Consider the following 88,011-nt stretch of genomic DNA (forward strand, 5'->3'; position numbering starts at 1 on the left):
ACCTCCCGCAGCACCTCGTGCGCGCGGCCCACCTTGCCCGCCGAGATCAGAAAGCGCGGGGACTCGGGAATCGCGAAGGACAGCAGACCGTACAGGACGGCCGGGATCACCATCACGCCGAGCATGACCTGCCAGGCCTCAAGCCCCATCAGCCTGCCGCGCTGGTCGCCGCCCGCGGCGTTGAGCAGACCCCAGTTGACCAGCTGCGAGATCGCGATGCCGATGACGATCGCCGCCTGCTGGAAGGAACCGAGCCGGCCGCGGTAGGCGGGCGGGGAGACCTCGGCGATATAGGCGGGGCCGATCACGGAGGCCATCCCGATGGCGAACCCGCCGATGATCCGCCAGAACGCCAGGTCCCACAGCGCGAAGGGCAGCGCCGACCCCACCGCACTGACCGTGAACAGCACGGCGGAGATCTGCATGCAGCGGATCCGGCCGATACGGTCCGCTATCCGCCCCGCGGTCGCGGCCCCCACCGCACACCCGATCAGCGCGATCGCGATCACCTGCGCCAGCGCCGCCGAGCCCACGTCGTAGCGGTCACGGATGGCCTCGACCGCACCGTTGATCACGGAACTGTCGTAACCGAAGAGGAAGCCACCCATCGCGGCCGCCGCCGCGATGAAGATGACATGCCCGAGATGCTCGGGATGAGCCGACCCGGCTCCTGACTGAGGTGCCTGCGCAGTGCTGGTCACGTGTAACTCCTCGGGCCACCGGCAACGCCGCCGGCCGGGAGCCTCATGGGCGAGGCACCTCGGACACGTGCGACGTCGCGGTCAATGCCGGTTGTGGGCTTTCCCGGTCCATCGGAACTCGGATTGCGGTCTTGCTGGTGATCGACAACAGGGCTTCCATCCGCTGCCCGCTCCGGACACGGGTACGCCTGACGCTCGGTCGCCGGTCGTTCTCGGACGCGGCGGCCGGCCGGGCAGCGGTGGCGCTCACTGGTAGGAGACAGCCCGCGCATGTCTGTTGTGACACCGCCTGACCGGCTCCGGGCCACGATCGGTTGCCAGTCACCCCGTGTCACAACTGCGGGGCGCGTCCGGTCTTGAGGAGGAAACCGAGAGAACAGAGGACGCCGTGCAGGAGATCCTGATCGTGGGTGGCGGTTACGCGGGCTTCTACGCCGCGTGGGGCCTGGAGAAGAAGCTGCGCCGGGGCGAGGCACGGGTCACCGTCGTCGACCCCCGTCCCTACATGACCTACCAGCCCTTTCTGCCCGAGGTCGTGGCGGGCTCGATCGAGGCGCGCCACGCGGCGGTGTCCCTACGGCGACATCTGCACCGCACACGGCTGATCGCCGGAACGGTGACGGGCATCAGCCATCACGACCGCACCGTCACCGTCCGCCCGGACAGTGGTCCGGATCATGAGCTGTCGTACGACGTCCTGGTGGTGACCGCCGGAGCCGTGACCCGTACGTTCGCGATCCCCGGTGTCGAAGACGAAGCCATCGGCCTCAAGCACGTGGAGGAGGCCGTCGCCATCCGCGACCGGCTGCTCACCTCCTTCGACCGCGCGGCGACGCTGCCGCCGGGTCCGGACCGTCGCAAGCTCCTCACCGTCACGTTCGTCGGCGGTGGCTTCTCCGGTGTGGAGGGGTTCGGAGAACTTCTCTCCCTGGCGACCGCCCTGCTCCGGCACTACCCCGAACTCTCCGCGGACGAACTGCGGTTCCACCTCGTCGAGGCGCGCGACCGCATCCTGCCGGAGGTCGGCGACGGGCCAGGCGCCTGGGTGGTGCGGACACTGCGCGACCGCGGAGCCGAGGTACACCTGAACACCCAACTCGTCTCCGCGCAGGACGGGCACATCGTGCTGTCGAACGGCGAGGAATTCGACTCCGGTCTGCTCGTGTGGGCCGCCGGCAACGCGGCCAACCCCATCGTGCACAACCACACGGACCTTCCCGTCGACGAGCGCGGGCTGCTGACCGTGCGGGCCGATCTGCGCGTGGGCACCGAGGAGGCTCCGCTGGAAGGCGTGTGGGCCGCCGGCGACGACGCCGCCGTTCCCGACCTCGCGGCGCACCGCCCAGGAGCTCATACGGTTCCCAACGCCCAGCACGCGGTACGTCAGGGCAAGCTGCTCGCGAAGAACATCCTGGCCACGCTCCGGGGGCGGACCGTCAAGGACTATGTGCACCACAGCCTGGGTGTGGTCGCCACCCTGGGTCTGGGGCGCGGGATATTCCAGTACCGGGGTCTGGTCGTCAAGGGCTTCCCGGCCTGGCTCATGCACCGCGGCTACCACGTGCTGGCCATACCCACGTGGGAGCGCAAGGTCAGGGTGCTGGCGGTGTGGATCACCGCCGTGCCGTTCGGCAGGGACATCGTCTCCCTGACCTCGGTGCAGCGGCCACGCGCGGCCTTCGTGGCTCACGGAAACCCGCGTCACGGTGAACAGCCCACCGATGCGCCGGCCAGGTGAGGAAGCCCGAAGCGATGAGGAGCCAGGCCTCGACGTTGATCACGCGCTGGAGAGCGCTGGACCGTCTCCACGGCCGGATCGAGAACACGATGGATCGACGGCTCCATGAGGACTTCGGGCTGAGCCTTCGCGAGTTCCAGGCGCTGACGATGTTGCAGGAGGCCATCGACACCGCGCACGGCCGGCTGTATCTGCAAGACCTCGCCGCCGAGATCGGGTTGAGCCAGTCGGCCACGAGCCGGCTGGTGGCCCGGCTGGAGAGCCGCGCCCTGATCACCACCTCGACCGCGGCCCATGACCGGCGCAGCGTCGACGTGCACCTCACGTCCGTGGCTCGGGAGACGTTGCGCCGCGGGATCCCATTGGTCCACGAGACCGTCCGGCACACGGTCGAGGCACTCGCCGACGAGGGATGGGACCGGGACCTGCTCGGCTACCTGCGGAACGGCCGCGCGGACGGTGTGTCGGACACCCGCTGACAGGGTGATCCTCGTGAAGTTCCGGTGCTCCGCGCACGAGTGGTCGGTGCACGAGTGGTCGGTGACCTCATCGTCATCGACGAACACCTCGGCTACGCCCGCATCGGCGTCGGCACGGGCATCCGCGCCGCTCTGAACGGGGACACGGTGAGATCCGCGTCGGCGACACCGTGTCTCCGCGCTTCGACGAAAACGCGCAGCAGGCCCGCCATGCAGGGCCTGCTGCGCGTTTTCGTCGCCGCCACGAAGTCGCCGTGCCGACCCGTCCCCTGCGCTGGACCCAACCGCCGCTGAGACGTGCGGCGGTCCGTCGGTCGGACCTCACCCCGTCCGCGCGGCGCTCAGTACCTCCGGCAGCGCACGACGTGAGCTGATGCCGAGTTTCGTGTAGACCTTCCGGAGGTGCCACTCCACGGTGTGCGGGCTGATGAACAGTTCCGCGCCGATCCTCGCGTTCGTCATGCCGTCGGCCGCGAGGGAGGCGACCTGGGACTCCTGCGGAGTGAGGGCGCTCGCCGGGCCGGGCTCCCGCACGGTCACGTGCTCGCCGGTGGCGAGGAGTTCGCGGCGCGCCCGTTCGGCGAAGGCCTGGGCCCGCATGCCGTCGAACATCTCGTGGGCCGTGCGCAGGTGTTCGCGGGCCTGCGCGCGGCGCTGACCGCGCCGTAGCCACTCGCCGTAGAGCAGATGTGTGCGCGCCACCTCCACCACGACCCCGCCACGGCCGAATTCCTCGATGGCCGTCCGGTACAGACCGTCGGCCTCGTCCCCCTCGGCGAGCAGCGCCTCGCTGCGGGCGCTCGCGCCGCGCGCCCATCCGGAGCCGGCGGCGCGGGTGAGTTCGGTCAGCCGGGCCAACGAGGCGCGCGCCTGGTCGAGTTCGCCGCAGCGCACCGCGGCCTCGACATGTTCGACCAGGGACAGACCGGTGAAGTTGAATCCGTCGTGCTCGATGCCGCTGCGGGCCGCCTCCATCGCCTCCTCGTAACGGGCCAGCCCGTTGAACAGCACACCCTGGATGTAGCCCATGGCGCCTAGCAGGGACACTTCGCCCCGGCGTACGGCGCTCTCCCTGGCCTCCTCGACGATGCCGGCGGCGACGTCCGCCTCTCCCCGCCACGCGGCCAGCACGAGCGCGGCGTACTTGTGCGGGGCGTGGCCGGTCGCGGCGGCGATCGCGTCGGCCTCGTCGATCATGCGGGCCGCCTCGGCGAAGTCGCCGTAGTGGATGTGTACTCCGCCCGCGTAGATCAGGGCCGGGGGCAGGGTGCCGAGCGCCCCGATGTCACGGGCCAGGCGTACCGCGCGGGTGGCCAGCGCGTCCCAGGCGTGCAGGTCCCAGGCGTAGTGGATGAACGCCTCCAGCGCGACCGGGGCCAGCAGTAGCCATCGGACGGTCGCCTCCCGGGTGTCGAGCTCTTCGTGTTCGAGCAGGTCGAGTGCCTCGCGCAGGGCCGGAACGCCCGTGTCGCAGCCGTCCGCGAGCAGGGCCGCCACACCGTCCAGGAGGGCGTCGGCGGCCTTGGAACCTGATGAAGGCGCGCCGGACGCGCGGGCGGCGACGGCCGCGGCCCTGGCGCCCGCCGGGCCGTGGACGCGGCCCGCGAAGATGGTGGCGCTGATCGCCTCCAAGTACGTTTCCCGTGCCAGGGGTGAGCCCGCCGCGGTGAACTGTGCGGCCGCGTCCAGGAACAACGGTGCCGCCTCGTCGCTGCGACTGCGGGCGAAGAGGATTCTGGCCCGCAGCCGCGCCAGCCGGGCCCGGTCCAGGGGGCTGAGGGGATACAGGTCGGCCACCGCGGCCAGTTCGGTGGCCCGTTCCGGTGCCGCGGCCGAGAAGTGCGCCTCTGCTGCCGCGAGAGCGCGGCGCCCCCGCGGCCAGGGGTCGGGCGTCACTTCCACCGCGCGTTCCAGCAGGACCGCCTCGGCGGCGATACCGCCGCGCTGCCGAGCGCGGTCGGCGGCCTGTTCCAGCCCCGCGGCGACCTCCTCGTCCGGCCCGTCGGCGGCCTGCGCGGCGTGCCAGGCACGCCGGTCGGGATCCAGGAGGGGGTCCGTGGCCTCGGCCAGGGCCCGGTGCACCGCGCGCCGGTCCTCGGGCTCGGCCCCGTGATAGACCGCCGAGCGGACCAGCGGGTGCCGGAACCGGACGGGCTCGCCGAACTCGATCAGGCCTGCCGCCTTGGCCGGTGCGGCGTCCGGGGTGATGTCGAGGGACGCGGCCGCGCGGATCAACAGGCGTGCGTCGCCGACCGGTTCCGCCGCGGCGGTCAGCAGCAGCGTACGAGTGGCGGCCGGGAGCGCGCCGAGTCGCCCGGCGAAGTCCCGCTCGACGCGTCCGGCCACCGGCCCCTGGACGCCCAGGGAGCTCGACGCGTCGACCCCGTAGGCCAGTTCGGCGGCGCTGCGGCCACGGGAGAACTCCAGCAGCGCCAACGGATTGCCGTGCATCTCGGCCACGAACCTGTCCCTGACCCGCTCCTCGAGCCGTCCCCCGACAGTGCTCGCCAGCAGTTCCCCGGCGGCTGCGGGTTCAAGGCCCTTGATCGGCAGTACCGGCAGGCCCCCGAGCGCGGACCGTCCCTCGGGGTCACGGACGGCGAAGGCCATCGCGACCGGTTCGGCGAGGAGTCGCCGGGCCACGAACTCCAGTGTCTGCAAGGACACTTGGTCCAGCCACTGGGCGTCGTCGACCAGGACGAGCACCGGTCGGGTCTCCGAGGCGCGGGTGAGGAGGGTGAGGACGGCGAGGCCGACCAGGAAGCGGTCGGGCGGATCGCCGACCGCCGTCCCGAACGCGACGCGCAGCGCGTCACGCTGGGGTTGCGGCAGTTCCTCGATGCCGTTCACGAACGGCGCGCACACCTGGTGCAGGCTCGCGTAGGGCAGTTCCATGTCGGCCTCGACACCGCGCGCCCAGGTGACATCGACCCGGACGGCCCGCGCGGCCGCGTACTCCAGCAGCACCGACTTGCCGATGCCCGCCTCGCCCCGGAGGACCAAAACCCGCGAGCCGCCGTCCCGCAGGCCGGCCAGCAGGTCGTCGAGCGCCTCGCACTCGTGGTGCCGGCCGAACAGATCGGGAAGCGGACCGGCGATCATGCGACACGGCTCCTCGGCGGAATCCGGGAGGACAGAGCTCCCACAGCGGTGGTCGGGGGGATCATCGCCACGATACCCGGGGCTTCTCTCACACGGTGTCCGCGGACACTGTGACTACTTGCACGCCCGAAATCGCGCTGATGTTGTCACAGATCGGGTGCCTGTCCGGTCGTTCCCCACCGATGACCCCATGAGACCGGGCGGGGCGACCGGTAGCGAGAAATCTCCCCGCGCCGTCCTGTCACACATGGCGCCGCCGCCCGGTCAGGAGGGTACGAGCCAGCGCGGCCGGTGCCCTTGGCCGCCCCACGGCAGCCTCATCGGGCACCGCGCGAGAACAGTGAAGGGGAAACTCATGAAGGTCGTAGTGATCGGCGGAACCGGACTCATCGGATCCAAGGTCGTCTCCAAGCTCAACGAACACGGCCACGAGGCGGTGGCCGCCTCCCCGAACACCGGAGTCAACGCCGTCACGGGCGAAGGCCTGGCCGACGCGCTGAAGGGCGCCTCCGTCGTCGTCGACGTCTCCAACTCCCCCTCGTTCGAGGACGACGCCGTCGCGGAGTTCTTCCGGGCCTCCACCACCAACCTGCTCGCCGCGGAGGCCGATGCCGGTGTGACCCACCACGTGGCACTGTCGGTCGTGGGCACCGACCGCCTCCAGCAGGCCGGTTACTTCCGTGCCAAGCAGGCGCAGGAGGACATGATCCGGGACTCCGGAATTCCGTACTCGATCGTGCACGCCACGCAGTTCTTCGAGTTCGCCAAGACCCTCGCGGACTCGGCGACCAGCGGTGACACGGTCTCCGTCGCCCCCATCAAGATCCAGCCCATCTTCTCCGGCGACGTGGCGGCGGCCGTCGGCCGTACGGCGGTCGGCACTCCGGTCAACGGCATCGTGGAGGTCGGCGGCCCCGACACCTTCACGCTGGAGGAGTTCATCCGCAAGGGCCTCGCGGTCCACGACGACCCGCGCACGGTGGTGACGGACCCGAAGGGCCTCTACTGGGGCGCCGCCCTCAAGGAGGCCGACCTGCTGCCCGGCCCCGACGCCCAGCTCGGCGAGACGCACTTCGCCGACTGGAGCAGCCGGCAGTAGCGGCGCGTTCGGGGCCGCGGTCCCGAACGCACAGGAACACCACGTCAGTTCGTTCTCCACCGCACCACACCACATCAGGGATTCCCACATGAACGCACGCATCAACTACTTCGGCAACGCCCTCGCGGGCAAGGTCATGAAGCACCTGAACTCGGCCGGGGCCGCCGTGCACTCGGCGCTTCCCGTCGCCACCCAGGAGCTGGTGAAGATCCGGGCCAGCCAGATCAACGGCTGCGGGTTCTGCACCGACATGCACACCAAGGACGCGCTCGCCGCGGGCGAGGACCAGCAGCGGCTGAACCTGGTAGCGACCTGGCACGAGGCCAACGTCTTCACCGACGCCGAGCGTGCGGCGCTCAAGGTCACCGAAGAGGGCACCCGGATCGCCGACGCCGCCGGCGGTGTGTCGGACGAGGCCTGGACCGACGCCGCGAAGCACTACGACGAGGACCAGCTCGCCGCGCTGATCTCGCTCATCGCGATCATCAACGCCTACAACCGGATCAACGTCATCAACCAGCAGCCGGCCGGCGACTACCAGCCGGGCATGTTCGGCTGACGCACCCGCTCCCCCGGCGCCGCCCCACCGGCCGCGTCCTCGCCCGTTGCCCCAAGGAGACACCATGCGCCTCTCCCCGCCCGCCGACGACGCGGCTCTCCTCCGCATCGCCGGCGCCCGCGGCCGGTGGACGCTGCTCGCCACCGTGCTCGGCTCCAGCGTGGTGCTCCTCGGGTCGACCGTCACCAACGTCGCGCTGCCGCACATCGGCGACGACTTCCACGCCGACCTCGCCGTCCTCCAGTGGACGGTGAACGCCTACATGCTGACCCTGGCGGGCCTCATCCTGCTGGGCGGCTCCCTGGGCGACCGATTCGGCCGTCGCCGGATCTTCGTCCTGGGCATCGTCTGGTTCGCCGCGGCGTCCCTGCTGTGCGGACTGGCTCCCGACACCACCACCCTCATCGCCGCCCGTGCCCTCCAAGGTGTCGGCGGAGCGCTGCTCACCCCCGGCTCACTGGCGATCATCGAAGCCTCCTTCCACCCGGACGACCGGCCGCGCGCCATCGGCCTGTGGTCCGGCTTCGGCGGCATCGGCGCGGCGCTGGGACCCTTCCTCGGAGGGTGGCTGGTCGACGGCCCCGGCTGGCGCTGGACGTTCCTGCTGACGATCCCGCCGGCGCTGCTGTGCGTTCCCATAGCCCTGCGCCATGTCCCGGAGTCCGTCGGCAGACCTCCGCAGTCCACCGTCACGACCGATACCGGCACCGGTTCCCGGCGGGGCTTCGACATCGCCGGTGCCGCTCTCGGCGCGCTGACCCTCGCCCTGGCCACCTACGCGCTGACCGAGGCCCGCGCGGGCGGGACAGTCGCCCTCGTCGCGGCTGCGGGCAGCATCGCGGCCGGGGCGGCCTTCGTGCTGGTGGAGCGGCGCAGCGACGACCCCATGATGCCGCTGTCGATCTTCTCGTCACGGCAGTTCACGTCCATCAACGTGATCACCCTGTGCGTCTACGCGGGACTGGGCGGGTTCTTCTTCCTGACAGCCCTACAACTCCAGATCGTCGCCGGGTACTCGGCACTGGGGGCCGGCGCCGCCATGCTGCCGAGCACGGTGCTGATGCTGCTGTTCTCCTCGCGCTCCGGGGTGCTCGCCCAGCGTCTGGGACCGCGCGTTCCCCTCACCGTCGGGCCGCTGGTGTGCGGGGCGGGGATGCTGATGACAGCGCGGGTCGGCACGCACGCCTCCTACGTCTCCGACGTCCTGCCCGCCCTGCTGGTGATGGGCACCGGCATGGTCATCATGGTCGCTCCGCTGACCGTGACCCTGCTGGCATCGGTCGAGGCCGCCGACGCGGGCCTCGCCAGCGGCATCAACAACGCCGCCGCGCGCGCGGCCGGACTGGTCTCCGTGGCGGCACTGCCACTGCTGGTGGGGATGGGCCCGGACGCCTACCGTTCACCGGCCTCCTTCGACACGGCGTTCGGCCGGGCCATGCCACTCTGCGCGGGCCTGCTGGCCCTAGGCGCGGCGGTGGCCCTCGCCTTGCCGCGCCGGACCGCGGTTCCCGCTCATCCACGGCGCGGCCGGGCACACGGCTGGCTGATGGAACCGCCGCTGGTGTCGCGCTTCGCGCATCATCGGGCTCTCGACTAGGTCGCGCACGCACCGGACGCTGTCCGCCCGAAGGAACGGGTCGCGCGGCGTCCGGTGCGTGCTCTTGACGCCGCCCGAAGGCCGGAAAGGTGGCGGGCGGAGCACTCGCATCACCCACATGGGGGCACCCCCCACGCTCTTGAGAGGGTCGGGGAACGTGCCTGGCAACAGGGACAGATGGATCGCGCGGACACGCTCCAGGAATCGGAAGCCCGCCGCGCCACGAACCCGGCACCGGTCGAACCCACCGGACCTGCCGGACCTGCTGAACCCGCCGGACCAGGCTCGCGAACTGCCCCGCCTGGTCCACGAACCGCCCACAGCGGCCCGGGCGTTCACCCCGCCGAAACCCCAGGCCCCTCAAGCCCCGGCCCCTTCGTCACAGGCCAGGTGCAGTACGGCCACGTCGTCGCGGAGCCCACCGAACGGAGCGGCCAGCAGCGACACACCGTGTACCAGGGCATCGACGAACGCCTGCGTCTTCAGGTGCGTGAGCCGGGTCGCGAGCCTCAGCAGTCCCTCCTCGCCGAGCCGTCCCTGGGGCGTGCGGCCTTCGTAGAGACCGTCGGTGAACAGCACCACACCGTCCCCGTCCGACAACTCCATCTCGCTCTCGCGCCAGTCCCCCTGTCCGGGAAAGAGGCCCAGCGGAAGACCCGGCCGCGGCTCCGCCCAACGCATCTTCCCCCGGTGCCGGTGCAGAAAGCCCGGATGGCCCGCGCTGACCATCCGCAGGCACCGCCGGTCCGGCGGCAGGACCAGGGACACCACGGTCGCGTAGGTCTCCTCACCGGCCCGTTCGTCCGTCAGGATCCTTTCGAGCAGCCGCAGTTGCTCCAGCTGGTTCTGACCGCACAACACGGCGGTGTGCCATGCGAGGCGCAGGTGGACACCGAGGGCGGCCTCGGCGGCGCCGTGCCCGGACACATCGCCCATCACGACGTGGACGCTGCCGTCCTCGCCCCGCACCACGTCGCAGAAATCACCGCCCAGCAGCGTGTGCGCGCGGCCCGGTGCGTAGTGGAAGGCGGTCGTGAAACCCTCGCCACGCATCGCGAGGTCGGGCAACAGGCCCCGCTCCAGCGCGGTGTTGTCCCATGCCATGCCGTCCCGGCCTTCCGTCGTCACCCCACCACGCGCACAGGCCGGCCGGTCCGGACGCGGACTCCTGAGCTGGATCGCGTCCTGCGCATCCCATGTGTCGCGGGACAGCGGAGAGATGCCGAGGCCGCGGCGGAAGGTCGCACCCCCACGGGGTCGGACCTCCTGGGCCCGATGTCCTCCGCAGCGATCGCCGGTCGGCTCGTCCGACGGCGGAATGGGGCTGCTCATGTGTGGTCTTTCCTGCGGCGAGGGAATCGGCAGCTCAAGACACGAGTGTCGGCGGCGCTCTGAACGAGCACCCGTCCTTCTCGTACCCGGCCCGATCTGTTCGACCATGAGACAGCGGCGAAAGCGGATGTGTGACATCGCTCCGCCCATCCGTGAGGTACGGCACGGCAGTTGAGGCACGACAGCGGGCACGGACCGTCTCGCCGTCACGAACCGGACCGCTCTCACTCACCTGGTTGATGGGTCTGCCGTTCCGTTCGGACGGCTCCCAGACCGTCTGGTTCTACTGCCTCGTGGCCGAGGCGCCCGACAGCGCGGGCGCCGTGTGCGAGGCGGCGCTCCGGGCCAACAGCGGACCGGAGCGGGAACGCCCGCGGGGAGGTGCCCGTCGAACCCGATCATGGTTCCGAGTGTCACAAGCAGGCCGCCCACCTGGTCAGTACGGGGACTGATGTCCGACACGATCCGAGGAGGGCCGGGAAGATGTCCCAAGGCACCGAACTTCAGGCGGACCCCGCCGTCGTCGCCGCGTCACTCACGGCGGAGGCGACCGCGCTGGAGGGCCGGCTACGGCAGCTCCGTGAAGAAGTGCACGCCGTGAACGCGCATATCGCGTCGATCGCCGAGACCATCCACACCATGTGCGGCAGCGTCGCGGCACGGGGTGGAGGCGAGCGTCGCCCCCACCCCATGGACGACGCCCTCCCCGCGGTTCATCGCCGCGCGAGCCTCCTCAGGACCGAACCGGTACCTCCTGCAACACCCATCCGTTGCCGTCAGGATCGCTGAACTCGGCGTAGGAGTGGTAGTCGCGACGCTGCGGGTCGGGTCCGTCGACCCGCTTCTCGTCGGTGCTGCGGTGGAACATGCCGCTCGTGTCATGGAAGATTCCGCCGGTCGCGACACCCCGTGCGCCGAGTTCCCGGCAGGCCCGCTCGATGTCGGAGACGACGAGGTGAAGGCCCCGCACCGAACCCGGAACCGCCGTGGTGACTCCCGTCCCGAACAGGACCGAGCACGCGGAACCCGGGGGCGTCATGTGGACCACGCGGTAGGACGCGTCGACGGCGTGGTCGCCGTCCAGGCGGAATCCGACCGCCTCGTAGAACGCCTTGGCCCGGTCGACATCCGAGACGGGCAGCACGATGACGCCCAGCTTGAGTTCCATGACACCGGCATCCTCACCGGCGGGTGCGTCGGCCGTCGTGGGGCGCTCGGCCTCCTCGATATCCACCCGGTACAAGTCGATCCCGGCCCGCGATCCGTGGGTGACGACGGTCCAGCCCTCCACCACCCGCCACTCCGCGTCGGTGCCCTTCAGATAGGTTCCGTCCGGCGCGGCGGCGGCGCGCAGTTCGGCGTCCAGTTCCTCGTGCCGTTCGTGCGGCACGTGGAGCTCCAGCTCGAAGCGGCGCGGGGATCGGGTGCCCTGCGCGGACTCCACTGCGGGCATGCGGACGGCGGCCATCTCGCGGAGCGCGCCGAGCAGGTTGAGATGCAGTGTCGTCATGAGGTCACCCCTGGTTCGTTTCCGTGCCGGCCCGGACCGTCATGACCGCTCCTCGTCGTCGACCCAGCTCATCAGCTTGCGGAGCTGCTTGCCGGTGGTCTCCAGCAGGGACTCGGAGTCCTTCTGCTTGTACTCGTTGTACTTCTTCAGGCCACCGTGGTACTCGGCCATCCACTCACGCGCGAACGTACCGTCCTGGATCTCGGCGAGAACCTGCTTCATCGTGGCCCTCGTCTCGTCCGTGATGATCCGCGGACCGGTGACGTAGTCGCCCCACTCGGCGGTCTCGGAGATCGACCAGCGCATCTTCTCCAGGCCGCCCTCGTACATGAGGTCGACGATGAGCTTCAGCTCGTGCAGGCACTCGAAGTACGCGATCTCCGGCTGGTAACCCGCCTCGGTCAGCGTCTCGAAACCCGCCTTCACCAGCGCGGACACCCCACCGGCGAGCACGGCCTGCTCACCGAAGAGATCGGTCTCGGTCTCCTCGGTGAAGGTCGTCTTGATGACACCGGCGCGGGTACCACCGATGCCCTTCGCGTACGACAGCGCGAGCGCCAACGCGTTGCCGGTCGCGTCCTGCTCCACCGCGACGAGGCACGGGACGCCGCGGCCCTCCTCGTACTGACGGCGCACCAGGTGGCCCGGGCCCTTGGGGGCGACCATGCAGACGTCGACACCGGCCGGCGGCTTGATGAAACCGAAGCGGATGTTCAGGCCGTGGCCGAAGAGCAGCGCGTCGCCGTCCTTGAGGTTGTCCTTGATGGACTCCTCGTAGACCTGGGCCTGGATCGGGTCCGGGACCAGGATCATGATGACGTCGGCCTCGGCGGCGGCCTCGGAGGGGGTCACCACGCGCAGGCCCTGCTCCTCGGCCTTCGCCTTGGACTTGGAGCCCTCGTGCAGACCGACCCGGACGTCGACACCCGAGTCACGGAGCGACAGCGCGTGGGCGTGGCCCTGGCTGCCGTAGCCGATGACCGCGACCTTGCGGCCCTGGATGACGGACAGGTCGGCGTCGGCGTCGTAGAACAGCTCGGCCATGGCAATCCCCTCATTCGTGGCCGCCCGCATCGAGCGGCGGGGAGGTACCACCCGCCGTCGAGAGACGACCGGAACACTATCGCATCCCATGGTGTCACATGTTTTGAAGTGGGTCGGGGGCGCAGGCCGATGTCCTGGGCCGCACAGCGTTCGTCTCGTGGCTTCGGCGGTCTTCTCGCCACGCTGTCACAGACGGCGGCGGCCCTCGGTCTGTCTCCGGGGAAGGGTCGGGCTCGCGGGACGACCCGGGACGCGCGGTTCGCGCGCGTGCGCCCAAGCGACTTCGAGAAAGGCGGCGGCTGCATGCCGTTCGGCTCATTCACCATCCTGGACGCCGGCCCCTTCGACGGGGTGGACCCCGACGAGTTCGTCAGGGCGGCCATGCGGTGGCACTTCACTCCCGAAACCGGTTCCCGGTACTGGCTGGAACGGGTCGAGCGGCTCGGTTTCGACCCTCTCCACGACGTGCGGGGCGTGGCGGATCTGGCGCTCTTCCCCGACCTGACGGACGAACTGCGGGACGTACGGGTCTCCGACCTGGTCCCCCGCGGCTACGGCCCCCGGGCCCGGCCGCTGAACGTGTTCGACAGCGGCGGCACGACCGGGGCGCCCAAACGCGTCGTACAGATGGACGACTGGGCGCGGCACAGTACGCACCAGGTCACCCGCCGGCTCCAGGACCACGGCCTGCCCGTCGGTGCGCTGTGGCTGACCGTGGCGCCCACGGGCCCCCATCTCGTGGGCGATGTGCTGCAACGGGCCGCGGCAGACTTCGGAAGCCCCGCGCTGGGCGTGGACATGGACCCCAGGTGGGTCAAGAAGCTCGTCGCCGCCGGCCGCCGTGACGAGGTCGACGCCTACACCGACCATCTGGTCGAGCAGTGCCGGCGCGTCCTGCTCGGCCAGGACATCGGTGTCATCGCGGCCACCACCCCACTGCTGGAGCGCCTCGCCCGGGACAGCGATCTCGTCGAGGTCATCAACGCCAACGTCGGGGCGATCATCTGGGGCGGCACCCACATGGACCCCGACACTCGGGACCTGTTCAGGAGCGAGGTGTTTCCGGACGTGCCGGTGATCGGCATGTACGGCAACACCATGATGCTCACCGCACTTCTGGAGCGTCCCGGGCTCACGGCGTCGGACCCCTGTGTCTTCGACCCGGTCTCTCCCTACGTCTTCCTGAGGGTCGTCGATCCCGACACCGGCGACCAGGTGGCGCGGGGCGAGCGGGGACAGGTGGTGGTGAGCCACGTCAGCAGGGCCATGCTGATCCCCAACAACAGGGAGCGGGACACCGCACTGCGGCTCCGGCCGGCCGAGGGGCAGGCCGGAGACGCCGTCGCCGACGTCGCGCCGGTTCCCGCGGTCGCGGGCGAGACCGTGATCGAGGGGGTCTACTGATGCCCTCCTCGCGTACGACCGATCCGCTGTACCTCGACGCGCTGGGCCCTCGCGGCACCTACCGCACCCGGGCCCCGGAGACGGTGACGGACGTGACAGGCGCGGCCGTCGCACGGCTGAGCCTGGTCCCGCCGCTGTACGTGTCGCGGGCGATCGACGCCCTGCGCGAAGCCCCGCCGATCGCCGCCGCCGACCTCGACGCGATGTTCGCCACCGCGGGCGAGGTGTTCGCCTCCGGGACAGTGGGAGGCCTGAGCGTCCGGGAGTACGAACGCCTCGTGAGCCGGACCTCGGGCACGCCGCTCACGGTGGTGCGCGCCGCGACCCGGGGCACGGCGCGGTTCCTGCGGCATGCTCCCTCGTCCGCCGACCGCGGGAGGCCGCGCGGTGCCGCGCGCGACCTCGGCGATCCCGTCCGGCACGAGACGCACACGGTCTGGGCGCGCCGGGGCGAGGTGTTCGCCGTCAACGCGTCCGGCAACCACCCCGGCGTGCACCGTGGGTGGCTGGAGGCACTGGCGCTGGGCTATCGCGTGGCCGTCCGGCCGTCCCGACGCGAGCCCTTCACCCCGTACCGGCTCGTCGCCGCACTGCGTCAGGCCGGGGTCCGGGACGACCAGTTGATGCTGCTGCCCACCGACCACCCGACCGCCGACACGCTCGTCCACGGTGCGGACCGGGCCGTGGTCTACGGCGGCGACGACGTGGTGGCCAGGTACGCGCACGACGGGCGGGTCCTGCCGCAGGGGCCGGGACGGTCGAAGATCCTCGTCACCGCGGACACCGACTGGCGTGACCATCTGGACACGCTGGTCTCGTCCGTCGCCGGTGAGGGCGGAACCGCGTGCGTCAACGCCACCGCGATCCTCGTCGAAGGCGATCCTGGCCCGCTCGCCGAAGCGGTCGCGGCTCGGCTGGCCGTCCTGCCCAGTCTTCCCCCGCAGGACGAGAGGGCACGTCTGCCGGTCTGTCCGCTGGAGCGGGCACGAGCCCTCAGCGCCCATCTGCGGAGGGTGGCGGCCGGGACGCACCCCTGGCTCGGCGGTGAGGGAATCGCCGACGATCTGGGAGACGGCAGCGCCGTACTGCGCCCCGGTGTGCACCAGGCCACGAGTGCTCGATCCGCCCAACTCCGTGCCGAACTGCCCTTCCCCTGTGTATGGATCGCCCCTTGGACACGGGCGGACGGCCTGGCGCCGCTGCGCGACACGTTGGCACTGTCGGCGCTGACCCGGGACCGGGACCTGCGGGAGGCCCTCACGGCGGAGCCCTCGATCGCCAACGTCTACTTCGGCGATCAGCCGACCCACTGGATGGCTCCGGGTGTGCCCCACGACAGCTATCTGTCGGACTTCCTGATGCGGAGCAAAGGGGTCTCCGAAGGCCCGTCGTGAACAACGCCCGGCGCTCTCCTTCACGGCGTTCACGGCGGGTTCGGCCAGGCACGGCCGGGGCGATGGTCGTCGCCCCGGCCGTGCGGCGCTCAGTGGGGCAGCACCAGCATCACGGCCGTCCCGAGCGCCATCGCCCCCTCCCCCACGTGCCACGCCGGCGTCGCCGCCGCGGCCCGGCGCGCGGCGCTCACCGCCGATCGCAGCGCGGGCATGGGGCGGGTCAGCGACCAGAGCGCGTACGCCAGCAGACCGCACGCCAGCGAGAGCGTGCCCGCGGCACCGCCGTGAAGGGGAGCTGCCCCGAGGCCGTCGGGCCCGGTGAGGTGCGGGGCCGCCGTACCAGGATGGTCGTGCACCGGTCCCGTGCGCGGTACGCGCAGCATCCAGACCATCGCGGCCATCCCGGCCGCATGAGGCAGCCGGTGGGCCACTGCTGCCGTTCCCCCGCCGACGCGGCGGCCGAGCGGCAGCAGGAACCACACCGCGCCGGCGGTGAAGACACCGGTCGCGGCGGCAGCCGGCCCCGGGCCGAGAGCGATCCACGGCATCGCGGCCATGGACAGGGCCATGCTGGCCCGCAGCAGTCGGTCCGCCCGGACACGGAACCCGGTCCCTCTCATCCCGACGTCCCGCGCCAGCCCGTGGAGGAGGACCACGACGAAGAGCAGCGTCAGCATGCAGTGCACCAGGACGAGAGGGGTGCTCATGCCGGGTCCGTGCCCGGTCAGTTGGTGGGGCGCGGTGCCCGCAGGTGGGCGCGCTCCGCCAGTTCCTTCTCGTCGACCAGTTCCAGCATGGGCTTGCCCGGAGCGCACATCATGGTCACCACGAACCGGGTCCGCGCGTCCGGCAGCGCGTTGCCGTCCTGGTAGTGGATGGAGTCGCCGCCGGGCTCCCAGAAGGTGCCGCCGGCCTCCACCACGCGCTCGGGCTCGCCTTCGAGTTCGAAACGGACCGCGCCCTCGACGACGTAGCCGAAGGCGGGGCCGGAGTGCCGGTGCGGGGGTGTGCCCGGGTCGCCCGGTTCCCACTCGACGAGGATGGTCATGGCCGACGCGCCCTCCGCGATGGTGAGCGGCGCGGCGTCCTGGAGCACCTTCGCCGCCGTCATCCAGCCGGCGGCCCCTGCGTGATCACCGTGGCCGTGGCCGTGGCCGGAATGGTCGTGTGCTGTCGTGTTGTCCGACACGGTGTTGCACCTTCCGTAGGCGTGAACATTGTTCGACACCTCTGACCGGAGGACGAGCGCATCTGTGACATCTGCGGGCCTCCGGGTTGGACCGGCTTTCCCCGCGTCAACTGCGGCTCTTCAGCGCATCGGACGGGTACGGGAGCCAAGGGAGGGCCCCGGAGGGGCCGGGCACAGCGATTACCACCGTGTGAAGATGGAACGCGGAAGAGATAGCGTGAGCGGACAGGCCCACAGCGCGTACCTTTCCCTCGCACGTAGCATGATGGGCGCAGAGCCAGAAGGGACGACCCATGCGCGCTGGCGCCCACCCCGACACCTGGGACGGCGGACTCCAGGAGTTCGTCTCGGCACGACCGCGGCTGTTCGGCATCGCGTACCGCATCCTCGGCAGTGTCGTGGAGGCCGAGGACATCGTCCAGGACGCCTGGCTGCGCTGGCAGAACACCGACCGCGCGCAGATCCACGAACCGGTCGCATTCCTGACCACGGTCACCACCCGGCTCGCGATCAACCTGGCCCAGTCCGCGCGGGTACGCCGGGAGTCCTACGTCGGACCGTGGCTCCCCGAGCCGGTCGACACCACCCAGGACCCGCACCTGGGGGCGGAACGCGCCGAGGCCGTCGAGCTGGCGGTCCTGCTGCTGATGGAGAAGCTCAACCCGATCGAACGCGCCGCCTACGTGCTGCGGGAGGCGTTCGACTACCCCTACAAGCGGGTCGCCGACATCCTGGAGACCAGCGACGCCAACGCCCGGCAACTGGTCAGCCGGGCGCGCAAGCATCTGGGGGCGGAGCGCAAGGAGCGCGTCAGCCCGGCGGCCCACCGGCGGCTGCTCGAAGGCTTCCTCTCCGCCGCGCGCACGGGAGATCTCTCCACTTTGGAAGACCTGCTGACCTCGGACGTCGTCAGCTACTCGGACGGCGGCGGCATCCGCGGCGCGTCCAGGATCCCCGTCGTCGGCCGCGATCACGTCTCCCGATACCTGGCCGCCTTCGCGCCGCGCTTCTGGCCGGACACGCAGATCCGGTTCGTCCAGGCCAATGGCCGGGCCGCCGTGCTCGTCGCGCGGGACGAAGCCCCCGTGGCCCTGTTGTGCCTGGACACGTCCGAGGCGGGCATCGACCGGATCATGTGGGTGATGAACCCGGCGAAGCTGACGCCCTACGTGCTGTCCCTGGGAGCCTGACCCGCAGGTTCGGCGCAGCCCCTGGAGGGGCCGGCACGGTGCGGGGTCCGGTTCGCGGGAGCGGGGCCGACGCACGGGTCCGCGACCGCGACGGTCGTCGTCCAGTGCCTCCGCTGCCGCGTTCCGGTGGTCCACCGCCTTCCCGCCTTCGTGCGGCCGTTCGGCCGGCGCCGGACCGGACGCGGGCGTCGGTGTCACAAACGCCCGCTCCGCCCGGTCGTAGCTGGTGACCACCCCGAGCGATGGGAGCAATCGTGGTTGCCACCGAACAACGTCTTTCCACCGCGGTGCTGGTGATCGGCACCGGCGGAGCAGGCCTGCGGGCGGCCATCGAACTGGCCGAGGCAGGCGTCGACGTCCTCGCCGTCGGCAAGCGCCCCAAGGAGGACACCCACACCTCTCTCGCCGCCGGCGGCATCAACGCCGCCCTGGCCACGATGGACCCCGAGGACAGCTGGCAGCAGCACGCCGCCGACACGCTCAAGGAGAGCTACCTTCTCGGAGATCCCCGCACCGCCGAGATCGTCACCCGCGGCGCCGCCCTCGGCATCGACGATCTGGAGCGCTACGGCATGTCCTTCGCCCGGGAGGAGGACGGCCGTATCTCGCAACGCTTCTTCGGCGCCCACAAGTTCCGCCGCACCGCCTTCGCCGGCGACTACACGGGCCTGGAGATCCAGCGCACGCTCGTCCGGCGCGCGATCCAGCTGGACATACCGGTGCTCGACAGCGTCTACATCACCCGCCTCCTGGTCCACGACGGGGCCGTCTTCGGCGCCTACGGCTTCGGGCTGACCGACGGCAAGCGCTACCTCGTGCACGCGGACGCCGTCATCCTCGCGGCGGGCGGCCACACCCGGATCTGGCGGCGCACCTCGTCACGGCGCGACGAGAACACCGGCGACTCCTTCCGGCTGGCCGCGGAGGCCGGAGCCCGGCTGCGCGACCCGGAACTCGTCCAGTTCCACCCCTCCGGCATCATCGAGCCGGAGAACGCCGCGGGGACCCTGGTGAGCGAGGCGGCCCGCGGTGAGGGCGGCATCCTGCGCAACGCGCTCGGTGAGCGCTACATGTCGCGCTACGACCCCGTACGCATGGAGCTGTCCACGCGCGACCGGGTCGCCCTCGCCTCCTACACGGAGATCAAGGAGGGCCGCGGCACACCCAACGGCGGTGTGTGGCTCGATGTCTCGCATCTGCCCCGGCAGACCATCATGAGCCGCCTCCCCCGCGTCTACCAGACGCTCATGGACCTTCAGATGCTGGACATCACCCGGGACCCGATCGAGGTCGCTCCCACCGCCCACTACTCGATGGGCGGCGTGTGGGTCCGCCCCGAGGACCACAGCACGGACGTGCGGGGCCTGTACGCCATCGGCGAGGCCGCCAGCGGACTGCACGGCGCCAACCGGCTCGGCGGCAACAGCCTCATCGAGCTGCTGGTGTACGGCCGGATCACCGGACAGGCCGCCGCCGCCTACTCGGCCTCCCTGACCGCACAGCCGCGCTCGGCCGCCGCGGTCGCCGAGGCCCGGGGCGAGGTCGACGGCCTGCTCGCCGCGGACGGGCCCGAGAACGTGCGCGCGTTGCAGCGCGCCCTGCGCAACACCATGACCGAGTACGCGGGCGTGGTCCGTGACGAGGAGGGGCTGCGCACCGGGCTCACCGAGCTGGACGCCATCGACAAACGCATGGAGAACGTGGGCGTCCATCCCGACATCGCCGGTTTCCAGGACCTCGCCCACGCCTTCGACCTCAAGTCGGCCGCGCTGGCGGCCCGCGCCACGCTGGAAGCGGCTCTGGAGCGGCGCGAGACGCGCGGGTGCCACAACCGCAGCGACTACCCGGACATGGACCCCGCGCTTCGGGTCAACCTCGTCTGGTCCCCGGCAGGCGGGATCACCCGCGAGCCCGTCGGTCCTGTTCCCGACGAGATCGCGGCCCTGATGGAGGACGTCTCGACGGCCGGAAAACTCGTCGAATAGGAACCCTCCCTTCCTCCGGAACCCCAGAAGGTGTCACAGCACCGTTCGGTGCCCTGTCCTACCTCGTGCAGACAGCACACGTAAAACAGCGAAAGGAACGTTCCCATGAAGGTCGTAGTGATCGGCGGCACCGGACTGATCGGTTCGAAGGTCGTCAGCAGGCTCAACGAACACGGCCATGAGGCGGTGGCCGCCGCCCCGAACACCGGAGTCAACACCCTGACAGGCGAGGGCCTGGCCGAGGTCCTGGAGGGCGCGGCCGTCGTGGTCGACGTCTCCAACTCCCCCTCCTTCGCGGACGACGCCGTCATGGACTTCTTCCGTACCTCCACCACCAACCTCCTCAAGGCAGAGGCGAACGCCGGTGTCACCCACCATGTCGCCCTTTCGGTGGTGGGCACGGAGCGCTTGCAGGACAGCGGCTACTTCCGTGCCAAGCAGGCGCAGGAGGAACTGATCAAGGACTCCGGGATTCCCTGGTCGCTCGTCCACGCCACGCAGTTCTTCGAGTTCATGAAGGGCATCGCGGAGTCGGCCACCGAGGGAGACACCGTCAAGCTGGCCCCGGTGAAGATCCGGCCCGTTCACTCGGACGACGTGGCCGCCGTCGTGGGCCGCACCGCCGTGGGCGCGCCGGTCAGCGGTGTGGTCGAGGTGGCCGGCCCCGACACCTTCCAGCTGGACGAGCTGATCCGCAAGGGTCTGGCGGCCAAGAACGACCCGCGCACGGTCGTCGCCGACCCGCACGCCCCTTACTTCGGCGCCGAGTTGAAGGAGTCCACGCTGCTTCCGGGGCCGGACGCGCACATCGGCGACACGCGTTTCGCCGACTGGCTCGCCCAACAGCGATAGGGGCACCGTCCTGGGCCTGCTGTTCCACGCCGCGTGGAACAGCAGGCCCTTGCCTTGTCCGGAGCCGTGCGTCCACCGTCACGGCAGGACCCTTTCCCCAGCCCTGCCGATGACAAGGCTCCGCATTCGCTGTCACAGCACTCCGGTCGTCTCGGTCGTTGAGAGCGAGACGATCACCGGGTCCATGAGGGCCGCGTGGCCGTGTTCCGACGATCCGGTACCCGGAGGAATGGAGTCGACATGCATCCACAGGCATCCCCGACGGACAGCGACCTCGGCGAGGCCGTGTCCGCCTTCGTGGAACTGAGGCCCCGCCTTTTCGGTATCGCCTACCGCGTACTGGGCAGCGCGGCGGAGGCGGAGGACGTGGTGCAGGAGGCGTGGCTGCGCTGGCAGCGAACCGACCGTTCCGTGGTCCTCAGTCCCGCGGCGTTCCTGTCGAGCACGACGACGAGGCTGGCCATCAACGTGGCGCAGTCCGCCCGGGTGCGCCGTGAGACCTACATCGGTCCCTGGCTGCCCGAGCCCATCGACACCAGCCTCGATCCGGTGGCCGGCGCCGAGCGCGCCGAGGCGCTCGAACTGGCCCTGCTCCTCGTCCTCCAGAAGCTCACACCGACCGAGCGGGCCGCCTACGTCCTGAGGGAGGCCTTCGACTACGGCTACGCCGAGATCGCGCAGATCCTGTGCCTGACCCCGGTCAACGTAAGGAAGGTCGTCAGCAGGGCGCGCCAACACCTCGCGGGGGACGGGTGCGACAGCGTGGACGCCCAGGAGCACCGCCGGCTGCTCGACACCTTCGTCGCCGCGGCCCAGGACGGGGACGTGGCCTCGCTGGAGGCGCTGCTGACGCCCGACGCGGTCAGCCTGTCCGACGGCAACGGGCTGCGCGGCGCGGCACGCGTACCCGTCGTCGGCCGGGCCCGGGTGGCGAACCTGGCGACCGCATCCTCGCGGTTCTGGCCGGGGGTCGAGGTCGCGCCCGTGGAGGCCAACGGGCGTGGGGGCGTCCTGCTGTGCCGGGACGGCCGTCCCGAGGTCTTCATGACGATCGCTGCCACCCGCCGGGGGGTCCATCAGGTCCTGTGGCTGTTCAACCCCCGCAAGATCGCCGCCTTCCTCGCGTCCCGCACCCGCCGCGTCCCGCTGTCCGCGGACGCCGGGGTCACCGGGGTCACCGGGGTCACCGGGGTCACCGAGGTCACCGAGGTCACCGAGGTCACCGCGCCGGTCGGACTCACCCGGGAGACGGACCGTTCCAGCTACGCAGTTTGTCGGGGTTGAGGATCGCCCAGACCCGAAGGACCAGCGAATCGGCGATGTCGAGGGCGATGACCGCGGCGACCCGGTCGTCGCACCGGACGACGAGACCCGTACGTCCGTTGACCGATCCGGTGCGCAGGGTCACGCGCCGCTGCCCGGCCAGCAGCACCAGCAGGCTGCGGGCGACCTGCTCGTCGCCCCGGACGGGCCGGGTCAGGGCCCGGATCTTGCCGCCGCTGTCGAAGAAGGCCGTGGCGTCGGAGGCCAGCAGCGCCCGCAGTCGGGGACCGTCCTGATCGGTGCACGCCTGCCCCACGGCACCGGTGATCTCGTGCTGCCGGGCCGCCGGCGCGGGCCGCGCACGCAGCACCCGTCTTCTCAGCCGGGCCCACTCGACCGGTTCGGCGTCCTCGCCGTACGGCACCCGGGGTGTCCGGCTCTCCCACTCCTCCTCGGCCCAGGGCGCGGCCGGGGGCGTCAGGCACGCCTCCTCCACGACCCGGGTGAGCCAGGCCCGAGGGGCCGTCATCCGGACGCGCTCCGGATCGGTGAGGTGGTACCACCGCCGGTAGGCCTCGTCAACGACGCGTTCGGCCGCGACGCGGCCGCCGAGCGCGCGGCAGGCGACGTCCAGCAGATGCCGCCGCTCGTCGAGCGACTCGGCCAGCGGTACCGCGCCACCGACATGATCCATAGAGCGACCCCCACGCCGACGAGAGTTCGGAGCCGCAGCCGTCGCGACGGCCTGACCCGGACGTTACCCGCACCCGTCCCGACCGGGCTGGTCCACCGGGTGCCCGAGACTGAAGCTGCGGAATGATTTCACACCACACGGACGGTGTGCCACTCAGTGTCACGTGGTGACGGGGTGGGAGGCACCCGAGGGGTCCGCCATCCGCAGCCGGGCGGGAGGCGGGTACGGCAGCGCGGCGGAGTCCCGGGCACGCAGTCCGTCGAAGGCGATCTCCAGGAAACGCTGCCACGCGCGGGGTTCCCGGTCCAGCAGCGGCTGCGCCGTCTGATGGATGCCGCCGAGGAGGAGCACGATGTCCGTTCCGGTGATGTCGGCGCGGACGGCGCCCTGTGCTCTCGCCCGTGCCGTGAGGTCCTCGACGCTGTCGCAGAGCCGGTCGATCGCGTCCCGGACTTCGGCGTGCTGGAGCGAAGGCCTGCCGATGACCTCGCAGAACGCCCGGTCGGCGGCGAGCAGTCCGATCCCGTGCGCCATGAAGTCGCGTAGCGCACCGCCCGCGTCGGCGGCGCGCAGAAGCCGGTCCGCCGTGCCGAGCAACCGGTCGAGCAGTTGCATCATGATGGCCGCCAGCAGGTCGTCCTTCGTCGGGAAGTGGCGGAAGACGGTGCCTTTGGCGACGCCGGCCCGCTGGGCGATCTCGCTCATCGGCACGTCCACCCCGCACTCGGCGAAGGCCTCGGTCGCCGCCCGTAGGAGCAGCCGTCGATTGCGGACGCTGTCCGCCCTGCCCGGCTCTGCCACTGCTCTGTCACCTGCCTGCATGGGTCACAACGTTAACACTGAAGATGACTTGATGGTCAGATTCAGTGTTACGCTGTCACAACATGACCCTTCGGTCACTTTCCCGGCCGTCCCGTCCTCCCCATCCGGACGACGGCCTGCCCGCCTCACTCGCGGCCCCACCTCTCAGGAGATGACATGTCTTCCACTCTCGACCCCAAGGTCGCCCTCGTCACCGGCGCCTCGTCCGGCATCGGCAGGGCGACCGCCCTCGCACTGTCCAAGGCGGGAGCCACCGTCGCCGTCGGTGGCCGCAGGACCGACCGGCTCGAAGCACTGGCCCAGGACGCTCCCGGCGACGTACTGGTCCTGGACATGGATGTCAGCGACCCCGAGTCGGTGCGCAAGGCCGTCGACGCGACCGTCGAACGGTTCGGCACCCTGGACATCGTCGTGAACAACGCCGGCGTCATGCTCACCGGACCGGTCCTGGGCGCCGACCCGGCGGAGTGGACCCGCATGGTGAAGACCAACCTGCTGGGCTCCATGTACACGGTGCACTCCGCGCTGCCCCATCTGCTGCGCTCCCACGGTGCGGTGGTCCAGATCTCCTCGACCTCGGGCCGCGTCTCCTCGGCCGGCGCCGCGGTGTACTCCGCGACCAAGTTCGGGATCAACGCCTTCGCCGAGGCGCTGCGCCAGGAGGTCACCGAGCAGGGGGTACGCGTCGTCGTCGTAGAGCCGGGATTCGTCTCCACCGAGCTGGCCGACCACATCACGGACCCCGCCGGACGTGCCGCGGTCAGGACCATGGCCGAGTCGATGCGGACCCTTCAGCCCGAGGACATCGCGGCAGCGGTGGTCTACGCCGTCACACAGCCCGATCACGTCGCGGTCAACGAGATCCTCGTGCGCCCCACCGACCAGTCCCGCTGATCCCCCACGGGGCGGCGACCGCCGTCCCGCGCCCTCCTCCGGGCGGGGTCCGTGCACACGCCCGGCCGTCACAGCCGGGCGCCCCGCGCGGTCTGAGTTCGGGAGGCACACGCCGTGCCTCCCGAACCACACCCGGCTGAGAGGCACAGCATGAACTCGCGCATCGTCACCGTGGCCGAAGGAAAAGGGCTCGCGCGTTCCGTGGCGATCGGTCCGCACCGACTGACGGCCGACGAACCGGAGCCCGACGGCACCGACACCGGCCCCACCCCGGGCGAACTCCTCCTGGCCGCGCTCGGATCGTGCGCGTCCATGGCGGTACGGGCCTCCGCGCGGCGTCACGCGTGGCCGCTGGAGCGGGTGGACGTCGCGGTCCGGTTCGACGCCCAGGGGCGGGTGGTCAAGAACGTCGGCCTCGTCGGGGAGCTGACCTCCGCCCAGCGGGATCAGCTGCTCGCGGTCGCCGGACGGTGTCCCGTGCACCGGCTCCTCGCCAAGGAGCTCACGATCGTCACGGTGCCCACGCTGCTCGCGGAGCCCGAACCACTGCCGTGACGCGGGATGCGGGCACAGACGTGGGGTGCGGCACCCGCTTCGAGCCCAGGTGCCGCACCCCACGTCGCTCGGCCGATCCGTGTGCGGTCGGCCGGTGGTCCGTGCCGGGCACGGACCGTGGATGGTCAGGCGGTGGCCTGCGCGGCCTCGTTGATCAGGCGGGCCACGTCACCCGGGCGCGAGACGCTGACCGCGTGGGAGGCGGAGATCTCCATGACGGTGGCCTCGGCCCGCTGGGCCATGTAGGTCTGCACCTGCGGGGGGATGTTCCGGTCCTCGTCCGCCACGAGCACCCATGACGGGATGTCCCGCCACGCGGGCGCGGACGCGCCCTCCGCCAGTGCGGCATCGGTCACGGGCCGCTGCGTGGCGGCCATGACGGCCGTGGTCTCCTCCGGGACGTCGGCGGCGAACTGCTGGTGGAACTTGGCCTGTTGGATGTACAGGTCCGTGACCTTGCTGCCGTCGGGCAGGGTCACCGGCACGGGTCGCAGCGTCTCACCGAGGGTGCTGCCGGGGAACTTGCCCGACAGGCTGACGGCGCTCTCGCCCTCCTCCGGCAGGAACGCCGCCACGAAGACGAGTGCCTTGACCTCGGGCAGCCCCTTGGCCGCGCAGCTGATGACCGATCCGCCGTAGGAATGGCCGACGAGGACGACGGGGCCGTCCAGGGACGTCACGAGTTGCCGGACGTAGTCGGCGTCGGTGGTGAGTCCGCGCAGCGGATTGGCGGCGGCGATCACCGGATAGTCGTGCGCCAGCAGTTTGCCGACGACGCCGTTCCAGCTGGAGGCGTCCGCGAACGCGCCGTGCACGAGGACGATGGTGGGCTTGGGTCGACTCATGGGAGTGGCCTTTCGACTTGTCAGGGGACGGGGACGATGCGGTCGTGTGAACGGTGTCAGTCGGTTCCCAACGCCTTGCGCAGGACGTGGACGGCCTGCTCGATCGCGGCGGTCGAAGCCTGCGTGCCGCGGACCGGGTTCAGCATCATGAAGTCGTGCAAGGACGCGTTGTAGCGGATGCTGGTGGTCGGCACCCCGGCCTGGACGAGCCTGCGCGCATAGGCCTCGCCCTCGTCGCGCAGTACGTCGTTCTCGTCCACGACGACGAGCGCCGGCGGCAGATCCCGGAGGTCCTCCAGCGTGGCCCGCAGCGGCGAGGCGGTGATCTGGGCACGCTCGGCCGGATCGGTGGTGTAGGCGTCCCAGAACCATTCCATGGCCTTGGCCGTCAGATGGGGGCCGTGGGCGAAGGTCCGGTAGCTCTCGGTGTCCTGGGCCGCGTCGGTGACGGGGTAGTACAGCGACTGGTGCACGAAGGTCACGTCGCCCCGCTGCTTCGCCATGTGGGTCAGGGCGGCGGTCATGTTGCCGCCGACCGAGTCACCGGCGACGGCCAGGCGGGAGGCGTCGAGCCCTTCGCCGGCCCCCTCGGCGGCGATCCAGCGGGCGGTTGCGTAGGCCTGCTCGATGGCGACGGGGTATCTGGCCTCCGGCGAGCGGTCGTACTCGACGAAGACCAGTGCGGCGTTCACCCCCACGGCCAGCTCGCGCACGAGCCGGTCGTGCGTGCTGGCGTTGCCGAGGATCCAGCCGCCACCGTGCACGTAGAGGATCACGGGCAGCGGGCCGACGCTGCCCACGGGCTTGACGATGCGCACCCGCACGTCGCCGACCTCCGCCGGGACGGTCAGCCACTTGTCGTCCACGTCGGGCTTCTCGACGGGCTGCGCCTGCACATCGTCGAGCAGCTTGCGCGCGCCTTCGACCCCGAGCTCGTACAGCAGTGGCGGCTTGGCGGTCGCGTCGGCGAAATCCTGCGCGGCGGGTTCGAGAACGATGTCGCCCATGGTGTGTTCCTTCTCTGACGATGTGGACTTTTCACACCATGGGACCAGGTCGACGGCGTACCTGTGACACACGAAGGCCCCGGACCGATCGTGTCGGTCCGGGGCCGGGCAACGGGACGTGGCTAGGGAGCGGACACGCCGGGCTTCGGCAGCGGCTCTCCGTCCACGTAGAGGTCGACACGCTCGTTGTAGAAGGCCGCCAGGCCCGCGATGCGGTTGGCGTGAATGGTCGGGAAGTCGTACGCCCAGACGATGTCCTCGTGGGCGGCGGCACCGCCGTCGAACGACCAGTAGCCGCTCGTCGTGCCCTTGTACGGGCAGTGGGACACGGTGTCCGAGCTCCGCAGCCGGGTCCAGTCCACATGCGCACGGTCGAGGTAGTAGCGGGTCGGCAGGCCGGTCTCGAACAGCTTGACGCAGGACGGGGCATCCGCCAGGACGACACCCTCCACCTCGACGCGGACGCTGCTGGAGGAACGCACGGCGTCGACACGCGAGTACGGGCTCCTGGGGTGCACGAAGACCGGTTCGTCCTCCTCGAACCAGTGGTCGATCGCCGCCCACTCGAAACGCACGGTGTCCCTCAGCGGCGCCGGTGCGTCCTTCCCCCACACCCAGGCGGCACCGGGCCGGGAGTCCTCACCCACGGACAGCGTGTGCCGGCGGGCGGTGCCCGCTCCGTGCCGCTCGGTGAACCCCTCGTCGTCGAGGACGCCGTCGACGAGGTCCCGCACCGGGATGCTGAACTGCGGATAGGCCTGCCACTCCCAGACGTACAGGGCCCGCCGGGTGTCGAAGACGGTACGTCCGTCGATCACGCCCCTGATACGGCGGGGCACGGGCTCCACGTGCCCGACGGGAACGAGGAAGCTGGGATGCAGAACACTTTCGGTTTCCATGGTCATCACCTAGGTCGGTCGGATGATTCGTGCCCGTTTGGGCCGGCCGGAGGGACGTGAAGGCCGAGGTCGGCCGCGGTCCGTCACGCCGTCCGCCGGGACGGACCGCAGTGGTTCGCTCCAGGGGACGGCACTGCCCTGAACAGGGCTCATTTCGCTGTCACAGCGGGCGGCGAAGGCCGGTCTGTGCGGGGAGACGGCCCCCGCGACAAGGAGATCACACCGTGAACGCGCATACCCATTATGACAACAACACTCTTGACGGCAACACTGTGACCCGTACGTGCACATCGATCACACCGTCATCGGGGGCCGAGCCCGGCGGCAGCCGAGCCCGGTAGCGGGCTCGGCCTCGACACCGGTACGCCCCGGTCGCGCCCGCCCGGAACCGCGGCCCCATCCCCCACCCGTTCCTTCGCCGGAGGATCAGCATGTCCGCCCTCCCCCTGCTCACTCCGCTCCGACATGTCACGACCGACGTGCTCGACGTCGCCTACTACGAGACGGGCTCCGCCGACGGTGACACCGTCGTCCTTCTGCACGGTTTCCCCTACGACATCCACAGTTACGTGGACGTGGCCCCTCTGCTGGCCGAGAACGGGTTCCATGTCGTCGTCCCTCACCTGCGGGGACACGGCCCCACCAGATTCCTCTCCGACTCCCTCCCCCGCTCCGGTCAGCAGGCGGCCCTGGGAGCCGACGTCATCGCGCTCCTCGACGCCCTCGGCATCGAGCGGGCCTACCTCGCCGGCTACGACTGGGGCGGTCGCGCGGCCACGGTCGCCGCGGCGCTGTGGCCCGAGCGCGTCCTCGGACTGGTGTCGGTCAACGGTTACCTGATCCAGGACATCGGCGCCGCCATGAACCCGATCGCTCCCGAACGGGAGGCGGGCTTCTGGTACTTCTACTACTTCCTCACCGAGCGCGGCCACGCCGGCCTGGCAGCCGATCCACGAGGGGTCGCCCGGGTCATCTGGAAGCGGAACTCCCCCGTGTGGGCCTTCACCGAAGCCGACCTGGAGCGGGCCGCGCAGGCCTTCACCAATCCGGACTACGTCGACGTCGTGATCCACTCCTACCGCCACCGGCTCGGTCTGGCACCGGGAGCGGAGGAGTACGCCGCCCTCGAGGCACGCCTCGCCGGTCTGCCCCCGGTGACCGTCCCCACGGTCACCCTGGACGGCACCGCGGACGGGAACTTCCCGGCGACGGACGGTGCGGCCACGGCCCACCACTTCACCGGCCCCCGCCTGCACCTCCAGGTGGCGGACGCCGGCCACAACCTGCCGCAGGAGCGCCCCGAGGCGTTCGCCGCGGCGGTGCGGGACGTACGGGCCCTGCACCGCGGACACCCCCGCCGCGACTGCCTCTCGCGCTGACCTTCGGTGCCGTATCGCCGTGCGGACGTCACATCGGCGCGTGTCCGCCGGTCACATCAGGTGAGGGCGGTCTCGCGACGGCCCGGTCGGGCCCGCGGCGGCCCTTACCGCTCCAGGAAAGGAACAGCCATGTCGTACCCCTATCCGGAACAGAAGTACTTCGGAGACGCCGGGGAGGTCAGCGCCGTCTTCCGGCCGGCCACCACCCCGCCCGACCTCGGCGAGGACGGACCGGGGAAGGACGCCACCCACTACCTCGCCACCACCGCGACCACACGGGGCGAATTCGGGCTCTACCGCGTCGAGATGCGGCCGCGCGCGGGCGGCCCGAAGACGCACTACCACAAGCGGATCTCCGAATCGTTCTACATTCTCGACGGCACCGTGCGCATCTTCGACGGTGCACGGTGGGTGGACGCCCGCAAAGGCGACTTCCTGCACGTGCCCCAAGGCGGGCTGCACGCCTTCCGCAACGACTCCGACGAACCCTCGGACATGCTCCTGCTGTTCACACCGGGAGCGCCGCGTGAGGAGTACTTCGAGCAGGTGTCGACGCTGGCGCACGCCTCGGAGGAGGAGCGTGCCGCGTTCTTCGACCGGCACGACTCCTACTTCGTGGAGTAGGTCCGCCCAGCGGGAGCCCGTGTCCCTGTCCACCCCATGCCTTCAGGAAGGCCGCCATGAGTGACCCGTCCCGGCCCACCGTTTCCCTGACGAGCAGTGAGCTCGACCAGCTTCCCGACCGTGACCGAGAGGAGACCGCCGAGTGGCGGGCCTCCCTGGACGCCGTCGTACGGAACGCCGGACCCGAGCGGGCGGTGTACCTGATCCGGCGGGTGCACGAGTACGCGGCGCGCTCCGGCCTGTCCGTACCGGGGCTGCTGAACTCGGACTACGTCAACACCGTCCCGTCGACCGCGCAGCCCGCGTTCGACGGCGACCTCGCCATGGAAACCAGGATCACCGCGCTGAACCGCTGGAACGCGGCGGCGATGGTCACCCGCGCCTCCCGGCTGGGCCTGGGCGGCCACATCTCCACCTACGCCTCGGCGGCCTGGCTGTACGAGATCGGCTTCAACCACTTCTTCCGGGGCAAGGACCAGGACGGCTCGGGCGACCAGTTGTTCCTCCAGGGGCACGCTTCGCCGGGCATCTACGCCCGGGTGTTCCTCGAAGGCCGCCTGACCGAGCGGCAGTTGGAAGGCTTCCGGCGCGAGGCGGGCGGTCACGGCCTCCCGTCGTACCCACACCCCCGACGGCTGCCATGGCTGTGGGAGTTCCCGACCGTGTCCATGGGCCTCGGCCCCCTCGGCGCGATATACCAGGCCCGTTTCAACCGCTATCTGCGGGCCCGCGGCATCAAGGACACCTCCGCCTCGCACGTGTGGGCGTTCCTCGGCGACGGGGAGACGGACGAACCGGAGTCGACGGCCGCTCTGTCGCTGGCGTCTCGTGAGGGCCTGGACAACCTCACCTTCGTGATCAACTGCAACCTCCAGCGCCTGGACGGACCCGTGCGGTCCAACTCCAAGATCGTGCAGGAGCTGGAGGCGCGGTTCCGCGGAGCGGGCTGGAACGTGGTCAAGGCCCTGTGGGGCGAGGCCTGGGACCCGCTGCTGACCCAGGACCGCACCGGCGACCTGGTGCACCGCCTGGGTGAGGTGCCCGACGCACAGATGCAGACCCTCGCCGCCCGGGACGCCGCCTACATCCGTAAGAACTTCTTCGTCGGAGACGCCCTGTCCGCGGTCTCCGCCTCCCTGAGCGACGCCCAGGTGCTGGAGCTGTTCGCGAACTCCCGTGGCGGACACGAGCCGTTGAAGGTGTACGCCGCCTACCGGGCCGCCCTGGAGCACCGGGGAGCGCCGACGGTGATCCTCGCCCAGACGGTCAAGGGGTACACGCTCGGGTCGGCGTTCGAGTCCCGCAACGCCAACCACCAGATGAAGAAGCTGACCCTGCCGCAGTTCCGCGAGATGCGCGACCTGCTGGAACTGCCCATCCCCGACAGCGCGCTCGCCGGTGACGAGGTCCCTTTCTGGCACCCGGGAGAGAACTCGCCCGAGGTGCGGTACCTGCACGAGCGGCGCGCCGCACTGGGCGGTCCCGTCCCCGCACGGCGCGTCGTCGCCAAGCCGCTGCCGGAACCCCCCGCCAAGCCGTTCGAGGCGCTGCTCAAGGGCTTCGGCAACCAGGAGGTCGCCACCACCATGGCGTTGGTCCGCCTGGTCAAGGACCTGATGCGGGACGGCCGGACCGGCGCCCGCTGGGTGCCGATCGTCCCCGACGAGGCCCGCACCTTCGGCATGGAGTCGATGTTTCCGACCGCCGGCATCTACTCGCCCCAGGGCCAGACCTACGACCCCGTCGACGCCGACCAGCTGCTGCACTACAAGGAGAGCGAGACCGGGCAGATCCTGATCGAGGGCATCACCGAAGCGGGCTCCGTCGCCGAGTTCACCGCCGCCGCGACCTCGTACGCCACCCACGGCGAGCCGATGATCCCCTTCTACATCTTCTACGCCATGTTCGGATTCCAGCGCACCGGCGACCAGTTCTGGGCCCTGGCCGACCAGATGGGCCGCGGGTTCGTCGTGGGCGGCACCGCCGGACGCACCACCATGACCGGTGAAGGTCTCCAGCACGGTGACGGCCACTCGCACCTGCTGGCCGCCACCAACCCGGCTGCCGTCGGCTACGACCCGGCCTTCGCCTTCGAGATCGCGGTCATCGTCCGCGACGGCCTGCGCCGGATGTTCGGGGACCGACCCGAGAACGTCTTCTACTACCTCACGGTCTACAACGAACCGAAGCGCCAGCCGCCCCTGCCGGAACTGCCCGGCGTCGAGGAGGGCATCGTCCGCGGTCTGTACCGGCTCCGGCCCGGCGACCCCGCCGTCTCCGGACCCCGGCTCCAGCTCCTGGCCTCCGGCACCGCCGTCCACTGGGCACTGCGCGCCCAGGAGCTGCTCGCCGCCGACTGGAACGTGCGGGCCGACGTGTGGTCGGTGACGTCCTGGACGGAGCTGCGCCGGGACGCGATGGACACCGACACCGCACGCATGCGCGGCGAGACTCGGATGCCCTTCGTGACCGAGGCACTCTCCGGCGCGCCCGGCCCGGTCCTCGCCGTCAGCGACTGGATGCGTCAGGTCCCCGACCAGATCAGCCAGTGGGTCGAGCAGGACTACTTCTCGCTCGGTGCGGACGGATTCGGCCTGTCCGACACCCGCGAGGACGCACGGCGCTCCTTCGGTCTGGACGCCGAGTCGATCGCCGTGACGGCCCTGGACCGCCTGGCGCGGACCGGGCACCTGCCCCCACGGACCGTCCACCGGGCACGGAGCCGCTACGGCCTGGACGCCTGAAGAAGTCGTACGACGTCATGACGGTTTCCGTGACCCGGCGCGTACTTGCCGAGCCCTTGGCCGGGGGCGCCACGGGACGCGCACCTCGTCCGCCCGCGGCCCGACGCGAGGGCACGGCCCTGGGACTCACCCATGGTGTGACCAGCGGCGCGATGGAGTTGTGTGGCCGAAGACCGCATCTATACGCTCACAGCCGGGGGTGTTCATGGAAGGCAAGAATCCGGGCTCACTGTGGGGGCGGGAGAGCGAGCGCGCGGTCCTGGACCGGCAGTTGGCCAAGGTGCGGGACGGCCAGAGCGCTGTCCTGGTGCTGCGGGGCGAGGCCGGCATCGGCAAGTCCGCGCTGCTGGAGTACATGGCCCACAGCGCGGACGGTTGCAGAGTGGTGCGCGGGGCGGGAGTCGAAGCCGAGATGGAGCTGGCCTTCGGCGGTCTGCACCAGCTCTGCGCGCCGTTCCTCGACCACCTCGGGCACCTCCCCGATCCGCAGCGAACCGCCCTGGAGACCGCCTTCGGTCTCAGCGCGGGCACTCCCCCGGACCGGTTCCTCGTGGGACTGGCGGTCCTCAGCCTGCTCGCCGACGTCGCCCAGGAGACGCCGCTCATCTGCCTCGTCGACGACGTGCATTGGCTCGACCGCGTCTCCGCCCAGATCGTCGGGTTCGTCGCCCGGCGGCTGATGGCGGAACGGGTCGGGCTGATCTTCGGGGTCCGCGAGGCCGACGGGGAACGCGCGCTGCAAGGGCTGCCCGAGCTCACCCTCGGGGGTTTGAGCGAGCCCGACGCCCGCGCGCTGCTTGCCTCGGTGCTTCCCGGCCGGTTCGACGAGCCCGTCCGCAGCCGCATCCTCGCCGAGGCCCGCGGCAACCCGCTGGCCCTGCTGGAACTGCCCCACAGCTCCAGTGCGGCCGAACTCGCCGGCGGATACGCCTCGCCGTCGATGCGGCCACTGGCCGGCAGGCTCGAACACAACTTCACCCTGCGTGTCGAGGAACTGCCCCCGCAGACACGGCGGCTCCTGCTGCTCGCGGCGGCCGAGCCCGTCGGCGACGTCTCCCTGCTCCACCGCGCCGCCGACCTCCTCGGTCTGTCCATGAGCGAGGCCTCCCCCGCGCTGGCCGCGGGCCTGCTCGAAATGCGCGCACGGGTCCAGTTCCGGCACCCGCTGGTGCGTTCGGCCGTCTATCGCGCGGCGGGACTGGCCGAGCGCCGCGAGGTGCACCGGGCCCTGGCCGAGGCCACGGACGCACGGTCCGACCCCGACCGCCGCGCCTGGCACCTGGCCCGCGCGACGGCGGAGCCCGACGAGGCCGTCGCGGACGAACTGGTGCGCTCGGCCGACCGCGCCCAGGCGCGCGGCGGCATCGCCGCGTCGGCGGCCTTCCTGACGCGGGCGGTCGAGCTGACGCCCGACGCCGACCGCCGCCGGAGCAGAGCGCTGGCAGCGGCCCGCGCGAAGTACCTCGCCGGAGCGTTCGACGCCGCGCTCGAACTGCTGAACGTCGCCGAGATGGACACCCTCGACGACCTCCAGCACGCCCAGGCCGGCCTGCTGCGCGGACAGATCACCTTCGGCTCCCGCAGTGCCGGTGCCACCGTGCCGCTGCTGCTCGCGGCGGCCCGGCAGTTCGAGCCCCTCGACGCGGGCGTCGCACGCGAGACCTACCGCGACGCCTTCTACGCGGCCCTCACAGCAGGTCGTATCTCCAGCGGACCCGGGCTCGAGGAGGTCGCCCGGTCCGCGCGCACCGCACCGCAGACGGCCCACCCCGGCCCGACCGACCTCCTGCTCGACGGTCTGGCCGCGGCCACCACGGACGGCTACGCGGCGGGCGCCCCGCTCCTTCGCCACGCGCTGAGCACCCTGCGCTGCGGAGGCTTCACGGCGGAACAGTCGCTGGGCTGGCTCCCCTTCGCCTGCCGCATGGCCCACAACGTGTGGGACTTCGACAGCTGGAGCTCGCTGTCCGCCAAACTCGTCCGGCTGGCCCGCGAGACCGGAACGCTGTCCGTGCTGCCCTCGGCCCTCCTGCTTCGCCTGGCGAACCGGGTCTTCGCCGGCGATCTGGCCGACGCCGCCTCGCTCGCCGCGGAAGCGGTGACGATCGGCGAAGCGACCGGCAGTCATTTCCTGGCGCACTACGGGGCGCTGGTGATCGAACCCTGGCGGGGGCGCGAGACGGAGACATTGCGGGCGATCGGGACGATCACCGGCGACAGGACCCTGAGCGGCGAGGGGAAGTCACTGACGGCGCCCCAGTGGGCGCTGGCCGTGCTGTACAACGGCCTCGGGCGGTACGAGGAGGCGCGCGTCGCCGCGGAGAAGGGCTGCGCGTACCCGCAGGAGCTGGGGCTGGCCCTCTCCTCCCTGCCCGAGCTGGTGGAGGCGGCGGCCCGCAGCGGACGGCGCGACCTCGCCGTCGAGGCCGCCGACCGGCTGTCCGCCATCGCCCAGGCCAGCGGCACCGCCTGGGCGGCGGGCACCTCCGCGGCCGCGCGTGCCCTGGTCAGTGAGGGCGAGGCGGCCGACGCCCTGTACCGGGAGGCGATCGCCCGGCTGGAGAGCACACAGGTGCGGACGGCGTGCGCCCGCACCCGGCTGCTCTACGGCGAATGGCTGCGCCGCGAGGACCGCCGCACCGAGGCACGGGATCAGCTCGGCCGCGCTCACGAGATCCTCGACCGGGCGGGCGCCGAGGCCTTCGCCGAGCGTGCCCGACGGGAGCTGGAGGCCACCGGGGAGACGGTGCGCAGCCGCACGCCGGGCACCGACGAGGCGCTCACCCCGCAGGAGGCCCAGATCGCGCGGCTGGCCGGGGAAGGACTGACGAACCTCGAGATCGGCGCGCAGCTCTTCCTCAGCCCGCACACCATCGAATGGCATCTGCGGAAGGTGTTCACGAAGCTCGGGATCAAGTCCCGCAGGCAGTTGGGCACCGCGCTGCCAGGAGGCGCGGCGACCTCCGCCTGACCCCGTGGGCAGCGCCCCCGACAGGGCCGCGCGCCGTCGACCATGGCCCTGGGTACACCTGTGCGCCCTCCGCCGACCCTCTCCTCAGCACGTCTCGCACGGGCCTCTCCGCCGGCCACGCCCCCGGACGGCCCCGGGGCGTCCGGGGGTCCCGTGCCGTTCGCCGACCGGGGACGGCAAGGGGGTGGCGGACCGTGGCCACGTGGCGGCCACGGTACGACCACGGGGTCCCCCACGGTCCACCAAGGGCGCGGCCCTCACCCTCTCGGAGCGAACTTGGTGTCGGCGGCCACGGAGGCCGTCGACCCCGAGCCAGCAGAGGAGCCGATCGTGGACACATCCGTGATCGCAGCCCGCAAGAATCCGCAGACCGCGACGGTCACCGCCACACCCGCGGCCGTCGAACTCCACGACGCGGCCTTCGTGTTCGTCCGCGCCAGGCCGGGACTGCTCAAGATCGCCAACCGCATCCTCCGAGACCCCGGCGAGGCCGAGGACGTCATCCAGGAGACATGGCTGCGGTGGCAGGGCACGGACCGGACCGTCGTCGTCAATCCCGGTGCGCTGCTCCGGACGACGACCGTCCGGCTGGCCATCAACGTGCTCCAGTCGGCACGCAGACGCCGCGAGTCCAGCGCCTCCCCGTGGCTCCCGGAACCCACCGACGCCGGCATGACACCGGAGGCCCTGGCCGAACGTCAGAACGCCGTGGAGAACGCCGTAGCACTGCTCCTGCAGACCCTGACGCCCAACCAGCGTGCGGCGTACGTCCTGCGCGAGGCCTTCGGCTACTCCTACGACCAGATCGGCGCCCTGCTGCACCTGACGGTGGCGAACGCCCGGCAGCAGGTCTCACGCGCACAGGAGCGGCTCAACAACCGCCGGCACCGGCAGCACGTGGACGCGGTCACCCACCGGCGCCTCGTACAGGCGATCTTCACGGCCGCCCGGACAGGCGACCTCGGCCAACTGGAGCGCGTGCTCACCGGCCAGGACGCCCAGCGTTCCGACGCGCGGACGAGCCCGTGAACGGACTGGGCCAGGCCGTTCCCGCCGCCGCTCCCGGTGGCCCCGCGCAGCCCGCGCGATCAGCCCGTGAGGAAGTCGCGCACGGCCGCGGTGAACTCCTCCGGACGCTCGATGTGAACGAGGTGACCGGCCTCCTCCAGGGTCACCAGCCGGGCGGCGGGCAGCAGTCGGTGCGTCATGCGCGCCCAGTGCGGCCCGCAGATGAAGTCGTCCGCGCCGACCAGGATCAGGGTCGGGACGGTGAGCCGGGACAGTTCCCCGCGTACGTCGAACGGCGGCTCCGCTCCCCAGGCCGGTGCCGCGTACATCCGCAGCGCCGCCCGCCCCGCGGCGAACTCCTTCTCGCGGCCCCAGTAGTCATGGAAATAGGCGGGCGCGATGGCGCGCAGCACCTCCGTGGCGCCGTCGTCGTCGGACCGGTCGGGCCGGGTGGTGAGACGGGTGACGTAGGTGGCCACTTCGGGCCGCTCGTCGACATGGCGCCGGACGAATCCCTCCATGCGGGCCACGGCAGCGGCCCAGAACTCCTCGCCCGTCACGGGTGAGGTGTCGTACAGGACGAGGGACGCCAGGCGCCCGGGGTGGTCGAGGGCATAGCGCTGTGCGATGAATCCGCCGTGGGAGTGCCCCAGCAGGGCCACCTCGGCGAGGCCCAGGTGCTCGATCACGGCGTGCAGGAACCGGGTGTACGTGGCGAGGGTGTAGTCGCTCGGGTCGGCGAGCCGGCCGGACGCGCCCGTGCCGACCGGCTCGATGTAGACGACGGTCATGCTCCGCTCCAGTTCGGGCATGCGGAGGTACTCCCAGGCGATGCCCGGCCCTCCGGAGTGGGCCACGCACACCGGGCCGGTTCCGGCGACGTGGTAGCGCTGGTCGACGGCGGTCTCACCGTGCCGGACGACGAGGGTGTGGGTGCCCGGGGAGAGGGGGTTCCGGGGATCAACTGCTGGGTTGGGGAGGGGCATCAGGCCCTGTTCGGCGTTCACCATTCACAGATGGTGCGGTGGCCCGGGTACCGACTCAAGACATTGTGTGTGTTGTCACACCGTATTTCACACGGTTCCTCTCCATGACCCGACTGGATCGCGTCACGGACGACCGCACGTCACAGCAGCCCGCTCCCCACGGTCAGATCTGTGAAGGGCAACGACGACGAACGAGGAGGTACCGCCATGGGCTGGCGCGAGAAGGCGGCGTGCACAGATGTCGACCCCGACCTGTTCTTCCCCATCGGCAACGGGGGCCTGACCCTGTTCCAGATCAGCGAGGCCAAGGCCGTGTGCGCCCGATGTCCCGTGCGGGAGCGGTGTCTGCGGTGGGCTCTCGACGTCGGTCAGGTCGAGGGTGTCTGGGGCGGCACGACGGAGAACGAGCGCCGAGCGGCGCGACGGCGCTCGGCACGGAAGAACACCGAGCCGATCAGCGCGAAGGCGTCCTGACCCGGACACTCCGACACGATCCTGCCACACGATGTCATGTCACACCTTCACCATCTTGCTGGTCCTCTCTGATGAGGGCGACGAACCGAGATGCCGGCCAATGCCAGTGCTCCTGGCCGCGCACCCGTTCGTCGCGCGGATCCGGCCGCAAGGCGCTCCTGGCGACGTGTTGATGGTGGTAATGACATGAGCGATGCAATCGAGTCGGTCACGACAACGGGCGACCGCAGCGGCGAGAGGATCGCCGAGTGGGCGAGGACCCGGATGGGTGTCCGCCGTGCCACCGGCACCGGTGGGCCCAAGGCCCGTCCGGACCACTGGTCGTACCTGCTGGGCCAGATCTGTGTCTCCAGCTTCGTCATACTCCTCGTCACCGGGGTGTATCTGACCTTCTACTTCCACCCCTCGGCGAACCAGGTCGTCTACGACGGCGGTTACGCCGCGCTGCGCGGCCAGTTGGTGTCCGAGGCGTTCGACTCGACGATGCACATCTCCTTCGACGTGCGCGGCGGCCTCCTGATCCGCCAGGCCCATCACTGGGCGGCGCTGATCTTCGTCGCCTCCGTGCTCACCCACATGATGCGCGTGTTCTTCACGGGCGCGTTCCGCAAGCCGCGCGAGCTGAACTGGGTCGTGGGCTTCGTCCTGCTCGTCCTCGGCATGCTCGGCGGCCTGACCGGCTACGACCTCCCGGGTGACCTCCTGTCGGGAACCGGGCTCTCCGTGGTGAACGGGACGCTGCTGTCGGTGCCGATCGTCGGCACGTATCTGTCGATGTTCCTGTTCGGCGGTGAGTTCCCCGGACATGACCTCGTGCCGCGCTTCAACGTGATCCACGTCCTGATCATTCCGGCGCTGATGCTGGCGCTGGTCGCCCTCCACGTCGTCCTGGTGCGCCGCCACCGCCCCGCACAGCACCCCGGCCCCGGGCGGACGGAGAAGAACGTGGTCGGCATCCCGACGCGGGTCTACGCCGTCAAAGCGGTCGGCTACTTCACTCTTGTCGCCGGAGTCGTGTGTGCCATCGCCTCGATCGCCCAGATCAACCCCATCTGGGAGTACGGCCCGTACCGCGCCGACCAGGTCTCCGCGGGATCGCAGCCCGACTGGTACATGGGGATCGCCGACGGGATGCTGCGCGTCATGCCCGGCTGGGAGTTGACCTTCTGGGGCCACACCCTGGCCCTCGACAACCTGATCCCCCTCCTGGCCGGTCTCGGCTTCTTCCTCGTCATGGGTGCCTATCCGTTCCTGGAGGCCTGGGTCACCGCCGACGACCGCGACCACCACCTGCTGGAGCGGCCGCGCAACCGGCCCGTGCGCACCGCGTTCGGCGTGGCGTGGATCGGCGTGTATCTGGTGGCGCTGCTGGGAGCCGCGAACGACGTCATCGCCGTGACCTTCCACGTCTCGGTCAACGCGGTCACCTGGACGGTGCGCATCGCGCTCTTCGCCGTACCGGTCCTCCTCTTCCTCGTGACGAAGCGCGTGGCCCTGGGTCTTCAGCGGCGCGATCGTGACAAGGTCCTGCACGGCCGCGAGACAGGTGTCATCAAGCGCATGCCGAACGGCGAGTACGTCGAGGTGCACCAGCCCCTCGACGCGCGCGCACTCCACGTTCTCACCGCGCACGAGCAGTACCAGCCCCTCGAAGCGGCCCGGCCCGACGAGAACGGCCGCACGCCCCGGGCCGACAGGACGCAACGGCTCCGCGCGCGGCTCAGCCGTGGCTTCTACGGCAAGGGCACCCAGATTCCCAAGCCCACCGCGCGGGAGTACGAGGAGATCACCGGCGGGCATCACGGGTGACGACGGCACAGGGGCTGCGACGGCGGCCCTGATCCGCGCATGTCTCGGCCCCCTGGACGCGGTGTCCAGGGGGCCGAGACATGCGCGGATCAGGAACGTTCCTCCGGAGCGACGTAGTCGAAGGTCGGGCCCGCGGTCATGCCCTCGCCGTCGGGCATCGCCATCAGGCTCTGTGCCTGTCCCTTGAGCGCGTACATCGTGCCCACCGACACCCCGAGCATCGCGGGATTGCCGTTGAACGCCTGCTCAAGGAGCTGGAGCAGCTTGCCGTACGACACGTTGAACGCTTCCTGCGCCGTCCGGATCGCGCTGCCCTCCGGATGGTCCTCCAGCCGCGGGTCGGGACGCATCGGGCGCACTCCGGCGGGGTCGACGGTGACTGTCTCACCGGTGGGGCCGGTCTCCGGTGTGTCGCCCGGCTGATAGCGCCGGCCCTCGGCCAGCTCCTGGAAGCGGTAGTAGTGGGAGACCGCCTTGCTCTGTGCGTGGAACATGTCCATGTCTCCGTCCCACACGTCGTGACGCGCCGCGCCCTCGCCCTGCTCGACGATCTCCTCCAGGGCGGCGAGCGCCGAGGTGAGATCGGTGACCGGGCTCAGCTGCCCGCCGGTGTGACCGAAGGGGCCCGCGGCGACCTGCCGGGCGGGGTCACCGGTGAACACCTGCTCCTCGCCGAGTCGGGCGCACAGGTCACGGAGTCCCCTCTCGACGGCGTCGTAGAACTGACCGATGGTCTGGTAGCCGTCGCCCTCGGCCGGGTCTCCCGGGTGGGCCGGTTGCTCCAGGCGCAGGAACATCGTGAGCGCCTCCTGCCCGAACGGCAGCAGGGACAACCGGATGGAGGGATCGGCGTGCGGCATGGTCCGTGGGTGGGGCGCCAGTATCCGCGGTGTGTCGACGCGAGGCCGTCCGCCGACCGCGTTGAGGAGGTTCGCCGCGAGCGCGAGGTGGATCATCTCCTCGACGAACACGCTGCTGATCACTTCGACGGCCTGGGCGTTCCGTTCGGGGTCGAGCGAATACAGGGCCGTCAGGTAGGGCGGCAGCGTGGCGTGCTCCAGTTCGATGGCCCATTGCAGGTGCTCGCGCAGGTCCTCGATCGTCGTGATCGGGCGGTACTCGGGCTGGCCGGAGTGGTCTTGCTGATTCATGGGGTCACCTGGGTTTCGTGCGTACGGTTCGGCCGCGGGTGCGGGCCGAAATGTGTCACCGGATTCGACGCCGGCGGGGACCGTGCCGGGCGGTCGGCGCCGTGGGGCGGGCGCCGGTCATGAGGCGTCCGCGCGGGAGAGGCGGACCACAGCCGAGGAAGGCCGGAGGAGGTCCGCAGGAGGAGAGACAGGAAAGGGCGTCCTCGTGTGACACCGACCGCACGACCCGCTAACACGCTCCGCGGGAGGCGGCATTGAGGTGTGATCAGGCCGCTGTCACTCACGTCGTACGGTCAGCACCGCGGGGTCGCCCGCTTCGGACACCGGGGTGAAGCCGTGCTCGGCGAGTTCCGCGGCCACGTCGTCCCGGGAAGCCGGCCACATCCAGAAGGTCTCGGTGTGCTCGCGCACGACCCCGGTCACGTCCCGCACCCAGTAGTCGAAGCGTGTGCGGATACGGCCCGCCTCGGCCGACAGGACCATGCGACCGCCGTACTCGTGCCGACCGAGTCTATGCGGAGGCAGCGGGCGGACGGTGGGAGTCGGTGGAAGGTGTGCGGGAGGAAGGTGCAGCAGAAGGACGCCGCCCGGGTTGAGTGCTTCGGCGACCGCGGGGTAGAGCCGGCGTCGCGAGGAGGGGTCGAGGCACGCCAGGGTGTTGTGGCAGACGGCGACGTCCGCGACACCGCGCAGCCGGGCCTCGCCGAGAGTGCAGGGGTGGACGGTGACCCTGCCGCGCACGTCGGCGGGCAGGGCGGCGAGGCGGGTCATCAGCGCGGAGCGCATGGAACGCGCCGGCTCGACGGCGTGCACCCCCACCGCTGACGCGGCGAGGCCCAGCAGCGTGACACGGCCGGTGCCCGCGCCGATGTCCAGCACACCGAGACGTGCGCTTCCGACCGCCGTTCCGTACAGATCCCGGACCCGCGCCGCATCGGCCTCGCCTTGCAGCACGTCGTAGAACTCGGCACTGACCGCGTACGCGTCTCGGGAGGACGTGCCCGTCGGATGCGCGGGCGAACGGGACGAGAGGGAGTACATGCCCTGCTGACAGATCCGCCGCCTCATCTGTGACGGAGCGGCGGGCACGGAGCGCTCGGGACGAAGCCGAAGCGCGGGATGTCCGCCTCCCGCCGCATCTCCCGTGGCAGCACTCCGATCACGCTTAACACGGTGTGCCACTATGTTGTCCGTAGCCGGCTCGGCACCTGATGCCCGTCGTCCCGGCACACTGTCGGCCGCGTCGACTTCCCGGATTCCGGCCGCGGCCCTACCGAGAGGGACTACCGACCATGCCTGCCATCCTGATACACGGCGTTCCCGACACCCATCGCGTATGGAACGGTGTGCGCCGCCATCTCACCCGCCCGGACGTCGAGGCCTGGGACCTGCCCGGCTTCGGCACTCCCCGGCCCGCGGGCTTCGGCGCCGACAAGCAGGAGTACGTCGACTGGCTCGTCGAGCGCCTTGAGCGTGTCGGCGAGCCGGTGGACCTGGTCGGTCACGACTGGGGCTGCATCCTCACCGCCCGCGTCGCCTCGATCCGCCCCGACCTGGTGCGCACCTGGGCCGGAGGCAACGGACCGATCAGCTCCCGCTACGTCTGGCATCCGCTGGCGAAGATCTGGCAGGACACCGCCGAAGGGGAACGGTTCATGGCCGCACTCGACCCCGCGTCCTTCGCGAAGGACCTGGTCGACGGCTTCGACGCGCCCGTCGAGCCGGTGACGGAAATGGTCCGCCACGTCGACGGCACGATGAAGGACAGCGTCCTGCGGCTGTACCAGTCGGCCGTGACCATGGGAGCGGAGTGGGAACCGGCCCTGTCGCAGGTGACCGCACCTTCCCTGGTGTTCTGGGGCGCGCGCGATCCGGCCTGCCCGATCGAGTTCGGCCACGAACTCGGCGAAGCGCTGCACGCCACCCGCGTCCTCACACTCGACTGCAACCACTGGACCGTGCTGGAGCGGCCCGCGGAGGTGGCCGCCGCCCTGGAAGCGCACTGGGCGGAGGGCATCGGCCGTTAGTCCTCCGAGTCGGCCGGTGAGTGGAGCGGCGGGCCGTTCCTTCCGAGTGGCGCACGTGCGTGTCGACGGCCGTCGCGTCCTGTCGGGGACGAGACGGAGTGGCCCCGCGTCGACCGCCGCTGTTCACGGCGGTACCTGGTGGGCGACGAGGACTGCGCATACGTCCACGCGCACTCCGAGAACCGGAGTCGCGGGCACGTTGCCGTCCGGCTGACGGCAACGGGGGGGGGCGAGACCCGCGTCAAACGTTGTCCGGCTCAGCGAGCCGACGCACCGGGGGTGCGCAGCGGCCTCGTCACCTGCTCTGGCGGCCTGCGCCGACTCGGGTGCTGGAGCTCCCGTCCCGTCCCAGGACCTGTCCGTAGAACCGTGTCACACGATCCGCCTCTGTCCGGTCACCAGTGAGTTGTCGGTGAACCGCCGACCGAAGGAGGGCCTCCCTCCTTCGGGGGCCACGGCGGACACCGGCGGGGGCGGAAATGGCACCACCGTGCCAGGTGCTGTGGGAAGTGGTGATGCCATATGGACCAGGAGCCGGACGACGACGGGATGCCGATCGCGGAGCTGCTCGACGAGCGGCGCCACCTGCTCGACGTCGCCTATTGGATGCTGGGCCGGAGCCAGGATGCCGACGACGTCGTGGCGGAGGCCTACCGGTGCTGGTACGCCTTGTCGAACAGCCACCGGGCCCGGCTCACCGACCCCCGCTCCTGGCTGGTGAGGACCGTCGGCGGCATCTGCCTGGACCGGCTGGCGCCGGCCGGGCGGACGCGTCCCGGCCCGGACGGCACGGCTCCGACCCGGGATCTGGAGGGGGCGGTGAGCCAGGCCCTTCTCCAGGCACTCGACACCCTGTCACCAGCCGAGCGTGCCGCGTTCGTCCTCAACGACGTGTTCAGGATGGCTCCGGGGACGGTCGCCGACATCGTCGGCCAGACGGAACAGGTATGCGGCGAACTCGCCGCCAGGGCCCGTCACAGCCTGCGGACCAAGTGGGCACACCCCACCACGCGACAGCAGCACGACCGTGTGGTCCGGGCCGTCCACCAGGCCTGTGCGGCGGAGAACCCCGCACGCCTGACGGCCCTTCTGGCACCGGACGCCACGGTGTTCTTCGACGGAGGCGGCAAGGTCAGGACTCTGACCCGGCCCGTCCACGGCGCACCGCGTGTCACCCGCAGTCTGCTCACCCTCCTGGCCGGCCACCCCCGCACCACACTTCACTGCCAGTCCGTGAACTGCCGCACCGGAATAGTGGTGCGCTACGGCGACGAGGTCGCAGCCGTCATCAGTCTGGACGTCTCGGGCGACCACGTCGTACAGATCTGGGCGGTCCTCAACCCGGACAAGCTTCGCCGCTGGAACCGGTCGGCCACCCGGGAGAGCTGACCTCGTACACCGGCATCCGATGATCGGTCACACATGACGGACGTCGTCGGTCAGTAGAGGCATGAGTCATTCCCTCGCCTCGAAGACCGGCACCGACGACCCGGTCACCGTCATCAAGAGCTACACCGTGCCGACGGACGAAGCCGACCACTTCACCCTGGTGTATCAGGAGAACGCCCGGATCATGTCGGCCCAGCCCGGCTTCCTCCGCTCCCGTCTGCACAGGCCCCTCAACGCCGGAGCGGAGACCCGATTCGTCCACATCGCGGAGTGGGCGTCGGGCACCGCTCTGGACAAGGCCACCAGCAACCCCGAGTGGCACGCCTCGCTCCAGCGCATGTTTGACGACCCCGATCTCCACATCACCTCAGAACCGGCCAGCTACCGCGTGGTCGTGGAACTCCGCCCCTCCTGAATCCAGTCGAGCGCGGGAGCGGAAGGAACCTCGTACGCGTCAGCCGCTCCGAAGGCCGACGGCCAGGGTCAGTTCGAGGACCCGGTGCGGCGATGCGAGATCCGGGAACAGCTCCCGCAACTGCGTCATCCGGTACCGGACCGTCTGGGGGTGGACGAACAACGCCGCCGCCACCTCATCCCTGCGGCCCTGGTGCAGCAGCCACGCCCGCAAGGTCTCCTCCAGTCGGCGCGCGGTCGCGACAGGCACGGTCCGCAGCGGTGCCAGGGCACGGGCACGCAGATCCGCGAACGCGTCCGGGTCGGCGCTCAGCACCAGTTCGGGCAGATGGTCCTCGGTGTCGCGGATGTCGGAGGAGAGGGAGCGTGCGCGAACCGCACGCGCGTAGGAGGCGGACGCGCGAGTCCATGGACGGGGCGGTCCGATCACGGCGGCGCGATCGTTCAACTGCCGTACGAGATGGGGTCGGTCGGCATCGGGGACGAGCAGCACACCGGTGGCGTCCGGCAGGTCGTCCAGGACGAGGGTGCTCTGGTCGAGGGTGCGGTAGGCAGGCCGGGCCTGAGCGGCGGGCAGCAGGACGGCGGTCAGCGACACCGGGGCCTGCCACCCGGCGCGCTGGACGGAGGCCAGCAGCACGTCCGGGCTCGCGCCGGCGAGGAGGTCGCGGGCCAGTTGTTCCAGGTGGCGTTCGTGGGCCCTGCCCCGGGCGGCCAGTTCGTCTGCGTGGCCTGCGGCGCTCGCGGCGGAGAGCTCGTCGATGTAGGCGAAGGTCAGTTCGGCGAACTTGGCGACCTCGGCGGCGGGCAGACCGGCGGGTACGGCACCCGCTGCCAGGCATCGCCAGGCCACACGGGCGCCGACTCGGTAGGCGCTGAGCAGAGCGTCCATCGAACGGCCGTCGCGCACCTCGCCGCGACCCAGTTCGTAGGCCGCGTCACCGCCGTCGCCGCCTGTCGCGTGGCCGCTCGCGAGGTCCAGGTAATGTCCCAGGGCGGTGCGGACGGCTCGGCGGATGGTGCCGCCCATGCGGCCCGAAAGGGCGCCCGCGTAGGACGGGACCTCGTCGATGATCGCCTGGACGACCTCGTCGGCGGTGGTCTTCAGCACGGCCCGAAGCGCGGTGACCGTCGTCTCATCCAGGGCCAATTCTCCGGCCCTCTGTATTGCGTGACTCACGTTTTTGTTCCCTGCGAACAATTCAGCCGATCAGATTCACATCCTGCGGTCAGGACTTTACGCCCAGAGGCACAGCAAGCTGGAGCCATGACGAGTGCAGCCCTTCGCAGCAGGGCGTGGAAACTGCTGGAGATGGTCACGACGCCGCTGCTGCCGTCCGACTACCTCGACCTGGTCAGCCCGCTGCGAGCGGGCGCCGACCTGCGGGGGCGCATCGAGGCCGTGCACCCGGAGACGGATGACGCCGCGACCATCGTGATCAGGCCGGGCCGAGGCTGGCGCGGCCATACCGCCGGTCAGTACGTGCGGATCGGGGTCGACGTCGACGGGGTGCGCCTGTGGCGTGCCTACTCCATCACCTCGCCGACCGGCCGTCAGGACGGCCGCTTCACCATCACCGTGAAGGCGATCCCGGACGGCAAGGTCAGCACCCACCTGGTCCGCAGGGCGACACCGGGCACGCTGATCCAGCTCGACCAGGCGACCGGTGACTTCGTACTGCCGCAGGCTAGGCCCGCCAAGGTGCTCTATCTGACGGCCGGCAGTGGGATCACGCCCGTGATGGGCATGCTGCGCGACACCGAGTTCGACGACGTCGCCATGGTCCACTCCGCGCCGCGGCCGCAGGACGTGATCTTCCGCGGCGATCTGCACAACCTGGTCGGGGACGAGAAGCTGCGTCTGACCGAGGTGCACACCGATACGGACGGCGTGCTCGACATCGCCCGTCTCGACGAGCTGGTGCCCGACTGGGCCGAGCGTGAGACCTGGGCCTGCGGGCCGACGGGCCTGCTCGACGCCGCCGAGAAGCACTGGAGCGAGCACGGCGTCCCGGAGCGCCTGCACACCGAACGCTTCCGCCCCACCATCGTCGTCGGCGGCGACGGCGGCGAGGTCACGTTCAGCACCACCGGCAGGACCGTCGACGCGGACGGCGCCACACCGTTGCTGGACGTCGGCGAGGAGGCCGGTGTGCTCATGCCCTCCGGGTGCCGCATGGGCATCTGCTTCGGCTGCGTCACCCCGCTCAGGGCGGGCGCCGTCCGCGACCTGCGCACCGGCGAGATCACCGAGGCCGAGCCGGGTGTCCTCATCCAGACCTGTGTGTCCGCCGCGGCGGGCCCTTGCGACATCGAACGGTAGGAGCACCTTGACCGCCATAGACCCCACCGCCCACCTGACCGCGGAACAGATCGAGGAGCTCGGCCGCGAGCTGGACGCGATCCGCGACGACGTGATCGCCGGCCGCGGCGAGAAGGACGCCGCCTACATCCGCAAGGTCATCTCGGCGCAGCGCAAACTGGAGCTGGCCAGCAGGGGCGTGCTGCTGTTCTCGCTCTTCCCGCCCGCGTGGCTGCTCGGCACCGCCGGCCTCTCCGTGGCGAAGATCATGGACAACATGGAGATCGGCCACAACATCCTGCACGGCCAGTGGGACTGGATGCGCGACCCGAAGATCCACTCCACCACCTGGGAATGGGATCACGTCTCGCCGGCCGACCAGTGGAAGCACTCGCACAACGAGCTGCACCACACGTACACCAACGTGATCGGCAAGGACAACGACCTCGGCTACGGCATCATGCGCGTCGACGAGGACCAGAAGTGGCACCCGATCTACCTCGGCCAGCCGCTGTGGAACTTCATCAACGCCTGCTTCTTCGAGTACGGCATCGCGGCGTACGACCTGGAGCTCGGCAAGAACCTCCAGAAGCGCCGCCGCAAGAACCCGGAGTTCCGCGCGCGGGCCAGGGCCGTGGGTCGCAAGATCCGCAAGCAGGTGCTCAAGGACTACGTGATCCACCCGCTGCTGTCGGGCCCTTCCTTCCTCCCCACGCTCGCCGCCACGTTCACCGCGAACCTGGTCCGCAACATCTGGTCCCACTCGGTGATCATGTGCGGGCACTTCCCCGAGGGCGTGCAGGTCTTCGAGCGCCGGTCGATCAAGGGCGAGACGCGCGGCCAGTGGTACCTGCGCCAGATGATGGGCTCGGCGAACATCAGCGGCAGCAAGGCCATGCACTTCATGACCGGCAACCTGTCGCACCAGATCGAGCACCACCTGTTCCCCGACCTCCCGAGCAACCGGTACGCCGAGGTCGCCGTGAAGGTGCGTGCGCTGTTCGAGAAGTACGAGCTGGAGTACGTCACCGGGCCGCTGCCCAAGCAGGTGCTCTCCGCGTGGCACAAGGTCTTCCGGCTCTCGCTGCCGAACAAGAAGAAGCCCGAGCTCAAGACGCCGGACCACGAGCGGGAGCTCGTCGCAGCCTGATTCCCGGTGGCGGCCGATGAGGATGCGAGGGGCCGCCGTCACACCTGCGGGACTGCCCGCCTCGGCGGTGGCGAGCGCCGCGTCCGCGCGTGCTGCCTCGCTCGGCACCGCGTCCTCCATGCCGGTCACCGTGCTGTCGGGCCGCCAAGCTCACCGCGCACATCCGGTCCGGCGACGGCATCCGGCCCACCCCCGCCCGCGGGGACGGTGGGCCGGACCGCGGCGGCGTTGCGTGGGTCAGCGGACCGTGGTGACCCGGTGCTCCTTCAGCGCGGCGCAGTTGGAGCCCGTCACGTAGACGAACACGTTGTCGATGTGACCTCCCCAGTCGACGCAGTGGCCCTTGCCCTGGACGTATGCCGGTCCGGCGTACGACGTGTACGCGCCCTCGTCCTGCGCGTACTCCTCGGTGTCGGAGACGTAGATCCACGCGCCCATGTCGCGGGCAACGCCGGGGTTGGTGCGGATGGTCGCGATGCAGTTCTTGCCGTTGGCGGCGTTGTAGGTCAGGTAGACGGTGCCCTGCGTGCCGACGGGCGCGGAATTGACGGTCTTGTAGGAGCTACCACAGACCTTCTGCGCGGTGGTGTTCGGCGCCGCGGAGGCGGAGCCGGTCGCAACGGTCGTTGCGCCGACCGCCAGGGCCGTCATCGTGGCACCGGCGAGAACAGAATGAACGAATCTCACTTTTCCCCCTTATGACTTAGACGGGTCGTACTCCTGACAGGTCAGACACGTGTTGGTCCTACGGGGTTGTGGTGCCGCACCGGCACGATCCGGCCCCCTTTGACCGGGCGCGCCGGAACCATGGCCGAATGTCCCTGACCTCGACGGATAGGGAGGATGCGGCGGCGCCCGGCCCCCGCGCGCGCACCGCGCCGCCGCGCGCTGTCCTACCTCTCGCCCCAGGACATCGGGAGACCAGAAGACCGGCCGGCGGCCCGGGTGACCTGCCGTCGCTCAGGCGCGAGGCCCCGACGCCGTGTTGGCGCCCGTACGGTACGACACCGCACGGACATCGGCGCGTTCCTGCCACAACCTCTCGGTGCCCGATGTGTCGAGACTGCGTGGTGCGTCGGCAGTCGGCGGCCCTGGGGCCCGGTTGGGCTCTTCGTCGTGGACGGCGCGTGGCTCTGCGGGAGCGAGGGTCTTTGCCCACGCGTGGGCCGACTCCACCAGAGAGTCGTCGGAGCCGTGATGTGCGGCCAGCACCACCCGGTCGGGGCGGAGCAGGGCCATGCCGCCGCGCAGCCACGCGGAGAGGGCTCCCGTTGAGTCGACGGTGAAGGTCTCGTCCGCGGACTGGACTCCGACGGGTTCGCCGCCAGGGGGCAGCACCGTGACGATCCGGGCGGCCAGCGCTTGCGCCAGGCGCCTTTCGGTCGGGGTCGGGGTGCGGCAGGTGAGAAGGGCGAAGCTGTTTCCCAGAAGGTCATCGAGGCGCACGGGCAGGTTGTCGAGGGTGCGCACCGGAGGCTGGGGGACGAGTTCGCCGGGGCGGGGCCCCTGGCCGGGCAGTCGGGCGAGGCTGCGGCCCGGGCCGGTGAGGGCTCCTCCGCGCAGGGCGGGGCTGAGCGTGGCCAGGGCAGCCTGCGTGAGCAGCCCGGTGTGCCGGCCGACGGCGAGTCCCACGCGGCGTGAGACCCGTGCCACGGGATGCGCGCTGGTCATCGCGCGGCCGATACGGACGGCGGTTCGCACCAGATGGATCGCGTGGGGGCGGCGCTCACTTTGGTAGGTGTCGAGGAGAGATTCGGAACTCTGCCCGGTGAGGACGCGTGCGAGCTTCCAGGTGAGGTTGTTCGCGTCGCGCAGGCCTGCGCCGAGGCCCTGGCCGATGAAGGGAGGGGTGAGGTGGGCGGCGTCCCCGAGGAGGAAGACGCGGTCCTGCCGCCAGCTGTCGGCTACTTGCGCGCGGAAGGTGTACCGAGCGAGGCGGACCACCTCGAGATGTTCTTCGGGGATCGACCCTGTCCATGGCGACAGAAGGTGCAGGACGCGGGAGCGGTCGGTCATCGCTTCCTCGGCGTCCGGCTCGGTGAGGCGGAATTCCCAGCGGTAGCGGTCCTCGCCTATGCGCATGTAGGTGGCGGGGCGGTCCGGATCGCAGACCTGGTGGACACCCTCCCAGGCCGGGAGCGGGACGGGACAGCGGACGTCGACGACGAACCAGTGCTGGGGCAGGCCCAGCATGACGTGGCGGGAGCCGATGGCCTGGCGGGTCGGGCTCGCGGCGCCGTCACACCCCAGCACGGCGGCGGCGAGCACGGTGCGTTCGGCGCCGGTGGTGATGTCCTGCACGCGGACGGACGTCGGCAGACCGGAGCCGGGAGGCGCAAGGGCGAGGCCGAGGATCTCGGTTTCGCCGTGCAGGCTCACCAGGGGTTCCCGCTTGAGGAGGTCGCGCAGGATGTGTTCGAGTTCGGGCTGGTCGAACATGTTGGCCTGGGGAAAGCCGTGGGCCCCCACAGGCGCGTCGCGCAGGAACCGGGCCAGGACGCGGTGCCGGGCGTCGACGAGCTGCATGCCGAGGCAGGGGCGGCTGTGTGCGGCGAAGGTGTCGGCTGCTCCGACAGCCTGAAGGATGCGCATGACTTCGTCGTCCACGTGGACGGCGCGGGGCAGCGGGTAGGGGGCGGGGTGACGTTCGAAGACCTGGCACGCCACCCCGTACCGGGCGAGCAGGAGAGCCGCGACCAGGCCGACGGGTCCTGCTCCGAGTACGGCGACGGGTGTCTCATCGCTGTCGCCTGGCAGGGCCGGGGGCGACGCCGGAGGGGTGTGACCGGGGTCGTAGGTCATGACTTCATGGCTTTCATCAGGGCGGTGAGCCGGGCCGGGTCGAGTTCGTTGTCCTCGCGCAGGGCGCCCAGCACGGTACGCAGCAGGGCCGGGGAAGGGGTGGCGCCGAGGAAGTCCCGGGTGGCGGGAGGCCCCCACTGGGCGAGTCCGGAGGCGGACATGGCGGCCCATCCGGGTTCGAGGGTGTTGTCGAACAGGTCGCCGTCGGTGAAGTGCTCGACGAGGAAGCGGTCGGGGTCACGCCAGTAGTCGAAGATCTGGCTCCCCTGGATGTGACGGCCGATGCCCCAGGAGCGCCGGTAGCCGCGCTCCGCGAGGTACTCGCCGCCGGCGGCGAGGGCGTCGAGGTCGGCGACCTGGTAGGCGGCGTGGACGTAGCCGGTGTCGGGGCCCAGATGCATGGCCAGGGTGTGGTGGTCGGCGGGCCGGCTGCCGCGGTCGCAGCGGATGAAGGCCATGGTCGGGCCGCGGTGGCGCTGGCCGTCGAGATAGAGGAAGTCGCTGACGATGAGACCGAGGTGCTGGAGGTACCAGTCCAGGGCACGGCCGAAGACGCGCGTGGAGAGGACGACATGGCCCAGCCGCTCGACGCGGGCCGGCTCGTGCGGCGGGCGCTGGGCCGCGTTGAGGCGGACGGGGTTCGCGCCGGTGTTCAGCGGAAGTGGCTGCTGGCCGGGCAGGGCGGGGTGCTCGGTGACGCCGTGGACGACGCGCACCGGAAAGCCGGAGGGGTCGAGGAGGTCCACGTGGTGGCCTCCTCCGTACTCGGCCGATGCGTGGACGTGTCGGCCGGTGGCCGTGGCCAGCCGGTCGAGGTCGGTGCGGTCGGCGGCGAGGAAGGCCGGGCCCAGGAAGCGGGAGGCCGGGCCTTTGCGGATGACGAGGCAGTGCGGTCCTGCCAGGGTGCCGCGCAGGTACAGGGCGTCGGGGGTGCGGGCGGCGACGGTGAAGCCGAAGTCGCGGGCGAAGGTCTCCGCGCGCTCCAGGTCGGGTTTGACGAACTCCAGCCAGGCGATGTCGGCGACTTTGATGACGGGCTGCCGGTCGCGCCCGGGGTGTTCGTCGCGGCGCGCCCCGTCTTCGCTGTGCAGTCCCTGATGCGGGTCTGACGCGGTGGGGGTGGTGGGAGTCATGGGCGGGCCTCCAGGTCTGGTGCTCAGGCTTCGGTGAAGGACCAGGCGAAGGTGTACTGGCCGAGGGCGGCGGTGATGCGGTCCGCGGCTTCGTCGGCTGCGGGCCGGGAAAGGGTGACGGTCAGGCGTGCATCGTCGAAGCGGCAGTCGACGTCCTTCGGGTCCGACGGGAGGCCTGCTGCGGCGAGTTCCTGGAGAACGGTCTGCCGCAGCGTGCGGATGCGCAGGGGCACCTTGGTGGGTTTGCCGACGGCGGTGACCGGAAGGCTGTCGAGAACGATGACGTCCTTGGGTACGGCCGCGCTCTCCTGGAGGTGAGTGCGTGCGTGCTCGATGAGAGGGCCGGGGCGGCTCAGTGCTTCGGGTGCGTCGGGGCTGAGGGTGACATACGCGATGGGTACTTCGCCGGCGTGGGGATCAGGGCGGCCCACGGCGCTGGCTCCGGTGACGTGGGGGTGCTGGAGCAGCGCGTCTTCGATGGTGGCGGGGTCGATGTTGTGGCCGCCGCGAATGATGAGGTCCTTGGCGCGGCCGATGAGGTGGATGAAGCCGTCCCTGTCGACGCGTGCGAGGTCTCCGGTGTTGAGCCAGCCGTCGCGGACTGTCTCCTCACTGTCCAGGTGCGGGCCGTCGGTGCCATGGCCGGTGACGTAGCCGGCGAACACGGTCGGCCCCTTGATCAGGAGGACGCCGGGGGTTCCGGGCGGCAGGTCAAGCCAGTTGTTCTTGGAGTCGATCAGCGCGGTCTTGACCTGCTGGTAGGGCATTCGCTGCCCCACGGATCCGGGCCGGTGGCCGCTGCCGGTGAAGCTTCGGGCCGTCGCGCAGGTGGCTTCGGTCAGACCGTAGCCTTCGCAGATTTCGACGCCGGTGTGCTGGGTGAAGGCGGTGCGGACGGTCGGGGGCAGCGCCGAGGCGCCGACGACGGCGAACCGCAGGGAGCTGATGTCGGCGTCCACGGGCACCTGGGCCAGGACGGAGTAGACGGTGGGCACGGCGGACATCGCGGAGACGCGGTAGTGCTCGACGATGCGCCAGATGTGGCTGTAGAGGGCGGGTTCCCGGTAGCCGAGCGGGCCTGCCCACACCACGTGCTGTCCGCGCAGCAGGGGGGCGAGCAGGGTGACGACGAGGGCGTTGACGTGGAAGAGCGGTAGCCCGGCGAGGATCACGGACTGTTCGTCGAGGAGCGAGTTCGCGGCGATGCTCCAGGCGTCGACGACCTCGTTGCCCTGTGTGTGGGCGGCGAGCTTGGGAGCTCCCGTGGTGCCGCCGGTGTGGAACAGGGCGGCGAGGTCGTAGGTGTGCGGCTCGGTGGGGGGTCGTTCGTCCGGGCTGGTTGCCATGGCGGCGTCGAGGTAGCCGACGGTCGTTCCGCCCAGGGCTTCGAGGGTGGGTCCGGTGCCTGTGGCTCCGGTGGGCCGGAGTGCGTAGAGGGCGGTGAGCCGGAGTTCGGCTGCCACGGCCAGCGCTGTGCGCCAGGTCCCGGGATCGAGTTCGGGTCCGGCGGCGATGAGAATCCTGGCGCGGCCCAGGCGCAGGAGTCGGGTGATGTGATCGGCCGGGAGGTGCGGGTTGACCGGTGAGGCGATCGCGGCGGTCTGGGCGGCCAGCAGCGCGGTGGGAAGGAGTGCGGTGTTCGGGGACAGCAGGCCCACCGATTCACGGCAGCCGATGCCGTGGGACCGGAAGAGGTGGACGAGACGGTGCACTTCCGTCCGCAGTTCGGCGAAGGTGCGGGTGTGGCCTTCTTCCCAGTCCTCTGCCCGGGGCAGGAAAGTGACGGCGGGCCGGTCGGGCCACAGCCCGGCGGCCCGGTCCAGGACGGCGTAGGTCGAGGCAGGCAGGTTCCGTGCGGTCAGCGGCACAGCTTCGATCGCGGCCAGGGAGTCGGGAGTGTCGTAGGCGGGCCACAGGGCGGGAGGGGATGAGGTCGTCATCACAGGGCCTTCGCTGCGGCGGCACGGACCGGGGTCTGCTGGGTGCCGAGATCGAGGGAACCGTCGGGGGTGCTGATGGACGCGGTCACCAGGTCCCCGGGCTTGAGGTAGGCGGGGTTCTTCGCCTGCCGGGCGAAGAACGTCTTCCACTTCCTGTCGGGCGGCAGCAGCGATCCGAGCAGCTCCAGTGCCTTGCCCGGTGAACGCAGAGCGGTACCGCCAGGGGTACCGGTCAGGAGGACGTCTCCAGGGGCCATGGTCTGGAAGCGGGCGAGTGCGGTCAGAGCCCGGTCCGGCTTGGTGATCATTTCCGCTGTGCTGCTGTCCTGGCGGATCTCGCCATTGACCGCACACACCAGACGCAACCGTTCCAGCGAGGCGAGATCGTGCCCGTCGACGAGCAGCAGTCGCGGGCCGAGCGGGGTGAAGGTCGGGTAGGACTTGCTCTCGTAGAACTGGGTCTTGGGCAGCTGCACGTCGCGGGCGCTGATGTCGTTGGCTACGACCAGGGCTGCGACGTAGCGGCCGAGGGTGGCGGTGGTGACGTCGGTGTCGAGGGGCAGCGGGGCGCCGAAGACGAGACCGAGTTCGACTTCGTAGTCGAGCAGGCGGACGTGTCGGGGGCGGATGATCTCCTCGGCCGGGCCCGACACGGATCCGGAGGCCTTGCGGAAGAAGGTCGTGGGCACGAGGTCGGGGTCGAATCCGGAATCGATGGCGTGGGAGCGGTAGTTGACCATCTGGGCGACGACGCGACAGGGCGTGGTCACCGGAGACAGCAGCTCACGCGCTCCGAGGTCTTCCCAGCCGTCGTCGGACCGTTCGGCCTCTTCTACGGCCGACCGGTCGGCGAGGAGCTCGGCGGTGGTGGCAGCGTCGGTGCCGACCGGGTGGACCCGGCCGTCGGCGCGCTGAACCCACCAGCCCTCACGCGTACGGACTACGGCTGTGCTCATGGGATTCTCCTGCTCGGAGTTGCGGGAGGCGTGAGGAACCCGGCGCACGATGTGCGATAAGGGGTCGCGTCCTTGCGGGAGCTACCGCTGCACGCCTTAACTGATAAAAGCATCACTCTTGAGCGTCTAATCTGTCAACAGCATGTTTCCGACAGGCGCGGCCCGACCGACATCAGGCCGGACGGCTACGCGCCGCGGGGTTCGCTCAGCCGAGGGAAGAGGCGCCGCGCGTTGCCGTGCAGCAGATCGGCGCGCACAGCCGGGTCCACGGCGTCGACGAGCGGGTGCGCGAGGCCTTCGACGGCCCAGTCGGGCGTGAAGGGGAAGTCGCTGCCGTAGAGCAGGTGCCGGGCGTCGGTGAGGTTGAGCAGGGCGGGCAGGGCCCTGGGCAGACTGAAGCCGGCGAGGTCGAAGTGGAGCGTGGCGAGGTCCGCCATGACGTCGACCGGCGGGCCGTCTTCCCGCATCAGGGCGAACACGGCGATGCGGTCGGCCAGGACAGGCAGGGCGGCGCCGGCGTGCGGGATGACGAAGGAGATGTGGGGGTGACGTCGCAGGGTGCCGGAGAGGATCAGGTGGGCCGCGGCCCGGGTGGTGTCGAAGGGAAACTCGATCATGGGGCGGGGGTAGCCGAGGCTGGTGTCCTTCCAGCACTGGGGCGAGGTCGGATGGAGGAACACCACGGCGCGGCGGTCGTCGAGGAGTTCCATCAGGGGTTCGTAGAGAGGGTCGCCCAGGTAGTGGCCCTGATAGTGCGTATGCAGGGCGATGCCGTCGGCGCCCAGCTCGTCGAGGGCGCGCTCGGCTTCGGTGAGGGAGGCGGGGAGGTCCGGCAGCGGAAGGGATGCCATCAGACCGAAGCGTCCCGGATGGGCGCGGACCAGTTCAGCACCTTCGTCGTTGACGTTGCGGGCCAGTTCGCGGACGGCGTCCGGGGTGCCGAAGTCGATCCCGGGTGAGGACACGGACAGCATCGCGGTCTCGATCCCGACCTCATCCATGTGCCGCAGCGCCGACTTCGGGTCCCAGTCCGGGATGGCGGGCATCCCGTCCGGCCGGGTGATGCCCGCGTCCCGCATCGCCGCGCGCAGCCGGGCGGTGAAGAAGTGGGCGTGCACGTCGATGGCGCCGTGCAGCGGTGGGGTGTGGGCGGGGGCGTTCACGGTATCGGCAGTGTTGGCGGTGTTGGCGGTGTTGGCGGTGGCACTGTTGTGGGTCATGGAGCCCTCCTCGCCGGTGACAGGTCATCTCCCGTCACCTGGGTGATGAAATCGTCAATTACGCGTGGACGATCAGTCAAGAAGGGGTGGCCTCGTTTCGCTCCAAAGTTCGGGCCCCTCCGGCCGGCGCGCCATCACTCCTGCGACCTTGTGGTGCGACCGGCCGTGCGGGCTGGACGGCGGGGAGCCATACGGGTGGTCAATGGCGCGGGGCCGAGCTAACAGGCCGGGAAGGGACCCGCTGCCCGCGGTCCGGGCGCTGTCATCCCGTCTTTCCCTCGTCTCTGCCGGAGGTGACAACAGCTGCCAGGGACCGGAGGCGGTCCGTGCGGGAGGGCCTTCGGTGGATCAGGGTCTTCGGTGGATGGGGTATCGCCCGGTGGTGCCCAAGCAGCCTCGCCTCCGACGCTCGGTGCGCCCCGGGGCGAAGATCGGGCAGGCGAGGGCGGCCGGGGCGAGGATCGCGGAGACGACGCCCATTAAGGCGTCGCGCACGCCACCCGTCCTGGCGGTCGGGTCCGAGCGAGTCGACGATCGAGCCGGTGCCGATGGAGCCGATCAGGCCGATACCGAGGCAGGCCCGCGATCTGGAGGGCAATGAACAAGGCTCAGTAGCCGCTTTCGGCGATCAGGGCGATCAGCCAGAGCATGCCGCCGGCGAGGAACAGGAGACCGGCGGGCAGCACAGCCTTGCGGCCGAGGCGGCGGGTGAACGGGGGCAACTGCGAGAGGGGCCGCACTCCGCTGGGCGCGCGCCATACGAACCCGGAGCGCGCCGGTCACCCCAGCGCGGGCAGCGGCCTTACGGAGATCTCGTGCGCTTCCTCGGGAGGCAGGCCGAGCATGCGCAGGACCAGCTCGGCCGCCTCCTCTCCCGCCGAGGCGTCGAGGTCCCCGGTGGCTCCCAACTGGACGAGAGCCAGCACGATTCCGCCCACGGCCCCGAGAGCGACTTGGGCATCCTTGATGCCGAAGCGCCCGGACGCCTTACCGATCTCCAGGTCACGCAGGGCGCGCGGGCCAAGGCCGGTCCCGCTGTGGACATGCTGGAGTCCGCGGAAACGGAGAATCCCGGTGATCTCCGGGTGGCTGGCGGCAAGTTGCAGCGTGAGGCGGACGCTGGCGGCAAAGGTCTCGGCGGCGTCCTCGATCTCGGCCGTGGCGGCGTCGAGCAGTTGTCCGTACTCCTCCAGGGCGTCGGCGACTGCCGCGTCGAAGAGGGCGTCCTTGGTCTCGAAGTGATTGTAGAAGGTCCCGAAGCCGACATCTGCCCGGTCGGCGATCGCCTGGATGCTCACATCGGTGCCGCCCTGCTCGGCCATGATCTGACGGGCAGCGCCGATGAGTGCCTGACGGGTCTTGGCCCTCCGGCGCTCGAAGCGGTTCGCGGGCTGAGTGCTGGAGGGCTGCATGTCCCAATTCTAGTCGGCAACAGAACTGATGAGGCCATCAGTCGTTTGCCATGATGGACATTTCAGAGGTGACTCATCGGTCGGCCGCGAGGTGTTCCCAGCGGCGCTTCCGGTCCGGCGCACCACTGGGGATGACATGCCGTTACTCCGCTCACCCCACCGGCGTCCTGTCACGCAGCACTCTCGGCAGCCCTCGCCTTAGGAGCCGCCCTCGCGGCGCCGCCGATAGAGAGCGCCGTGGCCAACGGCACCGAACGCAAGGTCGCTGCCGCGTTCCAGGAACCGACGGACGCAACCCGCAGGAGCCGAAGGTGACCACCCAGGGCTTCCCGATACTGACCCAGGTCACCCGGGTCCGCCTCGACCAAGTTGGCATCGCAGCCGAGGACATGACCGCCGATGAGACGAGGCCACCGCCGGTCATCACGCTCGACATGACGATGGACGGGCCGACCGCTCCGGCCGACGCGCGCCGCTCGCTCCCACGACCAAGATCGCCTTCGTCTCTTACCAGGAGTAGTCCGGCGCCCTGGGGCTCACTATCGGCCCTGTGGCGACACCCGGAAGGGTTGGCGAGGCACCCTGACACTCCCGACGCCGCCTGCCACTCCCCCGGCTCGGCGCGTCAGCAACGGGCCTCGCCCGAAGACCCGCGCGACCCAGCCCGGCTACATGCCCACGCCTGGGACACTCCGCAGGCCGGCCGGGCCCGGGCCGAAGCCAACTCCTTCACCGGTACGGTCCCCCACCGCGCCGCCGCCGGTCACAGGCGCTCCCGGGCCCCCGCAGACAACTGCCGGCCGAAGAAGGAAACCGGCTCAGAGGTCAGACCCGCAACAGCACCGCTCCGTCAGGCCAGTTCACTCAGCAGCGCCGGCTGAACGGGAGCCAGCCGCACTCCTCAGGCATGCCTCGTGACGGCGTCCCCTCCGAGCCGCCACATCTCATAGTTCCCGCATTCCGCGGTGATCTCGGCCGTCGACTGAGCCGCGGAGACGAAGTCCTCCACTAGCGGCGAGATGTGAGATGCCGCCACCGCGAGGCACACCTGGTCGGGCGTCAGATGTGGGATGGGCACGTAGACAACATCCGGATGCGAGTAGAACACGGACGCCGAACGTGCCAGGAAGGAGACGCCCCGTCCGGCCGCGACATGCTCGAGAGTCTCGTCCACCCCGCGCACCGGATACCCGGCATTGGGGAGCGGGCGCTTGGTGGGCTGCGTGCTCGGATCACCGTGCCAGACCAGCGGTTCGTCGGCCAGGTCCTCCTCGGTGACCTCCTCCTTGCCGGCCAACCGATGTCCGGCGGGCAGCACCGCCACCCTCGGCTCGGTGTACAGCGGGGTGACGCGTAGGCCGGTCTCGTCGATGGGCAGCCGCACATAGCCGACGTCGATGCGGCCGTCGAGCAGCATCGCAGCCTGGTCGTCCCCTTCGATCCGCTGCACGTCCACGACCACGTCCGGGTGCTGGACCTCGAACGCCCGGGCTGCCGGGGTGACGGCAACACCGGCCCGGAAACCGACCATCAGCCGCCGCTTGCCGCTGGCGGCCGCTGACACCCGGCGGCGGACCGCGTGGGTCGAGGCGAGCAACGGGCCGGCGTCGGCCAGCAGTTGACGGCCCGCATCCGTCAGCTCCACGCCGTGGCGATCCCTGGTGAACAGCGAGGCACCAAGATCCTGCTCAAGCGCACGAATTTGCCGACTGAGCACCGGCTGGGCGATGTGAAGCTCATCGGCGGCACGGCCGAAGTGCAACTGCTCGGCCACGGCAACGAAGTAACGCAGTTTGCGCAGGTCCAGATCCATGGCATCTCCCGGCTGGTGATGCCCCGAGGGTATCACCACGCCCGAAAAGGGTCTTGGACGCCTAATCAGGTAAATGGCAACCTGAATAAGTACCGAACGGCCCGAGCGAATTCGCCACAAGAATTCAACGGCGGAGGACTCAGCGCCAGATTGAGCACATCGGATTTTGAGCGCCTCCCCTTCGCATAATTCGACGGCTTCGACGGCTTCGACGGCTTCGACGGCACAACCATGAAAAACGACCGGCGGGCATGACGTCCTGTCCAACTCCAGAAAGCAGGAATTCCATGAGCAGCATCAGCATTATCGGCCTAGGGAATATTGCCCGCGCCCTGGCCGCCCGGTCGCTCTCCGGCGGCAACAGCGTCGAGATCCTCGGCCGCGACCCGGACAAGGCCAGGGAATTGGCCGCCGCGCTCGGTGGCGCCACCGCCGGGACGGCCGGCTCCGCTCCCGCCGGGGACATCGTCGTCCTCGCCGTGCCCTACGCCGGTGCGACGGAGGTGGTGAAGGAGTACGGGGACGCACTGCGCGGCAAGATCATCGTCGACGTCACTAACCCCGTGGCTCCTGACCTGCGGGGCTTCGTCGTCCCCGACGAAAGTTCCGGCGCACAGGAGATCGCCAAGGCGGCTCCCGACGACGCCCATGTCGTCAAAGCGTTCAACACCGTGTTCTCCCACGTTCTGGAGGCCGGCCCGGCCGAGGGCCGCCCTCTGGACGTGTTCATCGCCGGCGACGACGCACAGGCGAAGGCACACGTGTCGGCGTTCATCGAGAGCCTGGGGCTACGCCCCTGGGACACCGGGGCACTGTTCATGGCCCGGGCGCTGGAGAACGTCGGCCTGCTGGAGCTGGGCCTCATGAACCACTCCGTCAAGCACACCAATTTCTCTCTCGGCATCACCCTTCTCGACTGAGCCCACCCCTTACCACTACCTCTCGTGCCGCATTACGCCAGTTCACCCACGGCACGAAAAGACCCTGCACCTACCCTCACAAGGACAGTTAGATGCGCGTATTCGTCGCAGGGGGGACCGGCCATTCCGGTTCCTACATCATCCCCGACCTGATAGCCGCCGGGCACGAGGTCACCGGCCTGGCCCGGTCGGACGCTTCCGCGGCGGCCCTGTCGGCGCTCGGCGCGAAAGTGCGTCGCGGCGACGTTCAGGATCTCGACGGACTCAAGAAGGCGGCCGCAGGCTCCGACGGCGTCATCCACGTCGCTCACAGGCAGGATCTGCTGCCCTACGGCGGAATGGACGCCGTGGCCGCTGCGGAACTCCCGATCATGCTCGCGTACGGCGAGGCACTGGCGGGAACCGGAAAGCCGCTCGTCACGGCAGGGAGCATCGGCTCACCCGGGCAGCACCTGGGCCGGCCGGCCACTGAGGAGGACCCGGCCCTGCCCGCCGACGAGGAGCACAAAGGCACCCTGCGGATCCGCAATACCGTGGAAAGGGCCGTTGTCGACCTCGCCGAGCACGGGGTCCGGTCATCGGTCGTGCGGATCGCCAACATCGCGCACGGCACGACCGATCGTGCTGGATTCCTCCCCACACTGATCGCGCTCGCGAAGGAAAAGGGGTTCGTCGGCTATCCCGGGGACGGCGCGAACCTGTGGAACGCCGTGCACATCCGCGATACCGCCACCCTCTTCCGCCTGGCGCTGGAGAAGGGGTCAGCTGGCAGGTACTGGCACGCGGTCGGGGACGGGGGCATCCCGTTCCGCGAGATCGCCGAGGCCATCGCCGGTCGCCTGGGCCTGCCCGCCATGAGCGTTCCCGACGATGACCTTATGACGCCGGGGTACTTCGGGTTCCTCGCGAATATCGTCACGCAGAGCTACCCCGCGTCCAACCTCATCACCCGCCGGACCCTCGGTTGGGAACCCACCCAGCCCGGCCTGCTCGCCGATATGGACAACGGCCACTATTTCCCCGCCGGCTGACGGCGGGAACCGGGTCCGAAACAAGCCCGGCAACCGGCAAGTTCGTATCTGCTCGGGGAGGTTGAGACGGTGACGCGATGGGATTCATCCGAAGCGGTCCCCCTCGCCGACGCAGGGCTCGAATGCCGGGCCGACAACGCATATCCGCCGTCTCGACGAGGAGCCATCGCCACCCTCAGGGGCCGGCACCTCCTGCGGATACTCCGCCGCAGCACCAACCGGATCACCGACTCGGTGAACGCCGTTGTCGTCCTTCACCACGCGTCAGCGTGAGGACGGAAAGGGCCAACTGACCGCCGCCGCACGCCGGATGCCGGATGCCGGCTCGACTGCCGTCATCCCGGGCCGCAGGCCAACCGCCAGTCGGGAGACGTCGCAGCGCCCCCTGAGCCCGCGCCGTGATCACGGTCCGGAATTCTCGAGTCACCGCCGACAGTCGAGGCCAGTGCCCGCGAGGACGACCACAAGGGCACACCGATACCAGCGAGAGGGGGCGTAGGTCCGCTCGGCGAGGCCCCGTCGAGCGGACAGTCACCCGTTCCAAAGGACCGCCGGACCGCCGTCACCCGCGATGACAGAGGCACCGACGTGCGCCCGTGTTCCTCCTCGCGGCACCGCGTGTCCCTCCTCGCCGCACCGTCACCACGTCACCCAGGGTCATGAGAGATCGATGACGATCTTGCCGCGCACATGCCGATCAGCCTGGATCTCGACCGCGCGGCGGATCTGTTCGATCGGGAAGCTCTCCGCGACAGGTACACGGAGTTGGCCCGCCGCAACCAGCCGGGCGATCTCCTCAAGGGCGCCGGGAGCGGCGTCCGCGCCGTTGGCCGCGGGCACGCCATCGACCTGCGCGGCGATGGTGCAGATGCGGTCGTCCGGGACGCCCAGTTCCCGGGCGGCGTGCACCGTCTCCACCCCGTGCAGGTCCATCGCGGCGGTGACACCACCAGGAGCGATAACCCCGACGCGGTCGGCCAGGCCGTCACCGTAGGCGACCGGCTCGGCTCCGAGCTCGCGCAGGTAGTCGGCCGACGACGGCGACCCCGTACCGATCACGCGCGCCCCGGCGATCCGGGCCAGTTGGACGGCGAACACCCCGACTCCGCCACCCGCACCGCCGATCAGCACGGTGTCGTCCGGACCGAGGGCGACCGCGGCGAGGGCGGCGGATGCAGTGCGGCCGGCGATCGTCAGGGTGGCGGCGATGCGGTCGTCGACACCGTCAGGGGTGTGGTGAGCCTCGTTCGCAGCCTTCTCCCCGCCCGCGTCGACCACCACGAAGTCGGCGACCGCGCGGGACAGGGCACCTCCGAAGACCCGGTCGCCGGGTGCGAAGCCGGTCACTCCGTCACCGACCTGATCGATCACCCCCGCGTAGTCCGTCCCGAAGCCCGCTGGCAGGGTCAGACCGAACCGGGCGGCCGTCTCCTCGTCCGCGGTCATGAACCAGTCCATCGGGTTCAGACCGGCCGCTGCAACCCGCACGCGGACCTGTCCCGGGCCGGCCTGCGGCGCGAGAGCCTCGCGGACAGCCAGGACATCGGGTCCGCCGAACGAATCGAGCCGGACCGCCCTGCTCTGACCCACCGACGGCCGATCACTCAGTTCCCGCATGTAGGTCTGCCTCCTCAAGATCTCCGACGCACCGAAACGGACCGTGTTCCGTTTACAGAGGTGACCGTAACACAAACGGAGCGCGATCCGTTTCAGCTGCGCCGAAGGTACGCCCACCCCGGGCCGCGCCAGCTGCCCGCGGGTTCGGCGCCGTGCGCGGGTGCCATCGCGGAGCACCTGCCGTTCGGGGAACAGTCCTTCGACGCCGCGACGGCTCTCTCCACCGTTCACCATTGGGGCCACCGTTCACCATTGGGGGATGTCACGGCGAGCACCCCTGGGGGATGTCACGGCGAGGCCGCGCGAGATGCAGCGCATGGCCCGCCGCATAGGGGTGCCTGGTACTCACGTCCGACACCGACGAACCTGGAACCGGACGAAACAGCGACCTCGCCGGACTCGACACAGCAGACCTCGGCCTCCGCCGGCTCACAGCGTGACGCACGCCCACGCAGGGCCGACCGCGCTCCGCCGCATGCAACGGGCCAGAAGGGGACTCCAGTCGGCGAGCCCGACAGCCATGCCCACCCGCTCACGCTCGTCACGCACCCTCACATCCGCGACGGGGCCCAGAAGTTGGACCAGAACCCCGTCCCACCTGCACCCTCACACAGGCACCACCCCATCCGCGCTCCTTCCCTCCGGTCGCCGATGAGTTTCGGTGCGCCGCGCGGTCCAAGCCGATACACCGAGCAAGTCGGCACACCGAACACAGGGAGAACCCGATGGACACGACCCGCCTGCAACCGACGACGACTCACATCGCCCGCCGCATGTTCGAGCTCCTGGAGCCGATCTGCATGGTCACCTTCACCGCCGACGAGTGCAACGAGGAACTGGCCGCACTCGGCCACCGCACCTACTGGGACGGCTACTTCGCCAGCCGCGCCGCACCTCTGGGACGGGTGCCGGCCCACGTCGTGCACGCGGCCTTCTACAGCTTCGCCGACGGGGAAGCCGCACGGCACATTCCCAGCGCCTGGGAAACGATCCCTCCCGCCGCCTCCGTCGCCGCACGGGAGCGGGGCAGCGCGGCCTCCCTGCGGCGCATCCTCGGCGAGGAACTGGCCGGCTCCCCGGGCCTGGTGCGCGCCGCGGACCTGACACCAAGGCCGCTACCAGCGCCCCCACCGAAGGCCGGGTGATGTACGCCGGCATGCGCACCCTCGACGTACCCGGCGACCCGGTCGCCCGGCTGTGGCATTCCGCGACCATGCTGCGCGAACACCGCGGGGACGGACACATCGCCGCGCTCCTCGGCGCGCGCATCGGCGGCACGGAAGCCCACGTGCTCTCCGCTCTGGAACAGGGCATCCACCCCCCGGAGTCGTTCGGACGCATCCACCACCTGCCCAAGGCACGCCTGGCCACAGTCATGGACGGCCTGCGCGAACGCGAACTCATCGACGCCGACGGCCACTTCACCACCACCGGCCGCGCGACGAAGCAACGCATCGAGGCCCTCACCGACGAACTCGCCACCCCGCCCTACGACGCCCTCTCCCCCGCCGAACTCGACGAACTGATCACCGAACTCCAACCCATCGCCGCGGTCCTGAAGGCCACAGACGCGCAGTGACCCAGAGAAACCGCCACCGGCCCCGACCTCAACGACATCAATGCCGTCCCGGAACTTGCCGAAGGCGTTGCCCGGGGCCACCCGGCCCGGCGTCCACCCGACCCGGGGACCGCCCCCAGGGGCCGTGATCGTCCTGCGGATGCGGTGCCCGCCGAAGCGGCTGAGAATGAACAGGTGAGTGGCACTCATGCGGCGCGGGGCGCAGCCGCTGAACCGGCGCCCAGGGTCCCGAACCAGACGCTGACCCTCGCGGCCATGCTCTTCGCCGTGTCGATGACGTTCATCGATCAGACGATCGTCTCCATCGCGGCTCCGGACATCGTCAACGAACTGGGCCTGACGGCCTCGGGCATGCAGTGGGTGGTGAACGCCTATCTGCTGTCGCTGGCGGCGTTCTTCGCCCTCGGCGGTCGGCTGGCGGATCTCTTCGGGCCACGCCGGGTCGTCGTCATCGGCACCCTCGTCTTCGTCATCTCCTCGGTGCTCTGCGGCTGTGTCCCCAAAGGGGACTTCGCCCAGACCTGGCTGATCGTCTTCCGGGCGACGCAAGGCCTGGGAGCTGCACTCCTGTTCCCGGCCGCCCTGGCCGTCGTAGTGGCCGTCTTCCCGGTGGAACGGCGCGGCCGGGCCCTGGCTCTGTTCTTCGGCCTGTCCGGGGCGCTGACGGCCATCGGTCCGCTGCTGGGCGGCTGGCTCACGTCCTGGACCTGGCGGGCGATCTTCTGGGTGAACGTGCCCGTCGCCGTCGTGGCCCTCGTCCTGACGATGATGGCGCACGTCCAGAACCGGCGGCGCGAGGAGTCGCTGGACGTCGTCGGTGCCGTACTCATCGCGGTCGGCATGGGTGTGAGTGTGCTCGGTTTCCAGCAGGCCGCCTCCTGGGGCTGGGACAGCGCGGCGACCTGGGCCTGCATCGCGGGCGGTCTGGCGGTGCTCGCCCTGTTCTGGCGCTACGAGCGGGGCAGGCGGCACCCGCTGGTCAACCTCGCGGTGTTCCGTGACAGAGCCTTCACCGTGGACGTACTGGTGCTGTTCTTCGCCATGCTGGCCTTCGTCCCGGTGTTCTTCTTCGCCTCGGTCTACGCCCAGGTCTCGCTGAGCGCCTCCCCCAACCAGGCCGCGCTGTATCTGCTGTACTTCTTCGCCGGCTTCGCGATCGCGTCCCAGTGGGGCGGGCGCATGCTGGACAAACAGGGTGCCCGGGGGCCGATGAGGATCGGCACCGCTCTGGGCGCCGTCGGGTTCGCCCTGTGGGCCAACAAGCTGACCGATCTGTCGATGCACGACCAGTGGCCCTACGTGGCTCTCGCCGGCGCCGGTATCGGCTTCATCCTGGCGCCCGCCTCCACGGACGCCGTCAACCGTGCGATCGGGGCCTCCTACGGCGAAGTCACCGGCGTCACACAGACCGTGCGCAACTATGCGGCGAGTGTCGGCCTGGCCGTCCTCGGGACGATCCTCACCCACCAGACGACCCAGAACATCGTGTCGACCCTCACCTCCCGCGGGGTGCCTTCGGGCACCGCGAACGGCGTGGCGAAGGACATCGCCGAGGCGGTCACAGGTAACGGAGACGCCCGCCGGCCCACCGGCAGCAGTCCCGCCGCGAGTGCCGCGCGCGACGCGATGTCGAGCGTACGGATGGACTTCGCCGAGGCCAACCAATGGGTGCTCTACGGCATGGCCATCGCGCTGGGCATCGGCTACCTCATCTCCCTGCGCCACCCGGGAGGCAAGGGCACCCCGGTGGTCACGGACGGCGAGACGGTGGCGACCCCGGCCGCTCCGGCGTCGCCGTCCGGGAGCGGACACCGGACGCGGGCCTGATCGGCACGGCACACCGCGCAGGGTGAGCGGTCTTTCACCGTCGGGCCCCTTGGGGGGCGCAAGTGGTGGTGCCGGCACTCCAGTTGACACGCCGAGGAGAGACGCCGACGTCTGTCGTGCGAGTGGCACACGGTAGTGTGTTCAAGTCTCGAACACTTCTCCGCACGTTCCGTACGGGCGAGCGGCATGAGGGATGTGCCGCCCGTCCGAGCCGCCCTGTACGCGACCTCTGAAAGTGACTTGATGAACGTGTCGACCGGCGGCATACGGCCATGGAGCCGAGCCCATGTGGCCGCCCTCGTCTGTGTGATAGCCCTGTTACCCACCCCCGGTTACGCGGCGCCGGCAGCACCCGGTCCACAGGACGGCAAGTCGATCGAGGGCATCCGTGCCGAGCTGAACGGCCTGTACCGCGAGGCGGAGATAGCCACCGAGGCGTACAACACGGCGGAGGTGAAGGCAGCAGGGCAGCAGAAGCGGCTGGCCTCGCTGCGCACGGACCTGGCGCGGAGCGAGGATCGGGTGCGCGACTTGCGCAATCTCGCGGGCGCGGCCGCTCGCACCCAGTACCGCGGCGGCAATCTCGCTTCCACAGGCATCCAGTTGCTGCTGGGCGAACACCCGGACCAGGCCCTGGACGAGGCGTCCCAGGCGCGCCAGGCCCTGCGGAGTCTGGCCACCGTGTCCGACAGCCAGAAGAGCGCCCGCGACAAGGTGAGCCGGCAGACCGACGCGGCCGAGAAGAAGCTCCGCGAGCTGAAGATCAGCCGTGCGGCCAAGGCCGCGGCGAAGCGGAAGATCGAGCAGAAGATCGCCCGGGCCGAACAGATCGAGAACGGGCTGCGACGCGATCAGGCGCGCAGACTCGCCCAGTTGGACAACGCCGCCGCGCAGCAGGCCAAGTCCCGGTGGACCGGCGGGGATTCCGGCAGTGACACGAAGGCGACCGGCTCGGCGGAGCGTGCCGTGGACTTCGCGATGGCACAGATGGGCAAGCCGTACGTGTGGGGAGCGGTCGGCCCCTCGTCGTACGACTGCTCGGGACTCACGTCCAGCGCGTGGGCGGCGGCCGGACACCCCATACCCCGTACCTCGCAGGCGCAATGGCAGGGGCTGCGGCACGTCAGCCTGGCGTCCGCGCAACCCGGGGACCTGATCATCTACTTCAACGACGCCACCCACGTGGGCATGTACATCGGCCAGGGGCGGATCGTGCACGCACCGAGGCCGGGACGTTCGGTCACGGTGGCGCCGGCCGCCTCGATGCCCATCCTCGGCGTGGTCCGACCCGGAGCCTGAACAGATGAACCAGCCACTGACCCCCCGCAACGACGCGAACCTCCCGGCACTGAACGCGCCACCGCTGATCCGGCTCGACGCGTTCGTGGCCGAGGACGGCTCGACGGTGGTCAACGGCCATCTGCTGGAGATGGGCGGTGTGCAGCAGCCCAACGAGGCCATCCTGGACGCCATCGCCATGTTCGCCCGCACCTTGGGTGCCCCGGTGGCGGCCACGGTCATCGACCGTACGGTGATGCAGGTGGCCCGTCTGCGGGTCCACCCCGACGGTTCGAGCCGCACGATCGCCGAGGACGAGGACCTGCCTCCGGGACGCGAGCGTACCGCCGCGGAGGAGGAGGCCTTCCCGCCGCTCGCCCGGGTCGAGCGGATCATCCGGCACGCCCAGCGCGAGGAACTGCACGCCGCGTTCGTCCTCGCCAGCGCGCTACGGGAACACCTCACCCTGCGCAGGGGCGCGGAGGACGAACTCGCCCTGGAAGCACGGGCGATCGAGGCGTACCTCGCCTTCCAACGCGGCGACTACACCCTCTCCACCGTCCTCGCGCTGACCGTGGCACGCATCCGCTGCCGCACGGACCTCACCCGGGCGGCGCCGGAGGTGGCCCGCGCCACCGCGGCATGGCAGCGGCTGCTGGACGAGAGTCAAGTGGCCACCCGGGGAGCGGAGTTGCTGCACATGTGGGAGCGCCTCGCCCAGGAGGGCGTACCGCTGGAACCGGCTCACCAGGCCATGGCCCGCGCCGTCCGCAACCGCCTGGAACAACGCGACCTGCAACAGCACAGCCCGGCACTGCCGGCCCTTCCCCCAGGACCGGAGACGATCGCTCCCGAGGACAAGCCCCTCAAGCCCACCCGCCGTGGCCTACGACGTTTCACCCGCCGAGCCGGACGGCCCACGCAACCGTCCTCGTAGACCGGCCGTCGCAGTCGTCCACGCCCTCGATTCAGGGCGATGGCGGCAACTTGCCATCAGGCAGCGCGAGTTCGGCCTCCGCGCAGGAGCGCGAAGCTTCGCGTCCCCTCAACGAGCCTCCCCGCCCGAGGCGTTGACGCGGCCGACACCTACCGGGACGTTGCCCTGTACACAGTCTTGACGGTATTGGTCTGGTCCAATAACGTCTGCCCCGCACAGAACCCCACACAGCTCAACACCACCAATCGTCACCTGAGTTGATGAGAGCCCGCCCCCCTACTCCGGGCCTGCCTATCGACGGAGCCAGTCCGAGGCGGCACAGCAAACAAGCGTGATCCTGTTTGTTCTTCGGAGGTAAGACAGATGCAACTGCTCTCTGCAAGATCACGGCGCGGCGGCTGGAAGAGAACTCTGACGCTGATTCCCGTGGTCGTGGCGACCCTGGCGGCCACCTTGACCACCGCGGCGCCGGCCGCTCAGGCGGCGGTGCCCCCGACGCCGTCGGGCTTCACCCTCACATGGAGCGACGACTTCAACGGTGCGTCCGGCACCGGCATCGACCAGAGCCTGTGGAAGTACGACACCGGACCGGGCAGCAATTTCGGCACCGGTGAGATCGAGACCATGACCAGCAGTACCTCGAACGTCTACTACGACGGTCAGGGCCACCTGGTGCTCCAGGCGCTGCACTCGGGTTCCGACGCCCGCAGCGGATGGACCTCCGGCCGCGTGGAGACCCAGTCGGCGGGCTTCGGCGCCCCGGCCGGCGGCGTGGTGCGTATCGAGTCCGTCCTCCAGCAGCCCAATGTCACCACCGCCAACGGCGCGGGTTACTGGCCGGCGTTCTGGATGCTCGGTGCGCCGCTGCGTGACGGCGTGACCTGGCCGAAGTCCGGCGAGGTCGACATCATGGAGGACATCAACGGCCGCAGTTCCGACTTCAGCACCCTGCACTGCGGGGTGAACCCGGGCGGACCGTGCAACGAGTCGACGGGCATCGGCTCGGGTGAACGCGCCTGTTCCGGCTGCCAGACCGGTTTCCACGACTACGCGGCGGAGATCGACCGCTCGGTGTCGCCGGAGCAGATCAGGTTCTACCTCGACGGGAACAACTTCTTCACCGTCAACGCGAACCAGGTGGACGCGGCGACCTGGGCCGACGCGGTCGACCACCCCTTCTTCATCATCTACGATCTGGCGATCGGCGGCGGTTTCCCCGACGCCTTCGGCGGGGGTCCGAACGCGGCCACGATCTCCGGCGGAAAACTCGTCGTCGACTCAGTGGCCGTCTACAACAAGGCGCCTGGCTCCGGAGGCGGCGGCGGTTCGGTGACCGGTCAGACGATCACCGGCCCCGGCGGCAAGTGCGTGGACGTATCAGGCGACGACACCGGCGGCGACGGCACCGCGGTGCAGCTGTGGGACTGCCAGTCGGCGGCCAAGGACCAGCACTGGACCTGGAGCGGCCAGACCTTGAAGACCCTCGGCAAATGCCTGGACATCGCCGGCGGGAACAGTGCGGCGGGGACGAAGTTGCAGCTCGCCACGTGCAACAGCGGCGGCTACCAGAACTGGGTGCGGCAGGCCGACGGCTCGCTCCGCAATCCGACCAGCGGCCGGTGCATCGACTCGCCGTCGGGTGCCACCGCCAACGGCACCCGCCTCCAGATCTGGGACTGCAACGGTGCCGACGCCCAGAAGTTCGCCATCGGCACCCCGATCTACGGACCGGGCGGCAAGTGCGTGGACGTGGCGGGTGACGACACCGGGGGCGACGGCACGGCCGTACAGCTGTGGGACTGCCAGCAGTCCACCTCGCTCGACCAGAAGTGGACCTGGAGCGGCCAGACCCTGCGCACGCTGGGCAAGTGCCTGGACATCGCGGGCGGCGTGAACGCGAACGGGACGAAGCTCCAGCTCGCCACGTGCAACGGCGGCGGCTACCAGAACTGGGTGGTCAACGCCGACGGCTCGATGTCCAACCCGACCACCGGCCGGTGCGTCGACTCACCGTCGGGCGCCACCGCCAACGGCACCCGCCTGGAGATCTGGGACTGCAACAGCTCCGGCGCCCAGAAATTCTCCCTGGCCTGAGGATCATCCCCCTCTCTCCGGAGAGGGGGATTCCTTCCCTGACGGGCTGTCTGCGGCCTCCCCAACTCACCCACAGCGCCTGTGAGTTCATGTCGCCGATCGGTCCGCGCCCTCTCGTACACAGTCGGCCAGATCTCAACTATGCCGTTCCGTGTCGGCGGCGTATCAATGGGGATCGTAAGTTCCGACGGACCGTCAGATTTCGATCCCCCGCAGTGTGCCCGCACCCACCCGGCCCGGGGTCGCCATCCCACACATGGCACTCCCACCAATGGGAAGGGAACACGATCCCCATGAACCGATTAACCACAGGTGCGGCACTCGCGGCTGGGGTCATCGCAGCCACGACGCTCGCCCTCGCGCCCACCGCGTCGGCCGCCGTCACCCCAGGCTCCGCCACCATCACCGCCTCCTGCGGCATCTTCGGCGGCGGCGCGGCCACGCTGACCGCGACGCAGACCAGCAGCACTTCGGGCACCATCACCCTGAGTTCCACGGCCATCACCACACCGCTCGCCCTGTCGGCGAACTCCATCAGCTCAACGCTCACCATGTCCAACTCCACAGGCGCCAGCCGGGTTTTCAGCGGCACCGTGAACCCGGCCATACCCGCGGGCGGCGCGGTCACCGTCGGCCCGCTTCCCGGCACCGTGGCCGTCGGTGACAGCCTGGACTTCTACAAGGGCTCGCTGAAGATGGTCATCTTCGGCATCTCCGTCACCTGTACGTCGAGCGCGGCCCAGTCGCCCGGACCCTTCGTCTTCAGCTGAGCCTGCCGCGAGTGAGTGATTCGTTCCGGATGCCGCAGGAACCGACCGGTCCGACGACCAGTCACGTTCCTGCGGCATCTTCCCTGTCGGCCGCCGGCAACCGGGTCATCACCTACGGCCGAGGACTTCCGCGCGGACATCGGCCGCGGCCTCCCGACCCTCGCTAGACGACCGGTCTATTCAGCGCTAGGGTGGCAGCATGCCAGCCACTCAGGGCGACACCCGCCGCAGCATCCTCGACACGGCCCAGCGGATCATGTCCCGCAAGGGCTTCGCCGCGGTGGGGATCAACGAGGTCCTGTCCGCGGCCGGGGTGCCCAAGGGGTCCTTCTATCACTACTTCGACTCCAAGGACGCCTTCGGCGAGGCCATGATGCAGTCCTACTTCACGGACTACCTCGCCGACATGGACCGCATCCTCGCCGAGCCGGGCGCGACCTCGGCGCAGCGGCTGCTGAACTACTGGCAGAGCTGGCGCGACACACAGAGCGTCGACGAATGCCAGGGCAAGTGCCTGGCCGTGAAGCTCGGCGCCGAGGTCGCCGACCTGTCGGAGTCGATGCGCCTCGCACTGAAGGACGGCACCACAGCCATAGTCGACCGCCTGGAACGGACGATCGCCGCCGGCGTGGAGGACGGCTCCCTCTCGGTCGACGACGGGGCCCGCACCACGGCACAGGTCCTCTACGACATGTGGCTCGGCGCCAGTGTCATGGCCAAGATCCACCGGGACATCGGCGCCTTGGACACCGCGATGACCGTCACCCGCCGGCTCCTGCACCTGTAACCCTCCGGGGCGGCATCCGCAGCACCCCGGCGCCTGGCACCACCACCCATCGGATCACACCGCTGCCATGCGGGTGATATTGGTGGACAGCAAGAGACGACCGGTCTACTCATTCAGATGACCGGTACATCACGCGAAGGAGCAGCACTCATGAAGGTTCTCATCGTCCTCACCTCGCACGACGAACTCGGCGACACCGGCAAAAAGACCGGCTTCTGGCTGGAGGAGCTGGCCGCCCCCTACTACCGCTTCAAGGACGCCGGCATCGACCTCGTGCTCGCCTCCCCCAAGGGCGGTCAGCCTCCGTTGGACCCCAAGAGCAACGAACCGGCCAGCCAGACCGACGAGACCCGGCGCTTCGAGGCCGACCCCGAGGCCATGGACGCTCTCGCCCACACCGTCCGCCTCGACTCCGTCTCCGCCGACGACTTCGACACCGTCTTCTACCCCGGCGGCCACGGCCCGCTGTGGGACCTGGCCGAGGACCCCGCCTCGATCCGGCTGATCGAGACCACCCTGCGCGCCGGCAAGCCGCTCGCCCTGGTCTGCCACGCCCCCGGTGTGCTGCGGCACGCGGTGAACGAGGACGGCACTCCGCTGGTGCGCGGCAAGAAGGTCACCGGGTTCACCAACAGCGAGGAGGAGGGAGTCCAGCTCACCAAGGTGGTTCCCTTCCTGGTCGAGGACGAGCTCGTCCGGCTCGGCGGCGACTACTCCAAGGGCGACGACTGGGCGCCGTACGTCCTGCGGGACGGCCTGCTGATCACCGGGCAGAACCCGGCATCCTCCGGTCCGACCGCCGACGCGCTCATCGAACTCGTCACCAAGACCGGCGCGTAAGCGTCCCCTTCGTGGCGCCGCGCGAGCGGCGCTACGACCCTGCCGGGCATCCGATCCGGGCAGTCGGTAGTCAGGGATGGTCACTGCCCAGGCCGGACGGCCGGGGCGCCCGGTGCTGCCGGGCGCCCCGGATCTGTGCTCAGGACGGCAGTTTCCAGTTCTGGGCCGCCGAGGCGTTGCAGGTGTAGAGCTGGAGTTGGGTACCGGTCGTCGTCGTGGAGTTGGGGTCGTCCAGGCACAGCTTGGACTGGGGGTTGGTCAAGGAGCCGTTGGCGCCCGCGGTCCACTGCTGGGCGCCGCTGCCGTTGCACGTCCAGAGCTGGACCAGGGTGCCGTTGGTGGTCCCGCTGTGGTCGGCGTCCAGGCATTTGCCCAGAGTCCGCACCGTTCCGTCGCCGGCGACGATCCAGTCCTGGGCGTAGGTGCTGTTGCAGGTCCAGATCTGGACGTGGCTGCCGTCGGTGGTGGAGGAATTCGCGTCGTCCACACACAGGTTGGACGCAACCGCCGAGGTGATGGGGCCGATACGGGGTGACGCCGGAGCTGTGGTGTCACCGGCGTAGGAGGGCGGAGCGGCGGACGCGGCCGTCGCCCAGGAGGTGTTGGCGCCGGTGCCGAGCGTGTAGGTCAGGGTGCCGCCTGCGGTGATCGCCGACGTGGGGGCGTAGGCGTTGTTCCAGGCGGAGCCGTTCCATGTCGCGGACTGGACGTAGGGGGCGTTGTCGGCGGCGCCGTTGCCGTTGATCGTGAGCGTCTTGCCCGACGGCAGGGTGATCACGGCCTGCGTGAACACAGGGGAGCCCAGGGCGAGATCGGATGTGCCGGGGGTCTCGGGGAACATGCCGAGCGCGGACCACACGTACCACGCGCTCATCGCGCCGAGGTCGTCGTTGCCGTCGGCCAGCCCGCCGGGGGCGTTTCCCCAGATCTGCTGCTGGATGGCCCGTACGGTGCCCTGCGTCTTGTAGGGCTGCCCGATGTAGTCGTACTCCCACGGCAGTTCGATGCTGGGTTCGTTGCCGACCCACGCGTACCCGTTGTCGCCCGTGTAGCTGCGCAGCACGGTGTCCAGGTAGTGGCTCATCGCCGTGTTGCCGCCCTTGGCGCGCGCGAGCCCGCCGATGTTGAAGGGGATCATCCCGGTGTAGATCCAGGAGTCTGCCTCGACCATGTCGGTGCCGCTCGTGGGGTCGAAGCCGCCGGTCCAGGAACCACTCGCGTTGCGCGGCTCGACGAAGCCGGAGGCCGGGTTGAGGACGTTGCGCCAGTCCTGGGCGCGATTGGCGTACGTCTTCTGGTTGCCGGTGTCGCCGAGCGCCCCGGCCATCGCGGAGAGCGCGAAGTCGGCGGTGTTGTACTCCAGCGTGGTGGCCACGGGGCCGTAGAAGTTGCAGCAGCCATAGCTGCCGTCGTGCGGCATGTACCCGGGTGAGTTCAGGTAGTTGAGGCCCGGCCGGTCGTTGTTGGTCGTGCTCGCCTGCTTGACCATGTCCGCGAGGGCGGTCGTGGTGTCGAAGTCCCGGGCGCCGAAGGCGTAGTAGTCGGCGATGATGCCGTCCGCGGGGTCTCCGACCATCACGTACGACTCGCCGTTGTTCTCGGACCACTTGGGGAAGATCCCGGTCTGGGCGTAGTCGTCGACCATCGACTGTGCCGTGTCCGAGGCGACTTGGGGTGCGACCAGGGCTTCGAGTTGCGCCTGCGAGCGGTAGATGTCCCAGCCGGAGTAGTTGGCGTAGACGGCCTTGTGGCCGGCGTCCACGGTGTGCGTCCTGCCGTCGAAGCCGTAGTACTGGCCGTTGGTGTCGCTGATGACGTTCGGGTGCAGGAGTGAGTGGTAGAGCGCGGTGTAGAAGGTCTGCTGCTGCGCGGCGGTTCCGCCCGCGATCTGTATCTTGCCCAGCGCGCTGTTCCAGGCGTCCTCGGCGGCGGTGCGGGTCGCGTTGAAGTCCCACCCGGTGTTCTCCGCGGCCCGGTTGGCGGTCGCGTTGGCCACCGAGACGTAGGAGACGCCGACCTTGGCCTGCACCACCGGGTTGCTCGTGGTGTTGAAGGTGACGTAGCCGTTCGAGGCGCCGGCCTGCGGCGAGGCGCTGTCCTTGGTGGTCTTCGGGGCCGCGGCGGTGGGCGTCTTTCCGTGGAGCACGGGCTTGTTGGGCTGCTCGGCCGCGTTCTTGGACGCCGTGCGGGGCTTCGCGGGGGTGGCGGCCGACGTCTTGGCGACCGAGCTTCCCTGAGAGGCGAACGGCTGGTCGAAGACCATGTCGAAGTACACGGTGTACGTGTTTCCGGCGCCGCAGAAGCGACCGCTGGTGACCTGTCCGCTCACCTCGGTGTTCGAGACCTTGGTGAACTGCGTCGAGGAGGCCCCGTTCTGACTGCCCGTCAGCTTGAAGATCAGGTTGGCCTGGCTGGTCGAGGGGAAGGTGAAGCGCGCCATCCCGCTGCGGGCCGTTGTGGTCAGTTCGGTGGTCACCTGGTTGTTCAGCCCGACCTTGTACGAGCCCGCGGACGCCGATTCGTTGGCGTGCGAGAACGCGTCGGTGGCGCCGGTGTTGACCGTACCGACCGTTGGCAGCACCGGTATGTCGCCGGCCGCGCCGCAGCCCGGCCCGGCGATGTGAGTGAGGCTGAAGCCGGTGATGGACGAGTCGTTGTACTCGTAGCCGCCGCCGGGAGGCCGCGACGTCGTGTCGGGGCTCCACTGCACCATGCCGAACGGCACATCGGCCCCGGGGAAGTCGTTGGCCTCGTTCGACGTGCCGATGAACGGGTTGACCACGGCGGCCGGCGACGCGACAAGCGCCGCCTTTCCGGCCGCCCACGCGGGTGCGCACAGCCCGGCCATGGCCAGCGCCGCGGCCGCGAACAAACCGATCGCGGCCGTACCTGGAGGTCTCGACAGTCGTGTCACGGGGTTTCTCCTCTACTCGGAAGCGGGAGCTGGACGTGGAGGTGGAGGTGGAGCTGAACCTGGAAGCTGACAACGTTGTCTTCCCGTGAAGCTCGGAACTCCCTTGAGCAGCAGGCGAGTTGGACAACGTTGTCGCACCATCGGGACAAGGCGCCTGGCGATGCGGATTCGCGGACAGGGCCCCTGAAGCGCGGGCGAGAACTGTTCGTGAAGCTAGCTACACGGCAGGGTCATGTCAACGACTTGCGCAAGGACCCCGGGCTCACGTGCGACGCGGACGGACGGACGGGTACATCGGCACCGACAGGCCGTAGCTGTATCTGTTCGGCACCGCACCGCACCGGCCCCTGTCCGAACCACAGGACGCAGCCGCTCACCCCACCGGACGCGATTCGCCGTGGCGGCCCGCGCGTTCGCCGGAACCGCCTGCACCCGCCGTCCCCACTGACCTCGGACGGGACGGTCGGTCGCAGGAGACCGCCCGAGGTACGCATCCCTGAAGGGGAGTTGGCAGCTGGCGGTGAAGCGGAGTTCCGCGTGGCCGCACGGCTCCGCCGCCTCCGTGGTGCTATTCCGCCGTCGGCGGCGTCAGAAGCCGCCCGACGGCGGCGTTCCCCGCTGTGCCCTGGAGATGCGCGAGTTGGCCGAGCACGGCGCTATCGGGTGCGGTCTGCGCAATCCTCCGGCTCACGGCCGCCCGGGCATTCCCTTCCCCAGGCTCCCTGCGGAATGTCTCCGCCGCCTCGCGCTCCGGCTCGTCAGACATCCACCACTTCCTTCTCGATACGTGAAGCGAGCCAAGTCTGCCTTCCTTGGCGTTGCCCTGTCGCGCGTTCCGCGCCATCCGCTGACGGTGCATGGAGGTGTGTACCGGGAGGGCAACCCGGCGCGGTCGAACTCTCACCCTGTGGAGCGGCGATGGGTTCGCGGGGCCGGGAGAAGACGTAAGCGTGCCCCGAGATGTGCACCTACGGGCAAGCCATGCGCGCCGTGGCGGTGATAACTGTGTAAGGACACCGCTGTTGGTACATGCAGGAGGTCCCGTGCAATCCTTCGCTCACGACCATTCCCGCGCGGCGAATCAGGCACGGGGCACATCCTCCGCTCGGCCCGGTGCGGCACCGCTGACGGGGGCCTGGATCCGGCATCTGCAACGCTTCGCCTCGGGCTCCGCCGACCGGCAGGAGAACGATCCCCTCCAGCACGCCCAGGTGCAGCGGGCGGCTGTCGAACGGGCACTGGCGTCACCGGGTAAACCGATGGAAAGCGGTCTGCGCAGTGAACTGGAGGACCGGTTCGGAGGAGCCGACTTCAGCGGGGTGGTCGTTCACGACAACACGGTGGCCCGCGAGGCGGCGGCGGCACTGGACGCCAAGGCGTTCGTGAGCGGTCGTCACATCGTGGACGGCGGCGACATGAACACGCACACCTGGGCTCATGAACTGGCCCACGTGGAGGACCAGCAGAAGGGGTCGGTACCGGGTACGGACAACGGCGCGGGGGTGCAGATTTCCCACCCGAATGACGACGGTGAACGCCGCGCGGACGCGAAGGCCGATCAGGTCATGAGCAGTCCGCCCCCGGTACAACGGGCCACTGCCGACGCGCCGGAGAGGGAGCAGTAGGCGGCGCATGATGCGCAGGACGGGTGCGGTGGTGGAGCTCATCACGGGCATGGTCAGGCCGCTCCAGTTCGGGCTTCTCCAGTCGCTCCGCCGCACAGCGCACCGCGTACTCCGCGAGGTCACCCGGGAGATGTCTGCCGCCCGGACGCCCAAGCGCCCGGGCAACGGACCGTCAGCCTGTCGAAGAACCGCGGGTCAACCAGCCGGCGACGCCGCGGCTGGGGCCGTCCCAGTGTGCGGCCGTCGCGAGGACGGCGGCGGCAGCGCCCGTTCCGAGTACGGCGCCGGCGATGACGTCGCCCGGGTAGTGGACCCCGGTGTGAACACGTGAGTAGCCCACAGCGCAGGCCAGGAGGCCGAGAGGGACCGTTGCGGCCGGGAACACGGGTCCGACCGCCGCGGCGAAGGCGACGGCGGAGGCCGTGTGGCCGGAGGGGAACGAGGCGGATGCGGGCATGGGGACATGCCGGCCCGGGAAGGGCGAGTCCGCGGCGCGGTGCGGGCGTGGCCGCCGTACGAGACGCTTGCCGAGCAGGTTGGCCGTGGTGGACGCGACGCCGATCGCCGCGACGCCGAGGACCGCGGCACGGCGGGAGCGGCCGGGGCGCAGTGCCAGGGTGGCGGCGATCACGAGAGAGATCTTGGAGTGATCGGCCGCGGCGGACAGCCGGCGCAGCGCCGAGTCGAGCGTGGGTGTGCTGGTGACCGTCACGGCCTCGTAGAGGACCCGGTCGAGGCTGGCGAGATCGCGCAACAGGCCCTCCGGTACTCGTTGCTGCCGAGGGTGGTGGTCAATCATCGCTCTGCTCCTGGTCCTTGTCGGGTGCGGGGGTTGATAGGTCGTGGCTCTTCCGGTCGTAGGGCGACCGGTCGAAGGCGAGGCGTACGACGCGGTACCAGTCGACGGCCGGTGCGACATACGGTGCCCCCGGACGTTCCCGCGGCACGCGCACTCGCAGCGCGCCCGGCCGTATCGTGCACACCACGGGCGGGGGCAGGAGGAGCGCCTCGCCGTCCACGGCCACCGGGATGACTTCCTCGTCGGCCTCGACGACGACGCGGCGGGACGTCAGGGTCGTGATGCCGCTGGCCCGCTCGCCCAGCAGCGCCAGTTCGGCGGCTTGTACCGCGCCCCCGACCCGGACCGCGATCACGCCGAGCACACCCGTGTCGAGCCGTTCCCTGCGGCCACCGGTCAGGGGGTCGGCCCGTGCGTAGGGGTTGTTGCTGACCAGCACCGCCTGTGGGGCCTCCAACCGCTCTTCGTCGGTACGGGCACTGAGTTCGGCGCCCGCTTCGCCCGCCAGCAGGTCCGGCAACTGGTCGAGCGCGGTGGCCGCCTTGGCGTCGCGGTAGTCGGGGCTCTGCACGATGTGCGCGTAGGTACCGAACGACGCGGTGTTGACGAACGGTCGGCCGGAGATGTCTCCGAGGTCGACGCGGAGCTCCACGCCGTCCGAGAGCGCCTCCAGGCTGTTCGCCGGATCGTCCCGGTCCAGTCCGAGGTCCATGGCGAAGTGGTTGCGGGTACCGGCTGTCACGACCATGAACGGCAGACCGTGTTCGGCGGCCACTCCTGCCACAAGGGCCTGGGTGCCGTCGCCGCCTGCCACACCGAGCAGGTCCGCTCCCTCGGCGACGGCCTGCCGGGCCAGTGCCACGGGGTCCGGATTGGTGTCGAGGTCGAGCAGGATCACCCGTGCGCCCAGTGCCTCGGCCCGCTCCACGAGTCCGTACTGCCCGACCTTCCCGCCACCGGATTTCGGATTCATGATGAGCACGGCCCGCCGGGGCGCGCGCACCGTGCGGGTGTGCATGCCGTGCGGCTTGCGCAGTCGGCGCAGGGCACTCCTCGCGCAGCCGAGCGCGGCCGTCCACGCAGCGAGGGCGATGACCGCGACCAGCCACAGCCCGGACACGGCGTACAGCACCATGACGCCGACGGGTGCGGTGATCGCCAGCAGGGCACCGAGGAACCGGGCGATTCCGCGGTGCGCCAGCGCCCACCACAGGCCCGCGGCGGCCAATCCGAGGCCCGCCAGGCCCAGCAGGAGGATGAACCAATGGTTCGTGCCGACCACCACCGCGGCCACCGCTCCCGCGATGCACAGCAGGGCGAGGCGGGCCAGGGCTCGCGCCCAGCCGAGCCCGGTGTCGGGTCTCTGTCGTTCCGTCTCGCGCGTCGTTCCGGTCTCGTTCACTGTCGCTTCCCGGTCATGGCTGAGGCGGACGCTCGCCGGCACGGCGGGCACTCCGTCTGCCCGTCACTCCGGCGGTTCCTGTCGGTGCATGGGACGGTACGCGGTCTGTCCGGGGTGCGTCCTCGCTCCTTCGAGGACGGGGCCTGCGAAGCGCGACCTCATCTGCCCCGCAACCGCGAATCCGGCGTTTCCCGACCTCATTGTCCCTGTCCGCCACCCCGTCTCCTCACGCCGATAGGTGATCGACCGAGCCTCGGCGACACGCGTCGCGGAGTGGATCAAGAATACAGACCGGGTCGCGCCGCCCCTGCCGGACACCCGCTCCGACGCGTTGCCCCGCCGGATCGAGCGCATACGACGTCTCCCCGGGGTCCGGCCCCCGACAAGGCGCGCGCTCCCGGCGCTCTGTGGGTCGGGGCGCGGCCGAAGCAAAGAGTGCGTGCGGACTGGATTGTTGGCTTCAACCCTGATAGATCACCTTGTCATGGCCATGAGTGCGATGGAACTGCACAGCGTGAACCGTTGGGAGGCGTCCTTCCTCCGCGAAGAGGTGGACGGCTACTTCGCCCACGGCATCGAGTGCACGCCGGGCGGGACGGTACTCGACGTGGGCGCCAACATCGGTGTGTTCTCGGCCGCCGTGTATGAACGGCTGGATGGAGACGTGCGGATCTACGCCTTCGAGCCGATGCCGGCCCTCCACGCGACACTCGATCGGAATGCCCGTGAGTTCTTCAACGGCCGTCTGACCGCGCTCCCCTACGGCCTGGCGTCCCACGACGACGAACTCGATTTCAGCTACATTCCGGCCGCCACGATCTTCTCGTCCTCCTCACGGGATCAGGGCAACATCGAGGATGAACGCCGCCGGGTCACCGCCAGCGTTGTCGAGATGATCCGCAAGGGCGGCCTGGGACCGGTCCTTCGCCGGGTACCCACCCCTGTCCTCACCCTTCTCATCAGCCGCAAGCTCCGGGTGTTGCGACGGCTCGAGACGCACCGGGTGAAGGTCAGGCCCTTGTCAGGTGTGCTCGACGAACTGGGCATCGACCGCGTCGACCTGCTCAAGGTCGACGTGGAAGGAGCCGAACTCGAGGTGCTCAGAGGTATCGAGGAACGGCATTGGCCGCTGGTCCGCCAGGCCGTCGTCGAAGTGGAGCGCTGGCAGCAGAACCGCGACACGGTCCGCGAGGTCCTCCTCGCACACGGCTTCACGGTCCACACCGAGCAGGACTCGGTACAGCGGGCCGGCGACATCGGCATGGTGTTCGCGGTCAGGCCCTGACCAACCTGGCACCCCACACTCACGGCGTTGCCGACGGCTGACACCGAGAGGCCGACCGGTCTCGACGCCGACGCCGGCCGCTCCGGGGCGCACCGTCGTCATCGACCTGGCCCCGATCGGGTACTTCGACGCCTCCGGGCTACGACTCCTGTGCCACGCCGAGCGACCAATCACCGCGCGGCACGGATGGCTGCTGCTCGTCTCTCCGCATCCGATGATCCTTACCGCGGGAGAGACCTCATCGGCCGCCGCCGACGTCGTCATCGAGAAAGTCGGGCCGACAGGGCAGTCGAATCCCCTTCCCCACCCGTCTTTACGGGGGAACAAGGGAGGGCACTTTGAACGCCGACGATGAACGCGAGTTCCGCGAATTCGTGGCGGCGCGGTCGAGATCGCTGCTGCAAACCACGTACCTGCTGACCGGTGACTGGGAGCAGGCCCGTGACCTGCTCCAGACCGCGCTCGCGTCCACGGCCCGGCGCTGGTCGCGGCTGCGCGACCGGCAGCAACCGGAGACCTATGTCCGGCGGGTGATCTACCACGCCCAGATAGACCGCTTCCGGCTGCTCAGTTGGGGCAGGGAGACGGTCACCGACAGACTCCCGGACTCGCCCACGCAGGCCGCCGACTGGGCCGACACCGTGGTCCAGCGCCACGACATCATGACCGCCCTGCGACAACTCCCCAAACGTCAGCGCGCGGTGATCGTGCTGCGCTACTTCGAGGACCTGCCGGACGCCGAGATCGCCGACATCCTGGGCATCGCCCAGGGCACCGTCCGCAGCCAGACCCACAAAGCCCTGGCCTCCCTCCGAGCCGCCTTCGCCGTGACGGGGTCATCGACTCCGGCGTCCCCCTCCCCTGCCTCCGGAAGGAGCGCCGGCGCATGAACCACCCGAGCACGCATCCCTTGCACGATGCCCTGCACGCCCATGTCCAGGAGGGCGGGAGTGACGCTGCCGATCCCTTCCTGGCGGGCCTGGCGGACGACGCGTTGCGAGTCGCCCGGCGACGCCGGCGGCTGGCCCGCTCCGGGGCCGGTGTCATCGCCGCCGCCGTCATCGCCACCGTGGCGGTCGCCGTCGCGGACGGGGCGACCTTGCACGCGCACCCGCAGCGGCCCTCCGTAGGAAGTACGGGGAACGCTGAGAAGTCGACCCGGTTCTCCCTCCTGCCGATCACTTCGCGGACGGATCACACCTGCGCCTCCGGCAGCGACGGCTACCCCGTGCCCACGAGCATGACCAGCCAGGCATCCTGCGTCCACGTCGACCGCGCCAACGGCATGACCGGCGTCCGGGCCGTCTCCGCCAAGGCCCTCAACGGCCCCGCCGGCTGGGAGGTCGACCTGACCCTCAGCCCCACCGACCGGACCCGCCTCACCGACCTCACCGACACCCTTGCCACGGCCTCCCCGCCGCACAACGAACTGGCCGTCGTCATCGACGGCAGACTCCGGAACATCGTCCTCATCGCCGCCCCCCTCACCAAGGGCCACTTCTCCATCGCCGACCTCACCAGCGCTTCCGCCCACGACCTGGCCCTCCGCATGGGAACCGGGGAGTAGGCCGCCGTCCGCGTCACAGGGGCTCCTGCTCTCGGACGCCGCGTGGGCCGCCGACGGGTTCCACCGCTCGTGCGGCGGTCGCGGGCTGTCTCGGCTCTGGGGCTGCGCGTCGCGGGCCCGGAACCGGTCGATAGCGGGGGCACGATCACCGTCCACGCGATCTTCCACCGAGTTCCCCTACCCGCGGACCGTCTACGGTCGCGCAGCCGCATGGCACGGACGCGTCGAGCACCCGTGTGGCTCGCAACCCCTTTGCCGCACGGCGTGGTTGAAAAAGCCGGGTTCCGCGGACGGAAGCCGGGGTTCCGGCGAAGCGCTCGGGCGTTGTCGCGCAGCCGCTTGTCGTGGCCGCGCTGCTTGGGCGGGTACGGGAAGGGAGGGCACGGGCCGGAAGTGGCTCGGCGGGGCCACCTGGCCGCCGAGGTGAGGTCGCGTCGCGCGTGCTCCGCACCACCACCGGCGAGACCAGTCCAAGGCCGACGGGCTGCCGGGCGATCCCCGCAGCCCGGTGCGGAGGTCGGCCCGGCGGCCTGCGTCCTACCGTCCCCTGGTCGAGCCCGACCTGAGCCGGCGGCCCGGTGTGTCTTCCGAGCCCGCTCCACCGACACCTCGCCCATCGCTCTGGTGCGCCTTTGGTTCACGCCGGGCGCGGTCCCTGCTCAGGCGGATGCGCCCGTCGCCGCCGTGATCAGGGCGTTGGCCGCAGCGCGGGTGGTCGCGGCCACGGCCTCGCTGGAGTCGTGGTCCATGAGGGCGGAGATGCCGGCGCCGTCGTAGAGGATGTGGAGCTGGTGGCCCAGGGTGTCGGGGTCGGTGGCGCCGGCCTCGGCGGCGAGCCGGGTGAAGAGTTCGCGCATCCAGCCGCGGAAGGCGTCCGCCGCTTCCTCGACCAGTCCGCCGGGGGTGGCCTCGGCGCCGGCGCGGACGAAGGCGCAGCCGTGGAAGTCGGGGCGTTCGAACTGCCGCCCCTGGGACTCGAAGACCGCCAGCATCTTCTCGCGGGGCGTGTCGCGCTCCGCGACGGCTCGGGTGATCCGGTCGGCGGTGCCCGCGTGCCGGGTGTCGAGGTACGCCCGGACGAGCTGCTCCTTGCCGCCGAAGGTGTTGTACAGCGACGCCTTGGCCACGCCCGCGTGCTCGATGACCCGGTCGATCCCGACGGTCTGCACGCCCTCGGCGTAGAACAGCTCGTTCGCGGCGGCGAGCAGGCGCTCACGTGCCGACGGCTTGGCGGTGCTCTGGACGCTCGCCATGACGGTCACTCCTTCAGACAGATCTGTCTACATTATGCCCCGGCCGGGGCCGCTCCTCAGGTGTTGCCGTCCAGGCGCTCGCCCGGCGGGATCGCCGTCCCGCCCCGGCCATCACGCAGCAGCCCGAACAACGCGAACGCCGCGAGGACGATCACGGCCACGCCGTACTCCTGCGCGGTGACGGTCAGTCCGCCCGCGTGGACGACGAGGAACCCGGCGATCACGGCGGGCACCCCCATGCCCAGGTAGGAGACGACGAAGAGCAGTGACAGCACTCCGGAACTCTCGTGCGGCCGGGCCAGCGGCATCACCGTACGGATGCCGCCCTGGAAGCCGCTGCCGAAGCCGACGCCCGCGATGGCGGTGCCGACGAAGAAGCCGGTGGGTGAGGAGTCGCGAATCGAGACGAGGGTCAGGGCCACCCCGGCGAGCAGCGCGAGAATACCGGTGAGCATCACCGTCCGGGTCGCCGCCCTCCGCAGGACCAGCACCGATACGGCGGCCACGCCCGCCAGCACGAACAGGCTGAGCCCGCCCAGGACTTCGGACCTGGAACCGGTCAGCTGCCGTACGAGGGACGGGCCGAGCGCCCCGTACAGCCCGGCCAGTGCCCAGACGGCGAACAGTACGGGCGCGGCCACCAGCATCGGGCGGCGTACGGCGCGCGGCAGCTTGATCTCCGGCGCCAGGCTGGCCAGCGCCCCCGGCTTGCGGGTCACCGTCTCCGCCATCAGCACGACGGCGACGGCCTGGAGGACGAAGACCGCGAGCAGCCCCAGGTAGACCAGATGCGTGGGGGCGGGCAGGAACTGGACGACGAGACCGGAGACGAGCGCGCCGGTCGCCGTGCCGATCCCCGGGACGACCGCGTTGGTGATCGTGCCGCGCGGGCGGTCGATGTCCATCATCCCCGCCCCGATCGCGCCGAGCGCGGCGCCGGTCGACAGTCCCTGGACGATCCGGGCGACCATCAGACCCGCCACGCCGTCGGCGGTGGCGAACACCACCATCGAGGCAGCCTGCGCCGCCAGCGCGGCCAGCAGCACCGGCCGTCTGCCGACGTGGTCGGAGAGCTTGCCCATGGTGAGCAGGCCGAGCAGCACGGCCACGGCGTAGACGCCGAAGACCACGGTCGTGGTGATCGGGTCGAAGCCCCATTCGGCCTGATAGGTCGCGTAGAGCGGGGTCGGCGCGCTGGAGGCCGCCAGGAACGTGATGGTGATCGAGGCGAGGACGTACAACGCCACGTTCGGCGGCAGGCGCCGACCCCGGGCGGATACGGCAGTGGGTCCTGATCCGGCGTCGACGGGCGCGGCAACCGACGCGCGCGCCGGTGTGGGCGCCGGAACGACCGAGAGTTTCGTCATGACCATTCCCGTCCCCTGCATGAGTAGACCTGTCTGTCTAGCGCGGCCCACACTAGACAGACAGGTCTACTCAGGTCAAGCGGGAGAGGTGAGCGTCGCTCGTCACGCTCGGTTCCGGCCGGTGTGGTGGTCGCGAGGTGATCTGCGAGCAGATTGGCGAGCGGGGCCGTGAGCGCCCGGGTGGGCGCGATAAAGCGGCCGGGGAGGCGGACGTCAAGTTCCGACGGCCCGGTGACCGGCCCGGTGTTGGCCGCGGCTCAGGCGCGATCGCAGGTGGAGGGCGGTAGCCGGTTCAGGGCGCGGCGGCGCGGCGATCCAATTCGGAGGGAGGACGTTTGTTCGGGCCCGTTCGGCGCAGACGAAGGGCTGACACAGCCTTTGTTCGAAGAACCGGAAGCGGAGACGCACCATGGGAATCATCGCGTGGATCATCATCGGCCTGCTTGCCGGAGCCATCGCCAAGCTCCTGATGCCGGGCAAGGACCCGGGCGGCGTCATCATCACCATGCTCATCGGCATCGTCGGCGGTCTGCTCGGCGGCTGGCTCGGCAAGGTGATCTTCGGCGTCGACTCCATCGACGGGTTCTTCGACCTCTCCACCTGGATCGCCGCGATCGTCGGGTCCCTCATCCTGCTCATCCTGTACCGCCTGGTCACCGGCAACCGACGCTCGCACCGTCACGCCTGACCGGCCGCCGGCACATACCCGCACCACCTGAACGGCTCCCCCTGGCTCACAGGACGGGAGCCGTCAGCACGTCCGGGCCAGCCCTGGGAGCAGCATGAGGTACCGCCACGAGGGGGCGCACGTCGACGAGACCTTCTTGACACGGTCGACGGCATTTACGCGCCGATGCGCGAACCCGTGCAGTTGGGCCCTGTCCCACGACGTCACTTTCGCCGATTCGGGGGTACTTGGTCGTCACCGGGAAGAAAGGCGAATCATGGACCAGACAAACAGGCACACGCCCGGCGGTACCAACGGGCGCGGTGGCAGCCCCGAAGAGCCGGTCGGCGAGCTGGTGCAGCGCGCCTCTCAGCAGCTGACGGAGCTGATACGCGGCGAGATGCGGCTGGCGCAGGCCGAGATGACGGAGAAAGGCAGGCGCTACGGCAAGGGCGGCGGCCTGTTCGGCGGGGCGGGCCTGGTCGGCTTCCTGGCCCTCCAGGCACTGGTCGCCGCCGGGATCGCCGCGCTGGCCGTGCCGTTGCCGGTCTGGGCCGCCGCGCTGATCGTGGCCGCCATCCTCGGTTCGGCCGCCGCCGTGCTGGCCCTGACCGGGAAGAAGGAAGTCGCCCAAGCGGCCCCTCCAGCCCCTGAGCAGACCATCGACAGCGTGAAGGCCGATGTGGCCGAGATCAAGGAGAGTGTCAAACGATGACGCAACCGCCCCACGACGAACCCATCGCAGCCGGCACGGACGAGCTGCGCGAGCAGGTCGAGCAGACCCGGCATGAGCTTGGCGAGACCGTTCAGGCCCTGGCCGACAAGGCGGACGTCAAGGCTCGCGCGCAGGAGAAAGCCGCCGCGCTCAAGGAACAGACAGCGGCGAAGACCGCGGAACTGACGGGTCAGGCCAAGGCGAAAGCCTCCGAAGCGTCGGAGGCGATCCAGGAAAAGGTGCCCGACGCGGTCAAGGACAAGGCAGCCGTGGCCGTCGAACAGCTGAAGACCAAGGCGTCGCAGGCCGAGCAGGTGTGGCAGGACAACGCTCCTGAGCCCGTGCGGAACAACCGCACTGCTCTGATCGCCGCGGGCGCGGCTCTGCTGGCCGCCTACGTGCTGCTCCGCCGCAAGAAGAGGTAGGAGGGCTCAGGATGAAAGCCTCCAAGGTGGCCTACAAACCCGTCGGTCTGGCGCTCGGAGCGCTCAGCGGCCTGGCGGCCAGCGCGTTGTTCAAACAGGTGTGGAAGACGGTCGGCAACGACCAGGACGCGCCCGACGCCACCGACGAGGACCGCGGCTGGAGCGAGGTGCTGACGGCCGCCGTCCTGCAAGGCGCGATCTTCGCGGGGGTCAAGGCGGCCGTCGACCGAGGCGGCGCGGCGGCCACCCGCCGCCTGACCGGTACCTGGCCCGGCTGACCCACCGCGCTGCGTCCCGCCCTGACCGAACGGTCCGGCGCAGCGCTTCCGGTGCGGCCTGAACGGATCGTCGCCGGAGAGGTGTCGAGCGGGGGCGGGGGGGGCCCCCCCCCCCCGCCCCCCCCCCCCCCCCCCCCCCCCCCCCCGCCCCCGCCCCCCCCCCCCCCCGGGCCCCG

General features: G+C 70.3%; 73 protein-coding genes and 1 pseudogene. 44 read left to right on the plus strand and 30 right to left on the minus strand.

The features are described 5' to 3' along the window. On the minus strand, nucleotides 1–701 hold a 701-nt coding region (locus tag ACIRB1_RS14910; protein WP_403465798.1), incomplete at its 3' end, for an MFS transporter. Nucleotides 702–1,089: 388 nt separating this feature from the next. Here ACIRB1_RS14910 and ACIRB1_RS14915 point away from each other — a divergent pair. Together ACIRB1_RS14915 and ACIRB1_RS14920 are read left to right on the plus strand one after the other, a co-directional pair. Continuing rightward, nucleotides 1,090–2,439 (plus strand): NAD(P)/FAD-dependent oxidoreductase, encoded by a 1,350-nt coding sequence (locus ACIRB1_RS14915; protein WP_403466203.1) that lies wholly within the window; start codon nucleotides 1,090–1,092, stop codon nucleotides 2,437–2,439. 14 nt (nucleotides 2,440–2,453) lie between these two features. Further along, nucleotides 2,454–2,918 carry a MarR family winged helix-turn-helix transcriptional regulator gene (locus tag ACIRB1_RS14920; protein WP_403465799.1) on the plus strand — a complete coding sequence of 155 codons (465 nt, stop codon included), beginning with the start codon at nucleotides 2,454–2,456 and terminating at the stop codon, nucleotides 2,916–2,918. 321 nt (nucleotides 2,919–3,239) lie between these two features. On the opposite strand, the gene ACIRB1_RS14925 is transcribed toward ACIRB1_RS14920, so the two are convergent. Beyond that, the gene (locus ACIRB1_RS14925; RefSeq protein ID WP_403465800.1) at nucleotides 3,240–6,020 is read right to left on the minus strand and encodes an AAA family ATPase; all 2,781 of its coding nucleotides are present in this window, start codon (nucleotides 6,018–6,020) and stop codon (nucleotides 3,240–3,242) included. 355 nt (nucleotides 6,021–6,375) lie between these two features. On the opposite strand from ACIRB1_RS14925, the gene ACIRB1_RS14930 reads away from it, so the two are divergent. The 3 genes from ACIRB1_RS14930 to ACIRB1_RS14940 all read left to right on the plus strand — a co-directional run bounded on the left by ACIRB1_RS14930 (nucleotide 6,376) and on the right by ACIRB1_RS14940 (nucleotide 9,275). Further along, on the plus strand, nucleotides 6,376–7,119 hold the full coding sequence (locus ACIRB1_RS14930; protein ID WP_403465801.1) for an SDR family oxidoreductase: 744 nt from the start codon (nucleotides 6,376–6,378) through the stop codon (nucleotides 7,117–7,119). An 88-nt stretch (nucleotides 7,120–7,207) separates the two neighbouring features. After that, on the plus strand, nucleotides 7,208–7,678 hold the full coding sequence (locus ACIRB1_RS14935; RefSeq protein WP_403465802.1) for a carboxymuconolactone decarboxylase family protein: 471 nt from the start codon (nucleotides 7,208–7,210) through the stop codon (nucleotides 7,676–7,678). 64 nt (nucleotides 7,679–7,742) lie between these two features. Continuing rightward, a complete protein-coding gene (locus ACIRB1_RS14940) occupies nucleotides 7,743–9,275 on the plus strand; it encodes an MFS transporter (protein WP_352181712.1) in 1,533 nt (510 codons plus the stop codon). Nucleotides 9,276–9,635: 360 nt separating this feature from the next. Here ACIRB1_RS14940 and ACIRB1_RS14945 read toward each other — a convergent pair whose 3' ends face one another. The 3 genes from ACIRB1_RS14945 to ilvC all read right to left on the minus strand — a co-directional run bounded on the left by ACIRB1_RS14945 (nucleotide 9,636) and on the right by ilvC (nucleotide 13,161). Continuing rightward, a complete protein-coding gene (locus ACIRB1_RS14945) occupies nucleotides 9,636–10,379 on the minus strand; it encodes a PP2C family protein-serine/threonine phosphatase (RefSeq protein ID WP_403465803.1) in 744 nt (247 codons plus the stop codon). Nucleotides 10,380–11,340: 961 nt separating this feature from the next. Continuing rightward, complete coding sequence (locus tag ACIRB1_RS14950; RefSeq protein ID WP_403466204.1) at nucleotides 11,341–11,775, minus strand: VOC family protein; 435 nt, start codon at nucleotides 11,773–11,775, stop codon at nucleotides 11,341–11,343. 381 nt (nucleotides 11,776–12,156) lie between these two features. Then, nucleotides 12,157–13,161: a ketol-acid reductoisomerase gene (ilvC, locus tag ACIRB1_RS14955; RefSeq protein WP_403465804.1), complete on the minus strand. Its 1,005-nt coding sequence runs from the start codon at nucleotides 13,159–13,161 to the stop codon at nucleotides 12,157–12,159. Nucleotides 13,162–13,464: 303 nt separating this feature from the next. Here ilvC and ACIRB1_RS14960 point away from each other — a divergent pair, with 303 nt between their 5' ends. After that, nucleotides 13,465–14,565 (plus strand): phenazine antibiotic biosynthesis protein, encoded by a 1,101-nt coding sequence (locus ACIRB1_RS14960; protein WP_403465805.1) that lies wholly within the window; start codon nucleotides 13,465–13,467, stop codon nucleotides 14,563–14,565. Then, nucleotides 14,565–15,959 (plus strand): aldehyde dehydrogenase family protein, encoded by a 1,395-nt coding sequence (locus ACIRB1_RS14965; protein ID WP_403465806.1) that lies wholly within the window; start codon nucleotides 14,565–14,567, stop codon nucleotides 15,957–15,959. The genes ACIRB1_RS14960 and ACIRB1_RS14965 overlap by 1 nt, the downstream gene beginning before the upstream one ends. 89 nt (nucleotides 15,960–16,048) lie before the next feature. On the opposite strand, the gene ACIRB1_RS14970 is transcribed toward ACIRB1_RS14965, so the two are convergent. Together ACIRB1_RS14970 and ACIRB1_RS14975 are read right to left on the minus strand one after the other, a co-directional pair. Then, nucleotides 16,049–16,666 carry a DUF5134 domain-containing protein gene (locus ACIRB1_RS14970; protein ID WP_352181707.1) on the minus strand — a complete coding sequence of 206 codons (618 nt, stop codon included), beginning with the start codon at nucleotides 16,664–16,666 and terminating at the stop codon, nucleotides 16,049–16,051. Nucleotides 16,667–16,683: 17 nt separating this feature from the next. Further along, nucleotides 16,684–17,070, minus strand: a complete 387-nt coding sequence (locus ACIRB1_RS14975) for a cupin domain-containing protein (RefSeq protein ID WP_403466205.1) — start codon at nucleotides 17,068–17,070, stop codon at nucleotides 16,684–16,686. 371 nt (nucleotides 17,071–17,441) lie between these two features. Here ACIRB1_RS14975 and ACIRB1_RS14980 point away from each other — a divergent pair, with 371 nt between their 5' ends. The 4 genes from ACIRB1_RS14980 to ACIRB1_RS14995 all read left to right on the plus strand — a co-directional run bounded on the left by ACIRB1_RS14980 (nucleotide 17,442) and on the right by ACIRB1_RS14995 (nucleotide 22,459). Then, nucleotides 17,442–18,338, plus strand: a complete 897-nt coding sequence (locus tag ACIRB1_RS14980; protein WP_352181706.1) for an RNA polymerase sigma-70 factor — start codon at nucleotides 17,442–17,444, stop codon at nucleotides 18,336–18,338. 242 nt (nucleotides 18,339–18,580) lie between these two features. Continuing rightward, the gene (locus ACIRB1_RS14985) at nucleotides 18,581–20,323 is read left to right on the plus strand and encodes an L-aspartate oxidase (protein ID WP_403465807.1); all 1,743 of its coding nucleotides are present in this window, start codon (nucleotides 18,581–18,583) and stop codon (nucleotides 20,321–20,323) included. Between the two features lie 105 nt (nucleotides 20,324–20,428). Further along, a complete protein-coding gene (locus tag ACIRB1_RS14990; RefSeq protein WP_403465808.1) occupies nucleotides 20,429–21,175 on the plus strand; it encodes an SDR family oxidoreductase in 747 nt (248 codons plus the stop codon). Between the two features lie 240 nt (nucleotides 21,176–21,415). Beyond that, nucleotides 21,416–22,459 (plus strand): sigma-70 family RNA polymerase sigma factor, encoded by a 1,044-nt coding sequence (locus ACIRB1_RS14995; protein WP_403465809.1) that lies wholly within the window; start codon nucleotides 21,416–21,418, stop codon nucleotides 22,457–22,459. Here ACIRB1_RS14995 and ACIRB1_RS15000 read toward each other — a convergent pair. Then, nucleotides 22,413–23,132, minus strand: a complete 720-nt coding sequence (locus ACIRB1_RS15000) for an RNA polymerase subunit sigma (protein WP_403465810.1) — start codon at nucleotides 23,130–23,132, stop codon at nucleotides 22,413–22,415. The two genes, ACIRB1_RS14995 and ACIRB1_RS15000, sit on opposite strands and share 47 nt — an antisense overlap. Nucleotides 23,133–23,291: 159 nt before the next feature. Continuing rightward, nucleotides 23,292–23,933 carry a TetR/AcrR family transcriptional regulator gene (locus ACIRB1_RS15005; protein WP_403465811.1) on the minus strand — a complete coding sequence of 214 codons (642 nt, stop codon included), beginning with the start codon at nucleotides 23,931–23,933 and terminating at the stop codon, nucleotides 23,292–23,294. Nucleotides 23,934–24,110: 177 nt separating this feature from the next. Between ACIRB1_RS15005 and ACIRB1_RS15010 the strand changes: the two genes are divergently transcribed. Together ACIRB1_RS15010 and ACIRB1_RS15015 are read left to right on the plus strand one after the other, a co-directional pair. Continuing rightward, nucleotides 24,111–24,848 (plus strand): SDR family NAD(P)-dependent oxidoreductase, encoded by a 738-nt coding sequence (locus ACIRB1_RS15010; RefSeq protein ID WP_403465812.1) that lies wholly within the window; start codon nucleotides 24,111–24,113, stop codon nucleotides 24,846–24,848. A gap of 150 nt (nucleotides 24,849–24,998) precedes the next feature. Continuing rightward, on the plus strand, nucleotides 24,999–25,403 hold the full coding sequence (locus ACIRB1_RS15015; RefSeq protein WP_352181699.1) for an OsmC family protein: 405 nt from the start codon (nucleotides 24,999–25,001) through the stop codon (nucleotides 25,401–25,403). A 125-nt stretch (nucleotides 25,404–25,528) separates the two neighbouring features. On the opposite strand, the gene ACIRB1_RS15020 is transcribed toward ACIRB1_RS15015, so the two are convergent. From ACIRB1_RS15020 to ACIRB1_RS15030, 3 genes are all read right to left on the minus strand, one after another. Then, a complete protein-coding gene (locus ACIRB1_RS15020; RefSeq protein ID WP_403465813.1) occupies nucleotides 25,529–26,248 on the minus strand; it encodes an alpha/beta fold hydrolase in 720 nt (239 codons plus the stop codon). A gap of 56 nt (nucleotides 26,249–26,304) precedes the next feature. Then, the gene (locus ACIRB1_RS15025; protein ID WP_403465814.1) at nucleotides 26,305–27,255 is read right to left on the minus strand and encodes an alpha/beta hydrolase; all 951 of its coding nucleotides are present in this window, start codon (nucleotides 27,253–27,255) and stop codon (nucleotides 26,305–26,307) included. 122 nt (nucleotides 27,256–27,377) lie between these two features. Next, nucleotides 27,378–28,154 (minus strand): DUF427 domain-containing protein, encoded by a 777-nt coding sequence (locus ACIRB1_RS15030; RefSeq protein ID WP_403465815.1) that lies wholly within the window; start codon nucleotides 28,152–28,154, stop codon nucleotides 27,378–27,380. A 431-nt stretch (nucleotides 28,155–28,585) separates the two neighbouring features. Here ACIRB1_RS15030 and ACIRB1_RS15035 point away from each other — a divergent pair, with 431 nt between their 5' ends. The 5 genes from ACIRB1_RS15035 to ACIRB1_RS15055 all read left to right on the plus strand — a co-directional run bounded on the left by ACIRB1_RS15035 (nucleotide 28,586) and on the right by ACIRB1_RS15055 (nucleotide 36,901). Further along, complete coding sequence (locus ACIRB1_RS15035) at nucleotides 28,586–29,533, plus strand: alpha/beta fold hydrolase (protein ID WP_403465816.1); 948 nt, start codon at nucleotides 28,586–28,588, stop codon at nucleotides 29,531–29,533. A gap of 129 nt (nucleotides 29,534–29,662) precedes the next feature. Continuing rightward, nucleotides 29,663–30,157, plus strand: coding sequence for a cupin domain-containing protein (locus tag ACIRB1_RS15040; RefSeq protein WP_352181694.1), 495 nt, complete (start codon nucleotides 29,663–29,665; stop codon nucleotides 30,155–30,157). A gap of 56 nt (nucleotides 30,158–30,213) precedes the next feature. Further along, a complete protein-coding gene (gene aceE / locus ACIRB1_RS15045; RefSeq protein ID WP_403465817.1) occupies nucleotides 30,214–32,901 on the plus strand; it encodes a pyruvate dehydrogenase (acetyl-transferring), homodimeric type in 2,688 nt (895 codons plus the stop codon). Nucleotides 32,902–33,106: 205 nt separating this feature from the next. Then, a complete protein-coding gene (locus ACIRB1_RS15050; protein ID WP_403465818.1) occupies nucleotides 33,107–35,872 on the plus strand; it encodes an ATP-binding protein in 2,766 nt (921 codons plus the stop codon). Between the two features lie 330 nt (nucleotides 35,873–36,202). Beyond that, nucleotides 36,203–36,901 carry a sigma-70 family RNA polymerase sigma factor gene (locus ACIRB1_RS15055; RefSeq protein WP_403465819.1) on the plus strand — a complete coding sequence of 233 codons (699 nt, stop codon included), beginning with the start codon at nucleotides 36,203–36,205 and terminating at the stop codon, nucleotides 36,899–36,901. Between the two features lie 59 nt (nucleotides 36,902–36,960). On the opposite strand, the gene ACIRB1_RS15060 is transcribed toward ACIRB1_RS15055, so the two are convergent. Then, nucleotides 36,961–37,890, minus strand: coding sequence for an alpha/beta fold hydrolase (locus ACIRB1_RS15060; protein WP_403465820.1), 930 nt, complete (start codon nucleotides 37,888–37,890; stop codon nucleotides 36,961–36,963). A gap of 183 nt (nucleotides 37,891–38,073) precedes the next feature. On the opposite strand from ACIRB1_RS15060, the gene ACIRB1_RS15065 reads away from it, so the two are divergent. Next, a complete protein-coding gene (locus ACIRB1_RS15065; protein WP_403465821.1) occupies nucleotides 38,074–38,340 on the plus strand; it encodes a WhiB family transcriptional regulator in 267 nt (88 codons plus the stop codon). A gap of 186 nt (nucleotides 38,341–38,526) precedes the next feature. Next, a complete protein-coding gene (locus tag ACIRB1_RS15070) occupies nucleotides 38,527–40,149 on the plus strand; it encodes a cytochrome bc complex cytochrome b subunit (RefSeq protein ID WP_403465822.1) in 1,623 nt (540 codons plus the stop codon). An 89-nt stretch (nucleotides 40,150–40,238) separates the two neighbouring features. On the opposite strand, the gene ACIRB1_RS15075 is transcribed toward ACIRB1_RS15070, so the two are convergent. Then, nucleotides 40,239–41,300, minus strand: coding sequence for a ferritin-like protein (locus tag ACIRB1_RS15075; RefSeq protein ID WP_403465823.1), 1,062 nt, complete (start codon nucleotides 41,298–41,300; stop codon nucleotides 40,239–40,241). Nucleotides 41,301–41,576: 276 nt separating this feature from the next. Then, nucleotides 41,577–42,341: a class I SAM-dependent methyltransferase gene (locus ACIRB1_RS15080; RefSeq protein ID WP_403465824.1), complete on the minus strand. Its 765-nt coding sequence runs from the start codon at nucleotides 42,339–42,341 to the stop codon at nucleotides 41,577–41,579. A 251-nt stretch (nucleotides 42,342–42,592) separates the two neighbouring features. Between ACIRB1_RS15080 and ACIRB1_RS15085 the strand changes: the two genes are divergently transcribed. The 3 genes from ACIRB1_RS15085 (at nucleotide 42,593) to ACIRB1_RS15095 (ending at nucleotide 45,131) form a co-directional block, all read left to right on the plus strand. Further along, nucleotides 42,593–43,327, plus strand: a complete 735-nt coding sequence (locus tag ACIRB1_RS15085; protein ID WP_403465825.1) for an alpha/beta fold hydrolase — start codon at nucleotides 42,593–42,595, stop codon at nucleotides 43,325–43,327. A 522-nt stretch (nucleotides 43,328–43,849) separates the two neighbouring features. Beyond that, nucleotides 43,850–44,716 (plus strand): sigma factor, encoded by an 867-nt coding sequence (locus ACIRB1_RS15090; protein ID WP_403465826.1) that lies wholly within the window; start codon nucleotides 43,850–43,852, stop codon nucleotides 44,714–44,716. Between the two features lie 61 nt (nucleotides 44,717–44,777). After that, nucleotides 44,778–45,131, plus strand: coding sequence for an antibiotic biosynthesis monooxygenase family protein (locus tag ACIRB1_RS15095; RefSeq protein ID WP_352181684.1), 354 nt, complete (start codon nucleotides 44,778–44,780; stop codon nucleotides 45,129–45,131). A 39-nt stretch (nucleotides 45,132–45,170) separates the two neighbouring features. Here ACIRB1_RS15095 and ACIRB1_RS15100 read toward each other — a convergent pair whose 3' ends face one another. Then, nucleotides 45,171–46,310 (minus strand): PucR family transcriptional regulator, encoded by a 1,140-nt coding sequence (locus ACIRB1_RS15100; RefSeq protein WP_403465827.1) that lies wholly within the window; start codon nucleotides 46,308–46,310, stop codon nucleotides 45,171–45,173. Nucleotides 46,311–46,397: 87 nt separating this feature from the next. Here ACIRB1_RS15100 and ACIRB1_RS15105 point away from each other — a divergent pair, with 87 nt between their 5' ends. Together ACIRB1_RS15105 and ACIRB1_RS15110 are read left to right on the plus strand one after the other, a co-directional pair. Beyond that, nucleotides 46,398–47,453, plus strand: a complete 1,056-nt coding sequence (locus tag ACIRB1_RS15105; protein ID WP_403465828.1) for a ferredoxin reductase — start codon at nucleotides 46,398–46,400, stop codon at nucleotides 47,451–47,453. A gap of 7 nt (nucleotides 47,454–47,460) precedes the next feature. Continuing rightward, nucleotides 47,461–48,582, plus strand: coding sequence for an acyl-CoA desaturase (locus ACIRB1_RS15110; RefSeq protein ID WP_352181681.1), 1,122 nt, complete (start codon nucleotides 47,461–47,463; stop codon nucleotides 48,580–48,582). Between the two features lie 237 nt (nucleotides 48,583–48,819). On the opposite strand, the gene ACIRB1_RS15115 is transcribed toward ACIRB1_RS15110, so the two are convergent. The 7 genes from ACIRB1_RS15115 to ACIRB1_RS15145 all read right to left on the minus strand — a co-directional run bounded on the left by ACIRB1_RS15115 (nucleotide 48,820) and on the right by ACIRB1_RS15145 (nucleotide 58,045). Further along, a complete protein-coding gene (locus ACIRB1_RS15115; protein ID WP_403465829.1) occupies nucleotides 48,820–49,269 on the minus strand; it encodes a spore-associated protein in 450 nt (149 codons plus the stop codon). Between the two features lie 273 nt (nucleotides 49,270–49,542). Continuing rightward, complete coding sequence (locus tag ACIRB1_RS15120; RefSeq protein WP_403465830.1) at nucleotides 49,543–51,384, minus strand: bifunctional 3-(3-hydroxy-phenyl)propionate/3-hydroxycinnamic acid hydroxylase; 1,842 nt, start codon at nucleotides 51,382–51,384, stop codon at nucleotides 49,543–49,545. Next, on the minus strand, nucleotides 51,381–52,517 hold the full coding sequence (locus tag ACIRB1_RS15125; RefSeq protein WP_403465831.1) for a VOC family protein: 1,137 nt from the start codon (nucleotides 52,515–52,517) through the stop codon (nucleotides 51,381–51,383). The genes ACIRB1_RS15120 and ACIRB1_RS15125 overlap by 4 nt, the downstream gene beginning before the upstream one ends. A 23-nt stretch (nucleotides 52,518–52,540) precedes the next feature. Next, nucleotides 52,541–54,457 carry an acyl-CoA synthetase gene (locus tag ACIRB1_RS15130; protein ID WP_403465832.1) on the minus strand — a complete coding sequence of 639 codons (1,917 nt, stop codon included), beginning with the start codon at nucleotides 54,455–54,457 and terminating at the stop codon, nucleotides 52,541–52,543. After that, complete coding sequence (locus ACIRB1_RS15135; protein ID WP_403465833.1) at nucleotides 54,457–55,413, minus strand: fumarylacetoacetate hydrolase family protein; 957 nt, start codon at nucleotides 55,411–55,413, stop codon at nucleotides 54,457–54,459. Before ACIRB1_RS15135 ends, ACIRB1_RS15130 begins: the two co-directional genes overlap by 1 nt. 185 nt (nucleotides 55,414–55,598) lie before the next feature. Beyond that, a complete protein-coding gene (locus ACIRB1_RS15140) occupies nucleotides 55,599–56,633 on the minus strand; it encodes an amidohydrolase family protein (RefSeq protein WP_403465834.1) in 1,035 nt (344 codons plus the stop codon). Between the two features lie 779 nt (nucleotides 56,634–57,412). After that, complete coding sequence (locus tag ACIRB1_RS15145) at nucleotides 57,413–58,045, minus strand: TetR/AcrR family transcriptional regulator (RefSeq protein WP_403465835.1); 633 nt, start codon at nucleotides 58,043–58,045, stop codon at nucleotides 57,413–57,415. A gap of 131 nt (nucleotides 58,046–58,176) precedes the next feature. On the opposite strand from ACIRB1_RS15145, the gene ACIRB1_RS15150 reads away from it, so the two are divergent. Next, nucleotides 58,177–58,926, plus strand: coding sequence for an LmeA family phospholipid-binding protein (locus ACIRB1_RS15150; RefSeq protein WP_403466206.1), 750 nt, complete (start codon nucleotides 58,177–58,179; stop codon nucleotides 58,924–58,926). A 20-nt stretch (nucleotides 58,927–58,946) separates the two neighbouring features. Here the strand turns inward: ACIRB1_RS15150 and ACIRB1_RS15155 are convergent, their stop codons facing one another. Then, nucleotides 58,947–59,858, minus strand: a complete 912-nt coding sequence (locus ACIRB1_RS15155; protein ID WP_352181672.1) for a LysR substrate-binding domain-containing protein — start codon at nucleotides 59,856–59,858, stop codon at nucleotides 58,947–58,949. 287 nt (nucleotides 59,859–60,145) lie between these two features. Here ACIRB1_RS15155 and ACIRB1_RS15160 point away from each other — a divergent pair, with 287 nt between their 5' ends. Then, nucleotides 60,146–60,778 (plus strand): NADPH-dependent F420 reductase, encoded by a 633-nt coding sequence (locus tag ACIRB1_RS15160; protein ID WP_403465836.1) that lies wholly within the window; start codon nucleotides 60,146–60,148, stop codon nucleotides 60,776–60,778. A gap of 92 nt (nucleotides 60,779–60,870) precedes the next feature. After that, entirely contained in the window at nucleotides 60,871–61,809 is a 939-nt protein-coding gene (locus ACIRB1_RS15165; RefSeq protein ID WP_403465837.1) for an SDR family oxidoreductase, read from the plus strand. Between the two features lie 657 nt (nucleotides 61,810–62,466). Here ACIRB1_RS15165 and ACIRB1_RS15170 read toward each other — a convergent pair. After that, nucleotides 62,467–63,426 carry an NADP-dependent oxidoreductase gene (locus tag ACIRB1_RS15170; RefSeq protein WP_403466208.1) on the minus strand — a complete coding sequence of 320 codons (960 nt, stop codon included), beginning with the start codon at nucleotides 63,424–63,426 and terminating at the stop codon, nucleotides 62,467–62,469. Nucleotides 63,427–64,226: 800 nt separating this feature from the next. Between ACIRB1_RS15170 and ACIRB1_RS15175 the strand changes: the two are divergent. The 8 genes and pseudogenes from ACIRB1_RS15175 (at nucleotide 64,227) to ACIRB1_RS15210 (ending at nucleotide 73,538) form a co-directional block, all read left to right on the plus strand. Continuing rightward, nucleotides 64,227–65,005: pseudogene (locus ACIRB1_RS15175) on the plus strand (MarR family transcriptional regulator). Between the two features lie 255 nt (nucleotides 65,006–65,260). Further along, on the plus strand, nucleotides 65,261–66,832 hold the full coding sequence (locus ACIRB1_RS15180; protein ID WP_403466209.1) for an MFS transporter: 1,572 nt from the start codon (nucleotides 65,261–65,263) through the stop codon (nucleotides 66,830–66,832). Nucleotides 66,833–67,075: 243 nt separating this feature from the next. Further along, nucleotides 67,076–68,131, plus strand: coding sequence for an NlpC/P60 family protein (locus tag ACIRB1_RS15185; protein WP_403465838.1), 1,056 nt, complete (start codon nucleotides 67,076–67,078; stop codon nucleotides 68,129–68,131). Between the two features lie 4 nt (nucleotides 68,132–68,135). After that, nucleotides 68,136–69,047, plus strand: coding sequence for a hypothetical protein (locus ACIRB1_RS15190; RefSeq protein WP_403465839.1), 912 nt, complete (start codon nucleotides 68,136–68,138; stop codon nucleotides 69,045–69,047). 426 nt (nucleotides 69,048–69,473) lie between these two features. Continuing rightward, complete coding sequence (locus ACIRB1_RS15195; RefSeq protein WP_403465840.1) at nucleotides 69,474–71,141, plus strand: ricin-type beta-trefoil lectin domain protein; 1,668 nt, start codon at nucleotides 69,474–69,476, stop codon at nucleotides 71,139–71,141. Between the two features lie 293 nt (nucleotides 71,142–71,434). After that, nucleotides 71,435–71,911: a hypothetical protein gene (locus ACIRB1_RS15200; protein WP_352181664.1), complete on the plus strand. Its 477-nt coding sequence runs from the start codon at nucleotides 71,435–71,437 to the stop codon at nucleotides 71,909–71,911. 199 nt (nucleotides 71,912–72,110) lie between these two features. Continuing rightward, a complete protein-coding gene (locus tag ACIRB1_RS15205; protein WP_352181663.1) occupies nucleotides 72,111–72,698 on the plus strand; it encodes a TetR/AcrR family transcriptional regulator in 588 nt (195 codons plus the stop codon). A 150-nt stretch (nucleotides 72,699–72,848) separates the two neighbouring features. After that, on the plus strand, nucleotides 72,849–73,538 hold the full coding sequence (locus ACIRB1_RS15210) for a type 1 glutamine amidotransferase domain-containing protein (RefSeq protein WP_403465841.1): 690 nt from the start codon (nucleotides 72,849–72,851) through the stop codon (nucleotides 73,536–73,538). Between the two features lie 139 nt (nucleotides 73,539–73,677). On the opposite strand, the gene ACIRB1_RS15215 is transcribed toward ACIRB1_RS15210, so the two are convergent. Continuing rightward, nucleotides 73,678–76,452, minus strand: a complete 2,775-nt coding sequence (locus ACIRB1_RS15215) for a lectin (RefSeq protein ID WP_403465842.1) — start codon at nucleotides 76,450–76,452, stop codon at nucleotides 73,678–73,680. A gap of 1,043 nt (nucleotides 76,453–77,495) precedes the next feature. On the opposite strand from ACIRB1_RS15215, the gene ACIRB1_RS15220 reads away from it, so the two are divergent. After that, nucleotides 77,496–78,077, plus strand: a complete 582-nt coding sequence (locus ACIRB1_RS15220; RefSeq protein ID WP_403465843.1) for a DUF4157 domain-containing protein — start codon at nucleotides 77,496–77,498, stop codon at nucleotides 78,075–78,077. 172 nt (nucleotides 78,078–78,249) lie between these two features. On the opposite strand, the gene ACIRB1_RS15225 is transcribed toward ACIRB1_RS15220, so the two are convergent. Together ACIRB1_RS15225 and ACIRB1_RS15230 are read right to left on the minus strand one after the other, a co-directional pair. Next, on the minus strand, nucleotides 78,250–78,876 hold the full coding sequence (locus ACIRB1_RS15225; RefSeq protein ID WP_352181659.1) for a phosphatase PAP2 family protein: 627 nt from the start codon (nucleotides 78,874–78,876) through the stop codon (nucleotides 78,250–78,252). After that, nucleotides 78,869–80,278: a diacylglycerol/lipid kinase family protein gene (locus ACIRB1_RS15230; protein ID WP_403465844.1), complete on the minus strand. Its 1,410-nt coding sequence runs from the start codon at nucleotides 80,276–80,278 to the stop codon at nucleotides 78,869–78,871. The genes ACIRB1_RS15225 and ACIRB1_RS15230 overlap by 8 nt, the downstream gene beginning before the upstream one ends. A gap of 490 nt (nucleotides 80,279–80,768) precedes the next feature. Between ACIRB1_RS15230 and ACIRB1_RS15235 the strand changes: the two genes are divergently transcribed. From ACIRB1_RS15235 to ACIRB1_RS15245, 3 genes are all read left to right on the plus strand, one after another. Beyond that, nucleotides 80,769–81,563 (plus strand): FkbM family methyltransferase, encoded by a 795-nt coding sequence (locus ACIRB1_RS15235; RefSeq protein WP_403465845.1) that lies wholly within the window; start codon nucleotides 80,769–80,771, stop codon nucleotides 81,561–81,563. Between the two features lie 338 nt (nucleotides 81,564–81,901). Beyond that, nucleotides 81,902–82,453, plus strand: coding sequence for a SigE family RNA polymerase sigma factor (locus tag ACIRB1_RS15240; RefSeq protein WP_403465846.1), 552 nt, complete (start codon nucleotides 81,902–81,904; stop codon nucleotides 82,451–82,453). Beyond that, on the plus strand, nucleotides 82,450–83,130 hold the full coding sequence (locus ACIRB1_RS15245) for a SecDF P1 head subdomain-containing protein (RefSeq protein WP_403465847.1): 681 nt from the start codon (nucleotides 82,450–82,452) through the stop codon (nucleotides 83,128–83,130). Before ACIRB1_RS15240 ends, ACIRB1_RS15245 begins: the two co-directional genes overlap by 4 nt. A 659-nt stretch (nucleotides 83,131–83,789) precedes the next feature. Here the strand turns inward: ACIRB1_RS15245 and ACIRB1_RS15250 are convergent. Next, on the minus strand, nucleotides 83,790–84,383 hold the full coding sequence (locus ACIRB1_RS15250; RefSeq protein ID WP_403465848.1) for a TetR/AcrR family transcriptional regulator: 594 nt from the start codon (nucleotides 84,381–84,383) through the stop codon (nucleotides 83,790–83,792). A gap of 56 nt (nucleotides 84,384–84,439) precedes the next feature. Then, entirely contained in the window at nucleotides 84,440–85,750 is a 1,311-nt protein-coding gene (locus tag ACIRB1_RS15255) for an MFS transporter (protein WP_403465849.1), read from the minus strand. Nucleotides 85,751–86,159: 409 nt separating this feature from the next. Here ACIRB1_RS15255 and ACIRB1_RS15260 point away from each other — a divergent pair, with 409 nt between their 5' ends. The 4 genes from ACIRB1_RS15260 (at nucleotide 86,160) to ACIRB1_RS15275 (ending at nucleotide 87,835) form a co-directional block, all read left to right on the plus strand. Next, nucleotides 86,160–86,438, plus strand: coding sequence for a GlsB/YeaQ/YmgE family stress response membrane protein (locus ACIRB1_RS15260; protein ID WP_403465850.1), 279 nt, complete (start codon nucleotides 86,160–86,162; stop codon nucleotides 86,436–86,438). Nucleotides 86,439–86,694: 256 nt separating this feature from the next. Further along, nucleotides 86,695–87,132, plus strand: coding sequence for a phage holin family protein (locus ACIRB1_RS15265; RefSeq protein WP_403465851.1), 438 nt, complete (start codon nucleotides 86,695–86,697; stop codon nucleotides 87,130–87,132). Beyond that, nucleotides 87,129–87,557: a DUF3618 domain-containing protein gene (locus tag ACIRB1_RS15270; RefSeq protein ID WP_403465852.1), complete on the plus strand. Its 429-nt coding sequence runs from the start codon at nucleotides 87,129–87,131 to the stop codon at nucleotides 87,555–87,557. Before ACIRB1_RS15265 ends, ACIRB1_RS15270 begins: the two co-directional genes overlap by 4 nt. A gap of 11 nt (nucleotides 87,558–87,568) precedes the next feature. Beyond that, nucleotides 87,569–87,835 carry a DUF4235 domain-containing protein gene (locus ACIRB1_RS15275; RefSeq protein WP_352181649.1) on the plus strand — a complete coding sequence of 89 codons (267 nt, stop codon included), beginning with the start codon at nucleotides 87,569–87,571 and terminating at the stop codon, nucleotides 87,833–87,835. Nucleotides 87,836–88,011 lie beyond the last annotated feature (176 nt).

Origin of the sequence: Streptomyces sp. NPDC096013 (assembly GCF_044763565.1) — a bacterium.
Classification (GTDB): domain Bacteria; phylum Actinomycetota; class Actinomycetes; order Streptomycetales; family Streptomycetaceae; genus Streptomyces.

Excerpts from the sequence above, each read along its gene's own strand:
- ACIRB1_RS15200 (WP_352181664.1), top strand. The coding sequence starts at position 71,435 with ATGAACCGATTAACCACAGGTGCGGCACTCGCGGCTGGGGTCATCGCA.
- ACIRB1_RS15035 (WP_403465816.1), top strand. The coding sequence starts at position 28,586 with ATGTCCGCCCTCCCCCTGCTCACTCCGCTCCGACATGTCACGACCGAC.
- ACIRB1_RS15000 (WP_403465810.1), bottom strand. The coding sequence starts at position 23,132 with ATGGATCATGTCGGTGGCGCGGTACCGCTGGCCGAGTCGCTCGACGAG.
- ACIRB1_RS15160 (WP_403465836.1), top strand. The coding sequence starts at position 60,146 with ATGAGCAGCATCAGCATTATCGGCCTAGGGAATATTGCCCGCGCCCTG.
- ACIRB1_RS14920 (WP_403465799.1), top strand. The coding sequence starts at position 2,454 with ATGAGGAGCCAGGCCTCGACGTTGATCACGCGCTGGAGAGCGCTGGAC.
- ACIRB1_RS15270 (WP_403465852.1), top strand. The coding sequence starts at position 87,129 with ATGACGCAACCGCCCCACGACGAACCCATCGCAGCCGGCACGGACGAG.
- ACIRB1_RS14935 (WP_403465802.1), top strand. The coding sequence starts at position 7,208 with ATGAACGCACGCATCAACTACTTCGGCAACGCCCTCGCGGGCAAGGTC.
- ACIRB1_RS15070 (WP_403465822.1), top strand. The coding sequence starts at position 38,527 with ATGAGCGATGCAATCGAGTCGGTCACGACAACGGGCGACCGCAGCGGC.
- ACIRB1_RS14985 (WP_403465807.1), top strand. The coding sequence starts at position 18,581 with ATGGGAGCAATCGTGGTTGCCACCGAACAACGTCTTTCCACCGCGGTG.
- ACIRB1_RS15090 (WP_403465826.1), top strand. The coding sequence starts at position 43,850 with ATGGACCAGGAGCCGGACGACGACGGGATGCCGATCGCGGAGCTGCTC.
- ACIRB1_RS15225 (WP_352181659.1), bottom strand. The coding sequence starts at position 78,876 with ATGATTGACCACCACCCTCGGCAGCAACGAGTACCGGAGGGCCTGTTG.
- ACIRB1_RS14990 (WP_403465808.1), top strand. The coding sequence starts at position 20,429 with ATGAAGGTCGTAGTGATCGGCGGCACCGGACTGATCGGTTCGAAGGTC.
- ACIRB1_RS15135 (WP_403465833.1), bottom strand. The coding sequence starts at position 55,413 with ATGAGCACAGCCGTAGTCCGTACGCGTGAGGGCTGGTGGGTTCAGCGC.
- ACIRB1_RS14980 (WP_352181706.1), top strand. The coding sequence starts at position 17,442 with ATGCGCGCTGGCGCCCACCCCGACACCTGGGACGGCGGACTCCAGGAG.
- ACIRB1_RS15205 (WP_352181663.1), top strand. The coding sequence starts at position 72,111 with ATGCCAGCCACTCAGGGCGACACCCGCCGCAGCATCCTCGACACGGCC.
- ACIRB1_RS14945 (WP_403465803.1), bottom strand. The coding sequence starts at position 10,379 with ATGGCATGGGACAACACCGCGCTGGAGCGGGGCCTGTTGCCCGACCTC.
- ACIRB1_RS15265 (WP_403465851.1), top strand. The coding sequence starts at position 86,695 with ATGGACCAGACAAACAGGCACACGCCCGGCGGTACCAACGGGCGCGGT.
- ACIRB1_RS15120 (WP_403465830.1), bottom strand. The coding sequence starts at position 51,384 with ATGACCTACGACCCCGGTCACACCCCTCCGGCGTCGCCCCCGGCCCTG.
- ACIRB1_RS14925 (WP_403465800.1), bottom strand. The coding sequence starts at position 6,020 with ATGATCGCCGGTCCGCTTCCCGATCTGTTCGGCCGGCACCACGAGTGC.
- ACIRB1_RS15235 (WP_403465845.1), top strand. The coding sequence starts at position 80,769 with ATGAGTGCGATGGAACTGCACAGCGTGAACCGTTGGGAGGCGTCCTTC.
- ACIRB1_RS15010 (WP_403465812.1), top strand. The coding sequence starts at position 24,111 with ATGTCTTCCACTCTCGACCCCAAGGTCGCCCTCGTCACCGGCGCCTCG.
- ACIRB1_RS15180 (WP_403466209.1), top strand. The coding sequence starts at position 65,261 with ATGCTCTTCGCCGTGTCGATGACGTTCATCGATCAGACGATCGTCTCC.
- ACIRB1_RS14930 (WP_403465801.1), top strand. The coding sequence starts at position 6,376 with ATGAAGGTCGTAGTGATCGGCGGAACCGGACTCATCGGATCCAAGGTC.
- aceE (WP_403465817.1), top strand. The coding sequence starts at position 30,214 with ATGAGTGACCCGTCCCGGCCCACCGTTTCCCTGACGAGCAGTGAGCTC.
- ACIRB1_RS14950 (WP_403466204.1), bottom strand. The coding sequence starts at position 11,775 with ATGGAACTCAAGCTGGGCGTCATCGTGCTGCCCGTCTCGGATGTCGAC.
- ACIRB1_RS15150 (WP_403466206.1), top strand. The coding sequence starts at position 58,177 with ATGACATGCCGTTACTCCGCTCACCCCACCGGCGTCCTGTCACGCAGC.
- ACIRB1_RS14975 (WP_403466205.1), bottom strand. The coding sequence starts at position 17,070 with ATGACGGCGGCGAAGGTGCTCCAGGACGCCGCGCCGCTCACCATCGCG.
- ACIRB1_RS15190 (WP_403465839.1), top strand. The coding sequence starts at position 68,136 with ATGAACCAGCCACTGACCCCCCGCAACGACGCGAACCTCCCGGCACTG.
- ACIRB1_RS15145 (WP_403465835.1), bottom strand. The coding sequence starts at position 58,045 with ATGCAGCCCTCCAGCACTCAGCCCGCGAACCGCTTCGAGCGCCGGAGG.
- ACIRB1_RS14940 (WP_352181712.1), top strand. The coding sequence starts at position 7,743 with ATGCGCCTCTCCCCGCCCGCCGACGACGCGGCTCTCCTCCGCATCGCC.
- ACIRB1_RS15165 (WP_403465837.1), top strand. The coding sequence starts at position 60,871 with ATGCGCGTATTCGTCGCAGGGGGGACCGGCCATTCCGGTTCCTACATC.
- ACIRB1_RS14965 (WP_403465806.1), top strand. The coding sequence starts at position 14,565 with ATGCCCTCCTCGCGTACGACCGATCCGCTGTACCTCGACGCGCTGGGC.
- ACIRB1_RS15170 (WP_403466208.1), bottom strand. The coding sequence starts at position 63,426 with ATGCGGGAACTGAGTGATCGGCCGTCGGTGGGTCAGAGCAGGGCGGTC.
- ACIRB1_RS15185 (WP_403465838.1), top strand. The coding sequence starts at position 67,076 with ATGAACGTGTCGACCGGCGGCATACGGCCATGGAGCCGAGCCCATGTG.
- ACIRB1_RS15155 (WP_352181672.1), bottom strand. The coding sequence starts at position 59,858 with ATGGATCTGGACCTGCGCAAACTGCGTTACTTCGTTGCCGTGGCCGAG.
- ACIRB1_RS14970 (WP_352181707.1), bottom strand. The coding sequence starts at position 16,666 with ATGAGCACCCCTCTCGTCCTGGTGCACTGCATGCTGACGCTGCTCTTC.
- ACIRB1_RS15140 (WP_403465834.1), bottom strand. The coding sequence starts at position 56,633 with ATGACCCACAACAGTGCCACCGCCAACACCGCCAACACCGCCAACACT.
- ACIRB1_RS15210 (WP_403465841.1), top strand. The coding sequence starts at position 72,849 with ATGAAGGTTCTCATCGTCCTCACCTCGCACGACGAACTCGGCGACACC.
- ACIRB1_RS15065 (WP_403465821.1), top strand. The coding sequence starts at position 38,074 with ATGGGCTGGCGCGAGAAGGCGGCGTGCACAGATGTCGACCCCGACCTG.
- ACIRB1_RS15095 (WP_352181684.1), top strand. The coding sequence starts at position 44,778 with ATGAGTCATTCCCTCGCCTCGAAGACCGGCACCGACGACCCGGTCACC.
- ACIRB1_RS15050 (WP_403465818.1), top strand. The coding sequence starts at position 33,107 with ATGGAAGGCAAGAATCCGGGCTCACTGTGGGGGCGGGAGAGCGAGCGC.
- ACIRB1_RS15275 (WP_352181649.1), top strand. The coding sequence starts at position 87,569 with ATGAAAGCCTCCAAGGTGGCCTACAAACCCGTCGGTCTGGCGCTCGGA.
- ACIRB1_RS15255 (WP_403465849.1), bottom strand. The coding sequence starts at position 85,750 with ATGACGAAACTCTCGGTCGTTCCGGCGCCCACACCGGCGCGCGCGTCG.
- ACIRB1_RS15245 (WP_403465847.1), top strand. The coding sequence starts at position 82,450 with ATGAACCACCCGAGCACGCATCCCTTGCACGATGCCCTGCACGCCCAT.
- ACIRB1_RS15015 (WP_352181699.1), top strand. The coding sequence starts at position 24,999 with ATGAACTCGCGCATCGTCACCGTGGCCGAAGGAAAAGGGCTCGCGCGT.
- ACIRB1_RS15075 (WP_403465823.1), bottom strand. The coding sequence starts at position 41,300 with ATGAATCAGCAAGACCACTCCGGCCAGCCCGAGTACCGCCCGATCACG.
- ACIRB1_RS15060 (WP_403465820.1), bottom strand. The coding sequence starts at position 37,890 with ATGGTGAACGCCGAACAGGGCCTGATGCCCCTCCCCAACCCAGCAGTT.
- ACIRB1_RS15085 (WP_403465825.1), top strand. The coding sequence starts at position 42,593 with ATGCCTGCCATCCTGATACACGGCGTTCCCGACACCCATCGCGTATGG.
- ACIRB1_RS15020 (WP_403465813.1), bottom strand. The coding sequence starts at position 26,248 with ATGAGTCGACCCAAGCCCACCATCGTCCTCGTGCACGGCGCGTTCGCG.
- ACIRB1_RS15250 (WP_403465848.1), bottom strand. The coding sequence starts at position 84,383 with ATGGCGAGCGTCCAGAGCACCGCCAAGCCGTCGGCACGTGAGCGCCTG.
- ACIRB1_RS15030 (WP_403465815.1), bottom strand. The coding sequence starts at position 28,154 with ATGGAAACCGAAAGTGTTCTGCATCCCAGCTTCCTCGTTCCCGTCGGG.
- ilvC (WP_403465804.1), bottom strand. The coding sequence starts at position 13,161 with ATGGCCGAGCTGTTCTACGACGCCGACGCCGACCTGTCCGTCATCCAG.
- ACIRB1_RS15040 (WP_352181694.1), top strand. The coding sequence starts at position 29,663 with ATGTCGTACCCCTATCCGGAACAGAAGTACTTCGGAGACGCCGGGGAG.
- ACIRB1_RS15080 (WP_403465824.1), bottom strand. The coding sequence starts at position 42,341 with ATGTACTCCCTCTCGTCCCGTTCGCCCGCGCATCCGACGGGCACGTCC.
- ACIRB1_RS15125 (WP_403465831.1), bottom strand. The coding sequence starts at position 52,517 with ATGACTCCCACCACCCCCACCGCGTCAGACCCGCATCAGGGACTGCAC.
- ACIRB1_RS15130 (WP_403465832.1), bottom strand. The coding sequence starts at position 54,457 with ATGACGACCTCATCCCCTCCCGCCCTGTGGCCCGCCTACGACACTCCC.
- ACIRB1_RS14995 (WP_403465809.1), top strand. The coding sequence starts at position 21,416 with ATGCATCCACAGGCATCCCCGACGGACAGCGACCTCGGCGAGGCCGTG.
- ACIRB1_RS14960 (WP_403465805.1), top strand. The coding sequence starts at position 13,465 with ATGCCGTTCGGCTCATTCACCATCCTGGACGCCGGCCCCTTCGACGGG.
- ACIRB1_RS15260 (WP_403465850.1), top strand. The coding sequence starts at position 86,160 with ATGGGAATCATCGCGTGGATCATCATCGGCCTGCTTGCCGGAGCCATC.
- ACIRB1_RS15105 (WP_403465828.1), top strand. The coding sequence starts at position 46,398 with ATGACGAGTGCAGCCCTTCGCAGCAGGGCGTGGAAACTGCTGGAGATG.
- ACIRB1_RS15025 (WP_403465814.1), bottom strand. The coding sequence starts at position 27,255 with ATGGGCGACATCGTTCTCGAACCCGCCGCGCAGGATTTCGCCGACGCG.